At 69.5% G+C, this 111,331-nt stretch carries 108 protein-coding genes (2 of these 108 only partly in view); 47 read left to right on the top strand and 61 right to left on the bottom strand.

What is annotated here, in order from left to right; all coding sequences use genetic code 11:
* A protein-coding gene (gene hutI, locus KPL78_RS16195) for an imidazolonepropionase (RefSeq protein WP_432761283.1) crosses the window boundary here: on the bottom strand, positions 1-124 show its 5' portion. The gene continues 1,088 nt to the left of window position 1, outside the view; only the first 124 of its 1,212 coding nucleotides appear in the window; it begins with the start codon at positions 122-124; its stop codon lies off the left edge, out of view.
* Positions 125-274: 150 nt separating this feature from the next.
* Between hutI and hutC the strand changes: the two genes are divergently transcribed.
* The 3 genes from hutC to KPL78_RS16210 all read left to right on the top strand — a co-directional run bounded on the left by hutC (position 275) and on the right by KPL78_RS16210 (position 3,118).
* A complete protein-coding gene (gene hutC / locus KPL78_RS16200; RefSeq protein WP_219764011.1) occupies positions 275-994 on the top strand; it encodes a histidine utilization transcriptional repressor HutC in 720 nt (239 codons plus the stop codon).
* A 181-nt stretch (positions 995-1,175) separates the two neighbouring features.
* Complete coding sequence (locus KPL78_RS16205) at positions 1,176-2,144, top strand: Bug family tripartite tricarboxylate transporter substrate binding protein (protein ID WP_219764012.1); 969 nt, start codon at positions 1,176-1,178, stop codon at positions 2,142-2,144.
* Positions 2,144-3,118, top strand: a complete 975-nt coding sequence (locus tag KPL78_RS16210) for a Bug family tripartite tricarboxylate transporter substrate binding protein (protein WP_219764013.1) — start codon at positions 2,144-2,146, stop codon at positions 3,116-3,118. Before KPL78_RS16205 ends, KPL78_RS16210 begins: the two co-directional genes overlap by 1 nt.
* 9 nt (positions 3,119-3,127) lie before the next feature.
* On the opposite strand, the gene KPL78_RS16215 is transcribed toward KPL78_RS16210, so the two are convergent.
* The 3 genes from KPL78_RS16215 to KPL78_RS16225 are packed head-to-tail and all read right to left on the bottom strand — an operon-like array spanning position 3,128 to position 6,196.
* The gene (locus tag KPL78_RS16215; RefSeq protein ID WP_219764014.1) at positions 3,128-4,117 is read right to left on the bottom strand and encodes an NADPH:quinone oxidoreductase family protein; all 990 of its coding nucleotides are present in this window, start codon (positions 4,115-4,117) and stop codon (positions 3,128-3,130) included.
* 14 nt (positions 4,118-4,131) lie between these two features.
* Positions 4,132-4,539 (bottom strand): PaaI family thioesterase, encoded by a 408-nt coding sequence (locus tag KPL78_RS16220; RefSeq protein WP_219764015.1) that lies wholly within the window; start codon positions 4,537-4,539, stop codon positions 4,132-4,134.
* Entirely contained in the window at positions 4,532-6,196 is a 1,665-nt protein-coding gene (locus KPL78_RS16225) for a class I adenylate-forming enzyme family protein (protein WP_219764016.1), read from the bottom strand. The genes KPL78_RS16220 and KPL78_RS16225 overlap by 8 nt, the downstream gene beginning before the upstream one ends.
* 186 nt (positions 6,197-6,382) lie before the next feature.
* Here KPL78_RS16225 and KPL78_RS16230 point away from each other — a divergent pair, with 186 nt between their 5' ends.
* Entirely contained in the window at positions 6,383-7,198 is an 816-nt protein-coding gene (locus tag KPL78_RS16230) for a GntR family transcriptional regulator (protein ID WP_219764017.1), read from the top strand.
* A 126-nt stretch (positions 7,199-7,324) separates the two neighbouring features.
* On the opposite strand, the gene KPL78_RS16235 is transcribed toward KPL78_RS16230, so the two are convergent.
* From KPL78_RS16235 to KPL78_RS16280, 10 genes are all read right to left on the bottom strand, one after another.
* Positions 7,325-8,314, bottom strand: coding sequence for a substrate-binding domain-containing protein (locus KPL78_RS16235; protein ID WP_219764018.1), 990 nt, complete (start codon positions 8,312-8,314; stop codon positions 7,325-7,327).
* On the bottom strand, positions 8,311-10,653 hold the full coding sequence (locus KPL78_RS16240) for a xanthine dehydrogenase family protein molybdopterin-binding subunit (protein ID WP_219764019.1): 2,343 nt from the start codon (positions 10,651-10,653) through the stop codon (positions 8,311-8,313). Before KPL78_RS16240 ends, KPL78_RS16235 begins: the two co-directional genes overlap by 4 nt.
* A complete protein-coding gene (locus KPL78_RS16245; protein WP_219764020.1) occupies positions 10,650-11,138 on the bottom strand; it encodes a (2Fe-2S)-binding protein in 489 nt (162 codons plus the stop codon). The genes KPL78_RS16240 and KPL78_RS16245 overlap by 4 nt, the downstream gene beginning before the upstream one ends.
* Complete coding sequence (locus tag KPL78_RS16250) at positions 11,135-12,007, bottom strand: FAD binding domain-containing protein (RefSeq protein ID WP_219764021.1); 873 nt, start codon at positions 12,005-12,007, stop codon at positions 11,135-11,137. Before KPL78_RS16250 ends, KPL78_RS16245 begins: the two co-directional genes overlap by 4 nt.
* Entirely contained in the window at positions 12,004-14,352 is a 2,349-nt protein-coding gene (locus KPL78_RS16255) for a xanthine dehydrogenase family protein molybdopterin-binding subunit (protein ID WP_219764022.1), read from the bottom strand. The genes KPL78_RS16250 and KPL78_RS16255 overlap by 4 nt, the downstream gene beginning before the upstream one ends.
* Complete coding sequence (locus KPL78_RS16260; protein ID WP_219764023.1) at positions 14,352-14,843, bottom strand: (2Fe-2S)-binding protein; 492 nt, start codon at positions 14,841-14,843, stop codon at positions 14,352-14,354. The genes KPL78_RS16255 and KPL78_RS16260 overlap by 1 nt, the downstream gene beginning before the upstream one ends.
* Entirely contained in the window at positions 14,840-15,694 is an 855-nt protein-coding gene (locus KPL78_RS16265) for an FAD binding domain-containing protein (protein ID WP_219764024.1), read from the bottom strand. The genes KPL78_RS16260 and KPL78_RS16265 overlap by 4 nt, the downstream gene beginning before the upstream one ends.
* 155 nt (positions 15,695-15,849) lie before the next feature.
* Positions 15,850-16,761: a polysaccharide deacetylase family protein gene (locus KPL78_RS16270; protein ID WP_219764025.1), complete on the bottom strand. Its 912-nt coding sequence runs from the start codon at positions 16,759-16,761 to the stop codon at positions 15,850-15,852.
* Between the two features lie 180 nt (positions 16,762-16,941).
* Complete coding sequence (locus KPL78_RS16275; RefSeq protein WP_219764026.1) at positions 16,942-17,232, bottom strand: RNA-binding S4 domain-containing protein; 291 nt, start codon at positions 17,230-17,232, stop codon at positions 16,942-16,944.
* Between the two features lies 1 nt (position 17,233).
* Positions 17,234-20,056: a helicase-related protein gene (locus KPL78_RS16280; RefSeq protein ID WP_219764027.1), complete on the bottom strand. Its 2,823-nt coding sequence runs from the start codon at positions 20,054-20,056 to the stop codon at positions 17,234-17,236.
* 91 nt (positions 20,057-20,147) lie between these two features.
* On the opposite strand from KPL78_RS16280, the gene KPL78_RS16285 reads away from it, so the two are divergent.
* Both KPL78_RS16285 and rnk read left to right on the top strand, forming a co-directional pair.
* Positions 20,148-21,272, top strand: a complete 1,125-nt coding sequence (locus KPL78_RS16285) for an MFS transporter (RefSeq protein ID WP_219764028.1) — start codon at positions 20,148-20,150, stop codon at positions 21,270-21,272.
* 186 nt (positions 21,273-21,458) lie between these two features.
* Entirely contained in the window at positions 21,459-21,869 is a 411-nt protein-coding gene (gene rnk, locus KPL78_RS16290) for a nucleoside diphosphate kinase regulator (RefSeq protein ID WP_219764029.1), read from the top strand.
* 186 nt (positions 21,870-22,055) lie between these two features.
* Here the strand turns inward: rnk and acnA are convergent, their stop codons facing one another.
* Entirely contained in the window at positions 22,056-24,752 is a 2,697-nt protein-coding gene (gene acnA / locus KPL78_RS16295; RefSeq protein ID WP_219764030.1) for an aconitate hydratase AcnA, read from the bottom strand.
* Positions 24,753-24,872: 120 nt separating this feature from the next.
* Here acnA and ccmA point away from each other — a divergent pair, with 120 nt between their 5' ends.
* From ccmA to KPL78_RS16310, 3 genes are all read left to right on the top strand, one after another.
* Positions 24,873-25,463 (top strand): heme ABC exporter ATP-binding protein CcmA, encoded by a 591-nt coding sequence (gene ccmA, locus KPL78_RS16300; RefSeq protein WP_219764154.1) that lies wholly within the window; start codon positions 24,873-24,875, stop codon positions 25,461-25,463.
* The gene (gene ccmB, locus KPL78_RS16305) at positions 25,460-26,119 is read left to right on the top strand and encodes a heme exporter protein CcmB (RefSeq protein ID WP_219764031.1); all 660 of its coding nucleotides are present in this window, start codon (positions 25,460-25,462) and stop codon (positions 26,117-26,119) included. The genes ccmA and ccmB overlap by 4 nt, the downstream gene beginning before the upstream one ends.
* A 606-nt stretch (positions 26,120-26,725) precedes the next feature.
* Complete coding sequence (locus KPL78_RS16310) at positions 26,726-26,998, top strand: hypothetical protein (protein ID WP_219764032.1); 273 nt, start codon at positions 26,726-26,728, stop codon at positions 26,996-26,998.
* 3 nt (positions 26,999-27,001) lie between these two features.
* Here the strand turns inward: KPL78_RS16310 and KPL78_RS16315 are convergent, their stop codons facing one another.
* The 3 genes from KPL78_RS16315 to tsaD all read right to left on the bottom strand — a co-directional run bounded on the left by KPL78_RS16315 (position 27,002) and on the right by tsaD (position 30,164).
* Positions 27,002-27,976: an NAD(P)H-dependent glycerol-3-phosphate dehydrogenase gene (locus KPL78_RS16315; protein ID WP_219764033.1), complete on the bottom strand. Its 975-nt coding sequence runs from the start codon at positions 27,974-27,976 to the stop codon at positions 27,002-27,004.
* A gap of 234 nt (positions 27,977-28,210) precedes the next feature.
* Positions 28,211-29,035, bottom strand: a complete 825-nt coding sequence (locus KPL78_RS16320) for a 23S rRNA (adenine(2030)-N(6))-methyltransferase RlmJ (protein ID WP_219764034.1) — start codon at positions 29,033-29,035, stop codon at positions 28,211-28,213.
* 82 nt (positions 29,036-29,117) lie between these two features.
* The gene (gene tsaD, locus KPL78_RS16325; protein ID WP_219764035.1) at positions 29,118-30,164 is read right to left on the bottom strand and encodes a tRNA (adenosine(37)-N6)-threonylcarbamoyltransferase complex transferase subunit TsaD; all 1,047 of its coding nucleotides are present in this window, start codon (positions 30,162-30,164) and stop codon (positions 29,118-29,120) included.
* 23 nt (positions 30,165-30,187) lie between these two features.
* Between tsaD and hemC the strand changes: the two genes are divergently transcribed.
* The 11 genes from hemC to KPL78_RS16380 all read left to right on the top strand — a co-directional run bounded on the left by hemC (position 30,188) and on the right by KPL78_RS16380 (position 41,464).
* Positions 30,188-31,177 (top strand): hydroxymethylbilane synthase, encoded by a 990-nt coding sequence (gene hemC, locus KPL78_RS16330; RefSeq protein WP_219764036.1) that lies wholly within the window; start codon positions 30,188-30,190, stop codon positions 31,175-31,177.
* A 593-nt stretch (positions 31,178-31,770) separates the two neighbouring features.
* Positions 31,771-32,496 carry a uroporphyrinogen-III synthase gene (locus KPL78_RS16335; RefSeq protein ID WP_219764037.1) on the top strand — a complete coding sequence of 242 codons (726 nt, stop codon included), beginning with the start codon at positions 31,771-31,773 and terminating at the stop codon, positions 32,494-32,496.
* Positions 32,497-32,578: 82 nt separating this feature from the next.
* Positions 32,579-33,811 (top strand): hypothetical protein, encoded by a 1,233-nt coding sequence (locus KPL78_RS16340; RefSeq protein ID WP_219764038.1) that lies wholly within the window; start codon positions 32,579-32,581, stop codon positions 33,809-33,811.
* A gap of 12 nt (positions 33,812-33,823) precedes the next feature.
* Complete coding sequence (locus KPL78_RS16345) at positions 33,824-35,074, top strand: heme biosynthesis HemY N-terminal domain-containing protein (RefSeq protein WP_219764039.1); 1,251 nt, start codon at positions 33,824-33,826, stop codon at positions 35,072-35,074.
* Between the two features lie 63 nt (positions 35,075-35,137).
* A complete protein-coding gene (locus KPL78_RS16350) occupies positions 35,138-35,995 on the top strand; it encodes a GGDEF domain-containing protein (RefSeq protein ID WP_219764040.1) in 858 nt (285 codons plus the stop codon).
* Between the two features lie 428 nt (positions 35,996-36,423).
* Positions 36,424-37,467: an AbrB family transcriptional regulator gene (locus tag KPL78_RS16355; protein ID WP_219764041.1), complete on the top strand. Its 1,044-nt coding sequence runs from the start codon at positions 36,424-36,426 to the stop codon at positions 37,465-37,467.
* Positions 37,464-39,008: an amidase gene (locus KPL78_RS16360; RefSeq protein WP_219764042.1), complete on the top strand. Its 1,545-nt coding sequence runs from the start codon at positions 37,464-37,466 to the stop codon at positions 39,006-39,008. The genes KPL78_RS16355 and KPL78_RS16360 overlap by 4 nt, the downstream gene beginning before the upstream one ends.
* A gap of 12 nt (positions 39,009-39,020) precedes the next feature.
* On the top strand, positions 39,021-40,313 hold the full coding sequence (locus KPL78_RS16365; RefSeq protein WP_219764043.1) for an amidase: 1,293 nt from the start codon (positions 39,021-39,023) through the stop codon (positions 40,311-40,313).
* Between the two features lie 205 nt (positions 40,314-40,518).
* Positions 40,519-40,725 (top strand): cold-shock protein, encoded by a 207-nt coding sequence (locus KPL78_RS16370; RefSeq protein WP_219764044.1) that lies wholly within the window; start codon positions 40,519-40,521, stop codon positions 40,723-40,725.
* Between the two features lie 92 nt (positions 40,726-40,817).
* Positions 40,818-40,958 carry a hypothetical protein gene (locus tag KPL78_RS16375; RefSeq protein WP_219764045.1) on the top strand — a complete coding sequence of 47 codons (141 nt, stop codon included), beginning with the start codon at positions 40,818-40,820 and terminating at the stop codon, positions 40,956-40,958.
* A gap of 50 nt (positions 40,959-41,008) precedes the next feature.
* Positions 41,009-41,464, top strand: a complete 456-nt coding sequence (locus tag KPL78_RS16380; RefSeq protein ID WP_219764046.1) for a DUF6481 family protein — start codon at positions 41,009-41,011, stop codon at positions 41,462-41,464.
* A gap of 380 nt (positions 41,465-41,844) precedes the next feature.
* Here the strand turns inward: KPL78_RS16380 and KPL78_RS16385 are convergent, their stop codons facing one another.
* From KPL78_RS16385 to rutA, 8 genes are read right to left on the bottom strand one after another with little or no spacing between them, the layout of a single operon-like run.
* Entirely contained in the window at positions 41,845-42,771 is a 927-nt protein-coding gene (locus KPL78_RS16385) for a polysaccharide deacetylase family protein (RefSeq protein WP_219764047.1), read from the bottom strand.
* Positions 42,768-43,676: a polysaccharide deacetylase family protein gene (locus KPL78_RS16390; RefSeq protein WP_219764048.1), complete on the bottom strand. Its 909-nt coding sequence runs from the start codon at positions 43,674-43,676 to the stop codon at positions 42,768-42,770. Before KPL78_RS16390 ends, KPL78_RS16385 begins: the two co-directional genes overlap by 4 nt.
* A 5-nt stretch (positions 43,677-43,681) precedes the next feature.
* Positions 43,682-44,347, bottom strand: a complete 666-nt coding sequence (locus tag KPL78_RS16395; protein ID WP_219764049.1) for an isochorismatase family protein — start codon at positions 44,345-44,347, stop codon at positions 43,682-43,684.
* Positions 44,344-45,498 (bottom strand): ABC transporter substrate-binding protein, encoded by a 1,155-nt coding sequence (locus KPL78_RS16400; protein WP_219764050.1) that lies wholly within the window; start codon positions 45,496-45,498, stop codon positions 44,344-44,346. Before KPL78_RS16400 ends, KPL78_RS16395 begins: the two co-directional genes overlap by 4 nt.
* A gap of 29 nt (positions 45,499-45,527) precedes the next feature.
* Positions 45,528-46,355 (bottom strand): ABC transporter permease, encoded by an 828-nt coding sequence (locus KPL78_RS16405; protein ID WP_219764051.1) that lies wholly within the window; start codon positions 46,353-46,355, stop codon positions 45,528-45,530.
* 6 nt (positions 46,356-46,361) lie between these two features.
* Positions 46,362-47,225, bottom strand: coding sequence for an ABC transporter permease (locus KPL78_RS16410; protein WP_219764052.1), 864 nt, complete (start codon positions 47,223-47,225; stop codon positions 46,362-46,364).
* Positions 47,222-48,325, bottom strand: coding sequence for an ABC transporter ATP-binding protein (locus tag KPL78_RS16415; protein WP_219764053.1), 1,104 nt, complete (start codon positions 48,323-48,325; stop codon positions 47,222-47,224). Before KPL78_RS16415 ends, KPL78_RS16410 begins: the two co-directional genes overlap by 4 nt.
* A 3-nt stretch (positions 48,326-48,328) precedes the next feature.
* Positions 48,329-49,405 carry a pyrimidine utilization protein A gene (rutA, locus tag KPL78_RS16420; protein ID WP_219764054.1) on the bottom strand — a complete coding sequence of 359 codons (1,077 nt, stop codon included), beginning with the start codon at positions 49,403-49,405 and terminating at the stop codon, positions 48,329-48,331.
* A 251-nt stretch (positions 49,406-49,656) separates the two neighbouring features.
* On the opposite strand from rutA, the gene KPL78_RS16425 reads away from it, so the two are divergent.
* Together KPL78_RS16425 and KPL78_RS16430 are read left to right on the top strand one after the other, a co-directional pair.
* Positions 49,657-50,361, top strand: coding sequence for an ABC transporter permease (locus KPL78_RS16425; RefSeq protein WP_219764155.1), 705 nt, complete (start codon positions 49,657-49,659; stop codon positions 50,359-50,361).
* Between the two features lie 74 nt (positions 50,362-50,435).
* The gene (locus KPL78_RS16430; protein WP_219764055.1) at positions 50,436-51,242 is read left to right on the top strand and encodes an EcsC family protein; all 807 of its coding nucleotides are present in this window, start codon (positions 50,436-50,438) and stop codon (positions 51,240-51,242) included.
* Positions 51,243-51,298: 56 nt separating this feature from the next.
* Here KPL78_RS16430 and KPL78_RS16435 read toward each other — a convergent pair whose 3' ends face one another.
* The 5 genes from KPL78_RS16435 to KPL78_RS16455 all read right to left on the bottom strand — a co-directional run bounded on the left by KPL78_RS16435 (position 51,299) and on the right by KPL78_RS16455 (position 56,254).
* Positions 51,299-51,517, bottom strand: a complete 219-nt coding sequence (locus tag KPL78_RS16435; RefSeq protein WP_219764056.1) for a DUF4170 domain-containing protein — start codon at positions 51,515-51,517, stop codon at positions 51,299-51,301.
* 104 nt (positions 51,518-51,621) lie between these two features.
* Positions 51,622-52,434 (bottom strand): sugar phosphate isomerase/epimerase family protein, encoded by an 813-nt coding sequence (locus tag KPL78_RS16440; protein WP_219764057.1) that lies wholly within the window; start codon positions 52,432-52,434, stop codon positions 51,622-51,624.
* 334 nt (positions 52,435-52,768) lie between these two features.
* Complete coding sequence (locus KPL78_RS16445; protein WP_219764058.1) at positions 52,769-53,929, bottom strand: dihydrodipicolinate synthase family protein; 1,161 nt, start codon at positions 53,927-53,929, stop codon at positions 52,769-52,771.
* A 100-nt stretch (positions 53,930-54,029) separates the two neighbouring features.
* Positions 54,030-55,184, bottom strand: a complete 1,155-nt coding sequence (locus KPL78_RS16450; protein WP_219764059.1) for a Gfo/Idh/MocA family protein — start codon at positions 55,182-55,184, stop codon at positions 54,030-54,032.
* An 11-nt stretch (positions 55,185-55,195) separates the two neighbouring features.
* A complete protein-coding gene (locus tag KPL78_RS16455) occupies positions 55,196-56,254 on the bottom strand; it encodes a dihydrodipicolinate synthase family protein (protein WP_219764060.1) in 1,059 nt (352 codons plus the stop codon).
* A gap of 29 nt (positions 56,255-56,283) precedes the next feature.
* Here KPL78_RS16455 and KPL78_RS30840 point away from each other — a divergent pair, with 29 nt between their 5' ends.
* Positions 56,284-56,745 carry a LysE family translocator gene (locus KPL78_RS30840; RefSeq protein ID WP_369412768.1) on the top strand — a complete coding sequence of 154 codons (462 nt, stop codon included), beginning with the start codon at positions 56,284-56,286 and terminating at the stop codon, positions 56,743-56,745.
* The gene (locus KPL78_RS30845) at positions 56,697-57,005 is read left to right on the top strand and encodes a LysE family transporter (RefSeq protein ID WP_219764061.1); all 309 of its coding nucleotides are present in this window, start codon (positions 56,697-56,699) and stop codon (positions 57,003-57,005) included. Before KPL78_RS30840 ends, KPL78_RS30845 begins: the two co-directional genes overlap by 49 nt.
* A gap of 97 nt (positions 57,006-57,102) precedes the next feature.
* Here the strand turns inward: KPL78_RS30845 and rpsO are convergent, their stop codons facing one another.
* Both rpsO and truB read right to left on the bottom strand, forming a co-directional pair.
* Positions 57,103-57,372 carry a 30S ribosomal protein S15 gene (gene rpsO / locus KPL78_RS16465; RefSeq protein ID WP_219764062.1) on the bottom strand — a complete coding sequence of 90 codons (270 nt, stop codon included), beginning with the start codon at positions 57,370-57,372 and terminating at the stop codon, positions 57,103-57,105.
* 26 nt (positions 57,373-57,398) lie between these two features.
* The gene (truB, locus tag KPL78_RS16470) at positions 57,399-58,355 is read right to left on the bottom strand and encodes a tRNA pseudouridine(55) synthase TruB (RefSeq protein ID WP_219764063.1); all 957 of its coding nucleotides are present in this window, start codon (positions 58,353-58,355) and stop codon (positions 57,399-57,401) included.
* A 77-nt stretch (positions 58,356-58,432) separates the two neighbouring features.
* Between truB and KPL78_RS16475 the strand changes: the two genes are divergently transcribed.
* Complete coding sequence (locus tag KPL78_RS16475) at positions 58,433-58,660, top strand: hypothetical protein (protein WP_219764064.1); 228 nt, start codon at positions 58,433-58,435, stop codon at positions 58,658-58,660.
* A 51-nt stretch (positions 58,661-58,711) separates the two neighbouring features.
* On the opposite strand, the gene KPL78_RS16480 is transcribed toward KPL78_RS16475, so the two are convergent.
* From KPL78_RS16480 to rimP, 6 genes are all read right to left on the bottom strand, one after another.
* Positions 58,712-59,095 (bottom strand): acyl-CoA thioesterase, encoded by a 384-nt coding sequence (locus KPL78_RS16480; RefSeq protein WP_219764065.1) that lies wholly within the window; start codon positions 59,093-59,095, stop codon positions 58,712-58,714.
* Positions 59,092-59,496: a 30S ribosome-binding factor RbfA gene (rbfA, locus tag KPL78_RS16485; protein WP_219764066.1), complete on the bottom strand. Its 405-nt coding sequence runs from the start codon at positions 59,494-59,496 to the stop codon at positions 59,092-59,094. Before rbfA ends, KPL78_RS16480 begins: the two co-directional genes overlap by 4 nt.
* A 205-nt stretch (positions 59,497-59,701) precedes the next feature.
* Entirely contained in the window at positions 59,702-62,410 is a 2,709-nt protein-coding gene (gene infB, locus KPL78_RS16490; RefSeq protein WP_219764067.1) for a translation initiation factor IF-2, read from the bottom strand.
* Positions 62,411-62,469: 59 nt separating this feature from the next.
* On the bottom strand, positions 62,470-63,090 hold the full coding sequence (locus KPL78_RS16495) for an RNA-binding protein (protein WP_219764068.1): 621 nt from the start codon (positions 63,088-63,090) through the stop codon (positions 62,470-62,472).
* The gene (nusA, locus tag KPL78_RS16500) at positions 63,074-64,618 is read right to left on the bottom strand and encodes a transcription termination factor NusA (RefSeq protein ID WP_219764156.1); all 1,545 of its coding nucleotides are present in this window, start codon (positions 64,616-64,618) and stop codon (positions 63,074-63,076) included. The genes KPL78_RS16495 and nusA overlap by 17 nt, the downstream gene beginning before the upstream one ends.
* 19 nt (positions 64,619-64,637) lie before the next feature.
* The gene (gene rimP, locus KPL78_RS16505; RefSeq protein ID WP_219764069.1) at positions 64,638-65,165 is read right to left on the bottom strand and encodes a ribosome maturation factor RimP; all 528 of its coding nucleotides are present in this window, start codon (positions 65,163-65,165) and stop codon (positions 64,638-64,640) included.
* Between the two features lie 149 nt (positions 65,166-65,314).
* Here rimP and KPL78_RS16510 point away from each other — a divergent pair, with 149 nt between their 5' ends.
* Entirely contained in the window at positions 65,315-65,914 is a 600-nt protein-coding gene (locus tag KPL78_RS16510; protein WP_219764070.1) for a YceI family protein, read from the top strand.
* The gene (locus KPL78_RS16515) at positions 65,892-66,443 is read left to right on the top strand and encodes a cytochrome b (protein ID WP_219764071.1); all 552 of its coding nucleotides are present in this window, start codon (positions 65,892-65,894) and stop codon (positions 66,441-66,443) included. Before KPL78_RS16510 ends, KPL78_RS16515 begins: the two co-directional genes overlap by 23 nt.
* A 43-nt stretch (positions 66,444-66,486) precedes the next feature.
* Here the strand turns inward: KPL78_RS16515 and KPL78_RS16520 are convergent, their stop codons facing one another.
* A complete protein-coding gene (locus KPL78_RS16520) occupies positions 66,487-68,094 on the bottom strand; it encodes an ABC transporter substrate-binding protein (RefSeq protein WP_219764072.1) in 1,608 nt (535 codons plus the stop codon).
* A gap of 239 nt (positions 68,095-68,333) precedes the next feature.
* Positions 68,334-69,296 (bottom strand): AraC family transcriptional regulator, encoded by a 963-nt coding sequence (locus KPL78_RS16525; RefSeq protein ID WP_219764073.1) that lies wholly within the window; start codon positions 69,294-69,296, stop codon positions 68,334-68,336.
* A gap of 363 nt (positions 69,297-69,659) precedes the next feature.
* Here KPL78_RS16525 and KPL78_RS16530 point away from each other — a divergent pair, with 363 nt between their 5' ends.
* The gene (locus tag KPL78_RS16530; protein WP_219764074.1) at positions 69,660-69,947 is read left to right on the top strand and encodes a Hint domain-containing protein; all 288 of its coding nucleotides are present in this window, start codon (positions 69,660-69,662) and stop codon (positions 69,945-69,947) included.
* Positions 69,948-69,966: 19 nt separating this feature from the next.
* On the opposite strand, the gene KPL78_RS16535 is transcribed toward KPL78_RS16530, so the two are convergent.
* The 5 genes from KPL78_RS16535 to KPL78_RS16555 all read right to left on the bottom strand — a co-directional run bounded on the left by KPL78_RS16535 (position 69,967) and on the right by KPL78_RS16555 (position 73,748).
* Positions 69,967-70,725 (bottom strand): SDR family NAD(P)-dependent oxidoreductase, encoded by a 759-nt coding sequence (locus tag KPL78_RS16535; protein WP_219764075.1) that lies wholly within the window; start codon positions 70,723-70,725, stop codon positions 69,967-69,969.
* On the bottom strand, positions 70,716-71,435 hold the full coding sequence (gene trmB / locus KPL78_RS16540) for a tRNA (guanine(46)-N(7))-methyltransferase TrmB (protein ID WP_219764076.1): 720 nt from the start codon (positions 71,433-71,435) through the stop codon (positions 70,716-70,718). The genes KPL78_RS16535 and trmB overlap by 10 nt, the downstream gene beginning before the upstream one ends.
* Positions 71,432-71,728 (bottom strand): YciI family protein, encoded by a 297-nt coding sequence (locus KPL78_RS16545; RefSeq protein ID WP_219764077.1) that lies wholly within the window; start codon positions 71,726-71,728, stop codon positions 71,432-71,434. Before KPL78_RS16545 ends, trmB begins: the two co-directional genes overlap by 4 nt.
* A gap of 70 nt (positions 71,729-71,798) precedes the next feature.
* On the bottom strand, positions 71,799-72,986 hold the full coding sequence (gene metK, locus KPL78_RS16550) for a methionine adenosyltransferase (protein ID WP_219764078.1): 1,188 nt from the start codon (positions 72,984-72,986) through the stop codon (positions 71,799-71,801).
* A 150-nt stretch (positions 72,987-73,136) separates the two neighbouring features.
* Positions 73,137-73,748 (bottom strand): DUF938 domain-containing protein, encoded by a 612-nt coding sequence (locus KPL78_RS16555; RefSeq protein ID WP_219764079.1) that lies wholly within the window; start codon positions 73,746-73,748, stop codon positions 73,137-73,139.
* Positions 73,749-73,931: 183 nt separating this feature from the next.
* Between KPL78_RS16555 and KPL78_RS16560 the strand changes: the two genes are divergently transcribed.
* Entirely contained in the window at positions 73,932-74,546 is a 615-nt protein-coding gene (locus KPL78_RS16560; protein WP_219764080.1) for a M35 family metalloendopeptidase, read from the top strand.
* A gap of 84 nt (positions 74,547-74,630) precedes the next feature.
* Here the strand turns inward: KPL78_RS16560 and KPL78_RS16565 are convergent, their stop codons facing one another.
* Together KPL78_RS16565 and KPL78_RS16570 are read right to left on the bottom strand one after the other, a co-directional pair.
* Complete coding sequence (locus tag KPL78_RS16565; protein WP_219764081.1) at positions 74,631-75,458, bottom strand: ABC transporter substrate-binding protein; 828 nt, start codon at positions 75,456-75,458, stop codon at positions 74,631-74,633.
* Between the two features lie 25 nt (positions 75,459-75,483).
* Complete coding sequence (locus KPL78_RS16570) at positions 75,484-76,206, bottom strand: ATP-binding cassette domain-containing protein (RefSeq protein WP_219764082.1); 723 nt, start codon at positions 76,204-76,206, stop codon at positions 75,484-75,486.
* 142 nt (positions 76,207-76,348) lie between these two features.
* On the opposite strand from KPL78_RS16570, the gene KPL78_RS16575 reads away from it, so the two are divergent.
* Both KPL78_RS16575 and KPL78_RS16580 read left to right on the top strand, forming a co-directional pair.
* Entirely contained in the window at positions 76,349-77,233 is an 885-nt protein-coding gene (locus KPL78_RS16575; RefSeq protein WP_219764083.1) for a substrate-binding domain-containing protein, read from the top strand.
* A 56-nt stretch (positions 77,234-77,289) separates the two neighbouring features.
* A complete protein-coding gene (locus KPL78_RS16580; protein WP_219764084.1) occupies positions 77,290-78,387 on the top strand; it encodes a mandelate racemase/muconate lactonizing enzyme family protein in 1,098 nt (365 codons plus the stop codon).
* Between the two features lie 281 nt (positions 78,388-78,668).
* On the opposite strand, the gene KPL78_RS16585 is transcribed toward KPL78_RS16580, so the two are convergent.
* Entirely contained in the window at positions 78,669-79,439 is a 771-nt protein-coding gene (locus KPL78_RS16585) for an SDR family NAD(P)-dependent oxidoreductase (protein ID WP_219764085.1), read from the bottom strand.
* Positions 79,440-79,534: 95 nt separating this feature from the next.
* Between KPL78_RS16585 and KPL78_RS16590 the strand changes: the two genes are divergently transcribed.
* The 3 genes from KPL78_RS16590 to KPL78_RS16600 are packed head-to-tail and all read left to right on the top strand — an operon-like array spanning position 79,535 to position 82,232.
* The gene (locus KPL78_RS16590; RefSeq protein WP_219764086.1) at positions 79,535-80,008 is read left to right on the top strand and encodes an ureidoglycolate lyase; all 474 of its coding nucleotides are present in this window, start codon (positions 79,535-79,537) and stop codon (positions 80,006-80,008) included.
* 2 nt (positions 80,009-80,010) lie between these two features.
* Positions 80,011-80,919 carry an allantoinase PuuE gene (locus tag KPL78_RS16595; RefSeq protein ID WP_219764087.1) on the top strand — a complete coding sequence of 303 codons (909 nt, stop codon included), beginning with the start codon at positions 80,011-80,013 and terminating at the stop codon, positions 80,917-80,919.
* A 32-nt stretch (positions 80,920-80,951) separates the two neighbouring features.
* Positions 80,952-82,232, top strand: a complete 1,281-nt coding sequence (locus KPL78_RS16600) for a hydantoinase/carbamoylase family amidase (RefSeq protein WP_219764088.1) — start codon at positions 80,952-80,954, stop codon at positions 82,230-82,232.
* A 331-nt stretch (positions 82,233-82,563) separates the two neighbouring features.
* Here KPL78_RS16600 and KPL78_RS16605 read toward each other — a convergent pair whose 3' ends face one another.
* The 8 genes from KPL78_RS16605 to KPL78_RS16635 form a co-directional block, all read right to left on the bottom strand.
* On the bottom strand, positions 82,564-83,445 hold the full coding sequence (locus KPL78_RS16605) for a polysaccharide deacetylase family protein (protein WP_219764089.1): 882 nt from the start codon (positions 83,443-83,445) through the stop codon (positions 82,564-82,566).
* The gene (gene atzD / locus KPL78_RS16610) at positions 83,442-84,530 is read right to left on the bottom strand and encodes a cyanuric acid amidohydrolase (RefSeq protein WP_219764090.1); all 1,089 of its coding nucleotides are present in this window, start codon (positions 84,528-84,530) and stop codon (positions 83,442-83,444) included. The genes KPL78_RS16605 and atzD overlap by 4 nt, the downstream gene beginning before the upstream one ends.
* Complete coding sequence (locus KPL78_RS16615) at positions 84,527-85,300, bottom strand: ABC transporter ATP-binding protein (RefSeq protein ID WP_219764091.1); 774 nt, start codon at positions 85,298-85,300, stop codon at positions 84,527-84,529. The genes atzD and KPL78_RS16615 overlap by 4 nt, the downstream gene beginning before the upstream one ends.
* On the bottom strand, positions 85,293-86,141 hold the full coding sequence (locus KPL78_RS16620; protein WP_219764092.1) for an ABC transporter permease: 849 nt from the start codon (positions 86,139-86,141) through the stop codon (positions 85,293-85,295). Before KPL78_RS16620 ends, KPL78_RS16615 begins: the two co-directional genes overlap by 8 nt.
* 24 nt (positions 86,142-86,165) lie before the next feature.
* A complete protein-coding gene (locus KPL78_RS16625) occupies positions 86,166-87,119 on the bottom strand; it encodes an ABC transporter substrate-binding protein (RefSeq protein WP_219764093.1) in 954 nt (317 codons plus the stop codon).
* A gap of 20 nt (positions 87,120-87,139) precedes the next feature.
* Positions 87,140-87,544: an allophanate hydrolase-related protein gene (locus KPL78_RS30270; RefSeq protein ID WP_255569080.1), complete on the bottom strand. Its 405-nt coding sequence runs from the start codon at positions 87,542-87,544 to the stop codon at positions 87,140-87,142.
* Positions 87,541-88,893, bottom strand: a complete 1,353-nt coding sequence (atzF, locus tag KPL78_RS16630) for an allophanate hydrolase (RefSeq protein ID WP_255569081.1) — start codon at positions 88,891-88,893, stop codon at positions 87,541-87,543. Before atzF ends, KPL78_RS30270 begins: the two co-directional genes overlap by 4 nt.
* Positions 88,894-89,092: 199 nt before the next feature.
* A complete protein-coding gene (locus tag KPL78_RS16635) occupies positions 89,093-89,827 on the bottom strand; it encodes a GntR family transcriptional regulator (protein ID WP_219764094.1) in 735 nt (244 codons plus the stop codon).
* 122 nt (positions 89,828-89,949) lie between these two features.
* Here KPL78_RS16635 and KPL78_RS16640 point away from each other — a divergent pair, with 122 nt between their 5' ends.
* The 9 genes from KPL78_RS16640 to KPL78_RS16680 all read left to right on the top strand — a co-directional run bounded on the left by KPL78_RS16640 (position 89,950) and on the right by KPL78_RS16680 (position 104,013).
* Entirely contained in the window at positions 89,950-90,297 is a 348-nt protein-coding gene (locus tag KPL78_RS16640; protein WP_219764095.1) for an ArsR/SmtB family transcription factor, read from the top strand.
* 200 nt (positions 90,298-90,497) lie between these two features.
* A complete protein-coding gene (locus KPL78_RS16645; RefSeq protein ID WP_219764096.1) occupies positions 90,498-94,946 on the top strand; it encodes a choice-of-anchor I family protein in 4,449 nt (1,482 codons plus the stop codon).
* Positions 94,947-95,401: 455 nt separating this feature from the next.
* Positions 95,402-96,967 (top strand): phosphoric/sulfuric ester hydrolase PehA, encoded by a 1,566-nt coding sequence (gene pehA / locus KPL78_RS16650; RefSeq protein ID WP_219764097.1) that lies wholly within the window; start codon positions 95,402-95,404, stop codon positions 96,965-96,967.
* 42 nt (positions 96,968-97,009) lie between these two features.
* The gene (locus KPL78_RS16655) at positions 97,010-98,632 is read left to right on the top strand and encodes an ABC transporter substrate-binding protein (protein ID WP_219764098.1); all 1,623 of its coding nucleotides are present in this window, start codon (positions 97,010-97,012) and stop codon (positions 98,630-98,632) included.
* A gap of 4 nt (positions 98,633-98,636) precedes the next feature.
* Positions 98,637-100,250 carry an ABC transporter substrate-binding protein gene (locus KPL78_RS16660; RefSeq protein WP_219764099.1) on the top strand — a complete coding sequence of 538 codons (1,614 nt, stop codon included), beginning with the start codon at positions 98,637-98,639 and terminating at the stop codon, positions 100,248-100,250.
* Between the two features lies 1 nt (position 100,251).
* Entirely contained in the window at positions 100,252-101,226 is a 975-nt protein-coding gene (locus KPL78_RS16665) for an ABC transporter ATP-binding protein (RefSeq protein ID WP_219764100.1), read from the top strand.
* Entirely contained in the window at positions 101,223-102,209 is a 987-nt protein-coding gene (locus KPL78_RS16670) for an ABC transporter ATP-binding protein (protein ID WP_219764101.1), read from the top strand. Before KPL78_RS16665 ends, KPL78_RS16670 begins: the two co-directional genes overlap by 4 nt.
* Positions 102,209-103,144: an ABC transporter permease gene (locus tag KPL78_RS16675; protein WP_219764102.1), complete on the top strand. Its 936-nt coding sequence runs from the start codon at positions 102,209-102,211 to the stop codon at positions 103,142-103,144. The genes KPL78_RS16670 and KPL78_RS16675 overlap by 1 nt, the downstream gene beginning before the upstream one ends.
* The gene (locus KPL78_RS16680; protein WP_219764103.1) at positions 103,144-104,013 is read left to right on the top strand and encodes an ABC transporter permease; all 870 of its coding nucleotides are present in this window, start codon (positions 103,144-103,146) and stop codon (positions 104,011-104,013) included. The genes KPL78_RS16675 and KPL78_RS16680 overlap by 1 nt, the downstream gene beginning before the upstream one ends.
* Positions 104,014-104,331: 318 nt before the next feature.
* On the opposite strand, the gene KPL78_RS16685 is transcribed toward KPL78_RS16680, so the two are convergent.
* Positions 104,332-105,240 carry a LysR family transcriptional regulator gene (locus tag KPL78_RS16685; protein ID WP_219764104.1) on the bottom strand — a complete coding sequence of 303 codons (909 nt, stop codon included), beginning with the start codon at positions 105,238-105,240 and terminating at the stop codon, positions 104,332-104,334.
* A gap of 164 nt (positions 105,241-105,404) precedes the next feature.
* Between KPL78_RS16685 and KPL78_RS16690 the strand changes: the two genes are divergently transcribed.
* Entirely contained in the window at positions 105,405-106,337 is a 933-nt protein-coding gene (locus KPL78_RS16690; protein WP_219764105.1) for a ring-cleaving dioxygenase, read from the top strand.
* Positions 106,338-106,392: 55 nt separating this feature from the next.
* Entirely contained in the window at positions 106,393-107,019 is a 627-nt protein-coding gene (locus tag KPL78_RS16695; RefSeq protein ID WP_219764106.1) for an alpha/beta hydrolase, read from the top strand.
* Positions 107,020-107,242: 223 nt separating this feature from the next.
* Here KPL78_RS16695 and KPL78_RS16700 read toward each other — a convergent pair whose 3' ends face one another.
* Entirely contained in the window at positions 107,243-108,145 is a 903-nt protein-coding gene (locus KPL78_RS16700; RefSeq protein WP_219764107.1) for an SDR family oxidoreductase, read from the bottom strand.
* 19 nt (positions 108,146-108,164) lie between these two features.
* Positions 108,165-108,905: an SDR family oxidoreductase gene (locus KPL78_RS16705; RefSeq protein ID WP_219764108.1), complete on the bottom strand. Its 741-nt coding sequence runs from the start codon at positions 108,903-108,905 to the stop codon at positions 108,165-108,167.
* 121 nt (positions 108,906-109,026) lie between these two features.
* Here KPL78_RS16705 and KPL78_RS16710 point away from each other — a divergent pair, with 121 nt between their 5' ends.
* Entirely contained in the window at positions 109,027-109,935 is a 909-nt protein-coding gene (locus KPL78_RS16710) for a LysR family transcriptional regulator (RefSeq protein ID WP_219764109.1), read from the top strand.
* A 166-nt stretch (positions 109,936-110,101) separates the two neighbouring features.
* On the opposite strand, the gene KPL78_RS16715 is transcribed toward KPL78_RS16710, so the two are convergent.
* Positions 110,102-110,899 (bottom strand): sulfotransferase family 2 domain-containing protein, encoded by a 798-nt coding sequence (locus KPL78_RS16715; RefSeq protein ID WP_219764110.1) that lies wholly within the window; start codon positions 110,897-110,899, stop codon positions 110,102-110,104.
* A gap of 114 nt (positions 110,900-111,013) precedes the next feature.
* Between KPL78_RS16715 and KPL78_RS16720 the strand changes: the two genes are divergently transcribed.
* On the top strand, positions 111,014-111,331 hold the 5' end (the start) of the coding sequence (locus KPL78_RS16720) for a CaiB/BaiF CoA transferase family protein (protein ID WP_219764111.1). 828 nt of this gene lie beyond the right edge of the window; the window shows 318 of its 1,146 coding nt (coding positions 1-318); the start codon lies at positions 111,014-111,016; its stop codon lies off the right edge, out of view.

The raw sequence follows: 111,331 nt of genomic DNA on the forward strand, positions 1-111,331 counted from the left end.
CCCAGGCGATCCGGCCGCCGGCGACCGCCACGACCCCATCCTCGACCACGCCAAGCCCGGCCGGCCCCGCCATGGTGGCGAGCCGCGCCCCGGTCAGCAGCAGATCGGCCTTCAGAGCCGTCACGCACCGAACCCCCTGCATCACGCCCTGGCCAGGGATCGCCAGCGGCATTATTGTATAGACATTATTCTGATCAGAGGCCGCGCCGATGCGCAAGCGCCTATTTTCCCGACCGGCGTTCCCTGCCCGCCGCATCGCCGGCATGCTTGCCGCATGAACGCCCTTGTCCTCGACGGCGAAGGCCCGGTGCACGGCCAGATCCGGCGCGCGCTGAGCTCGGCCATCCTGACCGGCCGCATCCCGCCCGGTGGCCGCATCCCGCCGGAAAGCGAGCTGATGGCGCTGTTCGGGGCCTCCCGCATGACGGTCCATCGCGCGGTCGCCGCCCTCGCGGCGGAAGGCCTGGTGCGTCGCAACCGCCGCGCCGGCACGGTGGCGAGCCCGGAAGCCCGCGGCCGCGCGGTCTTCGAGATCTGGGACATCGGCGCCGAGATCCGCGCCTCGGGCCAGGAACACCGATTCGAGATTCTCTCCCGCGCCGTCCGCCCGGCCGACGAGGGCGATATGGACCTGCCCGCCGGCGCGCATCTGCTGGATATCGTGACGCGCCATCTGGCCAATGACACGCCGATGCAGGTGGAGGAGCGCCTCATCAACCTCGACGCCGCGCCCGATGCCGCGACCGAACCCTTCGCCGCCGTCTCCCCCGGCCGCTGGCTTCTCGACCGTGTGCCCTGGACCGAGGCGGAACACGCGATCCGCGCCGTCGCCGCACCGGCGCGCGTGGCGAAGCTGCTTGGCATGAAGGCCGGTGAGGCCGCGCTGGTGGTCGAACGCCGCACGTGGAACGGGCCGGTGCCGGTCACCTTCGCGCGGCTCTGGCACGCCGGGGACCGTCATCGCCTGGTCGGACGCTTCGCCGCCGGGCGGTAGCGACGGCGTCGCAGCCGGCGGATATTCGGTGTTGCAGTAATAGTCCGTATGTCTTTACATTAGGACGCCCTCTCACGACGGCGTGCGCCGAACCGCGAGGAACCGATCACCGGGAAAGTGCGGCAAAGACCGCACCGCCTGCCAGACACGGCTCAGCACACCCAACCACGGATCCTGTTCGATGCCGACGCTGAACCGACGGACCCTCCTGGCCGCACCCGCCAGCCTGGCTGTCGCGCGTGCCGCACACGCCCAAACCTTCCCGGATCGCCCGATCCGGCTCGTGCTGCCTTATGCGCCGGGCGGCGTGGTGGACACGGTCGGGCGCGTCATCGCGCAGGGGTTGACCGAGAAACTCGGCCAATCGGTCGTCGCGGAGAATCGGTCCGGCGCCGGCGGCGTGGTCGGCGCCGACTACGTCGCGAAGTCGCCCGCCGACGGCTACGTGCAGTTGCTGATCGACCCGGCGCTGATCATCAATCCGTCGCTCCAGCAGCAGGTGCCCTACGACGTCTTCCGGGATTTCCGGCCGATCTCGATCGTGACCAGCTCGCCGCTCGTGCTGGTCGTCTCGCCCTCCGTGCCGGCACAGACCATCGCCGAGTTCATCGCCCTCGTCCGCGCCAACAAGGGGCGGTACAGCTATGCCTCGGCTGGCGTCGGCACGACGCCGCACCTGGCGGGTGAGATGTTCTCCCTGCGCACCGGCGGCGATGCGACGCATGTGCCCTATCGCGGCATCGCGGCGGGCTTCGCCGACATGATGACCGGGCAGGTGCAGTTCTCCTTCAGCAGCATCGCCGGCGCGCGCGGCCTGGTCGCGGATGGCAAGCTGAAGGCGCTCGCCACCACCGGCGCGCGGCGTAGCGCCGCCTTCCCGGACCTGTCGACGATGCAGGAGGCCGGCATGGACGGCTTCGTCGTGGATCTGTGGCTGGCGCTGCTCGCCCCCGCCGCCACGCCGGACCCGATCATCGCCAGGATGAATGCCGCGGTGACCGAGGTGCTGCGCGAACCGGCGACGATCGCGAGCCTCGCCCGCGTCGGCGTCGAACCGCGCGGCACCAGTAGCGCCGAGGCGGCGACCATGCTCCGCGCCGAATTCGACACCTGGCGCAAGCTCATCGCCGATGCGCGGATCACGCTGTGATGCGGGTGATCCTCTCGCGCCGCGCGGCGCTTGCCGCCACCGGCCTGCTCGCCGCCCCGGCGCCGCTGCGCGCCCAGGGCTTTCCGTCCCGCCCGATCCGCGTGATGGTCGGCTTCGCCCCGGGGGGCGCGGCCGATACGATCGCGCGGCTGATCGCGCCCGGCATGGGGGCCGCGCTCGGCCAGACCGTGGTGGTGGAGAACCGCTCCGGCGCCAGCGGCACCAATGCCGCCGCGGTCGTGGCGACGGCGCCGGCGGATGGGCACACCATCCTGCTCTCGACGCTGACGCATGTGTCGAACCCGTTCCTCTTCAGCGGCCTGCCCTTCGACTACGCGACCGCCTTCGCGCCGGTGAGCCAGGTGGTGCTGTTCCCGACCGTGCTCGCCGTGCGCAAGGACTTCCCGGCGGCCGACATGGCGGGCTTCCTGGCGCTGGCGCGCAGCCGGCGCGACACGCCGATCACCTATGGCACGCCGGGCAACGCGACGGCGCAGCACATGGCCGCGGAGCTGCTGCAGCAGCGGGCGGACATCAAGCTTGAGCACGTGCCCTATCGCGGCGGCGCCGATGCGGCGCGCGATCTCGCGGCCGGGGTGATCGAAGCCTCCTTCAATTCAGTCAGCAGCCTCGCCCCCGCCTTCGCGGCCGGGGCGCGGCCGCTGGTGGCAGTGACGGCGCAGCGCATCCCGCAATTGCCCGATGTCCCGACCGGCATCGAAGCCGGCATTCCAGACTTCGTGCTGAGCGACATCTGCGGCGTCTATGCCCCGGCGCAGACGCCGCCCGATACCGTCGCGACGCTCTACCGCGCGATCGCCGCGGCGCTGCGCGCGGATGAGGTGCAGGCAAGGCTGCGCGCCCTGGCGGCGCAGGGCGTCGGCAGTTCCCCGGCCGAGTTCACTGCCTTCATGCAGCAGGAGAGCACGCGGCTCGGCGCGCTGATCCGAGCCGCGGGAATCAGCGTCTCCTGACGGCTTCCGTCAGGGGATCATCACGATGCGTTCGGGGACCGAGCGGTCCAGCAGGGCCCCGAGCGCATCCCGCGCCTGCGCCAGCGGGAAGCTGCGTGACGGCGGCGGCTTGATCCGCCCGGCCTCGAACAGCGCGAAGACTTCCGCGAAGCACTCGCGGACCAGGGCTGGCATGCGCTTGCGGTAGTCGCTGATCTGCAGGCCACTCACCTCGATGTTCTTTACCAGCAGGTAGTTGGCCTTGACGCTTGGGATGCGGCCCGCGGCGAAGCCCACCACGACGAGCCGCCCCTTCCAGGCCAGCGCGCGCAGCGCCGCGTCGAAGGCATCGCCCCCGAGCATGTCGATGACGATGTCCACGCCCTTGCCCTCGGTCGCCGCGCGCACCTGGTCGCGCAAGCTGTCGCGCAGATCCGGCCGGGTCAGCTCCACCACCGCATCCGCCCCGGCCTCGCGCACCGTCTGCGCCTTGGCGAGCGACGACACGCCCGCGATCACGCGGGACGCACCGAGCGCCCGGGCAAGCTGCATGGTCGCGAAACCGACCGCGCCGGTGGCGCCGAGCACCAGCACCGACTCGCCCGCCGCGAAGCGCCCGCGCTCCCGCAGCGCGAACCAGGCCGTGTCGTAGGCGAGCGACATCGCCGCCGCATCGGCGGAGGCGAGGCCGTCAGGCAGGCGGTAGCACTGCGCGGCCGGCGCCACGCACAGCTCCGCATAGCCGCCGATCTCCGCCATGGCGAGAACCCGGTCGCCGACCGCGAAGCCGGTGACGCCGGCGCCGATCGCGACCACCGTCCCGGCCGGCCCCTTGCCCGGCACGAAGGGCCGTTCCGGCAGGAACTGGTAGGTCCCGCCGATGACGAGCGTATCGACGAAATTCGCCGCCACCGCCGCGACGCGGATCAGCACCTCGCCGGGCCCGGCCACCGGATCGGGCATGGTCTCGACGGCAACATTGGCGATGGGCCCGAATTCCCGGACGGTCACGGCCTTCATCTGGCGTATCCTCTTCAGCGTACCTGGAACGTCCCGCGTCCTGCCGCGACCAGCTTCTCCGCCGCGAAGACCTCGACATCCGCCCGCGCGATGGACCGGCCGAGACGCAGCACGCGTCCCTTTGCCATCAGCGTCACGCCCGGTACCGGGCGCAGATAGTCCACGCGCAGATCAATGGTCGGCGCCATGTCACCCGACTGCACCGCGACGGCGGCATGCGCGGTCAGGTCGATCAGCGCCGCGAGGATGCCGCCGTGATAGTCGTCAACGTCGTAGGCGCGGCGGAACTCCAGACGGAACGGCAGCAGTACCGTGACGGCGCCGGTCTCCGCATCGACCGCCGTCGCTTCCGGCTTCAGGAAGGCGTGGAAGGGGGAGCGCGCCATCTCGGCGCGCAGCCGGTCCAACCGGTCGTCAGCCACGGGCTGCAGCGGGCAGGCGGACGGGGACGGGCGTCAGCGCGCCGGCCTCGAGCTGCGTGGCGACGGCCCGCTTGAGGATCTTGCCGCTGGCGGTCAGCGGGATCTCCGGCGTGACGATGAAGAATTCCGGCATGTCGTACTTCGACAGGCCGGCGGCATCGAGATGCAGCAGGATCTCCTCGGCCTCAGCCGAGGTGCCGGGGCGGAACATCACCGCCAGGCACACCTTCTCGCCCAGCCTGTCATCCGGCACGGGCAGGGCGGCGGCGCGCAGCACGGCGGGGTGCTGCATCGCCAGGGTCTCGATCTTGGTGGGGAAGATGTTGTGGCCGCCGCGGATGATGACGTCCTTCTTGCGGCCGGTGATGCGGATATAGCCCTGCTCATCGACCCAGCCGAGATCGCCGGTCATGAACCAGCCCGCGCGGTTGAAGCTGTCCTCGGTCGAGGCCTGGTCGTCGTAGTAGCCGAGCATCAGGGAGGTGCCGCGCCCCGCGATCTGCCCGACCTCGCCGGCCGGAAGTTCGCGGTCGGCATCCTCGCGCGCGAAGACGCGCACCTCATAGCCCGGCGCACAACGGCCGGAGGAGCCGGTGATCAGCTCGGGCGAGTCGGCGGGCAGGGTGTAGTGGGTCGAGCAGGCCTCGGTCATGCCGTAGCCGCTCTGCGGCGTGACGCCATGCGCCAGCAGTTCCGCGACGACGGCACGCGGCGCCGCGGCGCCGGAGATGCGGAAGCCGCGCAGCGCGCCGACACGCGCCTCCCCGCGCTTGCGGATCTCGGCGAGCAGGTCGATCGCATGGGTCGGCACGCCGACCAGGAAGGTGGTCCCGGTCGCGATCACGCGGTCGAGCAGCGAGGCGCCGCGCGGCAGGTCCGGTAGGACCAGTTCGCAGCCGGCCTCGCAGGCCATGACCATGCAGCCGAAGCCGAGATTGTGGCTCAGCGGGCTCAGCGTGCAGATCACGTCCTGCGGGCCGAGCGACCAGTCGGCGATGATCGCTCGCGCATTCGCCAGCACCGTGTTGTCGCTGTGCATCACGCCCTTCGGCGCACCCGTGGTGCCCGAGGTGAAGGCGAGATAGAGCACGCCATCCGGCGCGGACATCGGCACCACCGCCGGCCCCTTCGCAAGCACTGACCCGGCCCAGGCGCCCTCGGCATCATCGTCAAGCTTCGGCAGTCGATGGATGCGGCGCAGCGATCCGACCGCCGATGCTGCGGCGAAGATATCATGGCGATGCGCGTCGGCGCCGTAACCCTCCTCGGCGATCAGCGCGGCGGCGCGCATTCGGGCGCAGAGCTCGACCACCTCGCCGACGGTATGATCGCGATGCAGCGACGGGCAGCAGACATAGCGATCACGCGAACAGGCCAGCAGCGCGACCAGGGTCTCGATGCGGCTCGGCAGCCAGACGGCGACACGGTTGCCCGGCCGCAGCCCGGCCTCGCGCAGGTCCGCGGCCAACGCATCGGTCGCGGCCACCAGCGCGGCCCAGCCGATCGCGCGCCGCCGGTCGCGGATGGCGATGGCGTCCGGCGCGCGCTGCGCCTGCGCCACGGCCCGCGCATAAAGCGTCTCCTCGCGCCAGAAGCCGGAGGCATAGCCTTCGCGCAGCCGCTCCGGACTCAGGGTGGTGAGGATGGCGTTGGTCATGCGGCGGCTCTCCGGGCGGCAGGGTCCGTGCTTCCCCATGCGGATCGCCCCATATATGAGGACATTCGGCCAAGGTTCGTTGTGTTAAAGGCCGACATTGGCGTAATGTCAGGACATTATGAGGCGCCTCGAATTGCTGTCAATCGCCGTCGGCGCGGCCGACCGCCTGCCGGAGAAAGCTGTGCCATGAGCCAAAGCGCGGCATCGCAGATCCGTGACACCGGCGCCACCGCCCTGGACCTGGACGACCTCGCACCGCTCGATTCGACCAGCGCCATGCCGCTCTACATGCAGTTGGCGGAGCGGCTGTCGACACCCTTGCGCATGAACCAGGCCGCGCTCGTCGGTCGCGCCCTGCCAACCGAGGCGCAATGCATGGAGCATTTCGGCATCAGCCGGCCGACCGTGCGCCAGGCGATGGCGCATCTCGTCTCCACCGGTCTCGTCACGCGCGGCCGCGGCCGCGGCACCTTCGTCGCGCCCGAGCGGCTGAATCACGATGTCAGCCTCGCCTTCGAGGACGAGATGCGCGCGGCGCGCAAGACCATCCGCTTCCGCCTGCTGAGCCGCAGCACGCATCCGGCCACCGCTGAGGTCGAAGAGCGCCTTGGCGTCGCGCCGGGCACGCCCGTCGAGCATATCGAGCGCCTGCGCCTGCTGGACGACGAAGCTTTCGCCCATGAACAGCGTTTCGTGCCGGTCGAGATCGGCCGGCACGTCACCCGGCAGATGCTGGAGGAAATGGCAATCATTTCCCTGCTGACGACGGCGCTGGGCCGCGCGCCGGCCCGCATCACCAACACGGTGCGCTGCATCCCGGCGGAGCCACGCATCGCGCGCCTTCTCGCGGTGCGCCCGAGCACGCCGCTGCTCCAGACCGAACACGTCTACTACGCCGTGACTGGCGCGCCGCTGCTCTATGGCGCGGTACGCTTCCACGGCGAACGGTTCCAGTTCACGCTGGATTCGCCGATCCAGACGGCACCGGTCTTCAGGTCCTGACGCTGCGGGCGGGCAGGCGTTCGATATAGAGGTTAAGCCGTGTCGCGGCGGGCCTCGTCGGCGGCACGGCGAGCGAGCTCGGAACCCGCTCGCCCGCCATCGAGCGTACGCGGGACCGATATCGCGTCAGACCTTTGCCAGCGCCAGCACCGAGGCGGGGAAGAGCTCGGACACTTCCAGCCGGCGCGCGGTCAGCCCCTGTTCCGCCGCATAATGCGTCATGCGTTCCAGCACATGGCCGTTGGCGTCGGCGCCATAGGGCCAGAAATCCTCGCCCATCAACGCGCGCGTGCGGGCCAGCTCATCCACCGCCCAGGGCAGCGTCGTGTAGAGATGGCCGATCTTCGCGAGATCGATCATGCACAGGCGCTTCGCTTCCTCGAAGGCGAGGAAGACATTCACCGGCAGCCAGGGAAAGCGTTCGACGAGCGAGCGCCGGATGCCGACCAGGTGCATGATCGGGAAGATGCGCGTCGCCCTGAAATAGGCTTCCTCGGCCGCGCGGTAATCGGGGAACAGGCGCGCCACTTCCGGCACCGTGCCGAAGCAGGATGGCGCGCGCGCGGACAGCAGCGCGTCGATCCGCCCGTCGGCAAGCTGCGCCGACAAGGTCTGATCCGCCGGGATCGGCTGCAACTCGACATCCGGCGGCAGAGGGAAAGAGACGAAGCTGCCACGCCCGGCTTCCTCCAGCCCGCCGGTGCGCCAGCGCATATCTGCCGGCTTCACCCCGTATTCATCCGCCAGGATGCCGCGCATCCACAGCGCCACGGTCATCTGGTACTCCGGCACGCCGACGACCTTCCCGCACAGATCCTCCGGCCGCGTGATCCCGCGATCCGTACGGATGTAGATGGAAGAGTGGCGGAACAGGCGCGACAGGAAGACGGGGATACCAACATAGGGGCAGTCTCCCTTCGCGACCTGCACCATGTAGCTCGACATGGACAATTCGCTGACGTCGAATTCCTGGTGCCGGAAGGCGCGATGGAAGGCCTCCTCCGGCGACATCGCGACGGGGTAGAGATCGCAGCCCGCGATCGACACGCGCCCATCGAACAGCGCGCGCGTGCGGTCATAGGCGACGCAGGACAGGCCGAGTGTGACGCGGCTCATGCGGAGCCCTCCGGAACAGGGTCGATCATGGCGATCACATCCACCGGCGACAGCGGCACCCGGCAGACATGCGCATCGAAAGGCGACAGTGCGTCCTCGACCGCCGCGGCGATGGCGGCGGGGATGGGGATCACCCCGGCCTCGCCCACGCCCTTGATGCCGAGCGGGTTCAGCGGCGTCGGGCTGTGCATGTGCAGGATGCGCACCGGCGGCATCTCCGTCGCCGTCACCAGCAGGTAGTCGGCTAGCGTCGTCGAGATCGGCTGCGCCTGGTCGTCGAAGCGCATGTGCTCATACAGCGCATTGCCGATGCCATGCGCGATCCCGCCCATGAGCTGCCCATCCACGATGCGCGGGTGCAGCGCCCGCCCGCAGTCATGGGAAAAGACCAGGCGCGTGATGGTCACGGCGCCGGTCTCGATATCCACCTCCACCTCGGCGGCGGCCGTGCCGTTGGCATAGGCCATGGCGTCGATCACTACCTCCTCGCTGGCCGCGAGGCCCGGACCGCGGCCGCCCGGGATCACGAAGCCGGGCTGGCCGGCCGCCGCGCGTGCGATGGACGCCAGCGTGACCGAATGCCCCGGCGCACCCTTCACGCGCACCACCTTGTCCTCGATCTCGAGGTCGCCCATGGCGACCTCCAGCATCTCGCCGGCGATGGCGAGAACCTTCTCACGCACTTTCAGTGCGGCGACATGGGCGGAGCTGCCGGCCAGCACCGCCTGACGACTGTTGGACCCGCCAATGCCGATGGGGGCGGCGGCCGTGTCGCCGGTGATGACCTCGACGTTCGCCATGTTGGCACCGAGCTGCTCGGCGACGATCTGCGCCAGCATGGTCCGCGTGCTCTGGCCCATGGCGGCCGCGCCCGTTGCGACCATGATGCGCCCGGACGGTTCCACGCGCACCGAGACATGCTCGAAAGGCCCGCGCCCCGTGCCCTCGACATAGTTCGCGACACCGATGCCGATGTACCGCCCCTCGGCGAGCGCAACGCGCTGCCGCTCCGCGAAGCCGGCCCAGCCGATCTCATCCAGCGCCATCTGCTGACAGCGCGGATAGTCGCCGCTGTCGAGCGTGACTGGAATGCCACCGCGCGTCTTCAGCGGCGTCGCATAGGGCATGTGCTCCGCCGACACGAGGTTGCGCCGGCGGATCTCGGCGCGGTCGAGACCCAGCTCGCGCGCCGCGCGATCCAACAGTCGTTCCATCGCGAAGACGCCCTGCGGCTGGCCCGCGCCGCGTACCGGCGTGACCGGCACCTTGTTCGTCACCGCCGCGCGGATCGTCATGCGGAAGGCTGGTACAACATAGGCGAGCGGCATCGCCGCGACGGCCCCCTGCGGCACGTTCACCCCACGCGCCGTCCAGGCGCCGTGGTCGTGCACCAGGTCGCCCCGCACGCCGAGGATGTGCCCCTCGGCATCCGTCGCCAGTTCCACCCGCCAAGTCTGGTCGCGTTCCTGGGTGGTGGAGACGAAATGCTCCTGCCGGTCCTCAATCCACTTCACCGGCCGTCCAAGTAGACGCGCCGCGAGGGCGACGACCACCTCCTCCGGATAGAAGATCAGCTTGGGCCCGAAGCCGCCGCCGAGATCCGGCGTCACGACACGCAGCCGCGTCTCATCCATTCCGAGCAGGTCGCAGATCAGGCGCTTGGCCGTATGCGGCGTCTGGGTCGAACTCCAGACCGTCAGACGGTCCTCGACTACATCGTGCAGCGCGACCACACCGCGGCATTCCATCGAATGGCTGCCGCCGCGATGGATGTGCAGCGTCTCGGCGAAGCGATGCGGCGTCGCGGCGAAGACGGCCTCCACATCGCCATAGGCGACTGTCATTTCGGCCGCGAGATTTGAGGACGCCCAGCTATGGGCCGGCGGGGCATCCGGCGCCAACGCATTGTCGCAATCGGCGACGGCAGGCAGCGGCTCGTACTCCACCTCGATGAGCGCGAGCGCATCCTCGGCCAGGTAGCGGCTTTCGGCGATGACGACCGCCAGTGCTTCGCCGACGTGGACCACTTCGGTCTCGGCGAGGACCGGGCGATGGAGATCGAGGCGATAGGACGGACTCGGCAGTGCGACAACCAGGCGCGTATCGGTCAGATGCGGCCGCAGATCGTCGAGCAGCAACACCGCATGCACGCCAGGCAGCGCCCGCGCGACCGCGACATCGATGCGCAGGATCCGAGCATGGGCGTGCGGCGAGCGCAGGAAGGCCACATGCACCAGCCCAGCCGGTGCGATGTCGTCCACGAAGCGGCCACGGCCGCGGATCAGCGCGGCATCCTCGACGCGCGCGACGTCACGGCCGACCAGCCGTCCGGCGTTCATGCGGCGTCTCCGCGCAGGGCCCGCGCCGCGGCCAGTGCGGCCGCGACAATGCTGTCATACCCCGTGCAGCGACAGATGTTGCCGGAGATGGCGAGCCGCACCTCTTCCTCGCTCGGCGCGGGATGCTCGGCGAGGAACTCGACCAGGGTGGTCAGCATGCCCGGCGTACAGAAGCCGCATTGCAGCCCGTGATGGTCGCAGAAGGCCTGCTGCAACGGATGCAGGGTGCCATCGGCGAGCGACAGCCCCTCCACCGTCGTCACCTCATGTCCCGCAGCCTGCACTGCCAGCATCAGGCAGGCGCGCACCGCATGTCCATCCACCAGCACCGTGCAGGCCCCGCAGACGCCATGCTCGCAGCCCACATGCGTGCCAGTGAGGCCCAGCGTACCCCGCAGGAAATCCGCCAGATGCTGCCGGACGGGCGTCTCGGCTTCGCGATGTTCGCCGTTAACGATCAGGGTGATGCGACGTGTCTCACTCATGCCGCCTCTCCGGTCGCGCGTGCCCAGGCGCGTTCCAGGGCACGGCGGGTCAGCACGGCGGCCAGGCGCTGACGATACCAGGCCGGCGCCTGAGGGTCCTCCATCGCCTCAATACCCTCGCAGCAGGCGGCGGCAGCACGAAACAGGGCAGGTGTCGGCGCTTCCCCGACAAGCGCCGTCTCAGCCGTCGTCACGCGCAGCGGGGCCGCACCCACACCGCCGAGTGTCACCGACGCCCGGGCAATGCGCCCCGCCGAATCCAGCACCAGCAGTGCGGCCGCCGAGACGATGGCGTAATCCCCATGCCGACGTGCGAATTCCATGAAGCTGTAGCCGTGTTCGCGTGGCCAGAGCGGGATGCGGATGGCGACGACCATCTCCTCCGGCGCCAGTGCCGGCGTCATGAAGCCCAGCGGGAAGTCGGCGATGGCGACATCGCGCTGGCCCTCGGGTCCGGCAACCTCGATCGTGGCATCCAGCGCGGCGGCCACCGTGACCAATTCCGCCGAAGGATCCAGATGGCACAACGACCCGCCGATGGTGCCGCGATTGCGGGTCTGGAGGTGCCCGACATGGGTCAGCGCCTCGGTCATCAAGGGGCAGGCTTCACGGATCGCGGCGCTCCTCTCGATGCTGCGCTGGCGCGTCATGGCGCCGATCCGCAGCACGCCCTGCTCCACGGTGATGCCGTCCAGCCCCTCGACGCGATTGAGGTCGATCAGGTGATCCGGGAAGGCGACTCGCATGGCGAGCATCGGCATCAGCGACTGTCCGCCGGCGAGCAGCCGCGCATTCTCCAGTCGTCCCAGCAGCGCCACCGCCTCCGCGACGGTCTGCGGATCGTGATAGGCGAAGCCGGCCGGCTTCATGGCGCCGCCCTGTCCAGCAGGCGCATCACCGTCCCCGGCAGGATCGGCAGCGTCGTGACCGCGCCGGGCTGCCCGAGCGCATCGTCCACCGCCGCCGCGATCGCCGCCCCGACCGCATTCGTCCCGCCCTCGCCCGCGCCCTTGATGCCGAGCGGGTTTAGTGGGCTCGGCGCATCCTCGGCGATCAGCACGTCCAGCGCGGGCATCTCCGTCGCCGTCGGGATCAGGTAGTCGGCGAAGGTGGTGGACAGCGGCTGGCCGGTCTCGTCGTAGCGGAACTCCTCATACAGCGCACCGCCGAGGCCCTGCGCGAAGCCGCCGGCGATCTGGCCTTCCACCAACATGGGATTGATCGCGCGACCGATGTCGTTGGCAACGAGATACCGCTCGACCTTTACCGCGCCGGTGCCGCGATCGATGCACACCAACGCGCAATGCACGCCATAGGGATAGGTCATGTGGTCGCTCCAGAACCACTTCTCCGCCGTCAATCCAGGCGTGCGGCCGCGCATCGCCGGGGAGTTCGGCCCCATCTGCCGCGCGATCTCCGCGAGGGTCATGCTCGGCTCGGTCGCACCATCCTTCCGCTGGACGATGCCATCGCGGATGGTCAGCACCTCCGGCGACAATTGCAGCAGCGGTGCCGCTGTCTCCAGCGCCATGGCGCGCACCGCCTGCGCCGCCTGCCAGGTTGCAGAACCGGACATGACCGTCACGCGCGAGGCATGCGCACCATTGCCGAACTCGATACGGTCGGTGCGTCCGCGCACGACGCGAATGCCGCTGTAGCCGACGCCCAAGGCCTCGGCGCAGATCTGCGCCAGCACCGTGTCCACGCCTTGACCGACCGAGGCCGCGCCGCTGACCAGTTCCACCGTGCCGGTGTGATCCACCGTGATCCGCACGCCGTCCGAGGGGCCAAGTCCGCTCTTCTCGACAAAGAAGGCGAGGCCCGCGCCGACGCATTCGCCGGACGCGCGCCGTGCGGCGATGCTCTCGCGCAACGCTTTCCAGCCGAACCGGTCCAGCGCCTGGTCGAGCAACTTCGCATAGTCGCCGGAGTCGAGCACGACGTCGGAGCCCAACACATCGAGCGGCCGCGGATAGGGCATCTCCGCCGTCGCGACGAGGTTCCGCCGCCGCAGCTCGATCGGGTCGATCGCCAACCGCGTGGCGATGGCATCCATCAGCCGCTCACGCACGAAGGTGGTCTCGTACCGCCCGGGCGCGCGATAGGTGGCCGCCGGCGTCTTGTTGGTCAGCCGGAAATGCCCCGCGACGCGATAGGCCGGCAGTCGGTACGGCCCGGGCAACATCCCCGCCGCGAGATCCACCACGCGCGCCCCATGCGTGCGCACATAGGCGCCCTGGTCATGGAAGAAGACGTCGTCGATCGCGAGCAGCCTGCCCTCGGCATCCACGGCCGCGCGGATGCGATGCCGCTGCTGCCGCGAATGGTTGGTCGCGAGGAAATTCTCCCGCCGGTCCTCGATCCACTTCACCGGGCGGTCCAGCCGCAGCGCAGCGGCGCAGGCCAGCAGGTCTTCAGGGTAGAGTTCCCCGCGCACGCCAAAGCCGCCGCCGACATGGCCCTCGAAGAGATGCACGCTGCTCGGTGGTCGGCCAAGCAGCCGGGCGATTTCGTCGCGATTCCAGTGCTGCTTCTTGGCGGCACCATGAAGTTCCAGGAGATCGCGCGCGGCATCGTAGCGCGCGATGGCGCCGCGCGTTTCTAAGGGCACACCGGAATGCCGGCCGACGGACAGATCGAGCTCGATCACCGCATGCGCCATAGCAAAAGCGGCATCCACATCGCCGAAGCCCTTGCGGACGATGGTGGGTTCGGTGTGCAGGCCGGGCGCGAACTCCGCCGGCGGCGCCGCAGCATCCAACACGGCGGGCAGCGGCTCGATGTCGACGGCCACCAGGTCGGCGGCATCCTCGGCTAGATAGGCGTCCTCGGCGAAGACCGCCGCGATCGGCTCGCCGACATAGCGCACCCGGTCGCGCGCCAGCACCGGCTGGCAATAGGGTTCGAGCCCCTGCACCTTGGTTGCCCGGAACGGAATGGACGGAATCTCAGCGACATCCGCCGACGTCCACACCGCGACCACACCCGGCAGCGCGCGTGCCGCCGTCGCATCCACCGACCGGAGCAGACCATGCGCCAGTTCGGCCCGCACGACGCGCATGTGGATCTGGCGGGGAAAATTGACATCCGCCGCGAACAGGCCGCGCCCGCGCACCAGCGGCGGGTCCTCGAGCCGCGTCACGGCGCGGCCAACGGCCTCACCCGGCCCTGCCGCCATCCGCGCATCATCGGGGCCGTGGGTCGTGCCGTCCATCACGCCACGCCCTCTTCCCGCATCGCCGCCGCGGCCGCCCGCACCGCGCGCAGGATGTTGGCATATCCCGTGCAGCGGCAGAGGTTGGAGGACAGGATCTCGATCAGCTCCTCATCGCCGATATCCGGATTCTGTTCGAGGATCGCTGTGCCCAGCATGAGGAATCCGGGCGTGCAGTAGCCGCATTGCAGCGCGTGCTGCTCGATGAAGGCCTTCTGCAGCGGGCTCAGCGTATCGCCATGGGCCAGGCCCTCGACGGTGCGGATCGCTCGGCCATCGGCCTGCACGGCGAACATCAGGCAGGCCCGCACCGGCTGGTCGTCCAGCAGCACGGTGCAGGCACCGCAGACGCCGTGCTCGCAACCGAGATGCGTGCCGGTCAGGCCGCATTCCTCGCGAATGGCATCGGCCAGGGTGCGCCGCGCCTCGACGCGGATCGGATGGCTGCGGCCATTCACGACCAGGGTGATGTCGTGCAGCTCATGCGTCATTCCGGAAGTCCTGCCGCGCGGGACAGGGCGCGGATGATGGCGGTTTCGGCGAGGCGCAGGCGATGCGGATCGTCGGTCATCGGCACGAGGCCGGGCAGTGCCGCTGCGGCCACCGCCGCGAACAGCGCCGCCGAGGGCGGCTGGCCGTCCAGCATCGCCTCGGCGGCCGGCAGGCGGCAGGGCCGGTCCTCGACGCCGCCGAGCCCGAGGCGCGGCGCGCTCATCACGCCACCGTCCAGCGTGAAGGTCGCGATCGCCATGGCCTGGGCGAAATCGCCGGGCCGGCGGCTGAATTCGTAGAATCCGCTGCGCGTGCCCTCGGCTAGCAGTGGCAGCCGGGCTTCGACCAGCATCTCGTCGGCCGCCAGGGCCGTGGTCATGATGCCCTGGAAGAACTCGGCCGCGGCGACCCGGCGGGTCCCGCCGACGCTGCGCAGCACCATCTCCGCGCCCAGCGTCGCCGACACCAGGCACCATTCCGAGGCCGGATCCGCATGCGCCAGGCTGCCGCAGAAGGTGCCGCGCGTGCGGATCGGCAGATGCGCGATATGCCGCCGCACCGTGCCGAGCAACGCCCCGAGCGGCCCGCCCACGAGCGGCGCACCCAGCATCGCATGCCGCACGCAGGGTCCGATGCGCAGCACGCCGCCCTCGGCCGCGAGCAGTCCGAACGCCGCGACCCCGTTGATGTCCACCAGATGCGCCGGACGTGCCATGCGGAAGGCCATGGTGGGCATCAGGCTCTGTCCGCCGGCAAGGATCCGGCCGTCCTCCGGCGCGACGGCCGCGAGGATGGCCAGCGCCTCCTCCTCCGTCCGCGGTGCGTGGTATCGGAACGCCGCCGGCTTCATGCGGCGTCACCCCGCGCGTCAGACGCTCGCTGCCGGGCCATGACCCTCTCCCAGACCGGAGAACGGATGGCCGCTCATCCGAATTGCTCCTAATGTCCTGACATATTCAGCAGCAGCTAGCCGCCCGTCAAGGATGCTCATCGGCGCGCAGCGGCTCAGCCGGGCGGCAGCAACTCGGATCCAGGCACGATCCCGCGCGGCAGCGACCGGACATGCGTCGCAAGCTCGGCCGGCTTGGTGATCCACAACTGGTCGCGATGCCCCAGAATATGGTTCAGCGCCGCACGCAACGGCCGCAGCCGGAAGGGTTGCCCCACCACGAAGGTGTGCAGCACCAGGCTGAACACCAGCGGCCGCTCGCGGGATTGCTCCAGCATCTCGTCGAACTGGTCCACCACCATGTCGGCGAATTGGCGGCCGCTGTGCTGGCGGAAGACCATGGCCGGGCTGTCGTTCAGCTCGATGCTGTAGGGGATGGACAGAATCGGGCCTGCCCGCGTGGACATCCAGAAGGGCTGGTCGTCCGCCGGCCAATCCATGACGTAGTCGAAGCCTTCCTCCTTCAGCAGGTCGAGCGTCGCCGGCCCCTGCGCCAGCCACGGCCCGAGCCAGCCGCGTGGCGCCGTCCCGGCATGGGCTGCGATGCCGTCCCGGGATTCCCGGATCAGCCGACGCTCATCCTCCTCCCACAAACCGTCCTGGCGTTCGGCGTTGGTGCGGCCATGGCCGATGAACTCATCGCCCCGCGCGACCAGCGCGCGCCCGATCTCCGGCATCAGGTCGAGCGCGGTGGAGTTGCAGTTGTGCGCCGCCGGCAGGCCCAGCGCATCCAGGGTCGAGAGGATGTTCCAAATTCCCACCCTGTTGCCGTAATCGCGCCAGGCGTAGTTGCGCTGGGTCTGCGGCGATCCGGGAACGGCACTGTCGCTGCCGAGCCCGGTGCGGAAGGCGTGATGTTCGATGTTCGTGAAGATCAGCACCGCGAGCTTGCTGCCATTCGGCCAGGCATAGTCGGGGCGGGAGACGATCGCGCTCGGCGCGTAGCGATCCTGACCGGGCAGCTTCATGCGGATGTCCCCTGTGGCGGCCGGCGGTTAACGCGCAAAGGCCCGCCGAGCTTCGATAAATGTCAGGCCATTAGGACATCAAGAATTAAGCATGACAAGCCGGGCCCATACCAGACCAGCGGTCATGGCGCCCCGGTACGGGGCGTTGCGCGGAGAGGGGCAAAACCTCCCTCGGTCCGGTCACTCGCCCGACAGCTCCTCGTAGAGCGCCCGCGCCTCAGCCACCGGTCCCCGCCTCGCGGCGAGAGCCAGCACCCGCCAGACGGCGATCCGCCCATGTTCTCCGCTACCCTGGGCAATGGTCAGCACGTCGCCCGGCCGCACGCGCGCATGGGCCTTGTCGGTCGGCTGGCGGTTGATGCGCACGGCGCCGGCCTCGATCATCCGGGCGCAATCGGCGCGCGTCTTGCGCAGGCGCGCGCACCAGAGCCAGGCGTCGAGGCGTTGTGCCTCTGCGCCCGGCTCCGCCACCTCAGTCCTTCTTGAGAAGGTTGGCCAGGACCGCGAAGGGGCTGTCCGGGCGCGGCATGGGCGGCAGGTTCACGCGTTCCTCGCGCGGGCGGCGCGGGCGGTCGCCATGGGGCGACTTGCCGTGGCGCGGCTGGTCGTTGCGCGGCTGGTCGTTGCGCGGCGGGCGCTGGTCCTGCCGCGGGGGACGCTGGTCCTGGCGCGGCGGACGCGGCGCCTCCGCCCCTTCGGCCGGCGCGGCCTCCGCGGCGGGCTGGCCGTCGGGCCGGGGGCCGCGACGATCGTCGCGCCGGGGACCGCGCTGCTGGTCCTCGCGCTTCGGGCCGCGCTGGTCGTCGCGGCGCGGGCCGCGATGGTGCTGGTGGTCCGGCCGGGCGGGCCGTGCATGCGCGATGCGCGCGGGCGCCGGCGGGCCGAAGGCACCGTCTTCCAGCGTCTCGGCCGGCATCAGGCGGAAGCCCATGGCGTCCAGCACCGGGCCGAGATTCTCGCCCTTGATGCCGAGCCGGCTGGCGAGATCGCCCGGCAGCAGCGCCGGCGCGCGGCGCGTCAGATGGCCGATCTCGCCCGCGATGCGTTCCGCGACGTCCAGGCGCAGCAGCACCGGGCCGGCGGGCAGCCAGCCCATGGTCTCGGCGAAGCCGCGCGGCCAATCCTCCGGCGCGGCGACGGCGATGAGGCCCCCGCCGGGCAGCTTCGGCGTCTCGATCCCGCGCAGCAGTGACCAGAGCTGCGCCCGCAGCGCCATCGCCTTGGGCTTCATCGCCTCCGGCACGAACAGCGCGTAGCGCCCGGCGCGGATGCCAATGCCCTTCAGCTTCTGGCGCAGATCCGGGCGGATATCCGGGTCCGTGCGGCCCATGGCGAGGCCAAGTTCCTCACGCAGCCGGAAGGCCGGGCCGCGCAGGGTGTTGTCCTCGGCGGCCTTGGCCTCGGCGGCGAAGACGGCGCCGAGTTCGCGCTTGATGTGCGCCTCGAGCCAATTGGCCAACCGTTCCCGGATGCGCTCGCGCTGCGCGCCGTCGAGGTATTCGCTCGGCAGCACCTCGACCTGCGGCTTGGACGGCTCGGGGCCGGGCTTCAGCTTCGCCACCTCGGCGATGTCCCCGAGTCCCACCGGCATGTTCGGCGCGTGGGAATAGGCCCAGGTGATCTTGTGCGACGGCGTGATGGCGAAGGCCTCGTCCTTCGCCGTCTCCAGCATCGCGACGCGGCGCGGGATCTCGGCCCCAAGCGCGCGACGCGCGGCCCGCAGCACGACGCGGCGTTCTTCTTCGTCGACCGCGCTGGAATCGGGTTCGAAGGCGAAGCCCTTCACATGGCCGACCGGATGGCCCTCGACCACCACCTCGCCCCGGCGGGTGACGGCCGACAGCAGCTCTTCCTCGCTCTCATCCATCTTGCGGATGAGATGCGCGGCGCGGCGATCGACGAAGCGCGCGGTCAGCGCCTCATGCAGCGCGTCCGAGACCATGTCCTCCGCGCGGCGCGCATCGGCCTGCAGGGACGCTGCATCGTCCAGCCAATCCGACCGTGCGGCGATATAGGCCCAGACACGGATCGCGGTGATCCGCGCCATCAGCGTGTCGAGGTCGCCATCCGTGCGTTCCAGCACGGCGAGGGACGACGCCACCCAATCGCGCGGCAGCTTCCCGTCGCGCGCCAGATGCGTGAACAGCTTGGCGCAGAGCGCGACATGGCTGTCATCGGCGAGCTTGCGGAAATCCGGCACCTGGCAGGCTTCCCACAGCAGCCGCACGCGGGACGCCGTATCGGCCAGGTCCCGCACCTCCACATTGCGCGACAGCGCCTCGAGCGTGATGTGGTCGACCGCGTCATTGCCCTTGGCCAGGCCCGGCTGTGGCGCCGGCGCCGCCAGGCTGGACAGCAGCGCGTCGATGGAGGTGAAGTCGAGATCCGAATTGCGCCAGGCGATCTGCGCGATCGGTTCGAAGGCATGGGTTTCCACCGCCTCGACGATCTCCTCGGGCATGGCCGGGCATTCGGCGGTGGTGCCGAAGGACCCGTCCTTCATGCCGCGGCCCGCGCGGCCGGCGATCTGCGCCACTTCCTGCGCCGTCAGCGGCCGCGGCTGCTGGCCATCGAACTTCGACAGCGCGGCGAAGGCGACATGGTCCACATCCATATTGAGACCCATGCCGATCGCATCCGTCGCGACCAGGAAATCCACTTCGCGATTCTGATACAGCGCGACCTGGGCGTTGCGCGTGCGCGGCGACAGCCGGCCCATTACCACAGCGCAACCGCCGCGGCGGCGGCGCACCGCCTCCGCTATGGCATAGACCTCGTTCGCGCTGAAGACGACGATCGCCGAACGCGCCGGCAGCCGCGTCAGCTTCGCCGGGCCGGCATAGGTGAGTTGCGACAGGCGCGGGCGGGTCTCGATCTCGGCCTTCGGCACCAGGCGGCGCAGCAGCGGTGCGATGGTCTCGGCGCCGAGGAACATCGTCTCGACCATGCCGCGTGCATGCAACAGCCGGTCGGTGAAGACATGCCCGCGATCCGGATCGGCGCAGAGCTGGATCTCGTCCACCGCGAGGAATTCGACCGGGCGGTCCAGCGGCATCGCCTCGACCGTGCAGGCGAACCACTTCGCCTCGGGCGGGACGATCTTTTCCTCACCGGTGATCAGCGCGACCTGCTTCTCACCCTTGAGCGCGACCATGCGGTCGTAGTTCTCGCGCGCCAGCAGGCGCAGCGGGAAGCCGATGATCCCGGACGCATGGGCAAGCAGCCGCTCGATCGCGAGATGCGTCTTGCCGGTATTTGTGGGGCCGAGGACGGCACGGACCCGGGGTTCGAACATGGCGCGCCAGCATTCCGAAAGTGGGGGGCGGGCTTCCGTGGCACGCTGAGCGGCACTTGTCCATGGCGAGGCGCTCCGGCATGGCTGATCCGTGACATCCTCCGCCCCGCGTTTCGCCTGTCTGTTCATCGCGCAATTCGCCGCGGTGGGCGTGATGATGCCCTTCATTCCTCCACTGATGACGGCCGCGGGGCTGTCGGCCAGCGAGGTCGGCAGCGTGCTCGCCACCGGCGCCGGGGTGCGGCTGGTGGCGGGTCCGCTCGGTGGGCGGCTGGCCGATGCGTTGGGTCGTCCGAAGGCGGTGATGGCCGGCGGTTCGCTGATCGCAGCCCTCGCGGCCTGCCTCTATGGGCTGGCGCAGGACCTGCCCGGCCTGCTCGCCGCGAATCTGCTGATGGCGATGGGATACGCCTCGGTCGTACCGCTCGGCGACGCCATGGCGCTGCGCGCGGCACGGGAAGATGGCTGGGACTATGGCCGGGTGCGGGCGCTGGGCTCGGCCGCCTTCATCGTGGCGGCCGGAGCGGCCGGCTGGCTGGCCGGACATGCCGGAGCGGGCAGCATCGCCTGGCTGCTCGCCGGCAGCATGGCGGTGTCGGCGATCGCGGCGCTGGCCGTGCCGGCGACGGGCATCCCGCCACGACGTGGCGGCGGGGCGTTCCGTGGCGTCCTCGCCCTGCCCGCTTTCCGGCGAAGCCTGCTGGTCGCCGCGCTGATCCAGGGCAGCCACGCGGCCTATTACGCCTTCGGGTCGATCCATTGGGAAAGGGCGGGAGTCCCCAGCACGACGATCGGGCTGCTCTGGTCCTGGTCCGTGGTGGCGGAGGTCGCGCTCTTCGCCTGGGGCCGTGGTGCCGTCGACCGGCTGGGCCCGCGCGGCCTGGCGCTGGTCGCCGCCGCGGCCGGGGTTCTGCGCTGGGGGATCACCGCCACGACCGTTGCGCTGCCGGCGCTGATCCTGGCCCAGGCGCTGCACGCGCTGACCTTCGGTGCCATGCACCTTGCCACCATGCGGGTGATGCAGGCGGCGATCCCCCATGCGGTGGCCGGGACGGCGCAGACTCTGCTCGCGGCCGGGATCGGGGCGGTCATGATGGTTGGAACGCTGGTGGCGGGGCAGGGATACGCTGCCTTTGGGGCCAGCATATTTTGGGGCATGGCAGGGATGTGCGCCGTCGCCGCTCTGGCCGCAGGCCGGTTGCCCGCGCCGCGCTGAGGCTGGCCTTGATCGCGGCGCGGCGCGGGGCGATCCTGCGGGCATGATCTTCACAGCCACGCTTCGACGCCGGCTTTTCCATGCGGGGTGCCTGATCGCGGGCGGCTGACCCCGGTGGCCGCGCGCGCTGCGCTGCGACCGCCGGGGCCGCCGCACCCTCTGACCGCGACACCCAGGGATCATCCTATGCCCGAAGCCAGTATCAAGCGCGCCGCGCGACGCCCATCCATCCTGCTGTCCGAAGCCGATCACGGCATCCTGGTCGGCCTTGCGATGGGCGGTGCCCGCCGCAATCCCGAGGCCGCCCGCCTGCTGATGGAGGAAGCCGACCGGGCGAACCTCGTGCCCGCGGCGCGGCTGCCGGCCGATGTCGTCGCCCTCGGCTCGCACGTCGTCTTCACGGACGGGGCGAGCGGCATCACGCGCCGGGTGCAGGTCGTGATGCCGTCGGAGGCCGATATCGGTCAGGGCCGCATCTCCATCCTGTCTCTGGTCGGCGCCGGGCTGATCGGGCTGAAGGCGGGGCAGTCGATCGACTGGCCGGTGCAGGACGGCCGGCTGCGGCGGCTGACCGTGGTGCGCGTCGGGGCGGAGTGATCCCGGCGGCCCCCAAGCGGGACCGTTGGCATCCGCATTTGCCTGCCCTCAGACTGAAGGTCCGTTTGGAACCGCGCCATGCTGCGCGTTTCCGTGACCGGCACCGGCCCGCGCCCGGTCCCTGACGAAGAAAGGGCGCGGTCCCTTGCGGAACCGCGCCCTTTTGTCCATCCGGCGATGCGGCGCTTACGCCGCCTTGGCCATCCCGCGCAGCACGTAGTGCAGGATGCCGCCATTCTTGTAGTACTCGACCTCGTCGGCCGTATCGACGCGGCACAGCACCTGCGTCTTCACCTGCGACCCGTCGGCGCGGGTGATGACCACGTCCATCATCATGCGCGGCGACAGGTTCTCCACGCCCATGATGTCGATGGTCTCATCGCCGGTCAGACCAAGGGTCTGGCGGGTCTCGCCGTCCTTGAAGACCAGCGGCAGCACGCCCATGCCGACCAGGTTCGACCGGTGGATGCGCTCGAAGCTCTCGGCGATCACCGCCTTCACGCCGAGCAGGAAGGTTCCCTTCGCCGCCCAGTCGCGCGAGGAGCCCGTGCCGTATTCCTTGCCGCCGATGACGACCAGGGGCACGCCCTCCTTCTTGTACATCATGGCGACGTCGTAGATCGGCGCCACGGTGCCCGAGGGATAGTGCTTCGAGATGCCGCCTTCGACGCCGGGCACCATCTCGTTCTTGATGCGGATGTTGGCGAAGGTGCCGCGCATCATGACCTGGTGGTTGCCGCGGCGCGCGCCGTAGCTGTTGAAGTCGGCCTGGCGGACCTGGTGCTCGAGCAGGTATTCACCCGCCGGCGAGGCCTTCTTGATCGAACCGGCCGGGGAGATGTGGTCGGTCGTGATCGAGTCGGCGAGCTCGGCCAGGATGCGCGCGCCCTTGATCGAGGACACCGCGGCCGGGTCCATCGTCATGCCCTCGAAGTAGGGCGGGTTCTGGACGTAGGTGGACCCCGAGTTCCAGCGATAGGTGTCGCTGTCCGCGTCGACGCGGATTGCCTGCCACTGCGCCGGGCCCTTGAACACGTCGCCGTAGCGCTCCTGGAACATCTCGCGCGTCACGACGGCATGCACCGTGTCGGAGACTTCCTTCTGCGTCGGCCAGATGTCCTTCAGGAAGACCGGCTGGCCGTCCTTGCCGGTGCCGATCGGCTCCTTCGTCAGATCCTTCTTCACCGTGCCGGCGAGCGCATAGGCGACCACCAGCGGCGGGGAGGCGAGGTAGTTCGCCCGCACATTGGCGTGCACGCGGCCTTCGAAGTTGCGGTTGCCCGACAGCACCGAGGTCACGACCAGCTTGTTGCCCTCGACCGCATCCACGATCGGGTCGGCGAGCGGGCCGGAATTGCCGATGCAGGTGGTGCAGCCATAGCCGACGGTCTGGAAGCCCAGCGCGTCGAGATAGGTCGTGAGCCCCGACTTGTTCAGGTACTCGGTCACCACCTGGGACCCCGGGGCGAGCGAGGTCTTCACCCACGGCTTCGCCGTCAGCCCCTTCTCCACCGCCTTCTTGGCGACGAGGCCGGCGGCCACGAGCACATAGGGGTTGGAGGTGTTGGTGCAGGAGGTGATCGCCGCGATCACGACGTCACCATGGCCGAGGTCGTAATTGGCGCCCGCCACCGGCACGCGCAACTCGGCCTTGTCGCCCGGCACGCCCATGGTGCCGGCCGCGAGATCCTTGCCGAAGGCGGTCGCGACGTTGTTCAGCGCGACGCGGTCCTGCGGACGCTTCGGCCCGGCCATGGAGGGCTCGACGGTCGACAGGTCGAGTTCCAGCGTGTCGGTGAACACCGGGTCCGGCATGCCCTTCTCATGGAACATGCCCTGCGCCTTGAGGTAGTCGCGCGCGAGGTTGATGCGGTGCTCGTCACGGCCGGACAGGCGCAGATATTCGAGCGTGACCTCATCCACCGGGAAGAAGCCGCAGGTCGCGCCGTATTCCGGCGCCATGTTGCCGATCGTCGCACGGTCGGCGAGCGGCAGGCTGTCGAGGCCCGGGCCGAAGAACTCGACGAACTTGCCGACCACGCCCTTCTTCCGGAGCATCTGCGTGACCGTCAGCACCAGGTCGGTGGCGGTCATGCCTTCCTTCAGCGCGCCGGTCAGCTTGAAGCCGATCACGTCGGGGATGAGCATGGCGATCGGCTGGCCGAGCATCGCCGCCTCGGCCTCGATGCCGCCGACGCCCCAGCCCAGCACGCCGAGGCCGTTGACCATCGTCGTGTGGCTGTCCGTGCCGTAGCAGGAATCCGGGAAGGCGAAGGTGTCGCCGGTATCGGTCGAGGTCCAGACCACCTGCGCCAGGTATTCCAGGTTCACCTGGTGGCAGATGCCGGTGCCGGGCGGCACGACGCGGAAGTTGTTGAAGGCTTCCTGGCCCCAGCGGAGGAACTCGTAGCGCTCGCCATTGCGCTCGAACTCGATGTCGACGTTCTTCTGCAGCGCCGACGCCGTGCCGGAGACGTCCACCATCACCGAGTGGTCGATGACGAGATCGACCGGCACCAGCGGGTTTACCTTGCGCGGGTCGCCGCCGAGCTTCAGCAGCGCGTCGCGCATGGCGGCCAGGTCGACCACCGCGGGCACGCCCGTGAAGTCCTGCAGCAGGATGCGCGCCGGACGGAACGGCACTTCCTTGGTCGAACGCCCTTCCTTCACCCACTCCGCGATCTTCTTCGCGTCGTCGACGGTGTAGGAGCGCCCGTCCTCGAAGCGCAGCACGTTTTCGAGCAGCACCTTGAGGCTGTAGGGCAGGCGCGAGATGTCGCCGATGCTCTTGGCCGCTTCGGGCAGGCTGAAGTAGTGATAGGTCTTGCCGTCCACCGCTAGGGTGCGGCGGGTCTTCAGGCTGTCCTGCCCGATCATCCGCATTTGGGGTGCCCTTCCTCGCTCCGGGGCCGCCAACGCGGCCGCACAAACGGGCGGGTTAAAGCATGACGGCCGGGAACGGTCCATGGATTGGGGGCGGGATTGGCGGTTTCGGGCGATGTTGTGCTTGAGGCGCGGGAGCTTTCCTGCCTCCGGGGCGAGCGTGTTGTCTTCGCCGGGCGGTCCTTTGCCTTGCCGGCGGGCGCGGCTCTTTTGCTGACCGGCGCGAATGGTGCCGGCAAGTCGACAATGCTTCGCATTCTCAGTGGACTTCTTCGCCCTGCCGAAGGCGCAGTTCTGTGGCGCGGTGGGGACATCGCCGCCGACCCGTCCGCGCATGCGATGCGGCTACGCTACCTCTCCCACCAGGACGCGCTGAAGCCGGCCCTGACGGTGGCCGAGAACCTGGAACTCTTCGCCGCGCTGTGGGGCGGCGAGGTGGAGCCGGCGCTGGAAGCCGTGGCGCTCGCCCCGCTTGCCGACTTGCCGGCGCGGGTGCTGTCTTCGGGGCAGAAGCGGCGGCTGGCGCTGGCGCGCCTCGCCCTTGCCCCCGCCGCGCTGTGGCTGCTGGACGAACCGAGCACCGGGCTCGACGCGGCCTCGGTGGCCCGGCTCGGGCCGCTGCTGGCCGCGCATCGTGCCGCCGGCGGGATCGTGGTCGCGGCCACGCATCTGCCGCTGCCCCTGCCGGATGTGCAGGAACTGCGGCTGTGACGGCCTTCCTCGCCCTGCTGGGCCGCGAGATCCGCCTCGCCCTGCGCCACCCGGCCGATACGCTGGCTGCGGTGCTGTTCTTCGTGCTGGTCGCCGCCCTGTTCCCCTTCGGCGTCGGGCCGGCGCCGGAGACCCTCGCGCGCCTCGCCCCCGGCGCGCTCTTCGCCGCCGCGCTGCTGGCCGCGCTATTGCCGCTCGACCGCCTGTTCGGCGCGGATGCGGAGGACGGGACGCTCGACCAGCTGTTGCTGTCGGGCCTGTCGCGTTCCGCCATCGCGACGGCCAAGGCGCTCAGCCACTGGATCACCACCGGCCTGCCGCTGCTGGCGGCGACGCCGGTCGCGGCGGCTTTGCTGAATCTGCCGGTCGAGGCCTGGGGCGCAGCACTCGCCGCGCTGGCGCTGGCGACCGCGCTGCTGTCGCTGCTCGGCACGGTGGGGGCGGCGCTGACCCTCGGCGCGCGCCGCGGGTCGGTTCTGTTGCCGCTGCTGGTGCTGCCGCTCGCGATCCCCGCTGTGATCTTCGGCGCCGCGGCGATCGAGGCCGCCGCGGCCGGCCTGTCCCCGTCGCCCTTCCTGATGCTGCTGGCGGCCGGCGTGTCGCTGGCGCTGCCGCTGGCGCCGATCGCGGCGGGGGCGGCGCTCACGGCGGAGTAGCCGTCGTCTCACGTGATGCGCGGGCATACCTGGCACTGCGGACTGGAGAGGGGCGCCGCCCCTCTCCGGACCTCACCCCGTCAAAGGCCGCAAGGCCTTTGGAAACCGTCACTTGGCGCCGGATGCAGCGGATCGAAGCGACATCCAATGTCGGACGCCCAGGACGCCCTGACGCGCTGGGGCCGAACCGTCCCGCCCAACGGTCAGTCAAGGTTTCCAAAGGCCCTGTGGCCTTTGGTGGGGAGGGTTCGGGAGGGGCAAAGCCCATCCCGCTTCCGCAGTCCAGGAGGAAGAGCGGTCCAATCCCACGGCTGACGCGGCCCCGCGCGAGCCGAAAACTGGAACCGTGCATCACCTGGTTGGAGAAATCCTTCGACCCACTTCGCGCGCGCCCCTCATCCCCCAGCACTTTCTTCATCAGCACCGCGAATCGGCGCATGGGCCTCCGCTACCGCTGGTCGCTGGCTTCCGGCCCGCGATGCGGATTAGATGACAGTGAAACGAATCGGTGGCCCGGCCTGCTCCGTGCCGGCGCTCCGGATTCCGAACGGACGGCGCCATCACAAGCGGCGCCGTGTCCGAGGTGATCGAAAGGCCACGTCGCCCATGACTGCATTGCCGAATGACCCGCCCGAGGACGTCATCATCACCCTGCGCCCTGTCGCCGGGGGATCAAGCACGATCGAGATCGAGCGTCTGGGGGACGGGTCCTACCGCGCGACGCACCGCGCCGGGCTCGGAACCCTCGAACTGTGCCGCACCGTCGACCTTGAGCGGCTGTTACGGCAACTGAACGAGGCGCTGATCTCCGGTACCCAGTCCGGCTACGTGGCGGCGGTGCGCAATCTCCATGATTCGGCCTTGCCGCGGTCGGCCTGACGCCTATTCGGTCCGCTGTGGCCGTGCGAGCAGCCGCGCCATCGCTTCCGGCAGGGTGATCCGTTCCGCCAGCAGGTCGGCCACCGCCTCGCAGATCGGCAGTTCCACGCCCACCTGACCGGCCCGCGCGACCAGGGCCGGGGCGGTCGCCACGCCCTCGGTGACGCCCGCGCGGCCGGCGAGGATGTCGGCCAACGTCTCCCCGCGCCCCAGCGCCAGGCCGAGCGACATGTTCCGGCTGCCCGGCCCCGCGCAGGTCAGCATCAGGTCGCCGAGGCCGGTCAGCCCCGCCGCCGTCTCCGCCCGCCCGCCCAGCGCCACCGCGAGGCGCGAGAGTTCCGCCAGCCCGCGGGTGACGAGCGCGGCCCGGGCATTCTCGCCCAGCCCGGCGCCGATCACCGCTCCGGCCGCGATGGCGATTACGTTCTTCGCGGCGCCACCGACCTCGGCACCGATCGGGTCCTCCCCGGCATAGAGCCGGAAGGTCGGCGAGGAGAGCAGCGCCAGCCCGATCTCGCGCAGCATTGGATCGGTCGCCGCGACGACTGCCGCGGCGGGCAGGCCGCGCGCGACCTCATGCGCGAAGTTCGGGCCGGACAGCACGCCGGCGGGCAGGCCCGGGCGCAACGCAGCGACGATCTCGAGCGGCAGGCGCAGCGTGGCGGCCTCGACCCCCTTGCAGCAGAGCAGCAGTGGCACGTCGCGATCCGGCAGGCTCGCCACCACGCGCGTCAGCGCCTGAGCCGGCACGACCATCAACGCCAGTTTCGCGCCGTCCAGGGCCGTCCCAGCATCCGGGGTCACCCGCACGGCGTCGGGGATCGCGACGCCAGGCAGGTAGCGCGCATTCTCCCGCGTTGCCGTCAGCGCCGCCGCGAAGGCCGGATCGCGGGCCCACAAAGCCACGGACCGCCCGGCTCGCGCCGCCTGGATGGCGAGCGCGGTGCCCCAGGCGCCGGCACCGAAGACGGCGATCATGGCGCACGGAGGGGCTTTGCCCCTCCGGACCACCCCGCGACGGGCCCCCATTCTCGTTGCGTGCAACGTGAATGGGGCCCCATCGGCCGAGAGGCCTGTGGAAGCCTCAACCTGGTTGCGGGCAACAGGCTCATCTCATTCCCTCGAAACATCTCCGGGGCGCCCATGCGGGCCATGCCACCCGTCCCGACCAAGGCGGCCGGCGCCCGGAGGCTCCGGCCACCGTCTCCGCGGTCATTCATCCGTCACCCGCGTCACGCCGATTCCCGCACCAGGCTCGGTCTCCAGCGCCGCCAGCAACGCGGCGAGTATGCTCCGCGCCGCCTCCATGAAGCCGAAGGGGGCGTTGACCACCAGCAGCCCGCTGCCGTTCAGCCGTCGCGGATCGGTCGGTTCGCGCAGCCAGAGCTCCGCCGCGATCGCGTCCCGCACGCCAACGGCGCGCAGGGAGTCATGGAAGTCCCGCACGGGCGTGCGATGCTTCACCGGATACCACGCGGCGATGATGCCGGCGCGGAAGCGGCGCTGCACTTCCGTGATGGCGCCGACCAGCCGTTCGAACTCCTCCTCCTGCTCGAAGGGCGGGTCCATCAGCACCAGGCCGCGCCGCTCGGGGAAGGGGGTCAGGGCGCGGATTGCCTCATAGGCATCCCGGCGATGCACGGCGACCTGGTGGTCGCGGGCGAAGAAGGCGCGGAGCGCGGCGTGGTCCTCGGCATGCAGCTCGCAGCAGGCGAGCCGGTCCTGCGGCCGCAGCGCGGCGCGGATCAGCGCAGGTGAGCCCGGATACCGCGCCGGGAACCCCTGGGCGGTCAACGCGGCGACAAAGGGCGCGAGCGGCCCCTGGGTCATGCCCTGAAGGCGCAGTGCGCCGTGCTCGGCCTCGCCGGTCCGTGCGGCCTCCTCGGCCGAGAGGTCATACATGCCGCGCCCGGCATGGGTGTCGAGCACGGCGAAGGGCGCATCCTTGCGCCTCAGCGCGTCGAGCAGCAGCAGCAACAGGGCGTGCTTCAGGCAATCCGCATGGTTGCCGGCGTGGAAGGCGTGTCGGTAGTTCATGCGCCACGCGCCCTGTCGGCGCGAATGCGCCAACGCCTCTCCGTGCTTCGGGCGCTCGCACGCAGCACAACACGGGACCCGCTCATGCTCCAGCGAGTTCCGCGAGCGGCCAGCGCGGCCGCGGGCTGTGGTCCAGCGGATCGGTCAGGCCGGCGCGCAGCCGCTCGATCCCGGCCCAGGCGACCATCACCGCATTGTCGGTGCAGTAGCGCAGCGGCGGGGCGAGCATCGGCACACCCGCGGCCGCCGCCGCACCGGCCAGCGCCGCCCGCACCGCGCCATTCGCCGCGACGCCCCCCGCCACGACCACCGCACTCGCCTGGGGCAGCATGGCCAGCGCGTGCTTCGCCCGGTCCGCCAGCACCGCGGCGACCGAGGCCTGGAAGGCCGCCGCCACATCCTCCCGCCGCCCGCCCTGGGCCAGCGCCCGCGCGACCGCCGTCTTCAACCCGCTGAAGGAGAAATCGCAGCCCGGCCGTCCCAGCAAGGGTCTCGGCAGCGGCACCAGCCGGGCATCGCCCTGCGCGGCCAGCCGTTCCAGATGCGGGCCGCCAGGCCAGGGCAGGCCCATCAGCTTGGCGGCCTTGTCGAAGGCCTCGCCCACTGCATCGTCCAGCGTGGTGCCGAGCCGGCGATAATGCCCCAGCCCTTCCACCGCCACGCATTGGCAATGCCCGCCCGAGACCAGCAGCAGCAGATAGGGAAATCCGGGCGCGCCTTCCGGCAGCAGGCCGGGCAGCCGCGCCGTCAGGGCATGCGCCTCCAGATGGTTCACCGCGACGAAGGGCAGGCCCTGCGCGATCGCCACCCCCTTGCCGAAGCAGGCGCCCACGATCAGCCCACCGATCAGCCCAGGGCCGGACGTCGCCGCAACCGCCCCGAGATCCCCCGCCCTGATGCCTGCGCGCCGCAGTACGGTCTCCGCCAGCCCCGGCAGGGCGGCGAGATGCGCCCGTGCCGCGATCTCCGGCACCACGCCGCCGAAGGCCGCGTGCTCCTTCTCCTGGCTCAGCACCGCCTCGGCCAGGATGGCGCCATCCGGCGCGAGCACGGCCGCCGCCGTCTCGTCGCAACTGCTCTCCAGCCCCAGCACGGGGCCGTGGAGCCCAATCCCATCTTTCGCGCCCATGGGCGGGGTTCTATGACGCCGACATGGCCCTTGCCCACCCCGCCGCCGCGGTGCCCCAGCATCGCCGCCCCCTGCCGCTGCGCGTCGGCACGCGCGGCTCGCCGCTCGCCCTTTGGCAGACGCGGTACTTCCTCGACCGTGTGACGCGCTTCTGCCCGGTGCTGCGCGACGCCAAGGCCTTCGAGGAACACGCCATCACCACCTCTGGCGACAGGATCCAGGACCGCAAGCTCGCCGAGATCGGCGGCAAGGGCCTCTTCGCCAAGGAAATCCATGAGGCGTTGCTCGACCGCCGCGTGGACTTCGCGGTCCATTCGCTCAAGGACCTGGAAACCGAGATGCCGCCGGGCATCGTCCTCGCCTGCACCCTGACGCGGGAGGATGCGCGGGACTGCTTGCTGCCGGGCCCCGCCCTGCCGGCTTGCGATCCGGCTGATCCCTTCGCCGCGCTTCCCCAGGGGGCAGTGATCGGAACGTCGTCCGTCCGCCGCCAGTCGCAACTGCTGTATCGCCGCCCCGACCTCCGGGTCACGACGTTCCGCGGCAATGTCCAGACGCGGCTGCGCAAGCTCGCCGAAGGCGAGGCGGCCGCGACCCTGCTGGCGCTCGCGGGGCTGCGGCGCATGGAACTCGACCCGCCGGGCAGCGTTGCCATCGACCCCGAAATCATGGTCCCCGCCGCCGGGCAGGGCATCGTCGGCGTTACCGTGCGGGCGGATGACACCGAGCTGCACGAACTCCTCGCCGCCATCGAGGACCCGGAGGCCCGCGCCGTCTCCTCCGCCGAGCGCGCGCTGCTGGCCGCGTTGGACGGGTCGTGCCGTACGCCGATCGGCGGGCACGCCCGGCTGCTGCCGAACGGACGCCTGCGCCTGACCGGGCTGGTGGCGCGGGCCGACGGCTCCTTCCTGCTGAAACGCAGCGAGGAAGGCAGCGCACGGGACGCGGTGCGGATCGGGGCGGAGCTCGGGCATGCGCTGCGGCGGGACAGCCCGGCGGATCTCTTCGCCTGAGAGACCGTTTGAGAAGTCCGGCGCCGGCCCGTACCCCCACCCGGCCACCCAATTCAGCATACTGTCGTTGGTTAGCCGGGTGGGGGTGCGGGCCGGTGCCGGACATGGACATGCGCCGATCGGCGCATGTCCAAACGGTCTCTGAGGCCGCTCCGGGCCTTTCGCAACGGCATTGGGTGGCATCGCCCGATACGCGGGGCGACCAGGGCGCGGAAGGCAATGGACAGGGGCTCGGCCCCGCTCCGGACCTCGCCTCGCCAAAGGCCGCAAGGCCTTCGGAAACTGTCCCTTGATGCAGGGCATGGATGATCGGGCGCCCTGATGAATGGCGCGATGGGCACGACACGCGCGTTGATGCCGGCAGATGCCGGTCCCGCCCAACACCAGGTCGAGGTTTCCAAAGGCCTTTCGGCCTTTGGTGAGGGGTGGGGGAGGGCGGAGCCCTTCCCCGCACTGCCGCGCCATGGTCTTCGCACGGAGCCCCTCCAACCGAGTTTCGATCGCCCCATTGAACTTTTGGGATATTGCCGCCTTATCGGCCCGCCAGGAGGCGGATGCGAAGGCGCCGCAGACGCAGGAACCACATCGGAATCATGCCGCGTTTAACCATTTCGGCGCCCGGCGCGGCCGTCCTGATCACCCGCCCCGAGCCCGGTGCGGCCGAGACCGCCGCGGCCTGCGCGGCACGCGGCTGGACGCCGGTCCTGGCGCCGTCCCTGCTGCTGCGCTCGTGCCCGCCAGCGACCCTGCCGCCCGCCCAGGCCCTGTTGCTTCCCTCCCGTGCTGCGGCGCGGGCGCTGCCGGCCTCTGCGTTGCCGGTTCTCGCGGTGGGGGAGGGCACCGCCGCCGAGGCGCGCGCCCGGGGATTCACCAGGGTCGCGGCCGCCGGTGGCGACGCGGCTGCGCTCGCCGCGGCCGCGGCGGCCGGCTTCGACCCGCAGGCGGGCCCGCTGCTGCTGGCAGTCGGGCGCGGCTATGGCGCGGAGCTCGCCGCGGCGCTCCGCGGGCGCGGGTTTCGCGTGCTGCGCAGGGTCGTCTATGCCGCGGCGCCGGCGATCAGCCTGCCGGATGCAGCGCGCGACGCCTTGCGCGCGGGGCGGGTCGCGGCGGCGTTGTTCACCTCGCCGCGCGGCGCGCGGATCACGATCGCGTTGATCCGCCGTGCGGGCCTGGCCGAGGCCGCCGGCACCATCCGTGCCATCGTCATCAGCCCTCGCATCGCCCAGGTCCTGGCGCCGCTGCCCTGGGCTTCCGTGGCGATCACCCCGGGGCCGGACCCGGCGTTGCTGCCGGCATGTCTTGGTCCGCCTCCGGTTTGATCCGTCGCAGGGGCGCCATCCCGCACAGCGGTGCTATACACCCCACCCCCGCCGCCCGTGGCGGCGCAGCATGAGGAACGGCATGACCGAGACGCCCCAACCCCCGCTTCGCCGATTCCTGGACCCTGCCGCCCTGCCATTGGTGGTGGGTGGGCTTGTCCTGGTGCTGGCCGCGGCCTGGCTCTGGGTCACGCCGCGGCCGGCGCCGGCCCCCAATCCCTCGGCCGCGGCGATCGCCGCCATGGAGGCGCGCGTCTCCGCCCTCGAGGCGCTGCAGGGCCGCATCCGGAACCTCGAGGCCCTGCAGACCCGGATCGCGGCGCTGGAAGGGCGCCCCGCCCCGGACCTTGCGCCGCTGGAACGCCGGATGGCGGCGCTCGAGGCGCGTCCGGCGCCCGATCTGTCGGCCATCGAACGGCAGATCGCCGCCATCCCGGCCGCGCCTGACCTTGGCCCGCTGGAAGGCCGGGTGGAAGGGCTGGGCGGGCGCGTCGCGGCCGCCGAGTCCCACGCCGCCCAGGCGCTCGCCCGCCCCATTCCCGACCCCGCCGGCTTCGCGCCGCGCGCCGCGGTGGAGGGGCTGACCAACCGCGCCGACCGGTTGTCCGAGCGGCTGGACGCCGTCGCCGCCCGCCAGCAGGCGGCGGATGCCGAGGCCATGCGCCGCACCCAGGAGCTGGCCGGCACCGTCAATGATCGCCTGGCTGCGGCCGAGCGCGCCGAGGCCGAGCGCATCGCGGCAGCCTCGACCGCGCTGGAGACCCGCTTGCGGGGAACCGAATCGGGGCTCGCGACACGGCTGGCGGCGCTGGAACAGGCCCAGGCGCGGGTCGCGGCGGTGGAGGCGCGGGCGACCCGCCTGGCCGCCTTCGACGCGCTGCGGCTGCGTCTCGATGCCGGCCAGCCGCTTGGGCCGGCGCTCGCTGCCCTGCCAAGCGCGCCCGAGGCGCTGACCCGCTTCGCCTCCGTCGCGCCGCCGACCGAATCCGGCCTGCGCCTGTCCTTCGAAGCCGCTGCCCGCGCCGCTCGCGCGGCGAGCGAGCCCGGCCAGGGGCAGGGCCTGCTGGATGCCGCCACCTCCCGCCTGTCGGGGCTGGTGACGGTGCGCCGGGGGGAGCAGGTGGTCTGGGGCGACGCTGCCGCCGCCGAGCTCGAGCGCGCCCGCCGCGCCCTGGAAGCCGGGGATCTGGACGCCGCCGTCACACGGTTGGATCGGTTGCCGCCAGCCGCCAAGGCGGCCATGGCGGATTGGATCGCCCAGGCGCGGGCGCTCGAGGCTGCGCGCGCGGCCCTGACCACCCTCGCGGCCGGCTGAGGGGCGTCCAGGATGCGTCGTGCGATTCTGGTTCTGCTGGGGCTCGCGGTTGTCACCGCGGTCGCCTTCTGGATGGCCGAGACGGGTGGGACCGTCGAGGTGCAGGTCGGCGAGGTCTGGATCGGCATCGGCCTGCCGATCGCGATTCTCGGCCTGGTCGTTGCCTATCTGGTGCTGCATGGCGGCTTCGCGGTGCTGCGGCATGTCCGCGGCATGCCGCATCGCCGGCGCGCCGCGCGCTCCGCGAAGCGCCGCGCGGATGGCGACGCCGCGGTTACCCGTGCGCTGATCGCGCTGGCCGCCGGCACGGCGGAGGCCGCGCGGCTGGAGGTGCGCCGCGCCCGCCACCTGCTGGGCGATACGCCGCAGACCCTGCTGCTGGCCGCCGAGGCCGCGCGCCTGTCGGGACGGGAGGATATGGCCGCCGATGCCTTCAAGGCTCTGGCGGAACGGCCGGATGCCCGCTTCCTCGGCCTGCGCGGGCTGCTGCGCCAGGCCATGCAGCGGGAGGATTGGGAATCCGCTCATCGCCTGGCCAAGGAAGCCGAGGCCGCGCAGCCCGGCGCAGCCTGGCTGCGGGAGGAACGGCAGCTCCTCGCTTTGCGCACCCATGACTGGCGGGAGGCCCTGGCGCTGTCCCCGCCGGATGGGCCGCGCGCGGCGCTGGCGCTCGCTGCGTCCGAGCAGGAAAGCGATCCGGCGCGGGCCGCCGATCTGGAGAAGCAGGCCTTCGCCGCCGATCCGACCTTCGCGCCGGGGGCGCTGGCCCATGCGAAGCGCCTCGCCGCCGCCGGCAGCGCGCGCAAGGCGCGGGCGGTGCTGGAACAGGCCTGGATGGCCGCACCGCATCCGGATATCGGCCTCGCCTGGATCGCGGGGACGCCGGCGCCGCTGGCCCGCATCAAGGCGGTCGAGGATCTGACCCATCGCAACCCCGACCATCTGGAAAGCCGCCTGCTGATGGCCCGCGTCGCCCTCGATGCCGGGCTGACCGGGCGGGCGCGGGCGGAACTGGAGGCGCTGATCGCCTCCGGGGCGGCAGATCGACGCGCCTATCTGATGCTCGCCGAGTTGGAGGAGACCGAGCATGGCGACACGGCCGATGCCCGCGCTGCCCAGGCGCGCTGGCTGCGCAGCGCGGCGAACGCCCCGGGCGCGCCGCGTTGGCGTTGCAATACCTGCGGGGCCGAGCATTCCGCCTGGAAGGCCGAATGCAACGCCTGCGGTACGGTCGGGCGTATCGGCTGGTCGGCGGCCGGGTGAGAGACGGGGATTTTTTCAATCTCCGGGTATCATGATGTGCGGCTGAGCTGAGGGAATCGTCGGATGCCGTCGGATGTGGTGCTCCACTTCGCGTTTCGCGCGGCCACGGCGGTATTGGCGCTGGCGGCCTTCGGCTTTGGCGCGTGGCGAGCCCTGGCCATGCCGATGCGGGGGCTGCGGCGGGCGCTGCGGCTCTTCGGTGCACTGGTGCTGCTGAGCGTCGCGGCCCTGGCCGGCGTCGATGCCGTGGCCGTCTCCCTGGACGGCAAGGCTCCGGAGAGCATGCTTCTGGATTGGCTCTGGGTCGGGCTGGACATGCTCGTGCCCGCCTTCTTCCTGCTGCTTATTGAAGGATGGCGGCGGCATGACCGGCTGGAGGCGCAGCTCGCGGCCCTATCCCTGACCGATCCGCTGACCGGGCTTGCGAATCGGCGGGGCTTCCTGGCGCGTGCCTTGCCGGCGATCGCCGTCACACGGCGGAATGGCGGGGATTGCGCGGTGGTCGTCATCGACTTGGATCGCTTCAAGGCGATCAACGACAGTTTCGGCCATGCGGCGGGCGATGCGGTGCTTTGCGGCGTCGCCGGCATCATTGCGGAGGCGGTGCGCGGCGCCGATGTCGTCGGACGGCTGGGTGGCGAGGAGTTCGCCCTGCTGCTGCCCGGTGCCGATGCGGCGTCGGCGGCCCTCGCGGCAGAGCGCCTGCGCGGCCTGGTGGCCGTGGGCGTGCCCCATCCGGGCGGGGAACGCGTGACGATGAGTGCGGGCGTCGCGACGCTGGGCACTGAGGAAGAGTCGGAAGCGGCCCTCGACGCCGCGCTGCGGGCAGCGGATGGTGCGCTCTATGCCGCGAAGCGCGGCGGGCGGGACCAGGTGCGGGTGGATGGCGAAGGGCGGCGGTCGATCGCGATGTCGGCCTGACGTCGAGCGACCTTCTGGTGCCTGGCTATCGCCCCTGCGACATGGTCGCCGCCCCGCGATGCGTCGTGAGGGGCATCGCGCCATCGGCGGCGATCCGCGTCGGGGCTGCGGCCGCATCCGACCATCGCGTGCAGCCGGCGGCGCAGGGTGACATCGGGCACCGGAGAAGGCACGCAGGATCGGAGACCAGGCGAGGGGCCGTAGCGGCACGGCGATGGACAGGCATGCGCGATGAGGCTGCTGTGGTGGCCGGTCTTTTCGCTCAGTTGCGTGGGGGGCAGATCACCCCTTCGCCCGGAGCATGACCGCACCCCGCTGACATCCCCTGAGTGGCGCGGGACTTGCCTGCCACCCCGCGACGGCCGGGCCGACGACGAAGGAGCATTCGACATTCGACCACTTGAACATCACTGCGCCGGCGGTTCCCGATGACACTTGCCAAGGCACTGCGCATCGCCTTCGGTGTTTCTTTGGGCGCGGTGGGTGGTGCCATCTTCGCCACACTGCACCTGCCTCTGCCCTGGTTGATCGGCGCCCTGGTCGCGGTCGGCGCGGCGCGCATCTCGGGCCTGCCGGCGGAAGGCGATCCGCAGCTCCGCAACATCTTCATGGGCATCATCGGGATTGCGCTTGGCCTGTATTTCACGCCGGCGACGGCGGCGGTGCTCATGGCCAAGGCACCGGTGCTGCTGCTCGCAGCCTTCATCACGCTCGCCATCGGCGCGGCGCTGGCGCCGACGCTCGCGCGGCGCGCCAAGGTGGACATGGCGACGGCCTGGTTCTCCTCCATTCCGGGAGGTGTCGCCGACATGGCGATGCTCGCGGAAGGCTATGGCGGACGACCGGCGCCGGTCGCGCTGGCGCAGCTGCTGCGGGTCTGCTCGGTGGTGATCCTGGTCCCCAACATCTTCGCCCTGCTGGGGCTGAAGGGCGACATCCCGCAGGCGGCGACGGTGCTGCCCTTCGTGCCCTGGATCCTGGTGCTGCAATTCGGCGGCGGGCTGGTGGCCGCGATCGTCCTGGTGCGCATGGGGGTGCGGGCGGGATGGCTGCTCGGGCCGCTGACGGTAACGGCGGCGCTGACCGCCTTCGGCATCACGCTGTCGGGCCTGCCGCCCTGGCTGACGGCCTTCGCGCAGGTGGTGCTGGGCACCAGCCTGGGTGCCGCCTTCGGGCGCGAGAGCATCCGCCCGCTGCGCCGCTTCCTGCCGCACGCGATCAGCCAGGTCTTCCTGCTGATGGGGAGCTGCGCGCTTGCCGCGGCGCTGCTGTCCTGGCTGTTCCATGAGCCGCTGGGCGCGATGATCCTGGGCACCGCGCCGGGCGGCGTCGCGGAGATGAGCCTGACCGGCAAGGTGCTCGGCCTGGATGTCGCGCTGATCGTGACGCTGCATGTGACGCGCATCTTCCTCGTCACCGTACTGACGCCGCCCGCCTTCCGCCTGCTGCACCATCGGGACAAGACGCCATGACCGACAATCCCTGTTTCCTGTCGGCTGCCGAGGCAGGGCGGCGCATCGCGACGCGGCGGCTTTCGCCGGTGGACCATGTGCAGGCGATTTTCGATCGCATCGATGCGGTAGACGGGCGCGTCCGGGCCTACATCACGCCGCTGCCGGACCGCGCTCTGACCGCGGCACGCAAGGCGGAGGCCGAGATCGCCGCTGGCCTGTGGCGCGGGCCGTTGCATGGCGTGGGCTTCGCGGTGAAGGACAACTACTTTACCGCCGGGGTGCGCACGACGGGCGGATCGCGGCTGATGCTGGATTTCGTGCCCGAGGCGACGGCGCACATCATTGCACGGCTGGAGGCGGCGGGGGCGATCCTGCTCGGCAAGCTGAATACCTGGGAATACGGGACGGGCACAGGGGCGGTGCACCACGACCTGCCTTTCGCCGTGGCACGCAACCCATGGGATCTGGATCGGTTCACGGGCGGGTCGTCCACGGGGTCCGGCGCGGCGGTGGCGGCGGGGATCGCGCCCTTCGCCCTGGGGTCGGACACCGGCGGGTCGATCCGCCTGCCGGCCGCGGCGAACGGCTTGCAGGGGCTGAAGCCGACCTACGGGCGAACCAGCCGTGCGGGGGTTCTGCCGAATTGCTGGTCGCTCGACGTGACGGGCGCGCTGTGCTGGACGGCCGAGGACAGCGCCACGGTGCTGAATGTCATCGCCGGGCATGATCCGGGCGATCCGGGCAGCGCGGACCGGCCTGTGCCGGATCATCGCGCGGGGCTGCGCGACGGCGTGGCGGGCATGGTCGTGGGTATTGTCACCGGCCTGCCGGAAGGCGAGATCAGCCCAGCCATCGCCGGCGGTGTCGCGGCTTCGGCGCGCGCGCTGGAAGCGCGCGGCGCACGGTTGATGGATGTTCCGATTCCGGCGTCGCTGCGCGATTATCGCCGCGCGGCGGGGATCATCAATCCGGCGGATTCCTATTCGATCCATGAAGCGGATTTCCTCGAACGCGCGGAGCTGATGGGCCAGGCGTTGCGGGACAAGCTGACGACGGGGTCGATGATCCGCGCCGGCGACGTGATCGCCGCGCATCGGATGCGCCGGCACCTGGCCCGCGCGACGGATGCGCTGTTCGGGCTGTGTGATCTGCTGCTGCTGCCGGGTGCCTACCGGGTCGCGCCGTCCTATGCCGACCCGGCGGCAGTGATCGCCTTCACCCGCGAAGGCGCGATGAACATCGCAAGCCTGTCCGGCCATCCGGCCATCAGCACGCCCTGTGGTTTCGACGCGGACGGCATGCCTCTGAACGTGCAGATCATCGGGCCGTATTTCGCGGAAGCCCGCGTGCTGTGCGCGGCGCAGGTTGTCGAGGACGCGCTCGCCGAGCGCGACCGCCGCCCGAACCTGCGTGGTGGCGACCTGCCGCTGGATCCGACGCCGCCCGTCGATCGCGCGGCGCGGGACGATGAGCTGGCGCGCAACCTCGCCGCCATGGCGGCCGAGTTGCCGCGGCTGCCCGACAAATTCGCGGAGCCGGCCGGCGTCTTCCGGCCCTGATTGAGGATGGTCATGAAAGAACCCTGGCAACTCACCGCTGCCGAGGCGGCCGCCAAGCTACAGGACGGCGCGCTGACGGCGGAGGCGCTGACGCGCTCCTGCCTCGAACGCTGCGCGGAGCGCGAGGCGGTGGTGAAGGCCTTCACCTTCCTCGATCCGGGCCTGGCGATCCGCAATGCGCGGCGGGTCGACAAGGCCTATGCGAAGGGCGTGCTGCATGGGCTGCCGCTCGGCGTAAAGGACATGATCGACACGGCGGACATGCCGACCACGCACAATTCGCCGCTGTATGAGTCGCTGGTGCAGGGGCGCGACGCGGCCTGCGTCGGCGTCGCGCGCGGCGAGGGGGCGGTGGTGTTCGGCAAGACCGACACGGTGGAATTCGCCGCTGCCGGCCGACGCGCGCTGACGCGCAACCCGCATGACACGACGCGCACGCCGGGCGGTTCGTCCTCGGGTTCCGCGGCGGCGGTGGCGGATGGCATGGTGCCGATCGCCTTCGGCACCCAGACGGGCGGCAGCACGATCCGGCCGGCCTCCTTCTGCGGCGTCTATGCGATGAAGCCGACCCATGGCGTGGTGAACAGCGAAGGGGCGAAGCGGTATTCGCATACGCTGGACACCATCGGCTGGTATGGGCGGTCGCCGGCAGACCTGCACCTGGTCGCGCGCGCCTTCCGGCTGTTCGGCATGGAGGCGGCGCCCGCGACGAAGCCGGTCCGCGGCCTGCGCATCGCGCTGTGCCGTGGTCCACATTGGGATATCGCGGCGCCGGAATCGCAGGAATCGCTGCTGACCGCGGGCAAGCGATTGGAAGTGGCCGGTGCGGTGGTTGAGGACCTGACCCTGCCGGCGTCTTTCGACACCATCTCCCGCGCGCATCACATCGTTCTGTATGGCGAAGGACGCGGCGCCTTTCTACAGGAATACCTGACCGCCCCGGGCCTCCTCCACCAGGATTTCCACGACCGCGTGCTGAACAAGGAGGGCATCACGGCGCAGGACATGGTCTGGGCCTACGACCACGCGGCGGCATGTCGGCGGCTGTTTGACGCGCTGTTCCCGGGCTATGATGCCGTGCTGGCGCCGGCGGCCCCGGGCGAGGCGCCGGTCGGGCGCCAGGACACCGGCAACGCCATCTTCAACAGCATGTGGACACTGCTGCACGTGCCCTGCATCGGCATTCCCTGCATCAAGGGGCCGAACGGGCTGCCGGTGGGCGTGCAGGTCGTCGGGCCGCGTATGGGCGATGCGGCGCTGCTGGGCGTGGCGGCAGCTGTTTCGCCTGTCGTGGATGCGGGGTGACAGACGGGCGCCGCAGCATACCGGAATTGGCATCTGGTAATCTGCGGCGCGATGCCCTATGTTATGGACGTCAGCTTTTTTTGGTTCCGCCGCGCTCTCCTTGCTCGTAACCGAGCGCCGAGCCCGCCAGCTCCCCCCAAGTAGAAGATTGATCGGACGCACCGCGTGGCGCGTCCGCGCCTGTATATTTGAACGGAACAATTCCATGTCCATTGGCACCATCAAGTGGTTCAACGCCACCAAGGGATTCGGCTTCATTCAGCCTGACGACGGCACGAAGGACGTATTCCTCCACATCTCCGACGTCGAGCGCTCCGGCATCGACACACCCCGTGAGGGCGACAAGATCGAATTCGACCTTCAGCGCGGTCAGCAGGGCAAGACGTCCGCGACGAATCTGCGCAGGGCCTGAATCACCGTCCCGGCGGACCTTGACGTCCGTCGGAACGCCGCATGCGACGCCACCGTTCAGGGCGGCGTCGCCAAGAATGAAGAAAGACAGTAATGATAACCATTGACACACGGGCCCCGCGCGCCATTCCGGCGCGCAGCGGCACATCCATCCCGCCGCAGGCCGCGACGCGACCCGGCACCGGGCTCTCGCCCGCCGAAATCCGCCAGATCATCCTGGAAATCCTCGGATGAGTCGGTATGACACGACCGAAACCCACAGCAAGGGACCGTAGTAAGCCACGATGCAAGGCCTGAAACGCGACGACTTCAACGCCCGCCGCGAAGCTGCGGACCGCGCCCGGCAGGCGATGGTTCAGAGGTTCCGCGCACAGCCTCGCCCGGATGATCCCGTGGTGCAGGAACGGCTGGCCGCACAGCGTGCGGTCGCTGAGGCTCGCGAGAAGCGCCGTGCCGACCGCCTCGCCGAAAAGGCCGCGCAGGCCGAAGCGGCCGCCGCCGAAGCCAAGCGCCTGGAGGCCGAGGAGGCCGCCCGCCAGGCTGAGGCCGCGCGCCTCGCCGCCGAACAGGCTCAACGGGAGGCTGAAGCCGCCCGCGCGGCTGCCGCCGCCGCGATGGAGCAGGAGGAGCGTGCCGCTCTTCTCGACGCCGAGAAGAAGGCCCGCGCCCTGGCCCTGGCTGCCGAGCAGAAGGCCTTGCGCGACGCGCGCTATGCCGCCCGAAAGGCGCGCCGCAAGTAGCACCGGCGCGTGCCCGGGCGGTGAGATCCGGCGGCGCATCGTCCTGCGCTGTGGAACCGAGAGGGGCTTTGCCTCTCTCGGGCTCACCCCACCAAAGGCCACAGGGCCTTTGGAAACCGTCACCTAGTACCGCGCGCCACAGGACCACGGCCAGTGCCGAGACCCGCATTGGCTTAGAAAGCGCACTGCGGGGGGGCATGGCATGCCTTGCGCGCCCGTCGCCGAGTATTCGGCTTTCCAAAAAAGATACTGTCATTTGGCGAGGTGGTTTGGAGGGGCAGCGCCCCTCCAAATCCGACCTTGCCAGTTGTCCCCGAAGCGTCTCGGCATGAAGCGCCTCGAGGCGGGGGACTACCTGGCTGCGGTGATCGCGCACCGCATCAGGCCTGCGCCTTCCACGCCGCGGCGATCTCCGCCCCCGTTGCGTTCCACACGCTGCCGCGCGCCAGGATCGCGTCGAGCAGCGCGCTGAACGCCTTGGCGCGATGCGGCTGGCCCATCAGCCAGGGCGTGACTGCGAGCGTCAGGATGCGGCCGCCGCCGGTGGCCCGCGCCTCGGCGTCGAGCGTCGCATGGGCGGCGAGGATGGCGTCGGTGAAATCCTCGGTCGCCATGTTCTGCTGGAACAGCATGCGCTGATCCGACAGATCCTGCGGCAGCGGCATGGCTGTCAGCGTGCCGGTCTTGGTCGCGAAGGCATAGGGCATGTCGTCATTCACCCAGCCGCTGGTCCAGGTGAAGCCCTCGGCCGCGACGAGATCCGGCGTGCGTGCCGATTCCGAGTGCGCTGGCGAATGCCAGCCGGTGACGGCATTACCGAAGCGGCCGCGCAGCAGCGCGGCGGCTTCGGCGACTACTGCGCGTTCCTCGGCTTCCGGGACCTCCGCATGATGCAGATGCGCCATGTCCAGGCCCGCGCAGGCGGGTTCCCAGCCGGCGCCGACGATCTCATCCATCAGCACCGGGTATTCGCGCGCCAGGGCCGCGCTGAGCAGGGCCGTGCCCTTCAGCCCGCGCGCGCCCATCGCCTTCATCATGCGATAGATGCCGATGCGGTTGCCGTAGTCGCGCTGCGTGAAGTCCCAGTAGGACGGGTAGGGCCGTTCCATCCCGCCCGGTGCGGTGAAGGGCTTCAGCGGCATGTCCATTGGGAAATGCCCGACATGCACGGCAATCCACAGCGCGACACGCGCCTCGCCCGGCCAGGTGACGGGCGTCGTCCGCGGCAGGATGCGATACGGGTAGCGGTCGTGATCCATCGCCCGCTTGCGGATCGGATACTCGATGTAGTCCGGCGGCAGCGTCACGGCGTGCCCTCCGCGATCCAAGCTTTGTGGTCGGCGAGGTGATGGTCGATGTAGTGCTGCGCGATTTCCCGACCCGTGGCGAGCCACACCTTGTCGTGCGACGTGATGTGCGCCAGCACGGCATCGAGTGCCGCAACGCGATGCGGCTGCCCGATCAGATAGGGGTGTAGCGGCATGCACATCACCGTGCCGCATTCCGCCCCTTCCTCGTAGAGCTGGTCGAACTGCGCCTTGCAGATCGCGGCGTAGCGTTCGGCCGGCGTGTTGCGGCTGACGAAGAGCGGGACGTCGTTGACCTCGAGCGAATAGGGGATGGAGACGAGCCGCCCGGATCGCGTGTTGACGGGCGTCGGCTGGTCGTCATGCGTCATGTCGAGGGTGTAAAGAATGCCCTCCTCGGCGAGGACGTGCTGCGTCGTCTCGTCGTTGGATATCGCGGGGGTCAACCAGCCATCCAGCTTCTGGCCCGACACGCGCCTGATGGTCTCGCGGCTGTCGCGGATGACCTCCCGCTGCATCGCCTCGTCCATCTCGTAGAAGTAGCGCGTGTTGTAGGTACCGTGGCTGAACAGCTCCCAGCCCAGCGCGCAGCAGCGCTCGATGATTTCGGGGTAGTGGTCGCAGACCGCGACGTTCAGTGAGACCGAGCCTCGCACCCCGTACTTCGCCATGGTGTCGGCCATGCGCCAGAAACCCGCGCGGTTGCCATAGTCGCGCCAAGCGTAGTTCAGCACGTCCGGGTGCGGCCGCGGCCAGGGGTTCCGACGCGGATTGGGCGGCGGGAAGAGCTCGTAATGCTCGATATTCGGCGCCAGCCAGACGGCGATCTGCGCGCCGTTCGGCCAGGTGATCTTCGGCCGGCGCCGCCAGGGCATGTAGTCGTAGTGGCCGGGCGCTTTGAGCATGGTGGTCAGCCCTGCATCTGCGGGATGGCGTCGAGCACTTCCTGCACCGGCATCACATCGGCGTATTTCACAGCCATGTCATAGAGGTTCGCGAAATGCGGCGATTCGTGGCGGTCGGCGGTGGTCTCCTCCGGCACGATCATGCGGTAGCCGCAGGACAGGCCGTCCACCACCGTCGCTCGCACGCAGCCCGAGGTCGACCCACCCGTCACCACCACCGTATCGATGCCATGGAAGGTCAGCAGGGAGCGCAGGTTGGTCTCGAAGAAGGCGGAGGCCATGCGCTTGTTGATGATGATGTCGGCGGGTTCGCGCTCGGTGCGCGGGTCGAGCATCGCGCGCGGCGAGCCCTCCTTGATGTTCTGCAGGCTGTCCGGCGTGTCGGATCGCGTGCCCCAGACGCCGCAATCTTCGCCGGACGGCAGATAGGCGACATAGGTCCAGACCACGGGCCAGCCGCGAGCACGGACCGCCTTCGCCAGCGCGTTCATATGCGCGATCTGGTCGGGGTCGGTCTCATAGGCCGTGACGTAGGTGTCCGGCTGGGTATAGGCGCATTGCACGTCGATGTTCACCAGCGCGGCGCGTCGGCCGAAGCCGAAGCGCCGCCGGGTCGGCGCGGCCTTGAGTTCCGCGAAAAGCTGCCGCGCCGTCTTGCTGTCTTCGATCATGCCGCGAGGAACTCGTTCCATTTCTCGGTGTAGTAGGGGAGGTTACGTGGACGCGTGTTCCAGACATAGATGCGCGCGGCGCGATCGTCGAAGGACCCGCCGTCGCGACCGACGCCGCCATACAGGCTATTCTGCAGATCCGGCGCCATGTACTGCTTGTAAGTGTCGGATGTGGAATAATATCCGATCTTGCCCTGCTCGGCACCCGGGAAGCCGTCCAGCCAGAAGTTCAGGTAATCATAGGCCAGGTCGATGTTCCGGCAATTCGCCGAGATGGCGTAGCCGTTGCACCAGGCGCGGTAGCCTTCCTTGGCGACGGCGTAGCGCATCGGGATGCCCTTCGCGGCCACGTCGATGACCACGGGCCACCAGGCATCGGCGATCCAGACTTCTTCCGAGGCCATGAGGTTCACCAGCTCGCCATAGGTACGCCACAGGGCACGGAAATGGCCTTCCTTCTTCTTCTCCTTGAGGAAGTCCGTGACGGTGTCGACCTCGGCGTTGGTCAGGTTGGTTGGATCGACCGGATTGAAGATGCCCATCGCCTTCATGCCGATCGCGGCATCGAGCATGCCGAGCCAATCGATGGCATAGAGCGCGACCTTGCCGCGCCAGCGCGGATTGAACAGCTCGCCCCAGGACAGTTCGTTGTTCTCGGTCTGGATGTGGCGTTCGTTGTAGCCGATCGAGTCCATTTGGAAAAAGGCGGGCGAAAAGACGACCTTTGTCTTCGCGTCATCCGCCCACATCATCGTGCCGGGATTGGCGCCAAGGCCGATCGGCGCCGTCGGCGTGGCGCGGCCCTCGCGGAACAGCATGTGCTGGTGCGACCAGTTCTTCAGCCGGCTGATGTCGATCGGCTGAGTGAGCTGCTCGCTGACGCCGTACTGGGAAAAGGGCGCATCGGTCGTGATGATGTCGACCTGCGCGGCGCGCACACGGTCAAGCCGCGCCTGGGTCGAAGGATTCGTCCAGGGCCGCACACGCGCGCCGCTGACGCGCATGAACTCGCGCAGGATCGGTTCGCGCAGGTCGTAGGTCGCGCCGGCGAGCTGCAGTTCGCGCGATTGCGCCGCAGCCGGGCGGATCAGCGGGGCACCCAGGCCGGCGGCGGTGCCGACAAGGAGGCCGCGTCGGGAAACGATGCTCATATCCTGTCTCCTGTCGTTCGAGTGTGTGGTCAGGACGGGCGGCCGCGCAGTGCGCGGGCCCGTAGCCAAAAGCCGATGGCGCAGAGGGCGATGACGGTGAGCGACATCGCCGTGGTGAGTGTGCCGATGGCATAGAGTTCGGGCGTCAGCTGCCGGTCGAGCTGCGCCATGACGGCGAGCGGCAGAGTCCCGTCACTGCCCGCGGTGAACAGCGTGCGGGCATATTCGTCGTAGGAAAGCGAGAAGCCGAACAGCGCCGTGCCGATGACGCCGGGCAGGATGATCGGCCAAGTGATGCGACGGAAGGCGGTGACGCGATTGGCACCGAGGGTCAGCGCTGCTTCCTCCAGCCGCGGATCGAAGCGGTTGAAGACGGCGAGCATGGTGAGAAAGCCGAAGGGCAGTGCCCAGGACACGTGGACCACGTAGGCGGTGGTGTTCCACGTACCCTCGATGCCGAGCAGGCGCGTGAGGATGGCGAAGCCGAAGCCGACCAGGATGCCCGGCGCCATCAGCCCGAGCAGCAGCAGGTAGAAGTACAGCCCATTGCCGCGGAACCGCCCGCGCATCGCCTGCGCGGCGCAGACCGACAGCACCACCGTGGTCGCCGAGCAGGCCAGGGCCAGCAGGAACGACCGCAGCATCGGCGGCTTGAAGTCGTCGAAGAGATCCGCTTCCCACAGCTTCTGGTACCAGTGCAGGGAGATGCCGTTCATCGGGAAGGTCGTGCCGCCGTTCTCCCCGGCAAAGGAGAGGGTGAACATGGTGAACATCGGCGCCCACTGGAACAGCAGGAAGCCGATGGTGACGATGCCGAGCAGCCAGGAGGTGATGCGCGAGCGCGTCTTCCAATGCATCGCCGGTCAGCTCCCGACCTTGCGGATATCGACGATGCGCAGTGCGATGGCCACGCCAGCCAGCATCAGCAGCATCAGCAGCACCGACACCACCGCCGTCATGCGGATCTGCGAGCCTTCGTAGAACAGCAGGATGAGGTTGCCGAGGAAGGCGAGCTTGTTGCCGCCCACCGTGGTGACGGTGATGAAGTCCGCCAGCACATTCAGGAAAACCAGCACCTGACCGATGATGATGCCAGGCAGGGTCAGCGGCAGGATGATGCGCCAGAACACAATGATGGGCGGGGCTTTCAGCGTCATCGCCGCCTCGCGCAAGGCAGGCGGGATGCTGTTCAGCATGTAGACGACGGGTCCGCTCGCCAGCAGGGTGTAGAGCGAGACCTGCGCCATGGAGATGCCGAGGCGCGAATAGAGGAATGCCTGGATCGGCCGCTCGATGAGCCCGATCCCCATCAGCGCCTGGTTCAGCAGACCATTCACGCCGAGAAAGGGCACGAAGGCGATGGCGCGGATCAGCGTGCTGGTCCAGAAGGGGATGACGAAGGCCAGGAACAACGCGAGGCGCCAGCCCGGGCTCGTCACCTTCACCGTCAGGAAGTAGGCGATGCAGTAGCCCATGAACCCCGTGATCGCCATGATCATCGCGGTCTGGAGCAGCGTGTCGCCGATCAGCCAAAGATAATTCTCGTTCGACAGGAACCGCCGGTAGTTGTCGAAGGTGATGGGGTTGTCCGGCGAGACGGTCGTCCCGCCCCACAGCGACACCCAGACGATCAGCAGCACCGGCAGCACGACCGCGAGCGCCATCCACAGCCCCGCCGGGAGAGCCAACCAGAAGGCGGCGGGGGAGCGGATGCGGATCGTGCTCACGCCGACGGCCCCCGATGCAGCACGCCGCTGTCCTGAGCCCAGCCGAGCGTGACCTCGTCGCCTTCGCGCATGCTGGGTGGCAGGGCGCCGAACTGGTCGTATTTCACGATCAGACCGCCGGCGCCTTCCAGGACATGGCGGCGGAAGGCGCCGAAATACTCGACGGTGACGCAGCGCAGCGTCAGGCGGTTGAGGATCGATTCGCCGGGGTTCTCGATCAACCGCTCCGCGCGGACGGAGAAGGTCAGCGCATCGCCGGCAGCGGGAGCGGCGAGGTCGAGCAGCGGCACGCGGAAGAGGCCGGCTGCGGTCACCACCTCCAGCACTCCATCGCGGGATGCGCCGGCCCTGCCTTCGAAGACGTTGTTGCCCTGGATGAATCCGGCGACGAAGGCGGTGCGGGGGCGGGAGAGCACTTCGTCCGGCGCCCCCTGCTGTTCGATCTTCGCGTGGTTCATGACCACCACATGGTCGCCGAGGGAGAACGCCTCGTTCTGGTCATGTGTGACCCAGATGAAGGAGATGCCGGAGCGCTTCTGCAGCGCCTTTAGCTCCAGCATCACCGTCTCGCGCAGCGAGTAGTCGAGTGCGCCGATCGGCTCGTCGAGCAGCAGGATGCGCGGTTCGGTGATCATGGCGCGCGCCAGGGCAACGCGCTGCTTCTGCCCACCGGAAAGCTGGGAGGGGCGGCGCTCGGCAAGATGCGCGATTTCGAAGGCCTTGAGCACCTCGGCGACGCGGGTCGCGATCTGGGCCTTCGGCTTCTTCAGCATCTCCAGGCCGAAGCCGACCTGCCTGGCCACCGTCATATGCGGGAACAGCGCGAAATCCTGGAACATCATGGCGATGTCACGCTTCCAGGGCGGTTCGCCGGTGACCTCCTTCCCACCGATCAGGATGTCGCCGGCATCGGGTTCCTCGAGGCCGGCGACGCAGCGCAGCGTCGTTGTCTTGCCGCAGCCGGACGGGCCGAGCAGGCAGACGAACTGCCCCTTCCCCACTTGCAGCGAGACGTCGTTGACCGCGACGAAATCGCCGTAGCGTTTGCGGATGTGGCGCAGCTCGAGGTCGAGCTGCGCGATCGCCGGCCCCTCCGGCAAAGGTCAGGCCGCCTGGGGCAAGTTCAGGCGGGACTTCATCAGCGGCATGATGCGCGTTCCGAACTGCTCCATGCCGATCAGGAAGTCGTCGAAGGTCAGCATCACGCCGGACAGGCCCGGCACGGTGGCGAGCTCATCCATGTGCTTCGCCACCGTCTCGTAGGACCCGACCAGGCGCAGCATGGTGGTGGGCTCGCGGTCGGAACGCACCATGCGGCCGACGGTGGAATGCGCCTCGGCCTTCACATCCGCCCCGGCCTGGGCGTCGCGCCAGGCGAGGGCTTCGAGATCCGTGCCGGCGACGTAGTGCTTCCACTTGGCCTGGGCGGCCTCGTCGGTCTCGTCGGCGATGACCATCATCAGCAGCATCGCCTCGCAGGATTTGCCGGCCTCCTTGTTGGCGGCCATCAGGCGGGCCGTGTGCGGGGCGACCTGCGAGACGTCGTTGATGCCGCCGGCGCTGATGAAGTTGTAGTCGGTGTATTCGGCGGCGAACTTCATCCCGCGATTGGACTGGCCGGCCGAGATCATGTCGATCTTGCCTGCCGGCTTCGGCTCCATCCGGCAATCCGTCATCTGGAAGAAGCGGCCCTTGTGGTTGGACACGCCGGTGCTCCACAGATCCTTGAGGACCGTGACGTATTCCTCGCCGTATTCGTAGCGGCGGGCGAAATGCTCCTCGCCGGGCCAGATGCCCATCTGCTCGTATTCGGCCTTCTGCCAGCCGGTCACGATGTTCACGCCGATGCGGCCCGGGGCGATGGCGTCGATCGTCGTCGCCATGCGCGCGATGATCGCCGGCGGAATGGACAACACGGCGACCGAGGCGAAGAGCTTGATGCGCGTGGTCACGGCCGCGAGGCCCGCCATCAGCGTAAAGCTCTCGAGGTTGAAGTCCCAGTAGCGGCTCGGTCCGCCGAAGCCGCGCAGCTTGATCATCGACAAGGCGAAGTCGAAGCCGAATTTTTCGGCCTTCAGCGTGACCTCGCGGTTGAGTTCGAAGGTCGGCATGTACTGGGGCGAGGTGCTGGAGATCAGCCACCCATTATTGCCGATGGGAAGGAAGACACCGAGCTTCATGGCAGACCCTCGCGATCTCGCAGATGCGAAACCCTAGGTCCACCGGACGGGCGGGTCCATCGTCGCGCAGGTCAAATTTCGCGCAATTGGCAGATGGAGGCGGCTTCGGTTGCGAATGATGCGGGCAGTTCTGGGGATATTGAACAGAGAATCATCACACGGGGCGTGTCGTGGCACGATCCGTCTGAGCCGCTTGATTTTCGTTCGGGAACGTGCGGCCTTCGGTCGGAAATGACCATCGCGTGCATCTCATGAACGATCTCGGCGCCGCCTTTTCTGCCGCGCTCGATCTGCTGTCCGGCGGGGATCCGGCGTTGATGCGCATCGTGCTGCTGTCGCTGGAAGTCAGCCTCGTCGCGCTCGCCACTGCCGCGATCATCGGCTTGCCGCTCGGCGCGCTGCTGGCCGTGGCGCGCTTCCCGGGGCGTGCCGCGGTGATCGTGGCGCTGAACGCGCTGATGGGGCTGCCGCCGGTGCTGTGCGGGCTGCTCATCTATCTGCTGCTGTCGCGCTCGGGACCGTTGGGGTCATTCGGCCTGCTGTTCACGCCGGGGGCGATGGTCATTGCGCAGGCCGTGCTGATCCTGCCGATCGTCGCGGCTCTGACGCGCCAGGTGCTGGAAGGGATGTGGGAGGAATATGCCGAACAGTTCCGATCCTTCCGCGTCTCGGCGCTGCGGGCGGTGCCGACGCTGCTGTGGGATGGGCGCTTCGCCCTGCTGACGGTGTTGCTGGCGGGCTTCGGTCGCGCCGCGGCGGAGGTCGGGGCAGTCATGATCGTGGGCGGCAATATCGAAGGCTACACGCGCGTGATGACGACGGCGATCGCGCTCGAAACCTCGAAGGGCGACCTGCCTCTCGCGCTCGCGCTCGGCATGGTGCTGATGACGATCGTGCTCGCCGTGAATGCGCTGGCGCAAGGCCTGCGCGGGGCGGCGGCGCGCTGGGCGGGATGAGTCCGGGAGCCGCGCGTCCCCTTCGATCGTCCCGACCCTTGTCCCCGAATGCCGCAAAGGCCACCTGAACCGGCATGAGCCTTGCCACCACCCGGCCCGGAACCCTGCCGCCCGACGCCGAGCGCACCCTGCGCGCGGCGCATGATGCGCTGGAGAACCCCTCTCTCGCCGCGCGTCTGGCCAGCGCGGCCGGCATGCCGGTCGAGGCGTTGCGGGCGCGGCTGCCAGCGGGGTTGCAGGGCGCGGTCGATGCGGCCGTGCGGACGGCGCTCAGCACGGCGATGACGGCTGCGCTGCGGTCCGGCCCGGCGATCACGCCGCTGCCCGTTTCCTCACGCTGGTTTCATCGCGGGCTGGCGGCGGCTTCGGGTGCGATGGGCGGGGCCTTCGGGCTGCCGGGCACGATGGTGGAGTTGCCTGTTTCCACCGCCATCCTGTTGCGCCAGATCGCCGCGGTCGGTGCGGAGCAGGGGGAAGACCTATCCGCCCCCGACGCGGCGGCGGAATGCCTGAAGGTCTTCGCACTGGGCGGCACGAGCGCGTCCGACGACGCTGCCGAGAGCGGCTACTTCGCCGTCCGTCTGGCGCTGGCCGAGGCATTGAAGGGCTCGGTCGGGCATGTGGTCGTGCCGCGCTTCATCGCGACCGTGGCGGCGCGCTTCGGCGGCACGGTCGGGTTGAAGGTGGCCGCGCAGGCTGCCCCGGTGCTGGGTGCGGCGGCGGGGGCGGCCGTAAACCTTGCCTTCCTCAGCCATTTCCACGGTATCGCCCAGGCGCATTTCGGGCTGCGGCGGCTCGAACGCGACTATGGCGCCGCAAGGGTCCGCGAGGCCTGGGACGCGATCGCCGCGACCCGCGACGTGCCCTTCCTGCCAGGCTGAGAGGCTGTCGGCCTATCAGAAGTCGCCGTCAGGCGACCTCTGAGAGTGGCTTTGGGTCAGCGCGCCGCGTCTCCGCCTGGGCGCGGGGCCTCGATCACGAACAGCCGGTGCTGGGCGGTATCGACCCGGCGGCGCATCTCGTCGCGCCAGATGCGTTCGGCGGTCGCGAGGTCATGGTACGGGCCGTGGCACTCCTCGGTACCTGGTTCCAGGTCCTGCCACGTCGAATCCACGAAGATCCCACCCCAGACAAACCACAGTTTCCGATCGGCCATGACCCGCTCCGTTGCAGCGCCCAAGCGGCGTGCTGCGGTGCAAACTGCCCTCAGGGGCGGCGCGGCTCAAGATGCGAAGTGGCGCGGATTTGCGGGGGCAGGGGTCAGCAGGCGACGTGGCTCGCCTTCACCGCGGCCATGACGGCCTCGGGGTCCTCGGCCCACCAGCGGTTGGACAGGATCTCGACCTCGACCCCGCCGGCCCAGCCGGAGGCCTCCGCCATGGCGCGGATCGCCGGGATGTCGATCACGCCTTCGCCAGGCATGCCGCGGTCGAACACCAAATCCGTGGTCGGCACCTTCCAGTCGCAGACATGGAAACCGGCAATGCGGCCTCTCGCCCGCGCCATCTGGCGGGCGAGGTCGGGATCCCACCAGACATGATAGACGTCGACCGCGACGCCGACGCCTGCACCCAGTTCGTCGCACAGATCCAGCGCCTGGCTGAGGGTGGAGAGCACGGAACGATCCGCGCAGGTCATCGGGTGCAACGGCTCCAGTGCCAGCGTCACCCCCGCCGCCCGCGCATCGGGCAGAATGGCGTGCAGGCCCTCGCGCATCATCTCCCGCGCCCCGGGCAGGTCCTTCGACCCCTTCGGCAGGCCGCCACCAAGCACGACCAGGCAGTCGGCGCCGATGGCATGGGCTTCGGCGATCGCACGGCGGTTGTCCTCGATGGCCGCGGCCCGGCCGGCAGCCTCCGCGGCAGGGAACATGCCGCCGCGGCAGAGGCCGGTGACTTTCAGGCCCGCATCACGGATCTGCTGCGCGGCGGCGGTGAGGCCGGCAGCCTGAAGCACGTCGCGCCAAGGGGAGATCGCGGTGATGCCGTGACGGGCGCAGGCCTCGACGACCTGGGGGAGAGTCCAGGCTTTCACCGTGATGGTGTTGAGGCTGATGGGGCCTGGGGCGGTCATGCGCGGGACTCCGAGCGGGAGGGGCTTTGCCCCTCCCGGAGCCTTCCCGCCAAAGGCCGAAGGGTCTTTGGAAACCTCAAGCTGGTATCGGGCAGGAGGTCGGGGGTGAGATGGGAAGGGGCCGCCGTGCCCTGCGTCCAGGAATCATTCTGGCGGTGGGCATGGAGCTGCCGCGCAAGCGCGATCATGCCCGGAGCGCCCCAGATCAGGCATTGGTCTCCAGAGGCCATTCGGCCGACGGGTCCCCATTGGCGTCGCTTTGCAACGTCAGTGGGTTCCCGGGCGGAGGAGGTTCGGAGGGGGCGGAGGCCCCGCCGTCCGCGTGTGGGCGTCATCACGCCACCCCGTGCACTGCGAGCAGCGCCTTCATCCGCGACACCGCCATTTCCGGATCGCGCAGCAGCCCCGCCTTGTCGGCGAGACGGAAGAGTTCCGAGAAGTGCCGAATCGACCGCGTCGATTGCTGCCCGCCCACCATCACGAAGTGGTCCTGGTGCCCGTTCAGCCAGGCCATGAACACCACGCCGGTTTTGTAGAAGCGCGTTGGCGCCTTGAAGATATGGCGCGACAGCGGGACGGTCGGGGCTAGAATCTCGTGGAAGGTCGAGAGGTCATTGCGCGACAGCGCGGCAAGGGCGCCGCCGACCGCGGGAGCGATCGGGTCGAAGATGCCGAGCAGCGCGTCGGAATGGCCGTGCTCGTCGCCAGCGATGAGTTCGGCGTAGTTGAAGTCGTCGCCCGTGTACATGCGCACGCCGCGGGGCAGGCGGCGGCGCATCGCGATCTCCTTCTTGTCGTCCAGAAGGGAGATCTTCACGCCATCGACCTTGTCGGCATGGGCGGTGATGACGGCGAGCGCCGTCTCCATCGCCGCCATGTGGTCGTGGTTGCCCCAGTAACCTTCGAGGGCGGGGTCGAACATCTCGCCGAGCCAGTGGATGATCACCGGCTGCTTCACCTGGGACAGGATGCGGCCATAGACGCGCTCGTAATCCGCAGGCGACTTCGCCGCCTTGGCGAGGGCGCGGGAGGCCATGAGGATGATGCGCCCGCCCATCGCCTCGACGGCTTCGCACTGTTCCTCATAGGCGCGGATCACGTCGTCCACCGTCACGTCCGGGCCGGGCGCCAGGTGATCGGTGCCGGCGCCGGAGGCCATGACCGCGCCGGGATGGTCCTGCATCGCGTCGAGCGAGCGGCGGATGAGTTCCTGCGCGCCGACCCAGTCGAGGCCCATGCCACGCTGCGCGGTGTCCATGGCTTCGGCGACGCCGAGGCCGAGCGACCAGAGATGCTTGCGGAAGGCGATGGTGCGGTCCCAGTCGATCTTCACGTCGAGCCAGGGATCCTGCTCGGCGAGGGCATCGGCGACGACATGCGCGGCACCCAGCGCGATGCGCGGAAAGGGCGGCGTGGCCTTCGGGAAGTCGCGCGGCGGGCTGGTAGTGAAGGGCTCCAGCGCGCCGTTTCCGTTTGGCAGGGTGATCGTCGGCATGTGCGGCCTCCTTTGGTGATCCGATTCAGACCTCCGCGCCATTCCCCGAGGTCCCTCGAAGCTGCGCTCCTTGGGGTCGGTTGGCGCCGCGGTCGTCGGATCACACCTCCAGCTTCGGAAGATCGATCCAGCGGCGCTCGGCCCAGGACTTCAGGCCGGCCTCGGCGAGCTGCACGCCCTTGGCACCCGCCAGCAGGTTCCATGGGTAGTCGGGGCGTTCCCCGGCGACGTGCTTGAGGAATTCCTCCCACTGCACGCGGAAGCCGTTCGGGAAGTCGGTGGTGGTCGGCACTTCCTGCCAGCCGGCGAAGAAGTCGATGGTCTGCGGCTGGTCAGGGTTCCACACCGGCTTCGGCGTCGCCACGCGCGACTGCGTCCAGCACTTGTGCAGGCCGCAGATGGCCGAGCCATGCGTGCCATCCACCTGAAAGGTCACCAGGTCGTCGCGCCGCACGCGCGTGACCCAGGAGGAGTTGATGTGCGCGATCGCCCCGCCTTCGAGCTGGAAGGTCGCATAGGCCGCGTCGTCGGCATCCGCCTTGTAGGGCTTGCCGTCCTCCCCGATGCGCTCGGGGATATGCACGGCGCCGAGGCAGGAGACCGCCTCCACATTGCCGAACAGATTGTCCAGCACGTAGCGCCAGTGGCAGAGCATATCGAGGATGATGCCGCCGCCCTCGGCCTTCTTGTAGTTCCAGGACGGGCGCTGGGCGGGCTGCAGGTCGCCCTCGAACACCCAGTAGCCGAACTCGCCCTTCACCGAGCAGATACGCCCGAGGAAGCCGCTGTCGATCACCATCTTCAGCTTGCGCAGGCCGGGCAGGAAGAGCTTGTCCTGCACCACGCCGTTCTTGATGCCCTTGACCTTCGCCAGCTTCGCGACGTTCAGCGCGTCTTCCAGCGTGTCGGCGGTCGGCTTCTCGCAATAGATGTGCTTTCCGGCGTTGATCGCCTTGGTCAGCAGGCCGGCGCGCATCTGCGTCGTCGCGGCGTCGAAGAAGATCTCGTCCTTCGGGTCGGCCAGGCAGGCGTCGAGGTCGGTGCTGACGCGGGCAATGTTGTGCGCCTTGGCCAGCGCGTCCAGCTTCGCCTTGTTGCGGCCGACGATGATCGGATCGGGCATCAGCGTGTCGCCGTTGGCGAGCTTCACCCCGCCATCGGCGCGGATCGCGGCGATGGAGCGGATCAGGTGCTGGTTCATCCCCATCCGGCCGGTGACGCCGTTCATGATGAGGCCGATGCGGCGTTCCGCCATGGTCGTGATCCCTACGAGAGCCAGCGATGAAGGTTGTCGCGGATGAAGCCGTCATCCGTCAGCAGCGGGTAGCGTTCGGCGACCTGCGTCAGCAGCTCGGCCTGGTCGGGCGACAGCGCCTCGTGCTCGTCCAGGCACCAGATGCCCTCGAGCAGGCCCTGGCGGCGCAGCACCTCATGACAGCCGGCAATGACGCCGTGGAAGTCGTTGGCGACATCGAAGACGGCCGCATTCATCTCGGTGACCGCGGCATCCAGCGCGAGGAGGTCGGTCGGCACATGGTTCTCCCGCGCCGCGTCCCGGCAGCGAGCCTGGATCTGCACTGCGCTGCGAGTCCAGACCGACCAGTGACCAAGCAGACCACCGACGATGCGCATGGTGACGTGCCGCCCCTCATGCGTCAGCCGGAAGGGCGTGAGCAGGTCCGCGACGATATGGTCGTCGTTACCCGTGTAGAGCGCGACGCGCTTTTCGGCCCCCGCCTCCAGCACACCGCGCAGCACGTCGAGCGTGGCGTAGCGGTTGAAGGGCGCGATCTTGATGGCGGCGACGTTCGGCATGGCCGCGAAGCGCCGCCAGAAGGAGACGGGCAGCCGCACGCCACCGACCGCGGGCTGGAGGTAGAAGCCGAACAGCGGCATCTCAGCCGCGACGGCCTCGCAATGCGCGATGATCTCGTCTTCCGACGCACCCTTCCAGGCGGCCAGCGAGAGCAGAACGGCATGATAGCCGAGCGCACGCGCGAGCTTCGCCTCGGCCACCGCCTGCGCGGTCTTGCCGATGGCGCCGGCGACGAGGATCGGGCTGTCACTGCGCTCGGCCGCGGCCTCGGCCGCGATGCGCAGCACGGGTTCGTACATGCCGAGGTCGCGGATCGCGAATTGCGTCGTGTGGACCCCGACCGCGAGGCCGCCTGCGCCGGCATCGAGGTAGTAGCGCGACAGCGCCTTCTGCCGCTTCGGGTCGAGTGTCCGTTGCGCCGTCAGCGCCAGCGGATGGGCCGGGATGGCGCATCCTTCGGCGAGCTTTGCGGCCAGCCCTGCCGGCCAATCCCCGCGTGTCAGACCCACGCCTGTTTCCCCCGGATTGAAGTAACCATATGGTTACTTACGCGAGCACGCCGCAAGGGTCAAGCGAGGGCCAGCGTTCTTGGGAGCCCCCCACTGTCGTTGCAGAGAACGGTCGCCATGCCCGATGTCAGCCGGCTTGCCCTCTACATCGCCGCGGCCTTCCTGCTCGCGGTCACGCCCGGACCGGGCATCTTCTACGTCGCGGCCCGGACGCTGGCGGGCGGCCGGAGGGGGTCGCCTCCAGCGTTGGCACGGGCCTGGGCGGGAAGGTGCATGTCGTCGCGGGCGGACGCGGCGTATTCGCCATCGTGCTGGCCAGTGCCAAACTGTTTGGCAGGCTGAAGCTCGCGCGCGCGGCCTATCTGGTCTGGATCGGGCTGCGCACCATCAGGGCCGCGCGCCACCACGCCGCCGGGTGTTGGCCGGCGGTGCGGCACCGCCGGTGGGCGCCCGCCACGCCTTCCGCGAAGGCGCGCCGGTCGAGGCCCTGAGCCCCAAGACCGCCGCGTTCTTGCTGGCCTTCGCCCCGCAATTCGTCGATCCGGTGCAGGGGCCGGTCGCGATGCGATTCGTGGTGCCGGGCGTGGTCTCGGTGGCGCCGAACACGCTGGCCGGTGTGGTGGTCGGCTTCGTGGCGGGCCGCCTGCGTGACGCCGCCGCCCGCCCGAGCCTGGTCCGTCGCTTGCGAGAAGCCTCCGGCGCGGCGATGGTCGCCCTCGGCCTCGCCCTGACGAGACGGCCGGCAGCCTGACCCCCTTCAACGCCAAAACCCGCCACGGCGCAGGGTGCGCTGGGCGGGTTCCAGGCGAGACATTCGGGATCGGAGGGGCGCGGCCCCTCCGCCACGATCAGCGGCGCAGGCTCAGCCGGCCGATCAGGGTCTCGTAGCGCTTCTGGTCCTTGCGCTTCAGGTAGTCCAGCAGGCCACGGCGCTGGCCGACCAGGACGAGCAGGCCGCGGCGCGAGTGGAAGTCCTTCGCGTGCGTCTTGAGGTGCTCGGTCAGGTTCGAGATGCGCTCGGACAGGATGGCGACCTGGACCTCGGGGCTGCCCGTGTCGTTCGGGCCGGTCGCATAGTCCTTGATCAGCGCCTGGCGGCGCTCCGCAGTGATCGACATCGTGCGTATTCCTTACAGGAAGGGGTTCAGGAACCGCCCTGGCCCAGCCACCGCTCCGGCTTCAGCAAGCCGTCCTCGAAGCGGGCGAGACCCATCAGGCGCCCCCCCGCCATCGCCCTGGCCAGGCCCCCATCGGGGTTGGCCTCGCGCGGAACCCGGCCCATTAGCTCGACCAGCGGGATGGGCTGGCCGAAGGATAGGCGGGCGGTCTCGGCTTCAGTGAGGGCCAGCGCCGGGATGTCGGCCAGCGCGGTCGTCACCGGAAGCAGAAGATCCGGGGAAGGGGGCGGGGTATCGCCGGAAACGGCGATCCTGTCCAGCGGAACCGCATCCTTCTCGAGGAAGGGTCCGACCCGCATCCGGCGCAGGGCTGCGATATGCCCCACCGAACCGCAGGCTTTGGCGATGTCCCGCGCCAGGGAGCGCATGTACACGCCCTTGCCGGATTCCACGAAGAACACCGCCGTATCGGCATCCGGGCGCTCGATCAGTTCGAAGCGATCGACGCGGGCTGGACGCGGGGCGAGTTCCACCTGCTCGCCCGCGCGGGCGAGGTCATAGGCGCGCTCGCCTGCCACCTTGATGGCGGAATAGATCGGCGGAACCTGCATGATGTCGCCGATGAAGGCCGGCAGCGCCGTACGGATCTGGTCGTCGGTCGGCCGGACGTCACTGGTGCCGATCACGGCGCCATCCGCATCGTCGGAATCCCGCGCCTCGCCCAGCTTCAACGTGAAGCGGTACTGCTTCGTGCCGTCCATCACATAGGGCACGGTCTTGGTCGCGGCGCCGAAGGCGATGGGCAGGACGCCGGTCGCCAGCGGGTCCAGCGTCCCGCCATGCCCGCACTTCTGCGCCTGGAAGCTGCGCTTGCAGATGGCGACGACATCGGTGCTGCCGATCGCGGTCGGCTTGTCGATGATCAGCCAGCCGTCGATCGGGCGGCCCTTCGGCTTGCGGTGGCGTTGGCGGTGCTGGGCCATGAAACGTTCCGTAGCGTGTCGATCGGGATGGCGCGAGGCTCGTCGCGAAGACGGTTGGTCAGCGGTGGAGGCTGCCGGTGGATGAAAGCGAGGAGGACAAGGAATACCCCCTCTGGGGACGGATCCTGATCGCCGTGTCGATGCTCGGCCTCGGCGCCATGGCCGGCGGGCTGATCGGCGAGACCTGGATGGGTGCGGTCTGGGGCACGATCCTCGCGTCACCCGTCGCGCTGCTGGGCTTCGTCGCCCCCGCGGCGCTCGGTTGGGTGATGGTCGTGCTGGAACTGTTCAGTTGCGTCTCCTGAAGGCGTAGGGCCGCGCGCCTATAACCGCTGCGGCGCCCGGAGAGAAGGCGATCACGTCGGATCGACCGACCGCTTCCGTCCGGCTTCGTCCAGCGCGACGAAGGTGAAGGTGGCCTGGGTGACGCGCGCGGCTTCCTCGCTGGTGCGATCGCGGCGCCAGGCCTCGACATGCACGCGGATCGAGGTTCGGCCGACACTCAGCAGCGTTCCGTAGAGACTCACTTCATCCCCCACCGCGACCGGCAGGTGGAAGGACATGGCGTCCACCGCCACCGTCGCAACGCGGCCGCGCGCGCGGCGCAGCGCGACTGAGGCGCCCGCCTGGTCCATATGCGCCATCAGCCAGCCGCCGAAGATGTCCCCGGCCGGGTTGGCGTCGGCCGGCATGGCGATGACGCGGATCTGCGGCGGATCCTCGGGCGGGATATCGGTCATTCTTCGGTCTCAGGCTTGGTGTCGAGGTCGCGCTGCACTTCGGGGCGGTGCAGCACCTCATTGATGTGCATCGCATAGCCGAGCGCCGTGTCGGGCTGGAAGTGAAGATCCGGCGCGTATTTCAGCCGGACCGCGTGCGAGACCTCCCGCCGCAGGAAGGGCGAGACGCGCTTCAGGGCGGCGAGCTGCGCCTCGGTCAGGTCGCGGCCCAGCGCCGCGACGAAGGCCGTCATGTGCTTCAGGTCGGGCGAGGCGCGGACCTCGGTGACCGTGACATGCACACCGTGCAGGTCGGGGTCGCGGAATTCCTCGCGCGCGAAGACGGCGGAAAGGGCGTGGCGGACTTCCTCTGCGACGCGGAGCATGCGCTGGGAAGGGGCGGCGGGATGGGACTTCTTCATTGCTTCTTCCTCGGCGGTGGGAGGCGGAGGGGCTCTGCCCCTCCACGCCACCCCGGCAAAGGCCGAAAGGCCTTTGCAAACCAATACTTGGCGCCGGGCACCTGGACTACAGCAAAGACGCCGGACGCGCTATGCGCCCGGCGTCAATTCAAGGTGTCCAGAGGCCTTTCGGTCTTTGGTGGGGAGGGGCAAAGCCCCTCTCCGATCAGGCCGCCGCGACGGTCTCCACCTCGTAGCACTCGATCTGGTCGCTCACGCGGATGTCGTCGTAGTTCGCGAAGGACATGCCGCATTCGAGGCCGTTGTTCACCTCGCGCACATCGTCCTTGAAGCGCCGCAGGGTGGACAGTTCGCCCTGGTGGATCACCACGCCGTCGCGCAGCAGGCGCACGCCCGCACCGCGCTTCACCACGCCTTCCGTCACGCGGCAGCCCGCCACCTTGCCGATCTTCTTGACCTCGAAGACCTGCAGGATCTGCGCGTAGCCGAGGAACTTCTCGCGCTGCACCGGGGCAAGCTTGCCCTTGTAGAGCTTCTCGATGTCGTCGGCGACTTCGTAGATGATCGAGTAGTAGCGGATGTCGACGCCTTCCTTCGCCGCCAGGTCGCGCGCCTGGGACGTGGCGCGGACGTTGAAGGCGACGATGACGGCATCCGACGCCTTGGCGAGCTGGATGTCGGATTCGGTGATCTGGCCCACCGCGGAGTGCAGCACGCGGACCTTCACCTCGTCATTGCCGAGCTTGCCGAGGGTGACGCCGATCGCCTCGGCGGACCCCTGCACGTCGGCCTTCACGACGACGGCGACTTCCTTCTGCTCGCCCGCCTGAATACGGGCCAGCATGTCGTTCAGGCTGCCGCGCGCGCCGAGCGCCGCAGTCGCCTTCTCGCGCGCCCGGCGCTGGCGGAATTCGCTGACTTCGCGGGCGCGGGCCTCGTTCTCGACCGCGATGAAGTTGTCGCCGGCCGAAGGCACGCCCGACAGGCCGAGGATCTCCACAGGCAGAGACGGCGGCGCGTCCTTGAGCTGGCGGCCCTTGTCGTCGAGCATCGCGCGCACGCGGCCCCATTCGGCGCCGGCCACCACGATGTCGCCCTGCTTCAGCGTGCCCTTCTGGACCAGCACCGTGGCCACGGGGCCGCGGCCGCGATCGAGCTTGGATTCGATCACGGTGCCTTCCGCCGCGCGGTTCGGATTGGCCTTCAGGTCGAGCACCTCGGCCTGCAGCGAGATCGCCTCGAGCAGCTTGTCGAGGTTGATGCGCTGCGTCGCGGAGACCTCGATCTCCTGCGTGTCGCCACCGAGGGATTCCACCACCACCTCGTGCTGCAGCAGTTCCTGCTTCACGCGGTCGGGCTTCACGCCGGGCTTGTCGATCTTGTTCACCGCGACGATCAGCGGCACGCCCGCCGCCTTGGCGTGGCGGATGGCCTCAATCGTCTGCGGCATGACGCCGTCATCGGCGGCGACCACCAGCACGACCATATCCGTCACCGACGCGCCACGGGCGCGCATGGCGGTGAAGGCCTCGTGGCCCGGCGTGTCGATGAAGGTGACCTTCGACCCGTCCGGCACGGTGATCTGGTAGGCGCCGATATGCTGCGTGATGCCGCCCGCCTCGTGCGCCACCACGTCGGTCTTGCGCAGCGCGTCCAGCAGGCTGGTCTTGCCGTGGTCGACATGGCCCATGATGGTCACGACGGGCGGCCGCGGCTGGAGGTCGGTATCGGTATCCTCCATGCCTTCCAGGCCGATCTCGACGTCGGATTCGCTCACGCGCCTCACGCGGTGGCCGAACTCCTGGACCACCAGCTCGGCGGTGTCGGCGTCGATCGACTGGGTCAGCGTCGCCATTACGCCCATGCGGAACAGCGCCTTCACCACCTCGCCGCCACGGGCGGCCATGCGGTTCGCGAGTTCCTGGACGGTGATCGCCTCAGGCACGACGACGTCGCGCACCACGCGCTCGGCACCCGAACGCAGGCGCGCGAGTTCCTGCTGCCGCCGCTCACGGTCGCGGGCGCGACGCAGGGACGCGATGGAGCGGCTGCGCTCATCCTCGCCCTCGATCGCGGCCTGGACGTCGATCCGGCCTTCGCGGCGACGGTCATTCGACGGCGCAGCCTTCTTGACCGGCACCGGCATGGGCCGGCGGCCGGGGCCGCTCGGCGGGCCGCCGGGGCGGCGCACGGCGGGGCGGCGCTCATCCTCGTCCTCGCCCGGCGAGCGGGCCTTCAGGGTCAGGCGGGCCGCCGGCGTATCGCCATCGGGTTTGCGGGCTGCCGGGGCCGGGCTGCCGGCAGGCCGGGCGGCCGGACGCGCAGCCGGGGTCGCGGCAGCTGCCGGGGCCGACGAGGGGGCAGCCACCTTGCGGGCCTGTTCCTCTGCCTTGGTGCGGGCGGCGGCCTCGGCGGCAGCGCGCGCCTCTTCCTCGGCGCGGGCGGCGGCCTCCTCGGCGGCGCGGCGCTCCTCTTCCGCCTTGCGGGCGGCCTCCTCGGCGGCCGAGCGCACCATCAGGGCCTGGCGTTCGCGCTCCTCGCGCTGGCGCTGAGCTTCGGCGCGGCGGTTTTCCTCCAGCACGCGCTGGCGGACCGCGATCTCGGCCTGGGTCAGCGGCCGCCCGGGGGTGGACAGGCGCGGGCCGCTGTTGGGCGGTGGCACGGTGCGCGACTGCTGCGCCCCCTGGCCGCCGGACGGGGCCGGGCCACGCGGCGGCGGCGCGGTGACACCCGCCTTGGGCGGTGGTGCCACAACGCGCTTCTTCACCACCTCGACCTGGACCGTCTTGCTGCGGCCATGGCTGAAGGATTGCCGCACACTGCCGGCATCCACCGTCTTGCCGAGCTCAAGCCGTCCGCCGGGCCGAAGGCTCAGCCTGCTCTTGCCCGCGTCCTGCTCGTTCTGGTCGCTCATTCGCCGATCCGAACCCGATCCCTCAAGAAATCCAAAGCCGCCACGAACGTTGCGGCCCCTTACGCATCACCGGGCGAAGTGCCGGCGAACCCTGCCAGCCGCTCCGCCTCGGCCCGGATGGCATCCGCCAGCCGACCCGGGGCGACCACGACATGTACGGCGTGGTCACGCCCGAAAACCCCACCCAACTCCGCCGCGGACAGCGGCAACACGGCCGGAAGGTCCCGTCCGCCGAAGCGCGCGCGCTCGGCTGGGCTGCCATCCGCGGCCTGAACCAGCAGTCCCGCGCGCCCGGCCTGAAGCCATTCGCGCGCCGCCTGCCAGCCCGAAACGGCCTGTCCCGCCCGCCGGGCCAAGCCCAGAAGGTCGCGGACACGACCGCGAAGACCGTCCTCGATCCGCGCGCGAAGGTCGGAGGGAAGCGTCACCTGCCCACGCGCGGCCCGATTGAAGGCCCCGCGGCTCAGCGCGGTTTCTAGCACATCGCTTCGCGCGCTCAACCACATTCCCCGACCCGGCAGTTTTCCTGTCAGATCGGGAACGACTTCCCGCCCAGGACCCAGCACGAAGCGGATCATCCGCTCCTTCGGCTGGACCTCGCGCGTCGCGATGCAGCGGCGGAGGGGGCCCTTCTCGGGCTCATCCTCCTCCGGCGCATCGGCATCACTCGTTGCCGTCACCTTCGCCGGCGTCCTCTTCCTCGCCGAGCCAGCCGGCGCGACGGCGCGCCTCCATGACGATGGCGTTGGCCGTTTCCTCGTCCAGCACCTCGGTCCCCAGGATCTCGATCAGCTCATCGCCAGCCAAGTCCGCCAGATCCTCAAGGCCCTTCACGCCCTTCTCACCCAGCGCGACCATCATCTGCGGCGAGAAGCCGCCGATCTCGGACAGCACGTCGTCCACGCCCATCTCGCGCCGCTTCTCGTCCAGCTCGGTGTCGCGCTTGTCGATGAAGGTCTGGGCGCGGCGCTTGAGCTCCGTGGCCACACTCTCGTCGAAGCCCTCGATGCCGGCGAGTTCCTCGTCCTCGACCGTGACGATGTCCTCGATGGTGGTGAAGCCTTCCTGCACCAGCAGGCCGGCGATCACGTCATCGACGTCCAGCGCTTCGACGAACAGGCCGGTGCGCTTGCGGAATTCCTCCTGCCGACGCTCGGATTCCTCGGCCTCGGTCAGGATGTCGATATCGTAGCGGGTGAGCTGCGATGCAAGACGGACATTCTGGCCGCGGCGGCCGATCGCGAGCGAAAGCTGGTCGTCGGGGACCACCACCTCGCAGCGCTTGCCGTCCTCATCCAGCACGACCTTGGACACCTCGGCCGGGGCCAGGGCGTTCACGATGAAGGTCGCGAAATCGGGCGACCAGGGGATGATGTCGATCTTCTCGCCCTGGAGTTCAGCCACCACCGCCTGCACGCGTGAACCGCGCATGCCGACGCAGGCGCCGACCGGGTCGATGCTGCTGTCGCGGCTGATCACCGCCATCTTGGCGCGGGACCCGGGGTCGCGGGCGACCGCCTTGATCTCGATGATGCCGTCGTAGATCTCGGGCACTTCCTGGGCGAACAGCTTCGCGAGGAAGCCCGGATGGGTGCGGGAGAGGAAGATCTGCGGCCCGCGCGGTTCCTCGCGCACGTCATAGATATAGGCGCGGACCCGGTCGCCGTTGCGGAACGCCTCGCGGGGGATGGTCTCGTCGCGGCGCAGCAGGGCCTCGGCGCGGCCGAGATCGACCATCAGGTTCCCGTACTCGGTCCGCTTGACGATGCCGTTGATGATCTCGCCGACGCGGTCCTTGTATTCGTTGAACTGCTTGCCGCGCTCGACCTCGCGCACGCGCTGGACGATCACCTGCTTGGCGGTCTGCGCGGCGATGCGGCCGAAATCGATCGGCGGCAGCGGGTCGACGATGAATTCGCCCACCTGGATGCCGGGCTTGATCTTCTGGGCGATGCGGACCGGGATCTGGGTCGCCTCGTTCTCGACCGGCTCGGCCTCGACCACCTCGGTCCAGCGGGACAGGCGAACCTCGCCGTTCTTGCGGTCGATGACGGCGCGGATGTCCTTCTCGTGCCCGTATTTGGCGCGGCCGGCCTTCTGGATGGCCTGCTCCATCGCCTCGAGCACCTCGTCGCGCTCGATCATCTTCTCGCGTGCGACGGCGTCGGCGACCTGGAGCAGTTCGGGGCGGGCGATGGCAACGTCCATGGCCATATTGCCTATCCTCTCAGTTGGGCGTCTGGGGTGCCGCGGTGGCGGCGATCAATTCGTCGGTCAGGACCAGCTTGGCCTTGCGGATATTGTCGCGGCGGAAGGCGATTTCGGTGCCGTCTTCCAGCTTCAGCCGCGCGACATCCGCATCCGCGCCGAGCGCGATGCCGCGGAAGCGCTTGCGCCCGTCCTGCGGGATGGCGAGTTCCAGCGTCGCCACATGCCCTGCGAAGCGGTTCCAATCCTTGGCCCGGGTCAGCGGCCGGTCGATGCCGGCCGAGGAGACCTCCAGCGTCCATGCGGACTTGATCGGGTCGGCCACGTCCAGCACGGCGCCGACGGCATGGCTGATCGCCTCGCAATCGTCGACGGTGAAGATGGCACCATCCGCCCGGTCGGCCATGATCTGGACGGTCGGGGTTTCCTTGCCGGAGACCTGGACGCGCACCAGCTCATAGCCCAGATGGCCGAGCGTCGGCAGGATAGCGTCAGCGATGCGGGCTTCGAGCCCCTCATGCCGGGGCAGGTCGTCAGTCTCGTTCAAGCAACAAAAAAGGCGGCCCCTTGCAAGGCCACCCCCCGTAAAGCCGGATGGAATGTCTGGCCACGTTATGGCCCTTCGGTGAACACTATGCAAGCGTGCTTGCAGCGGCGCTGCGGCGACACCATTCCGGGGCGTGGAGAATCTCAGCTATGACACACCCCATCCCGATGCCGATCGGACGTCGCGCCCTGGCCGGGGGGCTCGTCGCCCTGGCGGCCGGGCCGGCCCGCGCCGAGACGCGGAAGCGCTACAGCTTCGACCAGAAGAGCGGGACGCTGGAGTTCACCGCCCGGCATCTCGGCATCCTGACCTCGACCGGCAAGTTCGACGATTTCATGGCCGAGCTGCTGATCGACCCGGACCGGCCGCTGACGTCGCATGTCTCGGCCACAGTCCGCACCGCGGCGATCGACATCGCCTATCCGGGCGCGGTCGACCTGCTGCGCTCCCCCGACTTCTTCGATGTCGAGACATACCCCGAGGCCCGCTTCACCGGCGCTGCGACGGGGCAGGGCAGCCTGGAACGCTTCACCCTGGCGGGCGACCTGACCATCCGCGGCATCACCAGGCCCTTCCGGATGGAGGCGCGGCTGCTTGGACGCCAGCGCGACGCCACGCTGGGCGGCGACGTCGCGAATTTCTCCGCCGAGGGGGACATGAAGCGGTCGGAATACGGGATGGTATCGGATGCGGCCTCGATCTCCGACACCATCCGCCTGAGCGTCCGTGTCCGCATCCTCCTCACCTGACGGCTGGAGCCGGGCGCAGCGCTGGCTGCACTGGACGGTGGCGGCGCTGGTCTTCACCGGCTTCGTGGTCGGGCTGGTCATGGTGGCGCTGCCGCTGACCCAGCTTCTCGCGAAGATCATCGCCTATCAGGTGCACAAGACAATCGGGCTGCTGGTGCCGCCGCTGGTGCTGTGGCGGCTGATCCTGCGGGCGCGCCGCGGCCGCCCGGCCGAGGATGACGGCATCCCCGTCTGGCAGCGCCGCGCGGCGGGCGCCGGGCACGCCGCGCTCTACGCCCTGCTGATGGTGGTGCCGGTGCTGGGCTACGTGACCGCCAGCACGGCGCCGGGGCAGATCCCGACGACGCTGTTCCTGCTGATCCCGGTGCCGCATCTGCTGCCACCCGATGCAGCGGCGTATGAGGCGCTGCGGGCCGTGCACCGGACCCTCGCCTGGACGCTGGTGATCCTGGCCCTCGGCCACGGGGGCATGGCCATCGTGCATCACTGGCGCGGCCGCCCGACGCTGCGGCTGATGCTGGGCCGTTGACGTGGCCGGGGCGGGGGCGCGACCGCCCTCGCCCCGGCCGGCATCACCCCACCCGGATCGGCGTCACGTCCTGCATCCAGGATTGCGCCTGGACAAAGCCGGACAGGCGCTTCGACAGGCCGCGCGGGTTCACGTCGTGCACCACCCAGATCCACATCGCCTGGTCCACCAGATGGCCATGCAGCTCGGCCAGCACCGCGTCCTGCGCCGCGGTGTCGAAGGTCTGGCGGGCCTTCAGGCACAGCTCATCCGTCTTCGCGTCGCTGTAGCCGCCCCAGTTGAAGCCAGAACCGCCGGCCGCCGCGCTCTGCGCCGGCCCGAGCAGCCCGATATCCGGGTCCCAGAAGGCCCAGGAATTGTTGATGCCGTGCAGGCCGCGATTCTCGGGTGCGGCAGCACCGGCCCGGCGGCGGGTGCGCAGCGCCTCCCAGTCCATCACCTCGAATTCCAGCTCGATGCCGACGTCGCGGTAGTTCTGCTGGATCAGCTCGTTCATCGGCAGCGGCTGCATCTGCCCCGAGCCCGAGGGCGAGATGATGAACTTCGTCTTCACCGGGTTGCGCGGGCCGAAGCCGGCCTCGGCCAGCAGCCGCTTCGCGCGGTCGGGGTCATAGGACAGGTCCACGGTCGGCCGGCCGAACCAGGGATGACCTTCATTGACCATGCCCTTGGCCGGCAGGGCCATGCCGCCCAGCATCGCGACCATCGCCGCCCGGTCGATCGCCATGTTCGCCGCCTGGCGCACGCGCAGGTCGCGGAACGGGCTGTCTGGCGTGAAGGACAGATGGTGGCACCAGATATGCGGATAGGCGTTGGTGACGACGTTATGCCCGGCGGCGCGGATGCGCGGCGCGGCGTCCGGTGGCGGCGCCTCGACGAAATCCACCTGGTTGGACAGCAACGCTGAAACGCGCGTCAGCGCATCCGGGATCGGGACCAGAACCAGCCGTTCATGCTTCGGCGCCCGGCTGGGGTCCCAGTAGTTCGGGTTGCGCACCGCCTCGAGCCGTTCCCGCGGCACGAAGCGATCGACCATGTAGGGGCCGGTGCCCGAAGGCCGTTCGGCGACGCGGTCCCAGTTGTTCCCGAGCTCGGCATAGCGCGCGGGCGAGGAATAGAAGACGTTCGCCATGTTGTAGGGGAAGATCGCGTCGACCGACTTGGTCTCGATCTCGATGGTCCGCGCGTCCTTCACGCGCCAGCGCGCGATGTTGGCGGTGTAGAGCCCCGCCTGCGCGGCCTGCAGCCGGTCGAAATGCGGCGCGTCGCGGTCGACCAGCTTGGCGAGGTTCCAGGCCACCGCATTGGCGTCGAAGGCGCTGCCGTCATGGAAGCGCACGCCATCGCGCAGGTTGAAGGTCCAGACCTTCTTCGTCGCATCGTCGACCGCCCAGCGTTCGGCGAGCCCCGGCCGCAGCGTGGCGGCCCGGTCGGATTTCGACAGATCCCAGGCGATCAGCGGGTCGTAGATGTTGATGCCGACGAAGCGCAGACCTTCGGCGCCCTGGCTGGGCTGCCCGGTGGTCAGCGGGATGTCGCCCGCCGTCATGCCGATGCGCAGGGTGCCGGTCGGCGCCGGCTGGGCAGTGGCGGCGGCGAAGGGCGCGGCGGCGAGCGCGGCGGCGCCCGCGAAAAGGTCACGGCGATGCAAGGCGGGGTTCTCCGCTGCGTGAAGCCGTGTGAATCCCTGGCGCATTGTTGCGGCGCAGCATGGCGGGGCGGGCCGCGACACGCAAGGCGCGCCGACCTGCTCGGAGCCTCTTTGGACACGCGCCGTGCGGCGCATTGCCGGGTCCGGTACCGGCCGCACCCCCCACTCCCCATTCAGGATACTGCCGTTGGATGGCCGGTTGGGAGTGCGGGCCGAAGCCGGACGTTTCAAATGGTCTGTCAGCCCTTGCGGCGTGCGGAGGCGAGCGTGGCTGACGGCGTCTCGCCGAAGCGCGCCCGATAGCTCGCGGCAAAGCGGCCGAGATGCATCGCGCCGCACTCATAGGCGATGGAGGCCACGGTCTCCGAAGGCCTGGCATTCATCAGCCGGTCGCGCGCGGCGTCCAGCCGGCAGATCGCCAGGAAGTCGCGCGGCGTGGTCCCGCGGTAGCGGCGGAAGCCGGCCTGCAGGGCGCGCATGCTGACGCCGAGCTCACCAGCAAGATCGGCGATCGAGATCGCATCCTCGAAGCGCGCGCGCAGGGCGGCTTCCGCACGATGCACCTGCGCAAGCCCGGCCACGGAGACGGGTTGTGCGGCCACCTTGGCGACAGCCAGGCAATCGTCCAGCAGCAGGTCCATCAGCAGGCGCACCATCCCCCGCGCGACGCGCGAGGTCGGTGCCAGCGCCTCCTCGGCATCGAGTTCCTGCACGATCAGCCGCAGGGTGCGGGACAGGCGACGGGAGGGCTGGGTGGGCCAATACAGGTCAGGGCGCCAGGCCTGGTCGGCCGCGCCGATGCCGGCATGGGCCGCGAGCCGCGCCATCGGCACCTGCAGCACGAGCCCGAGATAGGGGCCGGGGATGATCGTGGTGCGCCGCCCGGGGCGCATCAGGGCCGCATCATCGCCCTGCACCGCGAAGTCCCGCCCCTTGTCGGTGGTCCCGAGCAGCCCGTCCCAGGCCAGCAGCATGGTCGCGTTGCCATGGTCGACCGGCCAGACGCGATGCCCCGTCGTCTGCACCGCACTGAGCCGGATGCCATCCAGCAGCACGGAATTCGTGGCCATGTGGAACCGGTCCGGATCGCCGATGGCCTCATAGCCCTCCACGGAGGGGAACAGCATGGCGGTGTCGCGCGCCGCCTTGACGGACCGCGTGGAGAAGACCGGGTAGCGATGCAGCGGGAGGGCGGTGGCCATGACGGGCTGCGGTCCATGCGGCAGATGCGAAACAATATCACGCTACACGGCTTTCGCGGGAGCACAGCCAAACATGCATCGCGCCACGCTCAAGCATTGGTGAGAATGAGCGCCGAAGACGCGGACGCCCGATCGAGCGGCAGGACCCCGCGCGAGGTCCGCTCCACCACACTGCGCAAAGTGGATAGGGTGCGCTCCGCGTCCCGGATCGCGGATCCTGCGGTGCCGTTGCCATCGTGATGAATAACGTAGCGGCGTTGCGTAACCCGCTTCGGGGCCACTTTGCGCCAGGGCAGTGATGCTCCACAGGCTTTGGCGCCGGTGGCGAAGCAGTCCAGACGGGAGCGCTTTTCATCGCGCGGCATGACCGCCGTCGAGCTCGGCCAGACCTTCACCGTCTATCAGATCGAAACGGCGGACCACGAGCTGATCCTCGCCGAGGGCCTGCCCGCCGAGACCTTCGTCGACAACGTCCCGCGCAGCCGCTTCGACAATGCCGCGGAATACGACGCGCTGTTCGGCGGCACCGACACCGCGATCCGGGAAATGGACCGGCCTCGCGCCGCCAGCGCCCGCCAGGTGCCCGCCGCCATCCACGACCGGATCGCGGCCATCGCGGCCGCGCGCATGCCGGAACCGAAGGCCGCCTGATCCGGTCGGCCTGCTGTCCTCAGGGCGGCAGGCGCAGCGCGGAATCGAGCCGGATCGTCGTACCGTTCAGCAACGGGTTCGCGCAAATGGCCAGCACCATGCGCGCGAACTCCTCCGGCAGGCCGAGCCGCGCGGGGAAGGGCGGCAGCGCCCGGATCGCGGCCTGCGCGGCCTCGGGCAGGCCGGCGAGCATCGGCGTCTCGAACAGGCCCGGCGCGATGGTCACCACGCGGATGCCGGACTTCGCCAGTTCGCGGGCCGCCGGCAGAGTCAGCCCCATCACCCCGGCCTTGGACGCCGCATAGGCGCATTGGCCGATCTGCCCGTCCTCGCCGGCGATGGACGCCGTGTTGACGATGACGCCGCGTTCCTTATCGGGCGCCGTCGGGTCCAGCGCCTGCATGCGCTGCGCTGCCAGCCGCAGGACGTTGAAGGTGCCGACGAGGTTCACCCGCAGCGCGCGTTCGAACAGCGCCAGGTCATGGGCGCCGTTGCGGCCGACCACGCGGGCAGCGGGTGCGATGCCGGCACAGTTCACCACCAGGCGCAGCGGGCCGAGGCCCGAGGCGGCTTCGAGCGCCGTCGCGACATCGGCCTCGCTGGCGACGTCGCCGGCGACGGGCGTGGCCTCACAGCGTTCAGCGAGCGCGGCGAGGCCCTCGGCATTCAGGTCCATGGCCACGACCTGCGCGCCGGCGGCGGCGAGTGCCTCGGCCGTCGCGGCGCCAAGGCCGGACCCCGCGCCGGTGACAAGGGCGGATGCGCCGGTCAGCTCCATGGCGTGTCGCTCCTGACGAAGGTCCAATAGTGCGGCGTGCGACCCTCGCGGATCGCCTTGGCTTCATAGCGCGTCGGATGCCAGCCGGCGGGGCGTTCCGCGGTGACGAGGCTCGCACGCGTGAAGAAGGGCTGGTCGGCGAAGACCTCCTCGACCCAGGCCTGATAGGTTGGGTCGTCGCTCGCGATGCGCCATTCCGCGCCGGGGCACAGCACGCGGGCGACCGGGGCCAGCATGGCGGCGTGGACGAAGCGCCGCTTGGCGTGCCGCGCCTTGGGCCAGGGATCGGGGAACATCAGATAGAGGCGATCGAGGCTCGCCTCCGGCAGCAGCGCGACCAGATGGCGCGCATCCTCGGGCCAGAGGCGCAGCCGGTCGGGGACGCCGGCGCTCGCTTCCTCGCCTTCCGGGACGATGCGCGTCAGCAGGGAACACAGGCCGTTCTCGAAGACCTCGGAGGCGATCAGGCCGACCTGCGGGTTCGCCGCGGACAGGGCCAGGGCATGCTCGCCGCCGCCGAAGCCGATCTCGAGCCAGAGCGCCTCGGCGCCCGGGAAGATCACCTGGGGATGCGCCGCTTCCGCCGCGGTCAGCCGGAAGCGCGGCAGGGCGAGGTCGAGGAGCCGTTCCTGCCGCGGCCGCAGTGGATGTCCGCGGCGGCGGCCATAGAGACGGTCGGGAATGCCCTCGGGGAGGATGGTATGGGTCATCGGTGCAGCAGGGTGGGCATCGGGTCGATGCGGTGACCGAAGCCGAGCCCAGCGGCCAGCACCGGGTCCGCCGCGACCAGCGCGGCGGCGGCTTCGAAGGTTTCGGCCTGCAGGATGCCAAGGCCGAAGGCGCCGTCCGGCGCGAAGACCGGACCGACAGCGATCGCCGTGCCGGCCGCGACCTGTTCGGCCCAATAGGCGCCGTGGCGGGCCATCGCGGCCTGTTCCTCCGGCGTCATGGCGGCCGGGAAATCCGGGCGTGGCGCGATCAGGCGGTAGCAGAAATAGGGCATGGAGGCCTCGCCACTACGCTGTCTGTCCCGGCGAGGGCGCGGGGCGGGCGCAGTGGCCCGCCCCGTTCCGTCAGCGCCCGAAGGCGCGCTTCAGTTCCTCCGCCAGGTCGGTCTTCTCCCAGGTGAAGGTGCCCTTCTCCTCATCCGGCGTGCGGCCGAAATGGCCGTAGGCGGAGGTCGGGACATAGATCGGGCGGTTCATGTGCAGATGCTCGCGGATGCCGCGCGGCGAGAGGTTCACCAGGCCATCGACGACCTTGGCGAGCTTCACCTCGTCCACTTCCTTGCCCGTGCCGTGCAGGTCGAAATAGACCGACAGCGGCTTGGACACGCCGATGGCGTAGGACACTTGGATGGTGCAGCGATCGGCAAGGCCGGCAGCGACAACGTTCTTCGCGACATAGCGCGCGGCATAGGCGGCCGAGCGGTCGACCTTGGTCGGGTCCTTGCCCGAGAAGGCGCCACCACCATGCGGGGCCGCGCCGCCATAGGTGTCCACGATGATCTTGCGCCCCGTCAGGCCGCAATCGCCGTCCGGGCCGCCGATGACGAACTGGCCGGTCGGGTTCACGTAGAACTCGTTGTCCGGGCACATCCAGCCGGCGGGCAGCGAGCTCTCGACGATCGGGCGGAGCAAGTTCTTGATCTCGGCCTGTTCCATGCCCTCGACATGCTGCGTCGAGACGACGACCGAGGTGGCGCCGACCGGCTTGCCGTCCACGTAGCGCAGCGTGACCTGGGACTTGGCGTCGGGCAGCAGGCCCTCGACCGCGACGTCCTTGGCGCGGCGCATCTCGCTGATGCGGCGCAGGATCAGGTGCGCGTAGTAGAGCGGCGCGGGCATCAGCTCCGGCGTTTCGGTGCAGGCATAGCCGAACATGATGCCCTGGTCGCCGGCGCCTTCATCCTTGTTGCCGGCGGCGTCAACGCCCTGCGCGATATGGGCGGACTGGGCATGCAGGTGGCAGGCGATGTCGGCGGTCTGCCAATGGAAGCCGTCCTGCTCATAGCCGATGTCGTGGATGGCGAGCCGCGCCAGGTGCATCAGGTATTCCGGCGTCACCGTGCCCGGGCCGCGGACTTCGCCGGCGAGGACGACGCGGTTGGTCGTCACCAGCGTCTCGCAGGCCACGCGGGAATAGGGATCGGCGGTCAGGAAGGCGTCCAGCACGGTATCCGAAATGCGGTCCGCCACCTTGTCGGGATGGCCTTCGGACACGGATTCGGACGTGAACAGGTATTCGCCGGTATCGCGCATGGCTTGGTTCGGCCTCTTGTCGCGGGGGGTATCGCCGGCGGAAAGCCCCGGCGGGCTGAGCCCGGGGCATCCGGGGTCAACGGCGTATCGCAAGGGGGTGTGGCGGGGTCAAGGCAGGCGGATCACGCAGTGTGACCGAATCCCATGCCGTCACGGCCGCCGCCGGAAGACCAGTATGAGGTTGTTGGCCGGCATTTCCGTCACCGCCGGCGGGCCGAAACCCCACTCTGCCGCGAGCTCCGCCACGGCTTCGAGATCCCGCACGCCCCAGGCCGGGTTGCGCGCACGCAGGTCGTCGTCGAAGGCGGCATTGGACAAAGCGGTGTGGGCCCCTCCGCGCCGATAGGGGCCGTAGAGCAGCAGCGGCGCGTCCGGCGGCAGGATGGACGCGGTCCCGCGCAGCAGCCCTTCGGTGGCGGTCCAGGGTGAGATGTGGATCATGTTGATGCACAGCGCCGCGGAAGCCTGGGCAACCGGCCAATGCGCCGCCGCGGCGTCGAGCGCCAGGGCTGGACGGATGTTGCTGGCGCTGCTTTCGGCCACCCAGGCGTCGATGCTCGCGCGGGCGCTGGGGTCAGGGTCGCTCGGCTGGAACGTGAGGCCCGGCAGGGCGGCGGCGAAATGAATGACATGCTCGCCGGAGCCGCTGGCGATTTCGAGCACCAGGCCGGTCTCCGGCAAGGTGTCGCGCAGCACGGCGAGGATCGGATCGCGGTTGCGCAGGGCTGCGGGGGCGAAGCGGCGAGGGTCGGCGGCGGGCATGCCCCTCGCATCCCGCGTCACGGCGGCGCTGACAAGGGGTGTGCTGCTTCCGGTCGCGCGGCGTTGAAGGGGGTAAACCTAAGATGGTCCGCGCGCCGTTCGGTTCTGACCTGAACCGTTTCAGCGCCGAACCGCCTCATTCCCGCCATTCTCGGCCTGCCACCCGAACCAAGGCAGACAGAGATGCGCAAGACCCTCTCCATCGCCGCCGCCCTCGCCATGCTGATGCTGGCCCCGCTGCCGCTCGCGGCGCAGGGCGTGAAGGGCGCGGAGCGTCAGGCGCTCTCCCAGGCCGGCCAATGCACCGACGAGCATCGCGCCGCCATCCGCGGCGGCTTCGCCGATGCGCGTCGGATGGTGAATGCCTCCATCGCCTCGCTGACGCTGGAAGTCGAGGTGATCCGCCCGCACCTCGTCCGCTACTTCGGCAGCAACCCGGCCGGCGCGATCGCGAAGAACTTCCGGGCCATCGCGCAGGGCCTCGACCAGCGCGAACCCCGCCTGGTCTATGAGTGCAACCGCGCCGATGCCTGCCGCGGCCAGACCTTCGCCTATGTCCGCTGGGGCGGGAATGCGCGCGAGGTGATGGGCGTCTGCCCCGCCTTCTTCCGCGCCGCGCGCAGCGGCCAGGACAGCCGGGGCGGCATCATCCTGCATGAGATGAGCCATCTCGCCCTTGGCACCCGCGACCATGCCTACCAGCCCGCCCGTGTGCAGGCGCTGGCCAAGGACGATCCCGCTGCTGCGCAGATGAATGCCGACAGCTACGAATACTTCGCTGAGTTCCTGCCGCGCTGAATTGCCCCCCAGCCAGGCAGGTAAACCCCGCCGGGTGCCGTGCAATCCCGCACGGGCCCGGCGGGTCCTATTCCGGAGACCCCGTCAGGCGCCCGGTTCCGGCTGCGCCGCGTTCGGGAAGAAGAGCTGCTCCCCGTTGATCCTGTAGGACGCGATCGCCGCCTGGCCGGCCGGGGAGACGATCCAGTCGATGAAGCGCTGGCCGTCGGCCACCTTCACATGCGGGTGGCGCTGTGAGTTCACCAGCATGATGCCATATTGGTTGAACAGGCGATTGTCACCCTCGACGACGATCTTCAGGTCCTGACGGTTGCGGAAGTTCAGCCAGGTGCCGCGATCCGCCAGGATATAGGCGTTCTGCGCCGCGGCGGTGTTCAACGCCGGGCCCATCCCCTGGCCGACCTCGCGATACCATTGGCCGCGGCCGCTGGCTGGCTCGATGCCGGCCTGCTGCCACAGGCGCAGCTCGGCGGCGTGGGTGCCGCTGCGATCGCCGCGGCTGACGAAGGGCGCGTGCGCCTCGGCGATGCGGCGCAGCGCGGCGACGGAATCGGTGGTGCCGGCGATATGGGCAGGGTCACTGGCCGGACCGATGATGACGAAGTCGTTGTACATGACGTGATGACGCGGGCCGCCATGGCCTTCCTGCACGAAGCGCTGCTCGCCCGCGCGGTCATGCACGAAGAGGACATCGGCATCGCCACGTCGCCCCACATCCAGTGCCTGGCCGGTACCGAGTGCGACCACGCGTACCGTGATCCCCGTCTCGCGCGTGAAGATCGGCAGGATATGGCCGAACAGGCCCGACTGCTCGGTCGAGGTGGTGGAGGCGACGGTGATGTTGCGCTCCTGCGCCATGGCCGGCGCAGCGAAGGCGATGAAGCCGAGGGCGAGCAGCATTCTGCGGAACATGACGGGGATCTCCCGGGGAATGGGTTCAGTGCGGCAGAAGGTCGCCGCGCAGGAAGACGGCGGCCTGTTCCGTTTCAGGATGGGCGAAGAAACACTCGGCCGGGGCATGTTCCAGCACGCGTCCGGCGTGGAGAAAGACGACATCCCCCGCGAGGCGGCGCGCCTGGCCGAGGTCGTGCGTCGTCATGATGATCTTGGTGCCCGCGGCGGCGAGGCGTGCGACGATCTCCTCCACCGCCCGCGTCGCGCCCGGGTCGAGGCTGGCGCAGGGTTCGTCGAGGAACAGCACTTCGGGCCGCGTCGCGGCGGCGCGGGCCAAGGCGAGACGTTGCTGCTCCCCGCCCGACAGTTGCCGCGCCGGCCGGTCGGCGAGTGCCGAAAGGCCGACCAGTGCCAGCGCATTCTCGGCGCGGCGGCGGCGCTCCGCCGCCGACAGCCCGGCCAGGCGCAGCGGGTAGAGCACATTGGCCAGGGCCGATCGGCGCAGCAGAACCGGGCGCTGGAACACCATCGCCTGGCGCTGCGTGGCTTCCGCGGAGTCGCCCCACCGGATCCGGCCGTCGGTTGGCGCCAGCAGGCCATGCAGCAGCCGCAGCAGCACGGATTTCCCGGCACCGTTCGGACCGATGATCACGGTCGGCGGCCCGGCAGCGACGCTCAGCGTCACATCGGTCAGGATGCGCGTCGCCCCGGCTGAGAAATCGAGGCCATCCACCCTCAGCGGCAGAATGGTGACGGGCGCGCGCATCAGCACCACCCCTCGCGCCTGACGCTGTGTCCCGCCGTGACCATGCTGCTCCCGTCCTTACGGGATCACATGCGCATGGCAGCCGATGCCGTCAACGCAGGGAAGGCTTGACCGGAATGCAGCATTTGCCATCCATTGCCGGATGCTGCCGGATGTCCTGACCCTGAAGGAGGCCGCCGCCTGGCTGCGCTTGTCCGAGCGCGCCCTCTACGACCTCGCCCGTGGCCGACAGGTGCCGGCGGCTTTGCTTGGTGGCAAATGGGTGTTTCCGCGCGCGCTTCTGGAACGCTGGCTGATGGGCCGTGCCGATGGGCCCGAGGCTGCGCAGCGCGTCGCGCCGCCGCCGGTGCTCGCCGGCAGTCACGACCCGCTGCTGGATTGGGCGGTCCGGCAATCGGGCTGCGGGCTGGCTCTGCGGACGGGCGGCAGTCTCGAAGGGCTGGACATCCTCGCCGGTGGCCAGGCCGTCGCCGCCGCCGTGCACCTGCGTGACCCGGACAGCGGAGCGTGGAATGCGCCCGCGGCGCGGCAGGTGCTGGGGCAGGGCGGCCATGTCGGCATCATCTGGGCGTGGCGCGACCAGGGGCTGCTGGTGCCGCCGGGCAATCCGCTGGCCCTTGGATCGGTGGCGGATCTCGCGCGGCCGGGGCTGCGCGTCGTTGGGCGCCAGGCGCGCGCCGGCAGCCACGTGCTGTTGGTGCATCTGCTGACCGAGGCCGGGTTGCGGCTCGATGCCCTGACCTTCCTGTCCGAGCCCGCGCTCGCCGAGGACGAGGTCGCCGCCGCCGTCGCCGATGGCCGCGCCGAGGCCGGCTTCGGCATCCGTGCCGAGGCGGAAGCGCGCGGCCTCGGCTTCGTGCCGCTGGTGCGGGAACGCTTCGACCTGGTGATGGCGCGGCGCGACTATTTCGAACCGCCCCTGCAGACGCTGCTGGCCTTCGCACGCGGGCCGGGCTTCGCGGCCCGTGCCGTGCGCATGGGCGGCTACGAGATCACCGAGACCGGCCGCGTCGCCTTCAACGGCTGAGGGATTGCCCGTCCGTGCGACGGCGCGCAGGCTGCACGGCACGGAGGAACGCATTCATGACCGATCTCACCATTCGCGAGATTCGCACCACGCTGTTGCGCATGCCCTGGGCGGATGATCCCTGGCTGGCGGGTCATGCGCTCGGCCCGATGCGCGACCTGGTGGTGGTGGAGGTCGTGACGGAATCCGGCCTGACCGGCATGGGCTATCTGCATCTGCTGAGCTTGCCGCTGCAGCGGACCATCGGCGCCTGCATCGCGGAGGCGATGGCGCCACGCGTCATCGGCCGCGACGCGACTGCGGTCGAGGCGATCTGGCGCGACCTGTGGCGCACGACGCTGACGGGCGGACGCGGCGGCGTCGCGATGATGGCGCAATCCGCCATCGACATCGCGTTGTGGGACGTGGTGGGCAAGGCCGCCGGGCTGCCGCTGCATCGGCTTTGGGGGCACTACCGGTCCGAGATCCCGATCTATGGCAGTGGCTGCTTCCGCGGCTCCCTCGGCGACGGGATGATCGCCAAGGCGCGGCACTACGTCGCGCAGGGCTTCAAGGCCATCAAGATGCAGGTGGCCCATATCGGCGACCTGCATACCGACCTCGACAATGTCCGCCGCATGCGGGACGCGGTCGGGCCGGGCATCGACATCATGATTGACGTGAACATGGGCTGGTCCGCCGATGTCGCGATCACCATGGGCCGCAAGTTCGAGGAATTCGACATCTACTGGCTGGAGGAGCCGGTGACCGCCGATGACTATGCCGGCTATCTCCGCTGCGCGGAGGCGCTCGACATGCGTGTCGTGGGCGGCGAGACGCATTTCGGCCGTGCCGACCTCAAGCCCTTCTTCGAGAATCCGCGCCTGCCCATCCTGCAGCCCGACCCGATGCGCGGCGGCCTGACGGAATTGCGCAAGATCGCGACCGTCGCCGACACCTGGGGCATGACCATCGCGCCGCATCTGTTCCCGGAGCTGAACGTGCACCTGCTGGCGTCCATCCCGAACGGAATCTGGGCGGAACAGATGGGGCTGCTGGACGATGTCTTCGTGTCGCTGCCGAAGATCGCGAAAGGTGTCATCACGGCGCCGGAGACGCCAGGCCATGGGCTGGCCTTCAAGCCGGAGGTGCTGAAGGACTTCGTGCTGCGCTGAGCGCCGCGCTGTCCCCTGTCGCCTTGAACCGAGAGGGGCCTTGCCCGTCTCGAGCTCTCCCCGCCAAAGGCCGAAAGGCCTTTGGAAGCCTCGACTTCGCGATAGGCGCTGCGGTCAGAATGCGCGCCGAAACCCGCTTTTCGCACGGAACGCGCTGAGAGGGGGATGGAATGCCTCTGCTGCCCGGCGCCAAGTGTCGGTTTTCCAAATGACACTGTCATTTGGCGGGGTGGTTTGGAGGGGCAGAGCCCCTCCAATGCCAACCGTCGCCGCGGCGTGCATCAGAACGCCATCCAGCCGCCATCCACCATCAGATTGTGTCCCGTGACGAAGGACGCCTCGGCGCTGGCGAGGAACAGCGCTGCCTGCGCCACGTCCATCGGCCGGCCCAGCCGCGGCATCGGCGTGCGCATGATGGAATACTCCATCGCGTCGGTTCCCGGCCCCGCCGGGCGCCCGGTCAGGATACGGCCCGGCGCGACCGCGTTGCAGATGATGTAGTCCTTCGCGTAGTCCACCGCGATCTGCCGCGTCATGTAGGCGACCGCCGCCTTGCCCGTGCCGTAGGCCAACTTTCCGGGTGACGCGACCATGCCGTGCTGGGAGGAGATGTTGACAATGCGCCCGCGCGCCTCGTCGATCACCTCCTGCGTCAGGAATTGCTGCACGGCGCGCTTGCAGCCGAAGAAGGCGCCCTTGGCGTTCACCGCCATGACGCGATCCCAATCGGCTTCGGTCGTTTCGTGCAGCTTCCTGCCTTCGCCGCGGATCGCGGCGTTGTTCACCATCACGTCGAGCCGGCCGAACTCCGCCACCGTGCGCGTCACCAGCGCATCGACATCGTGCCAGACCGAGACGTCGCAGTGATGAAACCGCGCGGTGCCGCCCTGCTCCGCGATGATCTCCCGCGTCGGGACGCCGCCTTCGAGCACGGCCTCGCTGACATCGCCGATTGCGACGCGCGCGCCCTCGCGCGCGAAGAGCGTCGCGATGGCGCGTCCGATGCCGGAGGACCCGCCGGTTACGATCACCACCTTGTCCTTCAGCCGCATGCGCCACCCCTTTCGCCCGGATGCATCCTGCACACCCCTGGACGAAGCGCGAGACCCGGGCCGATCATCCCTGCGACCTGCACGGAGCCTTCCGCATGCGCCTCACCCTGGAACCCCTGACTGCCGAGGCGTTCGCGCCCTTCGGCGAGGTCCTCGCCGCCCCGGCCGAACCGGGGCGTGTCTATATCGAGTCCGCGCTTGCCAATCGTCGGGACCAGGCGAAGCCGTCCCTGTCCTTCACCGTCAAGGACCCGGCGGCGCTGCCGCTGGCCTCCAGCACGATGGAGCGGCATCCGCATTCCTCGCAGACTTTCGTGCCGATGGATGCGGGGCGCTGGCTGGTGCTGGTCGCGCCGCATGCCGCGGCAGGCGGGCCGGACATGACGCGCGCGCGGGCCTTCTTGGCGCACCCGGACCAGGGCGTGACCTATGGCGCCGATGTGTGGCACCACCCTTCGACCGTCTTCGATCGCAGGGCGCGCTTCGCCATTTTCATGTGGAAGACCGGCGCCGGCGACGACGATGAATTCGTCCAGGTCGCCCCCTTCACCGTCGTCGAGGAAGCCTGACCATGGCCTATACCGTGCAGCGTGATTTCATCGGCTACGGTGCCAACCCGCCCGACCCGCAATGGCCCGGCGGCGCCAAGGTCGCGGTGAATTTCGTGATGAACTACGAGGAAGGCTCCGAGCCCTCCTTCGAACTCGGCGACGGGCGCACCGAATTCGGCCTGACGGAATCCAATGCCGGCAGCCAGGTGAAGTCGGGGCGCGACCTCGCGGCCGAGGGCATGTTCGAATACGGATCGCGTGTCGGCGTCTGGCGTCTGATGCGCCTATTCCAGGAACGCGGCCTGCCCATAACGGTGTTTGGCTGCGCCCTGGCGCTCGAACGCAACCCGGAGGCCGCCGCCGCCATCCATGCCGCGGGCTACGACATCTGTTCCCATGGCTGGCGCTGGGTGAAGCATTTCGAACTGTCGGAGGCGGAAGAGCGCGAGCACATCGCCAAGGCCCATGCCAGCCTGACCAAGACCTTCGGCGAGGCACCCGCCGGCTGGTACTGCCGCTATGGTCCGTCAGAGAACACACGCCGTCTGGTCGTGGAGCATGGCGGCTTCCTCTACGACAGCGACTATTACGGCGAGGAACTGCCGATCTGGGTGCAGGTGGAGGGCAAGCAGCACCTCGTCGTCCCCTATTCCCTCGTGAACAATGACGGGAAGTATGCCGGTTGGATGGGCACCTCGGACCAGTGGTTCTCCTTCATCCGCGACGCCTTCGACATGCTGTATGACGAAGGCTGCAAGGGCCGGCCGAAGATGATGTCGGTCGGGCTGCATATGCGCCTGATCGGCCATCCGTCGCGCGCGATGGGCCTGCAGCGGCTGCTGGACCACATCATGGCCAAGCCCGATGTCTGGGTGACGCGCCGCCTGGACATCGCGCGCCATTGGATGGCCATGCATCCGGCACGGTGAAGTTTCGGCATGGCGGATGCTAGGCTTCCGCCATGACGCCCATCCCCGATCGCGCCCTGGCCGAGGCGCTCGCGCTCGCCACCGACCTCTTCGCGCGGCTTGCGACCGCCACGGCTGATCCCCCGGGCGTCACCCGTGCCTCCTATGGCGAGGGCGAGATGATCGCCCAGCGCATCCTGACCGAGGCCGCGCAGGGTCTCGGTCTGGATGTCACGACCGACGCCATCGGCACGCTGCGCATGGTCCTGCCCGGTCGTGACCGCTCCCTGCCGGCGGTGGTCATGGGCTCGCATCTCGACAGCGTGCCGCATGGCGGCAATTTCGATGGCGCGGCGGGCCCGATCATCGGTGTCGCCATCGCCGCCGCTCTGCGCGCCATGGGACATGTACCGCAGCGCGACCTGCTCATCCTCGGCATCCGGGCGGAGGAAATGTGCTGGTTCCCCGCCCATTACCTCGGCAGCCGCGCGCTGTTCGGCCTGCTGCCGAAGCAGGCACCCGACACGCTGCGCCGCGTCGATACCGGCCGCACCCTGGCGGAACACATGGCCGATCAGGGCCTCGATCCGACACCGATCCGCGAGGGTCGCGCGCTGCTCGATCCGGCGCACATCGCCTGCTTCATCGAGCCGCACATCGAACAGGGCCCGGTGCTGGTGGAGGAGGGCTTCCCTGTCGCCGTCGTCTCCGGCATCCGCGGCAGCCTGCGCTATCCGCAGGCGAAGGCGCTCGGCGCGCATGCGCATGCCGGTGCAGTGCCGCGCCGCCACCGGCGCGACGCGGCGATGGCGACGGTTCGGCTGATCGCCACGCTCGACGACCGCTGGGCGCGGCTGGAGAGCGCCGGTGCCGATCTGGTCTGCACCACCGGCATCCTCGCTACTGATCCCGCGCATCATACCTCGACCAAGATCCCGGGCGTGGTGCGCTTCAGCCTCGATATCCGCAGCCTGGACGCGGCGCTTCTTGCCGAACTCGACGGCTGGCTCACCGAGGAAGCGGCGCGCATCGGTGCCGCCCGCGGCGTGTCCTTCGATTTTGGTCCGCCGACCCACGCTGCGCCGGCCCTGATGGACCCAGGGCTACGAGCGCTGCTGATGCGCAGTGCAGCGGCGGCCGGCGTGCCGGCGCGGGAGATGGCGTCCGGCGCGGGGCATGATTGCGCGACCTTCGCGGGACTTGGCGTCCCGTCGGTCATGCTGTTCCTGCGCAACGAACACGGCAGCCACAACCCGGATGAGGCATTGGACATGGCGGATGTCGGGGCCGGACTGGCCGTGCTGGTGCCGGCGGTTCGGGAGAAGCTGGCGTAGGGCGAAAGCGCGGCCAGGGCGATGGGAGAGGGGCGCCGCCCCTCTCCCAACCTCACCCCGCCAAAGGCCCGAGGCCTTTGGAAGCCGTCACCCGGCGCCGCGCGCTGCGGGCAGAACGGTGCCGAAGCCCGCCTTTGCGCACGAAGGGCGCTTGGCGGGAAGATTCCACCTGTCGCGCCCGATACCAGGGGATCGCGGGCCAAGTGCTCCAGGCACCAGGGGCACCGAGTGACGCCGGTGGCGGAGTGGTTCGGAGCGGCGGGTCCCTCCAACTGCGGCACCGAAAGCATCGGATCGCCCTGAGGCTGCGGGACAGGGCGAATCTCCCTCGTTACGCCGGATCCCCGCTCGCCAGATACCAATCCGCGATCTCGTCTCCTTGAAGAAAGGCGATGCGCGGATCCGCCGCCAACTCGGCATACAGCGCCTCAAGCGCCTCGATCCGATGCGGCACCCCGGTGATGTAGGGATGGATCGCGATGCCCATCACCTTGCAGCCGGATGATGCCTCGGCCTCCTGCAACAGCCGCGCGGCGGCCAGACGTGCGCGCCGCGGCAATTCCTGCTCGTCGTGATACTGGATCATGACCACGGGAATGTCGTTCAGCTCGACCGAGTAGGGCATGGCGAGCATCTCCCCATGCGTTGTCGCGATACGGGCCGGCAGGTCGTCCAGCACGAAGTCGCCGGTCCAGCGCACGCCGTGCTCGGCCAGGATGTCGGCCGTTTCCAATGTCTCGGTCAGTCCCGGCCCGAGCCATCCGGTGCAGGCCTTGCCGGTGAAATCCGCGATGGCGCGCGTGGTCTGTTCGATCATAGCGCGCTGGTCGGCCAGGCGATGCGTCGGCACCTGGAACCACCCATGGCCCATGAATTCCCAGCCCGCGTCGCGTGCGGCGGTCGCAACGCGCGGATAGGCGTCGATCACGCTTCCATTGATCGACAGGGTGGGTCGGATGCCCAGCCGTTCGAACAACGCATGGAAGCGCCAGAAGCCGACGCGCATCCCATATTCGTGCCAGGCCCAGTTCGGCACATCCGGTTGCAGCGCGGCGCCGGTCGGTGCGACCAGCACCTGGCGCGGCATGGGGTTGTCGATCAGCCAGTTCTCGACATTCACCACCGGCCAGACGATCAGCTTCGCGCCCTTCGGGCCAATATGGCGCGGACGGTCGGCGGGCGCCATGTAGCGGACGCGGTCCACGGGCTTCATGGCTTGCGTGCGATCACGGCGACTGGCCCGCCGCCATCGGGGCCCTGGTGTTCGGCGCCGCCGGAGATGAAGAGGTCGGTGCGGCCTGTCGCCGCCGCGGCCACGCCGCCGACCAGGGCGCGCGCGTGGCGCGTCGCGTTGATGTCGCTGTCGTCGTTCATGATGTGCCGGTTGCCGCGGATGCGGCCGCTTGTCGAGGGTTCGGCCTTGGCCAGCAGCGCGACCAGCCGTGCTGCCTGGTCTGGCGCCAACTGTCCGCCGCCGGGATCAAGCCCTGCGCCGCGCAAGGCGTCATGGATCGCCGGCAGGTCGATGCCGTCCTGCATCACGGCATGCGCAATGGTGAGGTCGCCGGCCCAGGCGGGGCTGTTGCCAAAGACGACGATCTCGTTGCGCGTGAGCTCGACGCCGGCGGAGCAGGAGGCGCAGCCGGAAAAGAGCGACGTATCCGTGCCGATCGCGGCATCGGACACCGTGGCAGCCTCCCCCAGCGCGAGGGCCACGCCGAGCGCCGAGGCCCCGCGCGACAGGCCCATCGAGTGGTAGGTGTCATGCGTCGTGACGGTCGCTCCACGGGCTTCGGCTTCGGCGATGCGTTCGCTGGTCAGCAGCGGGCATTTCACCTGGACGTAGTGCACGTCATCGATCGCGGCCTCCGCCATGGCCGCGCGCACGGCGTCTGCCGTGGCGTTGACCTGCGCCATGCGGCCGATCTCCTCGGGCGCGAAGTCGCGGGTGAAGGCAATGCCGATGGCGAGCGCGCGCATCGGCGGTGCGGACGTCTCGCCGACCGACACCACGATGAAGTGCGGCGAGAGCCCACCTTCCGTGCCGCCGGACATGACCATCGCGACGCGCTCGGCGACCGCCTCGGGCGTCATGCCCATCCGTCCGGCCAGCAACACGGACAGCGCCTGCACGGCATAGGCCCGGGTGAAGTCGTTGACGCAGCCATTGCCCTCGGTCTTGCCGAGGATGGCGACGATGCCGGCCGGATCGAGACCGTCCTCGATCAGCGCGGCGACCCCGGAGACATCTCCCGGATGCCGCATCGGCACCCGGTGAATCGACGCAATCCGTGTCATGCGGCCTTGCGCGAATGGTGGCTGTGGAGGCGGTTGGACAGCTCGCGCCGGACCTCGTTGAACTCGGGCGAGGCCACGTCGCGCGGCCGTGGCAGCTCGATGCGGTATTCGCTGGCGATCCGCCCCGGCCCTGGCTCCATCACCACCACGCGGTCGGCGAGGAAAATCGCCTCCTCGATGGAATGGGTCACGAACAGCACGGTGAGCTGCGTGCGCTGCCAGATATCCAGCAGCTCGTCCTGCAACCGTTCGCGCGTCATCGCGTCCAGCGCGCCGAAGGGTTCGTCCATCAGCACCATGTCGGCATCGTTCGCCAGCACGCGCGCGATCGCCACGCGCTGCTTCATGCCGCCCGAAAGCTGGTGTGGCCAGGCATCGGCGAAGCGGTTCAGCCCGACCATGTTCACGAAGCGGTCGGCCGTCTCCTTCACCACCTTCTTCGGCAGGCCGCGCGATGCCGGGCCGAAGCCGATGTTCTGCCGCACCGTCAGCCAGGGGAACAGGCCGTAATCCTGGAAGACCATGCCTCGGTCGGGTGCCGGGCCGGTGACCGGCTTGTCCCACATCAGGGCCTCGCCGGAAGAGGGTACCTCGAACCCCGCGACGATGCGGAGCAGGGTGGATTTCCCGCAGCCCGAGGCCCCGATCAGGCAGACGAACTCGCCCTTCTTCACGGTCAGGTTGGCATCGCGCAGGGCCTCGATCTTGAGGCCGTTCAGCTCATAGGTCTTGCCGACGCCCTTGACGTCGAGGATCGGAAGCTCAGGCATGATGCGACGGGCTCCAGCGCAGCAGGCGGTTCATGATCATCACGACGATGCGGTCGGAGATGTAGCCGGCGATGCCGATCACGATCATGCCGCAGATGACGAGCTCGGTACGCGACAGGGTGCGCCCATCCATGATGACGGCGCCGAGCCCCTGGGGTACTCCGGTCATCTCGCCCACCACGATGACGAACCAGGCGAGGCCCAAGCCCAGCCGCAGCCCGGTGAAGATGGACGGTGTCGCCGCCGGCAGCACCACCTTGTAGAATTGCGCTGAGGCCGAGCAGCCTAGCATCGAGGCCGCCTCGAACAGCCGCTTCTCCACCCCGCGCACGCCGAAGACCGTGTTCAGCAGGATGGGGTAGAAGGCGCCCAGGAACACCAGGAAGAAGGCCGAGCGAGCGCCGAGGCCGAACAGAATCATCGACAACGGCAGCCAGGCGGTGACCGGCACGGGGCGCATCAGCTGCAGGAAGGGATCGAGCAGCGCGCGCACCGTGTCGTTGCGCCCGATCAGGATGCCGAGCGGGACCGCGACCAGGGTGGCGAGCGCGAAGCCTCCATAGACGCGACTCATCGAGGCCAGAAGGTGGATGTGCAGCGTCGCCGAGAAGGCATCGTCCCAGATGCCGCCCCAGGCAAAGTCGACCATGTATTCCGCGACCTCGGCGGGCGAGGGAATGAGTCGCGTCCACCCGAAGCGCACGGCCAGGTCCCAGAAGATCAGCAAGGCGATCGGGACGATCAGCGCCATCCCGAAGGCCTTGAGCCGCGCGCGCCATACGCCGCGTGGCTTGGGCGGGGCATCCGCGGCGGCGGAGCCGGCAACGGTCGTCGCACTCATCGTCCCATTCCCTTCCTGCCAGGATTAGGCTGATGCCACCTCATTCGAGAAGCGCGCATTCAGCATCTTCGCGAAATCGGGTAGCTGCCGGATCTGGCGCAGCGACAGCATGTGCTCGGCATAGGTGCGCGACTGCGACTGCACGGTGTCGTCCAGCTTCCAGATGTATTCGACATTGTCGGCGCCGAGCGCCTGCTCGACTGCCGCGCGTGGCGCGCCCAACACGCGGACGGTGGTCTCGGCCACCTCGCTCTTGTGGGCCATCATGTATTCGCTGGCCTTGCGATGCACGTCGAGCATGGTGCGCACCAGCGCCGGGTCCTGGTCGATCATCGCCTGGGAGGTGCTGAAGATCATGTTCAACCCGCCCATGGCGGTGTCGTAGGGGTATTCGACCAGCTCCCCGACGCCCGAGGAGATCGACAGGCCCGGCCCCGGCTCAGCGCCGACATAGGCGTCGATCTCGCCGCGGGCGAGCATGGCGTTCATCTCGCCGAAGGGCACGCGGATCGACTGGATGTCGCGCACGGTCATGCCGTTCATGCGCAGGCGCTCGAGGATGAAGACCTCCTGCGTCGAGCCCGGCCAGATGCCGACGCGCTTGCCGCGCAGTCCGGCGATGTTGGTGATGCCGGATCCCTTCTTGGCGATGACGCCCATGCCCTTGTTGCAGAAGCCGCCGACCACGACGATCGGCTCGCCGGCCGCGGCCCCCAGGATGCCGGCGGCGATGCCGTGGCCGCCGAAGCCGACGCTTCCGGTGACCACTGCGTTCTTGCAGTCGGTCGGGCTGTCGAAGGTGATGACCTCGATGGTCAGGCCGGCCGGCGCGAAGCGCTGGTAGAAATGCGGCGTCATCGAGTGGATCAGGCGCAGCGAGCCCATCTTCACGGTGCGCGCGGCCTGGGCGTGGGACAGGGACGGCGCGGCGAGCGGCGAGAGCGCCGCGGCCGCGATCAGGTGTCGACGACGGATCATGAAGGCCTCTCCTGTTCGTGTCAGACGGGGGTGGGGTCGGCGATGGCGGCGAGGTAGCAACGCCAGCCGCCATAGCGGGTGATGTCCTCGGCACCCATGAGCCCCTCGGGTTCCGCCAGGAATCCCTTGGGCGTGGTGCCGTCGTTCAGCAGCAATGTGCCGATGCACAGCGGCGCGGGCACCGCGGCGACGAAGCGGCCGAAGCCGGCTTCGGGCAGTGCCCATACCTCGGTGGCGATGGAGGCGCCGTCCCGCGCACCGACGCGCAGCAGCCCCGGCCGGCGCGGCGGCCCGCCGGCCAGCGCATAGAGCCGATAGCAGGGCTGCGTGCCAGCGGCGCGGCGGAACTCGCCGCCCTGCGCGACCAGCTCGTGGTTCAGCGGCAGGCCGGTGAGGTGCGCGCCGACAACGGCGATCTCGATCATGCCGCCTGCGCTCCTTCCGCTGCGGCCACCCGCGCCGCGAAGGCCGCGCCGAGGGCGGCGAGCGCCGCATCCGTCCCGCGCGGCCCGATCAGGGTGATGCCGGCAGGCAGACCGTCCGGGCGCCTTGGTCCCGGCACGGCGAGCGCTGCGAGATCGAGCAGGTTCACGAAATTCGTATAGGTGCCGAGCCGGGCATTCGGCCCGATCGGATCGGCATCGAGCTCCGCCAGAGTCGGGAAGTTCGGCGCCGAGGGCACGACCAGCACGTCGATGCGCGCAAAGAAGTTCTCCGCCGCGCGGCGATGCTCGGCCAGGCGGTACAGGCCGCGGAAGGCGTCCACCGCCGTGAACCGCGCCGCGCCATCCAGGATGCGCTGCGTCACCGGATGCAGCGCGCCGGGATGCGCCGCGGCGAAATCGCCGAAGGCGGCGGCGCGCTCGGCGATCCAGGGTCCGTCATAGAGAAGCTGCGCGGTGTCGAGCAGCGGTGTGATGACGGCTTCCTCGGCCCCCGGCAGCAGAACGCGGGCGGCTGCCCAGGCAGCGCGGCCCGGCGCGTCGTCCAGATGCAGGTCGCCTGGGGCCGGGATGGCGATGCGGCCGGGCGCCGTACCCGGCTCCGCCCAGTCGATCGGCCGGCTGAAAGGATCGGCGCGGTCCTCGCCGGCGATGACGCGGAACACCGCCCAGGCGTCGTCCACGCTCGTTGCGAAGACCGAGATGCAATCGAGGCTCCGACAGGCCGGCAGCATCCCGCGCGAGGACACCGCCCCCACCGAGGGCTTCAGCCCGACGATGCCGTTCAGCGCCGCCGGCACGCGCCCCGACCCCGCCGTATCGGTGCCGAGCGCCGCGACGACGACCCCATGCGCCACCGCCACCGCCGAGCCGGATGACGACCCGCCCGGCACCCGCGCCGGATCGGCCGTGTTGCGCGGCACCGGATAGGGCGTGCGCACCCCCACCAGCCCGGTGGCGAACTGGTCGAGATTGGTCTTCCCCAGGATCAGCGCGCCGGCTGCCCGCAGCCGGGCGACGGCGAAGGCGTCCTCCTCCGGCACATGGGTGAAGGCCGGGCAGGCGGCGGTCATCGGCCGCCCCGCCACGGCGATATTGTCCTTCACCGCGACCGGCATGCCCCAGAGAGGAAAGCGGACGGGATCGAAGGGCGGCAGCGTCGCGGCCTCCGCCTGCATCGCATCCGGCGGCGTCAGGTCGAGGAAGATGCCAGGATCGTCGATGGCGGCGAGGCGCCTATGCGCCTCCGCCACCACGGCAGCGGGGGTCAGCCCGCCAGCATAGGCGGCGAGCAGTGCATCGAGGCGGAACGGCAGGCTGGCGAGCTCCATGCGTCGAGGATCAGCAAGACGCGTGCCGCAGCGAAAGCCCCGCTTCGCCGCAAATTTGTATACAATGATGCATGCAAAGGAGGCGTGCCTTTCGGGCAGTTGCCCGATTCGAGGTCAGAAATACAGCAATGAGTCAGGGTTCTGCCTGCCCTCGCGGCATCTGTTGGCTGGGTGTCGGAAAGTCGCGGCGCGGGGCCGGTCAGCCCACCCGCAGCGGCGGCTGCTGCCCCGCCAGGACGCCCCAGCTCCCTTCGGTCTCCGCCAGGTGGCGGCGCACGGCGGCGGCCGCCGCCACCCCATCGCCGGCGAGAATCGCCGCGACGATCGCGCCATGTTCCCCATGGGACGCCGCCAGCCGGTCCTGCCCGCCGAGCTGCGCTGCCCGGAACGGCGCCAGGCGGCGCCGCGTCGCATCGGCCATCTCGGCCAGGTAGCTGTTCCCCGAGCCGGCGTAGAGCGCCTCATGGAAGGCGACATTCGCGTCCTTGTAGGCGTCGAGCCAGCCATCCTCGACCATCTTGCCCATGGTCGCGTGGCGGCTGGCGAGCCGCGCCTTGTCCGCCCGCGACATCGCCTGGGCGCACAGCGAGGCGCAGATCGCCTCGAGCTCCGCCATGGCCTGGAACATCTCGGCGAGGCGACCGGGTTCCGGCCGCGCGACCACGGCGCCACGCCGGGGGCGCTGCTCCACCAGCCCGGTCGCGGCCAGCAGGCGCAGCGCCTCCCGCACCGGGGTGCGGGAGACGCCATGGGCGGCGGCGAGCCGTTCCTCCTCCAGCGCCGTGCCCGGCGGCATGCGACCTTCGGTGATGGCCTCGGCCAATTCGGTGGCCAGGGCTTCGGCGCGGGTCGGACCGGGCCGACGGCGCGTCGGCTTGCCTGCCGGCGCGGGGCGCGCCGGGGTATCGGTACGGGATCGGGCGAGGAGCGTCATGCTCTGGACCTAGCACGGACCATGCCGTATCCCCTTGTCATATCCGACTTCGTCTCGACATGAACCAGTCCCGGTCGCCGCACCCCATCCGGCGACGAAGGTTGGCCCCCGCGGAGCGTTCCATGCCGGCAGTTGCCGACGCCCCTGTCACCAGCAGTCCCGTCCTCGCCGCCGCGGCGATGGAGGAGCACGCCGCTGACGCGGCGGCTATGCTGCGCCTGCTCGCCAGTGAGCGCCGCCTGGTCGTCCTATGCACCCTCATAGCTGAGGGCGAGGCTCCGGTCGGTCGCCTCGCCGAGCGCGCCGGCCTGTCCCAGCCGGCCATGTCCCAGCATCTCGCCAAGCTGCGGGAGGACGGGCTGGTCGCAACCCGGCGCGCCGGCACCACGATTCACTACCGGATCGCCGATCCGCGGGTGGCCCGCCTGATGGCGACCCTGCACGACATCTTCTGTGTGACGCCCGGCTGATCCGATCCCGCCGTCCGGGCGGCCAGCATTCGGCCATTCCTGTTGGAAAACCGACGGCAATCGATCGCGCGCCGTGTTGCACATCCGTGTCGCATGTTCGATCGGCAACAATTTCTTAACCTTTTCGACGCGGACCTGTGAGGGAGCCGATCCGGCAGGCGCCCTAATCGCCGGCGCACCAACCATTGCCGGAGATGTCCATGTCTGGGACACAGCTCAGCGCCGCCAGCGCGATCACGCTCGCCCATGTCGCGGGTAACGGCTCCGCCGCCCTTGACGCCGAGGTCGCGTCCTTCGACGTCGCCTCGGGGCTGGTGTTCATCGCCGGCCCCTCAGGCATCGACGCGGTGGATCCGGTGACGGGCACGATCCTCGGCAGCCTGTCGACGACCGCCTATGGCCACGTCAACAGCGTCGCGGCGAAGGACGGCGTCGTCGCCGTGGCGATCGAGGCGGTGCCGAAGACCGATCCCGGCATGGTCATGATCCTCGACGTGACGCGCGACGGGGATGACGTGACCCTGACGCCGCGCACATACGCCGGTGAGGACGTGCTGATCGTCGGCGCGCTGCCCGACCAGATCGGCTTCACCCCGGACGGCACGAAGATCCTCACCGCCAATGAGGGTGAGCCGAACTCCTATGGCCTCGCGGACAGCGTCGATCCGCTGGGCTCGGTCAGCATCATCGACGTCGCGACGGGCGCTGTGTCGACCGCCGACTTCACCGCCTTCAACGCCCAGACCGACGCGCTGAAGGCCGCCGGCCTGCGCGTCTTCGGCCCCGGCGCGACGCTGGCCCAGGACCTCGAGCCCGAATACATCGCGGTCGACCCGAACGACCCGACCAAGGCCTATGTGACGCTGCAGGAGGCGAACGCGATCGCCGTGCTCGACATCCCGAGCGCGACCTTCACCTCCATCATCCCGCTCGGCCTCAAGGATCTCAGCCTTCCGCAGAACGAGATCTCGGGCAATGACCAGGACAACGTCTACGCCCCGGTCAACGTCGACAATCTCTACGGCATGTACATGCCGGACGCGATCTCGGCGGTTGACATCGGCGGCACCACCTACCTGATCACCGCCAATGAGGGCGATGCCCGCGCCGACTGGCCGGGCTACAACGAGGAAGCGCGCATCTCCTCGCTGCCCCTCGATCCGATCGCCTTCCCCGACCTCGACGGCAACGGCAAGGCCGACATCGTCGATTCGATCGGCCGCCTGACCGTGTCCATCGCCACCGGCGACACGGATGGCGACGGCGACTACGACCAGCTCCATGTCTTCGGCGGGCGTTCCTTCAGCGTCTGGACCACCGACGGCCAGCAGGTCTTCGACAGCGGCAACATGCTGGACGAGATCATCGCGACCCAGTTCCCGGGCAGCTACGACGAGAACCGCGACGACAACAAGGGCGTCGAACCCGAAGGCATCAGCATCGGCCAGATCAACGGCGACACCTACGTCTTCGTCACCCTGGAGCGCGCCGACGGCGTCGCGGCCTTCCGCATGGATGGCGCCGACGACTTCACCTTCACCGGCTTCTTCACCACCCCCGGCGACGACGCGCCGGAAGTCGTCACGGTGATCCCGGCCGATGTCTCGCCGACCGGCGAGACCCTTCTCGTCGCGCCGAACGAGGACAGCGCCACCACCTCGATCTACACGCTGAACGCGACCTTCAAGCTGCAGCTCCTGCACTTCTCGGACGCCGAGGCCGGACTGCTCGCCTCCACCACCGCGCCGAACCTCGCCGCCCTGGTCGATGCCTTCGAGGATGACTTCGCCAACACCCTGATCCTGTCGGGTGGCGACAACTACATCCCCGGGCCCTTCATCGCCGCCGGCACCGATCCTTCGGTCGCCGCGACGCATACCCGCGGCGACAACCCCGCCGCTGCCGACATCGAGATCCTGAACCGCATCGGCGTCGAGGCCTCGGCCGTCGGCAACCATGAGTTCGACCTCGGCACCCGCACCTTCAACGATGCGGTGCTGGATGCGAACTTCCCCTACATCACCGCGAATCTCGACTTCTCCGGCGATGCGGACATTCGCGGCCGCTACCTTGAGACGGTCGGGGTGAACGGGCTTGAGGAGGCCTCGACCCTCGCCGGCCGTATCGTGCCGTCCGCCGTCATCACCGAGGGCAACGAGAAGATCGGCATCGTCGGCCTGACGACGCAGATCCTCGAGACCATTTCCTCGACCGGCGGCGTCGAGGTGAAGGGCTTCCCGGGCGACGGCAGCGAGGTGAACGACGCCGCGCAGCTCGCCGCGGTGCTCCAGCCGGTGATCGACGACCTGGTCGCGCAGGGCGTGAACAAGATCATCCTCACCTCCCACCTTCAGCAGATCGAGATCGAGCAGGCGCTCGCCCCGCTGCTGACGGGCGTGGACATCATCCTCGCCGCCGGTTCGCACACGCGCATGGGCGATGCGGATGACCAGGCGGCCGCCTTCCCGGGGCATTCCGCCGAGTACATGGCCGGCTACCCGATCGTCACCGCCGGCGCCGACGGCGCGACGACCCTGATCGTCAGCACCGACAACGAGTACACCTATCTCGGCCGCCTGGTCGTCGAGTTCGACGCGCATGGCGAGATCATCTCCGACAGCCTCGATTCCACGCTCAACGGCGGCTACGCCACGACCGACGAGAACGTCGCCGCAGCCTGGGGCGTGGATGTCGAGGACCTCGACACCACCGCCTTCGCCGAAGGCACCAAGGGTGCCGAGGTGAAGGAGATCACCGACGCCGTGCAGTCGGTCATCGCCGCCAAGGATGGCGAGATCTGGGGCTACACCAATGTCTACCTCGAAGGTGAGCGCGCCCAGGTCCGCAATCAGGAATCCAATCTCGGCGACCTCACCTCGGATGCGAACATCGCCGCGGCGCGCGACGCGCTCGCGACGGAGGGCCTGATCGTCTCGCTGAAGAATGGCGGTGGCATCCGCACGGCGATCGGCACCGTGGTGCCGGCGACCGGCGAGAAGGAGCCGCCGGCCGCCAACCCGGATGCCGGCAAGCCGGAAGGCGCGATCTCGACCCTCGACATCGAGAATTCGCTCCGCTTCAACAACTCGCTGATGGTGTTCGACACCACGGCGGCGGGGCTCAAGGCGATTCTCGAGCATGGCGTCGCCACGCTCGGCAATCAGGGCCGCTACCCGCAGATCGGCGGCTTCGCGATCTCCTATGACCCGGATGCTCCGGCCGGGTCGCGCGTGATCAGCATCGCGGCCATCGATGAGGCCGGCAACGTCATCGCCCGCCTGATCGAGGACGGGCAGGTGAGCGCCGATGCCCCGGCGAGCTTCACCATGGTCACGCTCGGCTACCTCGCCAATGGCGGCGACGGCTATCCGATGAAGGCGAATGGCGAGAATTTCCGCTACCTCCTCGCCGACGGCACCGTCTCCGCCGCGGTGGACGAAGCGCTGGACTTCACCACCACGGACACCATGGCGACGGTCGGCGTGACCGCCGCCGACATGCTCGGCGAGCAGCAGGCCTTCAAGGAATACCTGCAGGAGAACTACGGCACGCCGGAGACCGCCTATGACGTCGCTGACACCGCCTCGTCCGGCGACACCCGCATCCAGGACCTCAATGTCCGTGCCGACGCGGTGCTGGACGGCGACATGCTGCATGGCCGCTTCACCGCGGACCTGCTGGAAGGTGCCGCGGGCGACGACCTGATCGAGGGCCGCGCCGGCAACGACACCATTCTGGGCGGCCTCGGCGATGACACCCTGGCGGGCCATGCCGACCATGACAGCATCGACGGCGGCAGCGGCCACGACAGCATGACCGGTGACGGCGGCAACGACACGCTGCTCGGCGCCGCCGGGCACGACACGATGCTGGGTGGCAACGGCTATGACTGGCTGGATGGCGGCGAGGGCAATGACAGCCTCGGCGGCGGCAATGGCCTCGATACGCTGCTCGGCGGCACCGGCAACGACGTGCTGCGCGGCGGTGCGCTGTCCGACAGCCTGGTCGGCGGCGAGGGCGACGACACCCTCGACGGCGGTGTGTCGAACGACACGCTGGCCGGGGGCACGGGCGCCGACTCGTTGGATGGCGGCCTCGGCCACGACCAGCTGTTCGGCGATGTCGGCAACGACACGCTGGGCGGTGGCATCGGCCATGACACGCTCGACGGTGGCGCGGATGACGACTTCCTGACCGGCGGCAGCGGCATGGACAGTCTGATGGGTGGTGCCGGCAACGACACCCTCGACGGCGGCAACGGCCATGACACGCTGATCGGTGGCGAGGGCAACGACCAGCTCTTCGGCGGCCTGAACCGCGACCTGCTGGAAGGCGGGGCCGGCAACGACACGCTGGATGGCGGCCAGCAGGCCGATACGCTGATCGGCGGCGAGGGCGACGACGTGCTGACCGGCGGCGTCAGCAACGATCTGTTCATCTTCGGCGCCAACGCCGGTTCCGACATCATCACCGACCTGACCCGCTTCGACACGATCCTGATCGAGGATGGACTGACGATCGCCGACCAATCCCTGGCGGACATCGGCGGCGGCGCGGCACAGGACCTGGTGCTGACGCTGAGCGACGGTGGGATGATCACCCTGCTCGACATGCAGGTGATCCCGACCGGGGTCCTGACCTTCGCCTGACGGGCGCGAAGGCGGGGGCGGGTCGAAACCCCTCCGCCTCGCAGCATGCTCCGACCGGCGCGGCGGCAACGCCGCGCCTTTCTCATGCCTGTGCACTCCCGGCTCCTCGCAACGGCAGGAGGGGAGTGCCATGCGGCCGGGAGCCATCCCGCCCCATCGCGACGTCGGACCGGCCCATCGCAGCGGCGTTGGGCGGTCGGCAGGTTCGGCCCGCGACGATCCAGGCGTGATCGGGGACGCCTCCGGCCACGCCGCTTCAGTGTCGGGGCGCGCGGTGACGATGGCGGCAGGCACGCTCTTTCGGCGGACATCCCGACAAGTCGGCTAGACATCCTCTTGGCCGGCCGATGCGTGGTCCTGTTGCGCCGCCGACGGTTCACGGAACGGCAACAGGACTGCCACGCACGCGTCGCCCGCTTGCTCTAGGGGAGCCCCCGACTTCGTAGGGGCTTCGCATGACAAGGCGTCGGAACGTTCTGTTGATCGTGGTCGATCAGTGGCGGGCGGATTTCATCCCGGCTCTTGGCGCCGGATTCCTGAAGACGCCCAATCTTGACCGGCTTTGCCGTGAGGGCGTGACCTTCCGCAACCACGTCACGACCGCAGTACCCTGCGGGCCGGCACGCGCCTCGCTGCTGACGGGGCTGTATCTGATGAACCATCGCGCGGTGCAGAACACGGTGCCGCTCGATGCGCGGCACATGAATCTCGGCAAGGCGCTGCGGCTGATCGGCTACGATCCGGCGCTGATCGGATACACCACCTCGACGCCTGATCCGCGCACCACCGGTCCGCGCGATCCGCGCTTCACCACGCTCGGCGACCTGATGGACGGCTTCCGCAGCGTCGGTGCCTTCGAACCCTCGATGGATGGTTATTTCGGCTGGCTGGCGCAAAGGGGCTACGACCTGCCCGCGCGCCGCACCGATATCTGGCTGCCCGAGGGCGCGGATGCCGAACCCGGCGCGACTGATCGCCCCTGCCGCATTCCGGCGGAACTGTCCGACAGCGCCTACTTCACCGAGCGCGCGCTGACCTATCTGAAGGGCAAGGGCGACAAGCCTTGGTTCCTGCATCTCGGCTATTGGCGGCCGCATCCGCCCTTCGTCGCCTGCGCCCCCTACCACCAGATGTACAAGCCGGAGGAGATGCCCGCCCCGGTGCGCGCCGCCGATCCGGCCAGCGAGGGCGCCCAGCATCCGATGCTCGGCCACTATCTCGATTCCATCCGCCAGGCGTCGTTCTTCGAGCGCGCGGAAGGTCAGGGCGCGGCGCTGGACGCCGCGCAGATCGCGCAGATGCGCGCGACCTATGCCGGCATGATGAGCGAGATCGACGACTGCCTCGGCCAGGTCTTCGCCTATCTCGATCAGACGAAGCAATGGGAAGACACCCTCGTCATCTTCACCTCCGACCATGGCGAGCAGCTCGGTGACCATCACCTGCTCGGCAAGCTCGGCTATTTCGATGAGAGCTTCCGCATTCCGCTGGTGGTGAAGGATCCCGATGCGCCGCAGGAAGGCGGCCGCATCGAATCCGCCTTCACCGAGAGCGTGGACGTCATGCCGACGATCCTCGACTGGCTCGGCGGCGAGATCCCGCGCGCCTGCGACGGCCGCTCCGTCCTGCCTGTACTGCATGGCGCGATGCCGGCCGACTGGCGGCGCCACCTGACCTACGAGTTCGATTTCCGCGACGTCTACTACAGCCAGCCGGAAGGCGCGCTCGGCCTCGGCATGGAGGAGGCGTCGCTGATGGTCGTGCAGGACGAGCGGCGCAAATACGTCCATTTCGCCGCGCTGCCGCCGCTGTTCTTCGACCTTGAGAAGGATCCGGACCAGTTCGTCAACCTGGCCGAGGACCCGGCCTATGCCGCCGAGGTGCGCGACTACGCCCAGAAGGCGCTGTCGCACCGGCTGCGGCATGCCGAACGCACGCTCACCCATTTCCGCGCCACGCCACACGGACTCGAGGACCGCACCGCCACCGCGGTGTCCGCCCTCAGGCGCGCCGCCGAATAGAGGCCCCAAGCCACCATGGATCATTCGGGAAAGGGACATCGCATGACGAGGATCAACCGCCGGGCGCTGCTGGCTGCACCGGCCCTGGCCGTCCTGCCGCGTGTCGCGCTGGCCCAGGCCGACCAGCGGCCTTCCATCACCATCGCGGTGCAGAAGGTCAGCAACAGCAACACGCTGGAGCCGCTGCGCGAGCAGTCCAATGTCGGCGAGCGCGTCTTCCTCACTTCCATGTGGGAGGGCCTGCTCGGCCGCGACTATTCCAGCCAGCTCGAAACCATCCCGATGCTGGCGGTGGAGAACCGACGCATCAGCGACAGCGTCGTGGAATTCAAGCTCCGCCCGGGCGTGAAGTTCCACAACGGCGACGAGTTGACCGCAGAGGATGTCGCATTCTCCTTCGGGAATGACCGCATGTTCGGCCCGAACGGTCCCAACAGCGGCAGCACCATCCGGGTCGGCGAGACCAATCCGACCAATAGCGGCAAGGAGCTGCCGGTCGAGGTGCCTGCGGTCGCGAACCGCTCCTTCCCCGGCTTCGAGAAGATCGAGATCATCGACCGCCACACCCTGCGCTGGATCAACCGGACGCCGGACGTGACGCTGGAAGGCCGCCTCGCGCGCATCGGCAGCGAGATCGGCAGCCGTCGCGGCTTCGCCGAGGCGGCGAGCTGGCTCGACTGGTCGCGCAAGCCGGTGACCACCGGCCCGTACAAGGTCGCCGAATTCCGCCCCGACCAGTCGCTGACCCTGGTCGCGCATGACGAATACTGGGGCGGCCGCCCGCCGATCCGCCAGATCCGCTTCGTCGAGGTGCCGGAAGTCTCCTCGCGCGTGAACGGCCTGCTGTCCGGCGAATACCACTTCGCCTGCGACATTCCGCCTGACCAGATCACCGGCATCGAGCGCAACGCGGCCTTCGAGGTCGTCGGCGGCACCATCCCGAACCACCGCATCACGGTGTTCGACAAGAATCACGCGCAGCTCCGCAACCCGCTGGTGCGCCGCGCCTTCACCCATGCGATCGACCGGCAGGCGATCGTCGACAGCCTGTGGGCCGGCCGCACCGAGATTCCGAAGGGCCTGCAATGGTCCTTCTACGGCGACATGTTCATCGCCGACTGGTCCGTGCCGAACTTCGACCCCGCCGAGGCGCGCCGCCTGCTACGCGAGGCGAACTACCGCGGGGAACCGATCCCCTATCGCCTGCTGAACAACTACTACACCAATCAGGTCGGCACGGCGCAGATCCTGGTCGAGATGTGGCGCCAGGTTGGCCTCAACGTGCAGATCGAGATGAAGGAGAACTGGTCGCAGATCCTCGAGCGGTCGCCGACGCGCGCCGTCCGCGACTGGTCGAACTCCGGCCTGTTCAGCGACCCGGTCTCCTCGCTGGTCAATCAGCACGGCCCGAACGGCCAGCAGCAGCAGGTCGGCGAATACGCGAATGAAGAGTTCAACCGCCTGTCGAGCGAGCTGGAGACCAGCACCGACCGCGCCCGCCGCCGCGTCGTCTTCCAGCGCATGCTGGTGATCGCCGAGCGCGAGGACCCGGCCTACACCGTGCTGCACCAGAACGCGACCTTCACGGCCAAGCGCAAGGACATCCGCTGGAAGGCCGCGCCCGCCTTCGCGATGGATTTCCGCGCGCAGAACTGGGGCGCCTGAGATCATGACGACGCTGACCCGCCGGGCGACGCTGCTGGGCGTCGCCGCATTGACACTGCCGCACCCGGGCCTCGCCCAGGCGGATCAGCGGCCGTCCATCACCATCGCCGTCCAGAAGGTGGTGAACAGCAATACCCTGGAGATGGCGCGCGAGCAGTCCAACGTCGGCACGCGCGTCTATGGGTCCTATGCTGAGATGCTGATCGACACCGACTGGATCGGTGACCTGTCGCTGCGGCCGGCGCTCGCGACCGCCTGGCGGCGCATCGACGACCGCACGGTGGAGCTCGACCTGCGCGAAGGCGTCCGCTTCCACAACGGCGACGTCATGACCGCCGAGGACGTCGTCTTCTCCTTCGGGCCGGAACGGCTTTGGGGTGCGGGGCAGCAGGCCCAGGGCACGCTCTTCGCGAACAGCGCCACCGGATCGACCGGCAAGGCGCCGCCGCCGGAGGTGCCCGCCGTCGCCCGCCGCACCTATCCCGGCTTCGATCGCATCGAGATCGTCCGCGCGGGTGTGATCCGCTTCGTCAACCGCACGCCCGATGTGACGCTGGAAGGTCGCATCGCGCGCAATGTCGGCATGATCGGGTCGCGCCGTGCCTTTGCGGAAGCCGATTCCTGGCTCGCCTGGGCCCGCAAGCCGGTCGGCACCGGCCCCTATCGCGTCGTGGAGTTCCGCCCTGACCGCGACCTGACGCTGGAAGCCTTCGACGAGTATTGGGGCGGCCGCCCACCGCTGCGGCGCATCCGCTTCGTCGAAGTGCCGGAGCCGGCCTCCCGCGTGAATGGCCTGCTCTCCGGCGAGTACGACTTCGCCTGCGACGTGAACCCCGACCAGATCGCGGATATCGAGAAGAATCCGCGTTTCGAGGTGGTTGGCAGCACCATCACCAACCACCGCGTCACGGTGTTCGACAAGCACCACCCGCAGCTTCGCGATGCCCGCATCCGCCGCGCCTTCACCCATGCCATCGACCGCCAGATGATCGTCGACGCGCTCTGGGCCGGCCGTACGGCCGTGCCGAAAGGTCTGCAATGGGACTATTACGGGGAGATGTTCCAGGCGGATTGGTCGGTCCCCGCCTATGATCCCGCCGAAGCCCGCCGTCTGCTGCGCGAAGCCGGCTACAAGGGCGATCCCGTCCCCTATCGCCTGCTGAACAACTACTACACGGGCCAGGTCGCGACCGCGCAGATCCTCGTCGAGATGTGGCGCCAGGTCGGCCTGAACGTCCAGATCGAGATGAAGGAGAACTGGGGCCAGATCTTCGACCGCAACGCCCCGCGCGCGGTGCGCGACTGGTCGAACAGCGCGGCCTTCAACGACCCTGTCTCCTCGATCAGCGCCGGCTTCGGCCCGCAGGGCCAGAGCCAGCAGGTCGGCGAATACGAGAACGAAGAGTTCAATCGCCTGTCGAACGAGCTGGAAACCAGCACGGACCGTCCCCGCCGCCGCGTCGTCTTCCGCCGCATGCTGGAAATCGCGGAACGCGAGGATCCCGTCTACACCGTGCTGCACCAGACGGCGACCTTCACCGCGAAGCGCAAGGACATCCGCTGGAAGGCCGCACAGTCCTTCCTGATGGATTTCCGCCGCGAGAATTGGGGGAGCTGAGATGGCCGAAGACTCCCTCGTCAGCCTGCGGGACCTGCGCGTCGCCTTTGACGGCGTGCCCGTGCTGCGCGGCATCGATCTCGACATTCCGCGCGGCGGTGCGGTCGGCATGGTGGGCGAGTCCGGCTGCGGCAAGTCGGTCACCTGGCTTGCCGCGCTCGGCCTGCTGCCGGGCCGCGCGCGCGTGACCGGCGGCGTGCACCTGGCCGGCACGGATATCCTCGGCGCACCGCCCGCCACGCTGGATCGCGTGCGCGGCGGGCGCATCGCCATGATCTTCCAGGATCCGGCATCGAGCCTGAACCCGGTCCATCGCCTCGGCGCCCAGGTGGCCGAGGCGGTGCGCCTGCATCGCGGCGTCACCGGCGCCACGGCGCGCGCCGAGGCGAGGCGCCTCTTCGACCAGGTCGGCATTCCCGACGCTGCCCGCCGCCTCGACGCCTATCCGCATGAGCTCTCGGGCGGGCAGAACCAGCGCGTGATGATCGCCATGGCGTTGGCCGGCCAGCCCGAGCTGCTGGTCGCCGATGAGCCTACCACGGCGCTCGACGTCACCATCCAGGCGCAGATCCTCGACCTGCTGAACCGGCTGCGGCGGGAGACCGGCATGGCGCTGGTGCTGATCTCCCACGACCTCGGCGTGGTGTCCGAGACCTGCGAGGAGGTCGCCGTCATGTATGCCGGCCGGATCGTGGAACGCGCCTCGGCCGCGGCATTGTTCGCCCGTCCGACGCATCCTTACACCCAGGGGCTGCTCGCCGCGCTGCCGCCGCTGGACGGGCCGAAGCAGCGCCTGGCTGCCATCCCGGGCAGCGTGCCCGATCCGCGCCTGATGCCGGCCGGCTGCGCCTTCGCGCCGCGCTGCGCGCACCGCACCGCCGCCTGCGGCGCTGAGGTGCCGCGCCCCGTCGCCATCGCGCCCGGCCACAGCGCCGCCTGCCTGCTCACCGAAGCGCCGGAGCTCGTCGAGGCATGAGGGACGCCGAACTTCTCGAGGCCAAGGACCTCGTCCGCCGCTACAGCATGCGCCAGGGCCTGCTCGGCCGCATCACGGAGGTCACCGCCGTCGCCGGTGTGTCGCTGGCGCTGGAACGCGGCCGCACGCTCGGCCTGGTCGGCGAATCCGGCTGCGGCAAATCCACCACCGGCCGCATGGTGCTCGGCCTCGAAGTGCCTGATGCGGGCAGCGTGTCCTTCCAGGGCAAGCCGATGCCGAAGCCCGGCACGCCGGCCTGGCGGGCGATGCGGGCGCGCATGCAGATGGTCTTCCAGGACCCGCTCGGCGCGCTCGATCGTCGCATGACGATCGCCGAGCAGATCGCCGAGCCGCTGGTGATCCACGCCATCGGCAGCGCCTCGGAACGCGCCGCGCGTGTCGAATCCCTGCTGCGCGATGTCGGCCTGCGCGCCGACCAGGGCGGCCGCTATCCGCATGAACTGTCCGGCGGCCAGCGCCAGCGCGTGGTGCTCGCCCGCGCCCTCGCCACCGAACCGGCGCTGCTGGTCTGCGACGAGCCGATCAGCGCCCTCGACATCTCGATCCAGGCGCAGGTGATGAACCTGCTCGTCGAGCTCCAGGCCGCGCGCGGCATGGCGATCCTCTTCATCAGCCACGATCTGCGCGCGGTGCGCCAGGTCAGTGACCGCGTCGCGGTGATGTATCTCGGCACTATCGTCGAGGAAGGTTCCCCCGACGCGCTGCTGCACGATCCGCGCCATCCCTATACGCGGGCGCTGGTCTCCGCGATCCCCCATCCGGGCAAGCAGGGCGAACGCATCGTGCTGCAGGGCGACCCGCCCAATCCGGCGGCGCGACCCACGGGCTGCGCCTTCCATCCACGCTGCCCGCTCGCCAGCGTGCAGTGCCGCAGCGAGACGCCCACCCTGCGCGACGACGGTGCCGACCGGCGTGTCGCCTGCCACCATCCGCACGCATCCCCCATCGCGGAGGCCGCCTGATGTTGCGTTTCCTTGCCACGCGGCTCGCCCGTGCCCTGATCACCATCGTCATGGTGGTGACCTTCGCCTTCGTGGTGCTGCGCCTGTCCGGCGACCCCGCCCTGCTGATCATGAGCGTGGACGCCCCGCCCGAGGCCATCGCCGCCTTCCGCGCCTCCTGGGGTCTCGATGATCCGCTCTGGCAGCAATACCTGAAGTACTTCACCGCGATCCTGCACGGTGATCTTGGCCGATCGATGCGCGACGGCCGCGACGCCATCGCCCTGGTGGCGGAGCGCATTCCGGCCACCCTCGCGCTCACCCTGCCGGCGCTGGCGATCAAGCTGTCCATCGGCATCCCGTCCGGCATCTATGCGGCGCTGCACCGGAATTCGCTGACAGACCGCGTGGTGATGGGTCTCGCCGTGCTCGGCTTCACCGTGCCGTCCTTCGTGCTCGGGCTGCTGCTGGTGCTGGTCTTCGCGGTTCAGCTCGGCTGGCTGCCCTCGGGCGGGCAGGATTCCTGGCGCCATGCGATCCTGCCGGTCATAACCCTCGGTGCCGGCGGCGCGGCGGTGCTCGCGCGTTTCACCCGCAGCGCCATGCTTGAGGTCCTCGGCCAGCCCTATATCCGCACCGCCAGCGCCAAGGGCGTGCCCTGGCGCGCAGTGGTGCGCAACCATGCCTTGCCGAATGCCGCTATCCCCACCGTGACCATCATCGGCTTCATGGTCGGCAGCCTGATCGCCGGCGCGGTGGTGGTCGAGAGCGTCTTCTCCTGGCCCGGCGTCGGCCGGCTGCTGGTGGTGGCGGTGGCGAACCGCGACCTCGCCGTCGTGCAATGCATCCTGCTGCTCGTCGCAGGCACCATGGTCGCGTCCAACCTGGTCGTCGACTTGCTCTACGGCGCGCTCGATCCACGCCTGCGCCAGGCCCGCGCGGGGGGAGCCGCCTGATGTCCGACGCCACTCTTCCCGCCGTCGCCGCGGCGCCGCGCTTCCGCCTGAACCTGCCGCTCGGCGTCGCCATCGGCGTGTCCTGGATCCTGCTGATGCTTGCCGTCGCGGTGCTCGCCGACGTCATCAGCCCCTACGCCTACACGGCGCTAGACTTGCGCAACCGTCTCTCGCCGCCTGTCGGCATGGGCGGCGTCTGGGCGCATCCGCTCGGCACGGACGAGCTCGGCCGCGACGTGCTGTCGCGCCTGATCTATTCCATCCGGATGAGCCTGCTGATCGCCTTCGGCGCCACCATCATCGGCGCGGTCTTCGGCACGACCATGGGCTTCCTCGCCGCGCATTTCCGCGGCTGGGTGGAACAGGCGGTGCTCGCGCTGGTGGATTTCTCGGCGAGCCTGCCCTTCCTGATCCTCGCCCTCGCGGTGCTCGCCTTCTTCGGCAATTCGCTGTCGCTCTTCATCGTGCTGCTCGGCTTCCATGCCTGGGAACGCTACGCCCGCATCGCGCGCGGCCTGGCCATCAGCGCCGGGGCGCAGGGCTACGCCGCGGCGGTGCGGCAACTGGGCGCCGGGCCGCTGCGCGTCTATGGGCGGCACATCCTGCCCAACATCGCCTCGACGCTGATCGTGTCCATGACGCTGGCCTTCCCGGAGATCATCCTGCTGGAGAGCGGGCTGTCCTTCCTTGGGCTCGGCGTGCAGCCGCCGTCGACCTCGCTGGGCAACATGGTGGGGTATGGGCGTGAGTACCTGACGCGGGCGCCGTGGATCCTGCTCGCGCCGGCGTTCACGATCATCACGACGACGCTCGCGGTATCGATGGTGGGGGATTGGCTGCGGGACCGGCTGGATCCGACCCTGCGGTGAGGTTCTCCGGAAGGGGCTCTGCCCCTCCCGGACCCACCCCGCCAAAGGCCGAAAGGCCTCTGGACACCTGGAGTTGACGCTGAGCACGTCAGTCCGGCGGATAGGACGAAGGATGCGATAGGCACAGCACCAAGAGGAATGCTGGCGCCGGGCACAGTGCGCGCTCGGATGCTCCGAAACCGTTGTTCTGCCGGCGCCAGGTGACGGTTTCCAAAGGCCCTGTGGCCTTTGGTGGGGAGAGGTCCGGAGAGGGGCAAAGCCCCTCTCCGATCCGTCATCGCCCAATCTTCGCGCGGATGGGGCAGCGCCCCTCCAATCTCACCCCAAGCCGCGCCCTTCCAACAGATCCCGCAGCGGCGCAACCGCCGGCCCGACGAAGTCCATCATTGCCCGCACCCGCGGCGCCTGCCGCAGGTCCGGATGCGTCAGCACCCATAGCGTCGACCCGAAGGCTGCCTCCGGCGCCGCCAGCCGCCGCAGTCCGGGCCGTACATCGCCCACGAAGCAGGGGAGGTGCCCGATGCCGAGCCCGGCCTCCACCGCCTCTGCCAGCGCCAGCACGCTGTTCACCCGCGCCGCGATGCGCTCGGGCGCCACGGACTTCTGGAGGAACTGCGTCGCCTTCAGCGACCCCATGCTCTCCCCCAACCCGACCCAGTTCGCCTGCGCGACCGGATCCTGGCCAGGCGCGGCCACGTCGTCCGCGCGCCCGTACAGCGCCCAGGCAATGCGCGCGAGGCGCCGCCCGACCAGTGTCTCGGGCGCCGTGTCGGCGGCGCGGATGGCGATGTCGGCATCCCGGCGCGACAGGTTCGACGCCGCATTGCCGATCACCAGATCGAGCGTGATGCGCGGATATTCCGCGCGGAACCGGGCGAACAGAGGCAGCAGCACCTGCACCAGCAGGCTGTCGCTCGTGCTGATACGCAACTCGCCGGCCGGGCTCGGCGCCTGACCGGCGAGGCGCCGCAGCACCTCGGTCACGTCATGGTCCATGCGCCCCGCGGTCGCGACGATGGCCTCGCCCGCCGGCGTCGCGACGAAGCCGCTGCGGTGGCGTTCGAACAGCGCGACGCCAAGCATCGCCTCGACCTGCCGCAGCCGCCGGAACACTGTCGAGTGGTTCAGGCCGAGCGCGACCGCCGCCGCCGGCAGGCTGCCGGTCCCGGCAATCGCACGGACCAGGCGGAAATCGTCCCAGGACAAGGCTTTGGGTGCATCGGGCATGGCACGGTCCAGGCGGGGTTCCGGGCAATCATACAAGGATCTTGGCGATACGGCAGGACGCCGATTGCATGGATGCAATCGCATTTCCCGTGATTCCACGCCTGATCGGACTATCTCTATCGCCACAGACGGGCGGCCGATCCGCCCGGACAGGAGAAACCACCATGGCCCGTCATGGCATCCACCACGTCACCGCGATCTCCGGCGAGGCCCGGCGCAACGTGGATTTCTACACCCGCATCCTTGGCCTGCGGCTGGTGAAGCGGACGGTCAACTTCGACGACCCCGGCACCTGGCACCTCTACTACGGCGACGAGACCGGCCAGCCCGGCACCATCCTGACCTTCTTCCCCTGGGCGCAGGCGTCGCAGGGCCGCCAGGGCGTGGGCGAGCTGCACGAGACGATCTTCCGCATCCCCCAGGCCTCGGTCGGCTTCTGGACGCACCGCCTGCTCGCCCAGGGTGTGGCGCAGGAGACGACGACCGAACGCTTCGGCGAGACGGTCATCGCCTTCCGTGACCCGGACGGCATGCGCGTCGCGCTGGTCGCGCTGCCCGGCATCGACTCCGAGCCCGGCTGGGCCACCGCCGACATCCCCGCCGAGCATGCGGTACGCGGCATCCACGGCGTGACGCTGATGCTGGAAGACGGCGCGGCGACGGGTGCGATCCTCTCCGACGTGCTCGGCCTCGCCGAGACGGCGAAGGAGGGCAACACGGTCCGTTACCAGGCCCCCGGCACGACCATCGGCGGCATCGTGGACCTGCGGAGCGTGGGCGGCTTCCTGCCGGCACGGCAGGGGCGCGGTTCGGTGCACCACCTCGCCTTCCGCGCCGCCGACGACGCGGAGGAAGCGGCGATGGTCAGGCGCCTGGCCGAGAACCACGGCATCCGCACCACGGAACAGATGGACCGCAACTACTTCCGCTCCGTCTACTTCCGCGAGCCCGGCCACGTGCTGTTCGAGATCGCGACCGACATCCCCGGCTTCGCCGTGGACGAACCGGCCGAGACCCTCGGCACCACGCTGAAGCTGCCGCGTGTCCTCGAGAAGCACCGCGCCGAGATCGAGCGCGCGCTGCCCGAACTCGCCTGACATCCCTGCCGCCGCACCCCGCCCTGACCGGCGGGGCGCTGGCCCGGAGGCCACCATGTCCACCACCACCCAATCCTTCATCCATCGCTTCGAACCCGCCACCGCGCCCGGCCTGCCGCCCCTGCTGCTGCTGCACGGCACCGGCGGCAATGAGGACGACCTGATCCCGCTCGGCCAGGCCGTGGCACCCGGCGCGGCGCTGTTGTCCCCGCGCGGCCAGGTGCTGGAAGCCGGCATGCCGCGCTTCTTCCGCCGCCTCGCCGAGGGCGTTTTCGACGAGGCGGATCTGCGCCGCCGCGCCGACGACCTCGCCGCCTTCGTGGCGGAATCGCGCGACCGCTACAGCCTGCCGGCGCCGATCGCGCTGGGCTTCTCCAACGGCGCGAACATCGCGGCCGCACTGCTGCTGCTGCATCCGGAAACGCTCGCCGGCGCGGCGCTGCTGCGCGCCATGGAACCGCTGCGCACACCGCCCCGGCCGGACCTGACCGGGCGCAACGTCCTGCTGCTCTCCGGCGCGATGGACCCGATCGTGACGGCGGAGAACGGCAGGCGGCTGGCCGGGACACTCGCCGCTGCCGGCGCGCAGGTGGAACATGAAACCCTTCCGACGGGACATGGCCTGTCCCAGGCCGACCTGACCCTGACGCGACGCTGGATGGCGCGCCAGCCGGCGGGTTGACGGCGTCACAGACGCGATCGCGCGACCTTGCCGGCGGACGCTTTTTTGCCTGACGTCCTGCGACGCACAGCGCGCGTCTCGCCGTTCCCGGACGACCGCTCTGCTTGGCGCCCGGTATCGGTTTCCAAAGGCCTCGAGCCTTTGGTGGGGAGAGGTTCGGAGAGGGGCAAGGCCCCTCTCCGACGCCCAACCCGGCTCCCTGTCCCGCTGTCGGGCTGCGCGATCACCTCTGTGCCGCGGGTTTCAGCAACCCGGCGAGTCCGACCCGGTGCAGCATCTCCGCCCGCAGCCGGTCGGTGACGGCGAAGCCGACATCCGCGCCGTCCTGCGTCGGATCGATGTGCACGCGGAAGGGCCGCTTGCCGGAGGGCGTGTCGATGACTGTCACGATCGCCTCGGCCACCGCCGCGACATCCGCATCGGTCGGCACGATCTCAGCGAAGGCCTTCTGGACCTGTTCGCCGAAGCCGGCATAGGGGCCGGCCTCGTAGGCCGCGACCGTCGCCGCATCGGCCGGGACCCCGGCATGGGCGAAGTGGTTCGTGCCCTGAGTGAAGGCGCCGGGAACGATGATCGAGGTCTCGATGCCCCAGCGGCTGAGTTCCCGCGCATACTGGATGGCGATCGCGTCCATCGCCGCCTTGGCGCCGAAATAGGGCGCGAGATAGGGCGGCGTGCCGCCGGCGACGCTGCTGCTCGACACCCAGACCAGCAGCCCGTCGCGCCGTTCCCGCATATGCGGCAGTACCGCGCGGTTCACCCGCTGCGTGCCGAGGACATTGCTGTCGTAGAGCGCGGCATATTGCTCGGGCGTGAAGGCCTCCGCGGGGCCAAAGACCATGTGGCCGGCATTGTGGACGACCACGTCGATGCGCCCCGTGGCGGCAAGGACCGCGGCCACCGCCTGGTCGACGGAATCCTGCGACTGCACATCGAGCTCGACGGTGCGGAGGTCGATGCCCTCCGCCTTGGACAGTTGCGCCATTGCCCCGGCATTGGCGGCGTTGCGGCCGGCGATGTCGCGCATCGACGCCAAGACGGTGTGGCCCGCGCGGGCGAGAGCCTCGGCGGTCAGGCGGCCGAAGCCGCTCGACGCGCCGGTGACGAGAATGACCTGCTGGCTCATGAGCGTGTCTCCTCCGTCCTCAGACCATGCCGCCATTGGCGCGCAGCACCTGGCCGTTGACCCAGGCGCCGTCCGGGCCGGCGAGGAAGGCGACGGCGGCGGCGATGTCCTCCGGCTGGCCCAGCCGTTCCAGCGGGTTCATCTTCCGCAGGTGGTCGATCTGCTCGGGCGTCTTGCCGTCGAGGAACAGCGCAGTCGCGGTCGGGCCGGGGGCGATGGCGTTCACGGTGATGGCGCGCCCGCGCATCTCCTTCGACAGGACATGGGTCAGGGCCTCGATCGCCGCCTTGGTCGCGCAATAGACGCCATAGGTCGGCAGGCTTAGCCCCAGCACGCTGGTCGACAGGTTGATGATCCGCCCGCCCTCGCGCAGCCGCCGCGCCGCCTCGCGCATCGTGTAGAGGCTGCCCTTGAGGTTGATGGCGAGCTGGCTGTCGATCAGCGCGTCGTCGCCCTCGGTGATGGTGGCGAGGCGCATGATGCCGGCATTGTTCACCAGCACGTCAACGCCGCCGAAGGCCGCTTCCGCGGCACCCCACAGCCGGGCGACGGCGGCGGGATCGCTGACATCGGCCTGGGCGGTGATGGCGCGGCCGCCGGCCACCTCGATGCTGCCTGCCAGCGCCTCGGCCTCGGCGGCCTTGCCGGCGTAGTTGATGACGACGGTGAAGCCGTCGCGGGCCAGGCGCTGCGCGATGGCGGCGCCGATGCCGCGGGACCCGCCGGTGACGAGGGCCACCCTGGGTGTGGTGTCGGTCATGGTGTTCTCCGGTTTCGCGCCCCGATCGGGCGGTGCGGGCAACCTGGCCAATGTCCGCGCCGGGATAATCGGGCTATCGTTGCCTCATCTATTCCACCAGAACGAACAATCGGGGCATGCCATGGACCGGCTCGACGCCATGCGGCTGTTCACCCGGATCGTGGAGCGCCGCAGCTTCACCGAGGCCGCCAACGACCTCGGCCTGCCGCGTTCCACCGCGACCACGGTCATCCGGCAGATGGAGGAGCGGCTTGGTGCACGCCTGCTCCAGCGCACGACGCGGACGGTGCGGCCGACCCTGGACGGCGAAGCGTGGTATCGCCGCTGCCTCGCCATCCTGCACGACATCGAGGATGCGGAGGGCGCCTTCAGCGGCGCCGAACCGAAGGGCATGCTGCGCATCGACGTGCAGGGCACGCTGGCGCGGCATTTCCTGATGCCTGGCCTGCCCGCCTTCTTCGCGCGTCACCCTGGCATCGAGATCACGATGAGCGAAACCGACCGCTGGGTCGATCCGGTGCAGGAGGGCGTGGATTGCGTGCTGCGCTTCGGCGTGCTGCCCGACAGCGAGCTGGTGGCGCGCCGTGTGGCGATGCTCGACCGGGTGACCTGCGCAGCGCCCGCCTATCTCGACCGCTTCGGCGTGCCGGCCGATATCGCGGGGCTGGACGGGCACCATATCGTCGGCATCCGCTCGATCACCACCGGCATCGTCCGGCCGCTGCAATTCACGGTGGCGGGCGAGCTGCGCCTGGTGGAGCTGCCGGCGCCTTTCTCGGTCACCGGGCCCGAGAGCTACCTGCGCGCGTTGCAGCTCGGGCTGGGGATCGCCCAGGTACCGCGCTTTCATGCCGGGCAGGACCTGGCCGGGGGGCGGCTGATCGAGATCCTGCATGCGACGCCGCCGCCGCAGATGCCGGTCTCGCTCCTCTATCCGCGCAGCCGGCAGCTTGCGCCAAGGGTCAGGGTCTTCCTCGACTGGGCAGCGCGGGAATTCGCGGCGCGGAACGGCGTCGCGGCGTCAGGCTGACGCCAACGCCCGGCCCCGCGCTCAGAGACCGTTTGAAAAGTCCGGCGCCGGCCCGCACCCCCAACCGGCCAACCAATTCAGCATACTGTCGTTGGGTGGCCGGCTGGGGGTGCGGGCGGGTGCCGGACATGGACATGCGCCGAACGGCGCATTTCCAAACGGTCTCTCAGCGCCGCGCGAGCTTCCAGTGCAGTCGCCCGAGCCGGAAGATCTCCCGGTCGACGCTTGTCAGCCGGTTCAGCTCGGCCCGGATATCGGGGGTGATGGGTTCCTCGGTCGTCGGTTCCAGCAGCTCGTTCACATCGCCGCGCGTGTTCAGGCGCACCAGGCTGCTGGTCCGCTTCATCCCGAAGACGAGGGCGACCCTGGTGAAGACCTCGACCAGGTTCGAGGTGAAGCCGAACACGTCCATCGCCATCAGATTGCCGCTGGCGCGGTGCATGATTTCGAGTTCCGACATCGGAATGCCGGCGCCGGCGGCCGAGAAGCGGTAGCTGTGATCCGGTGCGACATTCACATGCCCCGCCAGGTAGCGCGACATCGTGTTGTCGATGGCGTCGAGCACTTCGGGCGTGGTGTTGCGCAGGAAGTCCAGCAGGTTGCCGCTGCTGCGCGCCGCTGCGGGACCCGCCAGGCGCTGGCGCTCGACATATTCCGGCCGATGCCGCTTCCAGAAATAGTAGGTGGACAGGATCCGCTCGACCGGGTCGCGCATCACGGTCACGGTGAAGAGCGGCCCCGGGATCATGCGGAGCTGTTCATAGTTGAAATGGCCTGAGAAGTAGCGGAAGCGCCCGAGTTCTTCCGTGGTGAATCGGTCGAGGCGCGAGAACCGTTCCGGGCAGATCTCCTCCGGCGCGAAGGCCTGGGAGAAATGGTGGTGCAATGTCGTTCCGCCGGTCTTGGGCAGATGCAGGAAGACCAGCTTGCGCCCGGCGGCAGGCGGAAAGGCGGATGCGCTCATGGACCACGCAATAGCAGCGCGGTCCGGCGGAGGGAAATGCATCCCCGGTACTGGCCGGCGGCGCCGGCTTCCGTATGCTTGGCCGCGAGGAACGGGACAGGAAGAGGAAGGTCGATGATCCTGCCGCTGGAAGGCGTCCGCGTGATCGAGGTGGGCCAGGCGCTGGCCGGCCCGTTGGCCGGCGTCATCATGGCCGATATGGGCGCCGAGGTGATCAAGGTCGAGAAGCCCGAGGGCGGCGACGATGCCCGCGGCTGGGGCCCGCCCTTCGCCGAGGATGGCGTCACCTCCCTGTATTTCCACAGCCAGAACCGCAACAAGCGAGGCATCACGCTGGACCTCAAGAAGGCCGAGGATGTCGAGGCGCTGCACCGTCTCTGTGAGACCGCCGACATCCTGATCCAGAACCTGCGCCCCGGCGTGGTGGAGGAG

Origin of the sequence: Roseomonas alba, assembly GCF_019430885.1 — a bacterium.
Lineage (GTDB): Bacteria > Pseudomonadota > Alphaproteobacteria > Acetobacterales > Acetobacteraceae > Neoroseomonas > Neoroseomonas alba.

Bases quoted from the DNA above. Each gene is read 5' to 3' on its own strand.
- KPL78_RS16375 (WP_219764045.1), top strand. From the start codon at position 40,818: ATGATAACCATTGACACACGGGCCCCGCGCGCCATTCCGGCGCGCAGC.
- KPL78_RS16590 (WP_219764086.1), top strand. From the start codon at position 79,535: ATGCGCCTCACCCTGGAACCCCTGACTGCCGAGGCGTTCGCGCCCTTC.
- KPL78_RS16235 (WP_219764018.1), bottom strand. From the start codon at position 8,314: ATGAGCCGCGTCACACTCGGCCTGTCCTGCGTCGCCTATGACCGCACG.
- KPL78_RS16270 (WP_219764025.1), bottom strand. From the start codon at position 16,761: ATGAAGCTGCCCGGTCAGGATCGCTACGCGCCGAGCGCGATCGTCTCC.
- atzD (WP_219764090.1), bottom strand. From the start codon at position 84,530: ATGACACGGATTGCGTCGATTCACCGGGTGCCGATGCGGCATCCGGGA.
- KPL78_RS16205 (WP_219764012.1), top strand. From the start codon at position 1,176: ATGCCGACGCTGAACCGACGGACCCTCCTGGCCGCACCCGCCAGCCTG.
- KPL78_RS16675 (WP_219764102.1), top strand. From the start codon at position 102,209: ATGTTGCGTTTCCTTGCCACGCGGCTCGCCCGTGCCCTGATCACCATC.
- KPL78_RS16390 (WP_219764048.1), bottom strand. From the start codon at position 43,676: ATGCTCAAAGCGCCCGGCCACTACGACTACATGCCCTGGCGGCGCCGG.
- KPL78_RS16580 (WP_219764084.1), top strand. From the start codon at position 77,290: ATGACCGATCTCACCATTCGCGAGATTCGCACCACGCTGTTGCGCATG.
- rutA (WP_219764054.1), bottom strand. From the start codon at position 49,405: ATGAAGCTCGGTGTCTTCCTTCCCATCGGCAATAATGGGTGGCTGATC.
- KPL78_RS16645 (WP_219764096.1), top strand. From the start codon at position 90,498: ATGTCTGGGACACAGCTCAGCGCCGCCAGCGCGATCACGCTCGCCCAT.
- KPL78_RS16340 (WP_219764038.1), top strand. From the start codon at position 32,579: ATGACCGAGACGCCCCAACCCCCGCTTCGCCGATTCCTGGACCCTGCC.
- KPL78_RS16700 (WP_219764107.1), bottom strand. From the start codon at position 108,145: ATGAGCCAGCAGGTCATTCTCGTCACCGGCGCGTCGAGCGGCTTCGGC.
- KPL78_RS16595 (WP_219764087.1), top strand. From the start codon at position 80,011: ATGGCCTATACCGTGCAGCGTGATTTCATCGGCTACGGTGCCAACCCG.
- KPL78_RS16660 (WP_219764099.1), top strand. From the start codon at position 98,637: ATGACGACGCTGACCCGCCGGGCGACGCTGCTGGGCGTCGCCGCATTG.
- KPL78_RS16510 (WP_219764070.1), top strand. From the start codon at position 65,315: ATGACACACCCCATCCCGATGCCGATCGGACGTCGCGCCCTGGCCGGG.
- KPL78_RS16395 (WP_219764049.1), bottom strand. From the start codon at position 44,347: ATGATCGAAGACAGCAAGACGGCGCGGCAGCTTTTCGCGGAACTCAAG.
- KPL78_RS16665 (WP_219764100.1), top strand. From the start codon at position 100,252: ATGGCCGAAGACTCCCTCGTCAGCCTGCGGGACCTGCGCGTCGCCTTT.
- KPL78_RS16440 (WP_219764057.1), bottom strand. From the start codon at position 52,434: ATGACCGCCCCAGGCCCCATCAGCCTCAACACCATCACGGTGAAAGCC.
- KPL78_RS16445 (WP_219764058.1), bottom strand. From the start codon at position 53,929: ATGCCGACGATCACCCTGCCAAACGGAAACGGCGCGCTGGAGCCCTTC.
- truB (WP_219764063.1), bottom strand. From the start codon at position 58,355: ATGGCCCAGCACCGCCAACGCCACCGCAAGCCGAAGGGCCGCCCGATC.
- KPL78_RS16265 (WP_219764024.1), bottom strand. From the start codon at position 15,694: ATGAAGCCGGCGGCGTTCCGATACCACGCACCGCGGACGGAGGAGGAG.
- KPL78_RS16240 (WP_219764019.1), bottom strand. From the start codon at position 10,653: ATGAACGCCGGACGGCTGGTCGGCCGTGACGTCGCGCGCGTCGAGGAT.
- KPL78_RS16365 (WP_219764043.1), top strand. From the start codon at position 39,021: ATGAAAGAACCCTGGCAACTCACCGCTGCCGAGGCGGCCGCCAAGCTA.
- acnA (WP_219764030.1), bottom strand. From the start codon at position 24,752: ATGCGGATGATCGGGCAGGACAGCCTGAAGACCCGCCGCACCCTAGCG.
- KPL78_RS16345 (WP_219764039.1), top strand. From the start codon at position 33,824: ATGCGTCGTGCGATTCTGGTTCTGCTGGGGCTCGCGGTTGTCACCGCG.
- KPL78_RS16335 (WP_219764037.1), top strand. From the start codon at position 31,771: ATGCCGCGTTTAACCATTTCGGCGCCCGGCGCGGCCGTCCTGATCACC.
- KPL78_RS16670 (WP_219764101.1), top strand. From the start codon at position 101,223: ATGAGGGACGCCGAACTTCTCGAGGCCAAGGACCTCGTCCGCCGCTAC.
- KPL78_RS16210 (WP_219764013.1), top strand. From the start codon at position 2,144: ATGCGGGTGATCCTCTCGCGCCGCGCGGCGCTTGCCGCCACCGGCCTG.
- KPL78_RS16620 (WP_219764092.1), bottom strand. From the start codon at position 86,141: ATGAGTGCGACGACCGTTGCCGGCTCCGCCGCCGCGGATGCCCCGCCC.
- tsaD (WP_219764035.1), bottom strand. From the start codon at position 30,164: ATGGGCGCGAAAGATGGGATTGGGCTCCACGGCCCCGTGCTGGGGCTG.
- KPL78_RS16625 (WP_219764093.1), bottom strand. From the start codon at position 87,119: ATGATCCGTCGTCGACACCTGATCGCGGCCGCGGCGCTCTCGCCGCTC.
- KPL78_RS16705 (WP_219764108.1), bottom strand. From the start codon at position 108,905: ATGACCGACACCACACCCAGGGTGGCCCTCGTCACCGGCGGGTCCCGC.
- KPL78_RS16560 (WP_219764080.1), top strand. From the start codon at position 73,932: ATGCGCAAGACCCTCTCCATCGCCGCCGCCCTCGCCATGCTGATGCTG.
- hutC (WP_219764011.1), top strand. From the start codon at position 275: ATGAACGCCCTTGTCCTCGACGGCGAAGGCCCGGTGCACGGCCAGATC.
- KPL78_RS16355 (WP_219764041.1), top strand. From the start codon at position 36,424: ATGACACTTGCCAAGGCACTGCGCATCGCCTTCGGTGTTTCTTTGGGC.
- KPL78_RS16450 (WP_219764059.1), bottom strand. From the start codon at position 55,184: ATGGCGGAACGCCGCATCGGCCTCATCATGAACGGCGTCACCGGCCGG.
- KPL78_RS16585 (WP_219764085.1), bottom strand. From the start codon at position 79,439: ATGCGGCTGAAGGACAAGGTGGTGATCGTAACCGGCGGGTCCTCCGGC.
- KPL78_RS16315 (WP_219764033.1), bottom strand. From the start codon at position 27,976: ATGATCGCCGTCTTCGGTGCCGGCGCCTGGGGCACCGCGCTCGCCATC.
- KPL78_RS16715 (WP_219764110.1), bottom strand. From the start codon at position 110,899: ATGAGCGCATCCGCCTTTCCGCCTGCCGCCGGGCGCAAGCTGGTCTTC.
- KPL78_RS16555 (WP_219764079.1), bottom strand. From the start codon at position 73,748: ATGCCCGCCGCCGACCCTCGCCGCTTCGCCCCCGCAGCCCTGCGCAAC.
- KPL78_RS16260 (WP_219764023.1), bottom strand. From the start codon at position 14,843: ATGACGCATGAGCTGCACGACATCACCCTGGTCGTGAATGGCCGCAGC.
- KPL78_RS16570 (WP_219764082.1), bottom strand. From the start codon at position 76,206: ATGCGCGCGCCCGTCACCATTCTGCCGCTGAGGGTGGATGGCCTCGAT.
- nusA (WP_219764156.1), bottom strand. From the start codon at position 64,618: ATGGACGTTGCCATCGCCCGCCCCGAACTGCTCCAGGTCGCCGACGCC.
- KPL78_RS16575 (WP_219764083.1), top strand. From the start codon at position 76,349: ATGCTGCCGGATGTCCTGACCCTGAAGGAGGCCGCCGCCTGGCTGCGC.
- KPL78_RS16435 (WP_219764056.1), bottom strand. From the start codon at position 51,517: ATGGCCGATCGGAAACTGTGGTTTGTCTGGGGTGGGATCTTCGTGGAT.
- KPL78_RS16225 (WP_219764016.1), bottom strand. From the start codon at position 6,196: ATGACCAACGCCATCCTCACCACCCTGAGTCCGGAGCGGCTGCGCGAA.
- KPL78_RS16215 (WP_219764014.1), bottom strand. From the start codon at position 4,117: ATGAAGGCCGTGACCGTCCGGGAATTCGGGCCCATCGCCAATGTTGCC.
- KPL78_RS16280 (WP_219764027.1), bottom strand. From the start codon at position 20,056: ATGTTCGAACCCCGGGTCCGTGCCGTCCTCGGCCCCACAAATACCGGC.
- KPL78_RS16380 (WP_219764046.1), top strand. From the start codon at position 41,009: ATGCAAGGCCTGAAACGCGACGACTTCAACGCCCGCCGCGAAGCTGCG.
- KPL78_RS16430 (WP_219764055.1), top strand. From the start codon at position 50,436: ATGAGCCTTGCCACCACCCGGCCCGGAACCCTGCCGCCCGACGCCGAG.
- metK (WP_219764078.1), bottom strand. From the start codon at position 72,986: ATGCGCGATACCGGCGAATACCTGTTCACGTCCGAATCCGTGTCCGAA.
- KPL78_RS16525 (WP_219764073.1), bottom strand. From the start codon at position 69,296: ATGGCCACCGCCCTCCCGCTGCATCGCTACCCGGTCTTCTCCACGCGG.
- KPL78_RS16680 (WP_219764103.1), top strand. From the start codon at position 103,144: ATGTCCGACGCCACTCTTCCCGCCGTCGCCGCGGCGCCGCGCTTCCGC.
- KPL78_RS16605 (WP_219764089.1), bottom strand. From the start codon at position 83,445: ATGAAGCCCGTGGACCGCGTCCGCTACATGGCGCCCGCCGACCGTCCG.
- pehA (WP_219764097.1), top strand. From the start codon at position 95,402: ATGACAAGGCGTCGGAACGTTCTGTTGATCGTGGTCGATCAGTGGCGG.
- trmB (WP_219764076.1), bottom strand. From the start codon at position 71,435: ATGACCCATACCATCCTCCCCGAGGGCATTCCCGACCGTCTCTATGGC.
- rbfA (WP_219764066.1), bottom strand. From the start codon at position 59,496: ATGAAGAAGTCCCATCCCGCCGCCCCTTCCCAGCGCATGCTCCGCGTC.
- KPL78_RS16425 (WP_219764155.1), top strand. From the start codon at position 49,657: ATGAACGATCTCGGCGCCGCCTTTTCTGCCGCGCTCGATCTGCTGTCC.
- KPL78_RS16545 (WP_219764077.1), bottom strand. From the start codon at position 71,728: ATGCCCTATTTCTGCTACCGCCTGATCGCGCCACGCCCGGATTTCCCG.
- KPL78_RS16615 (WP_219764091.1), bottom strand. From the start codon at position 85,300: ATGCCTGAGCTTCCGATCCTCGACGTCAAGGGCGTCGGCAAGACCTAT.
- KPL78_RS16710 (WP_219764109.1), top strand. From the start codon at position 109,027: ATGGACCGGCTCGACGCCATGCGGCTGTTCACCCGGATCGTGGAGCGC.
- rpsO (WP_219764062.1), bottom strand. From the start codon at position 57,372: ATGTCGATCACTGCGGAGCGCCGCCAGGCGCTGATCAAGGACTATGCG.
- KPL78_RS16360 (WP_219764042.1), top strand. From the start codon at position 37,464: ATGACCGACAATCCCTGTTTCCTGTCGGCTGCCGAGGCAGGGCGGCGC.
- KPL78_RS16695 (WP_219764106.1), top strand. From the start codon at position 106,393: ATGTCCACCACCACCCAATCCTTCATCCATCGCTTCGAACCCGCCACC.
- KPL78_RS16530 (WP_219764074.1), top strand. From the start codon at position 69,660: ATGACCGCCGTCGAGCTCGGCCAGACCTTCACCGTCTATCAGATCGAA.
- KPL78_RS16310 (WP_219764032.1), top strand. From the start codon at position 26,726: ATGACTGCATTGCCGAATGACCCGCCCGAGGACGTCATCATCACCCTG.
- infB (WP_219764067.1), bottom strand. From the start codon at position 62,410: ATGAGCGACCAGAACGAGCAGGACGCGGGCAAGAGCAGGCTGAGCCTT.
- KPL78_RS16600 (WP_219764088.1), top strand. From the start codon at position 80,952: ATGACGCCCATCCCCGATCGCGCCCTGGCCGAGGCGCTCGCGCTCGCC.
- KPL78_RS16350 (WP_219764040.1), top strand. From the start codon at position 35,138: ATGCCGTCGGATGTGGTGCTCCACTTCGCGTTTCGCGCGGCCACGGCG.
- hemC (WP_219764036.1), top strand. From the start codon at position 30,188: ATGGCCCTTGCCCACCCCGCCGCCGCGGTGCCCCAGCATCGCCGCCCC.
- rnk (WP_219764029.1), top strand. From the start codon at position 21,459: ATGCCCGAAGCCAGTATCAAGCGCGCCGCGCGACGCCCATCCATCCTG.
- KPL78_RS16320 (WP_219764034.1), bottom strand. From the start codon at position 29,035: ATGAACTACCGACACGCCTTCCACGCCGGCAACCATGCGGATTGCCTG.
- KPL78_RS16685 (WP_219764104.1), bottom strand. From the start codon at position 105,240: ATGCCCGATGCACCCAAAGCCTTGTCCTGGGACGATTTCCGCCTGGTC.
- KPL78_RS16255 (WP_219764022.1), bottom strand. From the start codon at position 14,352: ATGGACGGCACGACCCACGGCCCCGATGATGCGCGGATGGCGGCAGGG.
- KPL78_RS16565 (WP_219764081.1), bottom strand. From the start codon at position 75,458: ATGTTCCGCAGAATGCTGCTCGCCCTCGGCTTCATCGCCTTCGCTGCG.
- KPL78_RS30840 (WP_369412768.1), top strand. From the start codon at position 56,284: ATGGTTACTTACGCGAGCACGCCGCAAGGGTCAAGCGAGGGCCAGCGT.
- KPL78_RS16370 (WP_219764044.1), top strand. From the start codon at position 40,519: ATGTCCATTGGCACCATCAAGTGGTTCAACGCCACCAAGGGATTCGGC.
- KPL78_RS16250 (WP_219764021.1), bottom strand. From the start codon at position 12,007: ATGAAGCCGGCCGGCTTCGCCTATCACGATCCGCAGACCGTCGCGGAG.
- KPL78_RS16655 (WP_219764098.1), top strand. From the start codon at position 97,010: ATGACGAGGATCAACCGCCGGGCGCTGCTGGCTGCACCGGCCCTGGCC.
- KPL78_RS16230 (WP_219764017.1), top strand. From the start codon at position 6,383: ATGAGCCAAAGCGCGGCATCGCAGATCCGTGACACCGGCGCCACCGCC.
- KPL78_RS16640 (WP_219764095.1), top strand. From the start codon at position 89,950: ATGCCGGCAGTTGCCGACGCCCCTGTCACCAGCAGTCCCGTCCTCGCC.
- KPL78_RS16245 (WP_219764020.1), bottom strand. From the start codon at position 11,138: ATGAGTGAGACACGTCGCATCACCCTGATCGTTAACGGCGAACATCGC.
- KPL78_RS30270 (WP_255569080.1), bottom strand. From the start codon at position 87,544: ATGATCGAGATCGCCGTTGTCGGCGCGCACCTCACCGGCCTGCCGCTG.
- atzF (WP_255569081.1), bottom strand. From the start codon at position 88,893: ATGGAGCTCGCCAGCCTGCCGTTCCGCCTCGATGCACTGCTCGCCGCC.
- KPL78_RS16635 (WP_219764094.1), bottom strand. From the start codon at position 89,827: ATGACGCTCCTCGCCCGATCCCGTACCGATACCCCGGCGCGCCCCGCG.
- KPL78_RS16480 (WP_219764065.1), bottom strand. From the start codon at position 59,095: ATGACCGATATCCCGCCCGAGGATCCGCCGCAGATCCGCGTCATCGCC.
- KPL78_RS16535 (WP_219764075.1), bottom strand. From the start codon at position 70,725: ATGGAGCTGACCGGCGCATCCGCCCTTGTCACCGGCGCGGGGTCCGGC.
- KPL78_RS16400 (WP_219764050.1), bottom strand. From the start codon at position 45,498: ATGAGCATCGTTTCCCGACGCGGCCTCCTTGTCGGCACCGCCGCCGGC.
- KPL78_RS16690 (WP_219764105.1), top strand. From the start codon at position 105,405: ATGGCCCGTCATGGCATCCACCACGTCACCGCGATCTCCGGCGAGGCC.
- KPL78_RS16405 (WP_219764051.1), bottom strand. From the start codon at position 46,355: ATGCATTGGAAGACGCGCTCGCGCATCACCTCCTGGCTGCTCGGCATC.